At 63.8% G+C, this 94,256-nt stretch carries 85 protein-coding genes, 12 tRNA genes and 2 pseudogenes; 77 read left to right on the forward strand and 22 right to left on the reverse strand.

Translation table 11 applies throughout. The features are described 5' to 3' along the window. The coding region (locus JZZ72_RS11685) for a sulfite exporter TauE/SafE family protein (RefSeq protein WP_210014491.1) at positions 1 to 315 on the forward strand (315 nt) is incomplete at its 5' end. A gap of 48 nt (positions 316 to 363) precedes the next feature. Here JZZ72_RS11685 and JZZ72_RS11690 read toward each other — a convergent pair. Then, the gene (locus tag JZZ72_RS11690) at positions 364 to 1,710 is read right to left on the reverse strand and encodes a class II 3-deoxy-7-phosphoheptulonate synthase (RefSeq protein WP_054915827.1); all 1,347 of its coding nucleotides are present in this window, start codon (positions 1,708 to 1,710) and stop codon (positions 364 to 366) included. Positions 1,711 to 1,838: 128 nt separating this feature from the next. Between JZZ72_RS11690 and JZZ72_RS11695 the strand changes: the two genes are divergently transcribed. Both JZZ72_RS11695 and JZZ72_RS11700 read left to right on the forward strand, forming a co-directional pair. Continuing rightward, positions 1,839 to 2,594: a spermidine synthase gene (locus JZZ72_RS11695; protein ID WP_043862738.1), complete on the forward strand. Its 756-nt coding sequence runs from the start codon at positions 1,839 to 1,841 to the stop codon at positions 2,592 to 2,594. 322 nt (positions 2,595 to 2,916) lie between these two features. Next, positions 2,917 to 4,618, forward strand: a pseudogene (locus JZZ72_RS11700) (DEAD/DEAH box helicase). Positions 4,619 to 4,723: 105 nt separating this feature from the next. On the opposite strand, the gene JZZ72_RS11705 reads toward JZZ72_RS11700, so the two are convergent. After that, positions 4,724 to 5,491 (reverse strand): DODA-type extradiol aromatic ring-opening family dioxygenase, encoded by a 768-nt coding sequence (locus tag JZZ72_RS11705; RefSeq protein WP_210014492.1) that lies wholly within the window; start codon positions 5,489 to 5,491, stop codon positions 4,724 to 4,726. A gap of 105 nt (positions 5,492 to 5,596) precedes the next feature. Between JZZ72_RS11705 and JZZ72_RS11710 the strand changes: the two genes are divergently transcribed. Beyond that, complete coding sequence (locus JZZ72_RS11710; protein WP_078479742.1) at positions 5,597 to 6,250, forward strand: thiopurine S-methyltransferase; 654 nt, start codon at positions 5,597 to 5,599, stop codon at positions 6,248 to 6,250. A gap of 51 nt (positions 6,251 to 6,301) precedes the next feature. On the opposite strand, the gene htpX is transcribed toward JZZ72_RS11710, so the two are convergent. After that, positions 6,302 to 7,189: a protease HtpX gene (gene htpX / locus JZZ72_RS11715; RefSeq protein ID WP_043862742.1), complete on the reverse strand. Its 888-nt coding sequence runs from the start codon at positions 7,187 to 7,189 to the stop codon at positions 6,302 to 6,304. A 203-nt stretch (positions 7,190 to 7,392) separates the two neighbouring features. Continuing rightward, on the reverse strand, positions 7,393 to 8,604 hold the full coding sequence (locus tag JZZ72_RS11720; protein WP_043862743.1) for a pyridoxal phosphate-dependent aminotransferase: 1,212 nt from the start codon (positions 8,602 to 8,604) through the stop codon (positions 7,393 to 7,395). Positions 8,605 to 8,769: 165 nt separating this feature from the next. Here JZZ72_RS11720 and msrB point away from each other — a divergent pair, with 165 nt between their 5' ends. Both msrB and JZZ72_RS11730 read left to right on the forward strand, forming a co-directional pair. Then, positions 8,770 to 9,165: a peptide-methionine (R)-S-oxide reductase MsrB gene (gene msrB, locus JZZ72_RS11725; protein ID WP_043862744.1), complete on the forward strand. Its 396-nt coding sequence runs from the start codon at positions 8,770 to 8,772 to the stop codon at positions 9,163 to 9,165. 26 nt (positions 9,166 to 9,191) lie between these two features. Further along, complete coding sequence (locus JZZ72_RS11730) at positions 9,192 to 9,680, forward strand: glutathione peroxidase (protein WP_043862745.1); 489 nt, start codon at positions 9,192 to 9,194, stop codon at positions 9,678 to 9,680. Here the strand turns inward: JZZ72_RS11730 and JZZ72_RS11735 are convergent. Beyond that, positions 9,677 to 12,043: a response regulator gene (locus tag JZZ72_RS11735; RefSeq protein WP_210014493.1), complete on the reverse strand. Its 2,367-nt coding sequence runs from the start codon at positions 12,041 to 12,043 to the stop codon at positions 9,677 to 9,679. The two genes, JZZ72_RS11730 and JZZ72_RS11735, sit on opposite strands and share 4 nt — an antisense overlap. Positions 12,044 to 12,119: 76 nt before the next feature. Between JZZ72_RS11735 and JZZ72_RS11740 the strand changes: the two genes are divergently transcribed. Together JZZ72_RS11740 and JZZ72_RS11745 are read left to right on the forward strand one after the other, a co-directional pair. Continuing rightward, entirely contained in the window at positions 12,120 to 13,007 is an 888-nt protein-coding gene (locus JZZ72_RS11740; RefSeq protein WP_058541064.1) for an ATP-binding protein, read from the forward strand. Next, positions 13,007 to 13,489: a GAF domain-containing protein gene (locus JZZ72_RS11745; protein WP_078479741.1), complete on the forward strand. Its 483-nt coding sequence runs from the start codon at positions 13,007 to 13,009 to the stop codon at positions 13,487 to 13,489. Before JZZ72_RS11740 ends, JZZ72_RS11745 begins: the two co-directional genes overlap by 1 nt. A 75-nt stretch (positions 13,490 to 13,564) precedes the next feature. On the opposite strand, the gene JZZ72_RS11750 is transcribed toward JZZ72_RS11745, so the two are convergent. Continuing rightward, on the reverse strand, positions 13,565 to 14,332 hold the full coding sequence (locus tag JZZ72_RS11750; protein WP_043862749.1) for a hypothetical protein: 768 nt from the start codon (positions 14,330 to 14,332) through the stop codon (positions 13,565 to 13,567). 333 nt (positions 14,333 to 14,665) lie between these two features. On the opposite strand from JZZ72_RS11750, the gene JZZ72_RS11755 reads away from it, so the two are divergent. The 5 genes from JZZ72_RS11755 to JZZ72_RS11775 all read left to right on the forward strand — a co-directional run bounded on the left by JZZ72_RS11755 (position 14,666) and on the right by JZZ72_RS11775 (position 15,488). After that, positions 14,666 to 14,741 (forward strand) — tRNA-Glu (locus JZZ72_RS11755). A 2-nt stretch (positions 14,742 to 14,743) separates the two neighbouring features. After that, a tRNA-Gly gene (locus JZZ72_RS11760) sits at positions 14,744 to 14,819 on the forward strand. A 102-nt stretch (positions 14,820 to 14,921) separates the two neighbouring features. After that, positions 14,922 to 14,997 (forward strand) — tRNA-Glu (locus JZZ72_RS11765). A 3-nt stretch (positions 14,998 to 15,000) separates the two neighbouring features. Further along, positions 15,001 to 15,076: transfer RNA gene (locus JZZ72_RS11770), tRNA-Gly, on the forward strand. A 76-nt stretch (positions 15,077 to 15,152) separates the two neighbouring features. After that, positions 15,153 to 15,488, forward strand: coding sequence for a hypothetical protein (locus tag JZZ72_RS11775; protein ID WP_063612007.1), 336 nt, complete (start codon positions 15,153 to 15,155; stop codon positions 15,486 to 15,488). Between the two features lie 103 nt (positions 15,489 to 15,591). Here JZZ72_RS11775 and JZZ72_RS11780 read toward each other — a convergent pair whose 3' ends face one another. Beyond that, the gene (locus JZZ72_RS11780) at positions 15,592 to 16,005 is read right to left on the reverse strand and encodes a PA2817 family protein (RefSeq protein ID WP_043862897.1); all 414 of its coding nucleotides are present in this window, start codon (positions 16,003 to 16,005) and stop codon (positions 15,592 to 15,594) included. Between the two features lie 76 nt (positions 16,006 to 16,081). Next, positions 16,082 to 18,529, reverse strand: a complete 2,448-nt coding sequence (locus tag JZZ72_RS11785; protein ID WP_210014494.1) for an acyl-CoA dehydrogenase — start codon at positions 18,527 to 18,529, stop codon at positions 16,082 to 16,084. 187 nt (positions 18,530 to 18,716) lie between these two features. Here JZZ72_RS11785 and JZZ72_RS11790 point away from each other — a divergent pair, with 187 nt between their 5' ends. From JZZ72_RS11790 to JZZ72_RS11800, 3 genes are all read left to right on the forward strand, one after another. Continuing rightward, entirely contained in the window at positions 18,717 to 19,340 is a 624-nt protein-coding gene (locus JZZ72_RS11790) for a glutathione S-transferase (protein WP_100634415.1), read from the forward strand. 144 nt (positions 19,341 to 19,484) lie between these two features. Then, positions 19,485 to 20,417, forward strand: a complete 933-nt coding sequence (locus JZZ72_RS11795; RefSeq protein ID WP_043862894.1) for an ABC transporter ATP-binding protein — start codon at positions 19,485 to 19,487, stop codon at positions 20,415 to 20,417. After that, positions 20,414 to 21,193: an ABC transporter permease gene (locus JZZ72_RS11800; protein ID WP_058541067.1), complete on the forward strand. Its 780-nt coding sequence runs from the start codon at positions 20,414 to 20,416 to the stop codon at positions 21,191 to 21,193. The genes JZZ72_RS11795 and JZZ72_RS11800 overlap by 4 nt, the downstream gene beginning before the upstream one ends. Here JZZ72_RS11800 and JZZ72_RS11805 read toward each other — a convergent pair. Then, entirely contained in the window at positions 21,161 to 21,700 is a 540-nt protein-coding gene (locus tag JZZ72_RS11805; protein WP_043862892.1) for a DUF2062 domain-containing protein, read from the reverse strand. The genes JZZ72_RS11800 and JZZ72_RS11805 overlap by 33 nt on opposite strands. Before the next feature lie 140 nt (positions 21,701 to 21,840). Between JZZ72_RS11805 and JZZ72_RS11810 the strand changes: the two genes are divergently transcribed. The 8 genes from JZZ72_RS11810 (at position 21,841) to murB (ending at position 28,663) form a co-directional block, all read left to right on the forward strand. Next, positions 21,841 to 24,063, forward strand: coding sequence for a DNA internalization-related competence protein ComEC/Rec2 (locus tag JZZ72_RS11810; RefSeq protein ID WP_210014495.1), 2,223 nt, complete (start codon positions 21,841 to 21,843; stop codon positions 24,061 to 24,063). A 62-nt stretch (positions 24,064 to 24,125) separates the two neighbouring features. Beyond that, complete coding sequence (locus JZZ72_RS11815; RefSeq protein WP_162484877.1) at positions 24,126 to 24,761, forward strand: MotA/TolQ/ExbB proton channel family protein; 636 nt, start codon at positions 24,126 to 24,128, stop codon at positions 24,759 to 24,761. Then, positions 24,758 to 25,189, forward strand: coding sequence for an ExbD/TolR family protein (locus JZZ72_RS11820; protein WP_210014496.1), 432 nt, complete (start codon positions 24,758 to 24,760; stop codon positions 25,187 to 25,189). Before JZZ72_RS11815 ends, JZZ72_RS11820 begins: the two co-directional genes overlap by 4 nt. After that, a complete protein-coding gene (lpxK, locus tag JZZ72_RS11825) occupies positions 25,189 to 26,199 on the forward strand; it encodes a tetraacyldisaccharide 4'-kinase (RefSeq protein ID WP_210014497.1) in 1,011 nt (336 codons plus the stop codon). Before JZZ72_RS11820 ends, lpxK begins: the two co-directional genes overlap by 1 nt. A 37-nt stretch (positions 26,200 to 26,236) precedes the next feature. Continuing rightward, positions 26,237 to 26,422, forward strand: coding sequence for a Trm112 family protein (locus tag JZZ72_RS11830; protein WP_003247142.1), 186 nt, complete (start codon positions 26,237 to 26,239; stop codon positions 26,420 to 26,422). Beyond that, positions 26,419 to 27,183: a 3-deoxy-manno-octulosonate cytidylyltransferase gene (gene kdsB / locus JZZ72_RS11835; RefSeq protein ID WP_043862888.1), complete on the forward strand. Its 765-nt coding sequence runs from the start codon at positions 26,419 to 26,421 to the stop codon at positions 27,181 to 27,183. The genes JZZ72_RS11830 and kdsB overlap by 4 nt, the downstream gene beginning before the upstream one ends. Next, entirely contained in the window at positions 27,183 to 27,647 is a 465-nt protein-coding gene (locus JZZ72_RS11840; RefSeq protein ID WP_054915815.1) for a low molecular weight protein-tyrosine-phosphatase, read from the forward strand. Before kdsB ends, JZZ72_RS11840 begins: the two co-directional genes overlap by 1 nt. Further along, the gene (gene murB / locus JZZ72_RS11845) at positions 27,644 to 28,663 is read left to right on the forward strand and encodes a UDP-N-acetylmuramate dehydrogenase (RefSeq protein ID WP_100634421.1); all 1,020 of its coding nucleotides are present in this window, start codon (positions 27,644 to 27,646) and stop codon (positions 28,661 to 28,663) included. Before JZZ72_RS11840 ends, murB begins: the two co-directional genes overlap by 4 nt. A gap of 127 nt (positions 28,664 to 28,790) precedes the next feature. On the opposite strand, the gene rne is transcribed toward murB, so the two are convergent. Beyond that, positions 28,791 to 32,003 (reverse strand): ribonuclease E, encoded by a 3,213-nt coding sequence (gene rne / locus JZZ72_RS11850; protein WP_210014498.1) that lies wholly within the window; start codon positions 32,001 to 32,003, stop codon positions 28,791 to 28,793. A 743-nt stretch (positions 32,004 to 32,746) separates the two neighbouring features. Here rne and rluC point away from each other — a divergent pair. Genes rluC through sppA form a run of 3 tightly spaced genes read left to right on the forward strand, consistent with a single transcriptional unit; the run spans position 32,747 to position 35,360 of the window. Further along, positions 32,747 to 33,703: a 23S rRNA pseudouridine(955/2504/2580) synthase RluC gene (gene rluC, locus JZZ72_RS11855; protein WP_043862884.1), complete on the forward strand. Its 957-nt coding sequence runs from the start codon at positions 32,747 to 32,749 to the stop codon at positions 33,701 to 33,703. Then, the gene (locus JZZ72_RS11860) at positions 33,693 to 34,370 is read left to right on the forward strand and encodes an HAD-IA family hydrolase (protein WP_210014499.1); all 678 of its coding nucleotides are present in this window, start codon (positions 33,693 to 33,695) and stop codon (positions 34,368 to 34,370) included. Before rluC ends, JZZ72_RS11860 begins: the two co-directional genes overlap by 11 nt. A gap of 6 nt (positions 34,371 to 34,376) precedes the next feature. After that, entirely contained in the window at positions 34,377 to 35,360 is a 984-nt protein-coding gene (sppA, locus tag JZZ72_RS11865) for a signal peptide peptidase SppA (protein ID WP_058541100.1), read from the forward strand. A gap of 63 nt (positions 35,361 to 35,423) precedes the next feature. Here sppA and JZZ72_RS11870 read toward each other — a convergent pair whose 3' ends face one another. Beyond that, positions 35,424 to 36,002 carry a Maf family protein gene (locus JZZ72_RS11870; RefSeq protein ID WP_043862881.1) on the reverse strand — a complete coding sequence of 193 codons (579 nt, stop codon included), beginning with the start codon at positions 36,000 to 36,002 and terminating at the stop codon, positions 35,424 to 35,426. Between the two features lie 95 nt (positions 36,003 to 36,097). On the opposite strand from JZZ72_RS11870, the gene JZZ72_RS11875 reads away from it, so the two are divergent. The 16 genes from JZZ72_RS11875 (at position 36,098) to JZZ72_RS11950 (ending at position 49,267) form a co-directional block, all read left to right on the forward strand. Beyond that, positions 36,098 to 36,625 (forward strand): YceD family protein, encoded by a 528-nt coding sequence (locus tag JZZ72_RS11875; RefSeq protein ID WP_054915811.1) that lies wholly within the window; start codon positions 36,098 to 36,100, stop codon positions 36,623 to 36,625. Positions 36,626 to 36,638: 13 nt separating this feature from the next. After that, positions 36,639 to 36,821, forward strand: a complete 183-nt coding sequence (gene rpmF, locus JZZ72_RS11880; RefSeq protein ID WP_010223221.1) for a 50S ribosomal protein L32 — start codon at positions 36,639 to 36,641, stop codon at positions 36,819 to 36,821. Between the two features lie 3 nt (positions 36,822 to 36,824). Continuing rightward, positions 36,825 to 37,832: a phosphate acyltransferase PlsX gene (gene plsX, locus JZZ72_RS11885; RefSeq protein WP_078479736.1), complete on the forward strand. Its 1,008-nt coding sequence runs from the start codon at positions 36,825 to 36,827 to the stop codon at positions 37,830 to 37,832. A 126-nt stretch (positions 37,833 to 37,958) separates the two neighbouring features. Beyond that, entirely contained in the window at positions 37,959 to 38,897 is a 939-nt protein-coding gene (gene fabD, locus JZZ72_RS11890) for an ACP S-malonyltransferase (RefSeq protein ID WP_043862878.1), read from the forward strand. Between the two features lie 16 nt (positions 38,898 to 38,913). Further along, entirely contained in the window at positions 38,914 to 39,654 is a 741-nt protein-coding gene (gene fabG, locus JZZ72_RS11895) for a 3-oxoacyl-ACP reductase FabG (RefSeq protein ID WP_043862877.1), read from the forward strand. Positions 39,655 to 39,849: 195 nt separating this feature from the next. Then, the gene (gene acpP / locus JZZ72_RS11900) at positions 39,850 to 40,086 is read left to right on the forward strand and encodes an acyl carrier protein (protein WP_003175607.1); all 237 of its coding nucleotides are present in this window, start codon (positions 39,850 to 39,852) and stop codon (positions 40,084 to 40,086) included. A 104-nt stretch (positions 40,087 to 40,190) separates the two neighbouring features. Continuing rightward, positions 40,191 to 41,435: a beta-ketoacyl-ACP synthase II gene (gene fabF / locus JZZ72_RS11905; RefSeq protein ID WP_043862876.1), complete on the forward strand. Its 1,245-nt coding sequence runs from the start codon at positions 40,191 to 40,193 to the stop codon at positions 41,433 to 41,435. Next, positions 41,435 to 42,250, forward strand: a complete 816-nt coding sequence (gene pabC / locus JZZ72_RS11910) for an aminodeoxychorismate lyase (RefSeq protein ID WP_058541074.1) — start codon at positions 41,435 to 41,437, stop codon at positions 42,248 to 42,250. Before fabF ends, pabC begins: the two co-directional genes overlap by 1 nt. Positions 42,251 to 42,253: 3 nt before the next feature. Further along, positions 42,254 to 43,405, forward strand: coding sequence for an endolytic transglycosylase MltG (gene mltG / locus JZZ72_RS11915; protein ID WP_054915808.1), 1,152 nt, complete (start codon positions 42,254 to 42,256; stop codon positions 43,403 to 43,405). Positions 43,406 to 43,424: 19 nt separating this feature from the next. After that, complete coding sequence (gene tmk, locus JZZ72_RS11920; protein WP_054915807.1) at positions 43,425 to 44,057, forward strand: dTMP kinase; 633 nt, start codon at positions 43,425 to 43,427, stop codon at positions 44,055 to 44,057. After that, on the forward strand, positions 44,050 to 45,036 hold the full coding sequence (locus JZZ72_RS11925) for a DNA polymerase III subunit delta' (protein WP_116055106.1): 987 nt from the start codon (positions 44,050 to 44,052) through the stop codon (positions 45,034 to 45,036). The genes tmk and JZZ72_RS11925 overlap by 8 nt, the downstream gene beginning before the upstream one ends. 43 nt (positions 45,037 to 45,079) lie before the next feature. After that, the gene (locus tag JZZ72_RS11930; protein ID WP_210014500.1) at positions 45,080 to 45,868 is read left to right on the forward strand and encodes a TatD family hydrolase; all 789 of its coding nucleotides are present in this window, start codon (positions 45,080 to 45,082) and stop codon (positions 45,866 to 45,868) included. A 434-nt stretch (positions 45,869 to 46,302) separates the two neighbouring features. Then, positions 46,303 to 46,941 (forward strand): TetR/AcrR family transcriptional regulator, encoded by a 639-nt coding sequence (locus JZZ72_RS11935; protein ID WP_054915804.1) that lies wholly within the window; start codon positions 46,303 to 46,305, stop codon positions 46,939 to 46,941. Between the two features lie 105 nt (positions 46,942 to 47,046). Then, entirely contained in the window at positions 47,047 to 48,015 is a 969-nt protein-coding gene (locus JZZ72_RS11940) for a GTP 3',8-cyclase MoaA (protein WP_043862869.1), read from the forward strand. Positions 48,016 to 48,093: 78 nt separating this feature from the next. Next, positions 48,094 to 48,696, forward strand: a complete 603-nt coding sequence (locus JZZ72_RS11945; RefSeq protein WP_043862868.1) for a DUF4823 domain-containing protein — start codon at positions 48,094 to 48,096, stop codon at positions 48,694 to 48,696. Between the two features lie 10 nt (positions 48,697 to 48,706). Next, positions 48,707 to 49,267, forward strand: coding sequence for a DUF1285 domain-containing protein (locus JZZ72_RS11950; RefSeq protein WP_043862867.1), 561 nt, complete (start codon positions 48,707 to 48,709; stop codon positions 49,265 to 49,267). 124 nt (positions 49,268 to 49,391) lie between these two features. Here JZZ72_RS11950 and JZZ72_RS11955 read toward each other — a convergent pair. Together JZZ72_RS11955 and JZZ72_RS11960 are read right to left on the reverse strand one after the other, a co-directional pair. Continuing rightward, positions 49,392 to 49,467, reverse strand: a tRNA-Asn gene (locus JZZ72_RS11955). Between the two features lie 61 nt (positions 49,468 to 49,528). Beyond that, entirely contained in the window at positions 49,529 to 50,725 is a 1,197-nt protein-coding gene (locus JZZ72_RS11960; protein ID WP_078479732.1) for an amino acid aminotransferase, read from the reverse strand. Between the two features lie 294 nt (positions 50,726 to 51,019). Here JZZ72_RS11960 and uvrB point away from each other — a divergent pair, with 294 nt between their 5' ends. Further along, positions 51,020 to 53,035 carry an excinuclease ABC subunit UvrB gene (gene uvrB, locus JZZ72_RS11965; protein ID WP_043862865.1) on the forward strand — a complete coding sequence of 672 codons (2,016 nt, stop codon included), beginning with the start codon at positions 51,020 to 51,022 and terminating at the stop codon, positions 53,033 to 53,035. A 103-nt stretch (positions 53,036 to 53,138) separates the two neighbouring features. Here the strand turns inward: uvrB and JZZ72_RS11970 are convergent, their stop codons facing one another. Both JZZ72_RS11970 and JZZ72_RS11975 read right to left on the reverse strand, forming a co-directional pair. Further along, positions 53,139 to 54,629: an MDR family MFS transporter gene (locus JZZ72_RS11970; protein ID WP_210014508.1), complete on the reverse strand. Its 1,491-nt coding sequence runs from the start codon at positions 54,627 to 54,629 to the stop codon at positions 53,139 to 53,141. 49 nt (positions 54,630 to 54,678) lie between these two features. Beyond that, positions 54,679 to 55,719, reverse strand: a complete 1,041-nt coding sequence (locus tag JZZ72_RS11975) for an HlyD family secretion protein (RefSeq protein ID WP_210014501.1) — start codon at positions 55,717 to 55,719, stop codon at positions 54,679 to 54,681. A 143-nt stretch (positions 55,720 to 55,862) separates the two neighbouring features. On the opposite strand from JZZ72_RS11975, the gene gltX reads away from it, so the two are divergent. The 10 genes from gltX (at position 55,863) to JZZ72_RS12025 (ending at position 61,719) form a co-directional block, all read left to right on the forward strand. Continuing rightward, positions 55,863 to 57,344, forward strand: coding sequence for a glutamate--tRNA ligase (gene gltX, locus JZZ72_RS11980; protein WP_043862862.1), 1,482 nt, complete (start codon positions 55,863 to 55,865; stop codon positions 57,342 to 57,344). 297 nt (positions 57,345 to 57,641) lie between these two features. Further along, a tRNA-Ala gene (locus JZZ72_RS11985) sits at positions 57,642 to 57,717 on the forward strand. 78 nt (positions 57,718 to 57,795) lie between these two features. Continuing rightward, positions 57,796 to 57,871 (forward strand) — tRNA-Glu (locus JZZ72_RS11990). 53 nt (positions 57,872 to 57,924) lie between these two features. Beyond that, positions 57,925 to 58,000 (forward strand) — tRNA-Ala (locus JZZ72_RS11995). A gap of 44 nt (positions 58,001 to 58,044) precedes the next feature. Continuing rightward, positions 58,045 to 58,120: transfer RNA gene (locus tag JZZ72_RS12000), tRNA-Glu, on the forward strand. 161 nt (positions 58,121 to 58,281) lie between these two features. Next, positions 58,282 to 58,821 (forward strand): TetR/AcrR family transcriptional regulator, encoded by a 540-nt coding sequence (locus JZZ72_RS12005; protein ID WP_078479730.1) that lies wholly within the window; start codon positions 58,282 to 58,284, stop codon positions 58,819 to 58,821. Between the two features lie 14 nt (positions 58,822 to 58,835). Continuing rightward, complete coding sequence (locus JZZ72_RS12010; RefSeq protein WP_043862860.1) at positions 58,836 to 59,669, forward strand: alpha/beta fold hydrolase; 834 nt, start codon at positions 58,836 to 58,838, stop codon at positions 59,667 to 59,669. Between the two features lie 44 nt (positions 59,670 to 59,713). After that, entirely contained in the window at positions 59,714 to 60,151 is a 438-nt protein-coding gene (locus tag JZZ72_RS12015; protein WP_043862859.1) for an acyl-CoA thioesterase, read from the forward strand. A 49-nt stretch (positions 60,152 to 60,200) separates the two neighbouring features. Next, positions 60,201 to 61,160: a tRNA dihydrouridine synthase gene (locus JZZ72_RS12020; protein WP_054916655.1), complete on the forward strand. Its 960-nt coding sequence runs from the start codon at positions 60,201 to 60,203 to the stop codon at positions 61,158 to 61,160. A gap of 115 nt (positions 61,161 to 61,275) precedes the next feature. Beyond that, entirely contained in the window at positions 61,276 to 61,719 is a 444-nt protein-coding gene (locus JZZ72_RS12025) for an Hsp20 family protein (protein WP_043862857.1), read from the forward strand. 108 nt (positions 61,720 to 61,827) lie between these two features. Here JZZ72_RS12025 and JZZ72_RS12030 read toward each other — a convergent pair whose 3' ends face one another. Together JZZ72_RS12030 and JZZ72_RS12035 are read right to left on the reverse strand one after the other, a co-directional pair. Next, a complete protein-coding gene (locus JZZ72_RS12030; protein WP_043862856.1) occupies positions 61,828 to 65,124 on the reverse strand; it encodes a PAS domain S-box protein in 3,297 nt (1,098 codons plus the stop codon). A gap of 63 nt (positions 65,125 to 65,187) precedes the next feature. Beyond that, positions 65,188 to 66,066 (reverse strand): LysR family transcriptional regulator, encoded by an 879-nt coding sequence (locus tag JZZ72_RS12035; RefSeq protein WP_043862855.1) that lies wholly within the window; start codon positions 66,064 to 66,066, stop codon positions 65,188 to 65,190. A gap of 142 nt (positions 66,067 to 66,208) precedes the next feature. Here JZZ72_RS12035 and leuC point away from each other — a divergent pair, with 142 nt between their 5' ends. The 19 genes from leuC to JZZ72_RS12130 all read left to right on the forward strand — a co-directional run bounded on the left by leuC (position 66,209) and on the right by JZZ72_RS12130 (position 85,130). After that, on the forward strand, positions 66,209 to 67,642 hold the full coding sequence (gene leuC, locus JZZ72_RS12040; protein WP_043862854.1) for a 3-isopropylmalate dehydratase large subunit: 1,434 nt from the start codon (positions 66,209 to 66,211) through the stop codon (positions 67,640 to 67,642). Further along, positions 67,639 to 68,283, forward strand: a complete 645-nt coding sequence (gene leuD, locus JZZ72_RS12045; protein ID WP_043862853.1) for a 3-isopropylmalate dehydratase small subunit — start codon at positions 67,639 to 67,641, stop codon at positions 68,281 to 68,283. Before leuC ends, leuD begins: the two co-directional genes overlap by 4 nt. Positions 68,284 to 68,327: 44 nt before the next feature. Continuing rightward, positions 68,328 to 69,095 (forward strand): class I SAM-dependent methyltransferase, encoded by a 768-nt coding sequence (locus tag JZZ72_RS12050; protein WP_043862852.1) that lies wholly within the window; start codon positions 68,328 to 68,330, stop codon positions 69,093 to 69,095. Positions 69,096 to 69,150: 55 nt separating this feature from the next. Further along, complete coding sequence (gene leuB, locus JZZ72_RS12055; RefSeq protein ID WP_043862851.1) at positions 69,151 to 70,233, forward strand: 3-isopropylmalate dehydrogenase; 1,083 nt, start codon at positions 69,151 to 69,153, stop codon at positions 70,231 to 70,233. 64 nt (positions 70,234 to 70,297) lie between these two features. Beyond that, positions 70,298 to 71,410, forward strand: a complete 1,113-nt coding sequence (gene asd, locus JZZ72_RS12060; RefSeq protein ID WP_043862850.1) for an aspartate-semialdehyde dehydrogenase — start codon at positions 70,298 to 70,300, stop codon at positions 71,408 to 71,410. A 148-nt stretch (positions 71,411 to 71,558) separates the two neighbouring features. After that, positions 71,559 to 72,569 carry an aspartate-semialdehyde dehydrogenase gene (locus JZZ72_RS12065; protein ID WP_043862849.1) on the forward strand — a complete coding sequence of 337 codons (1,011 nt, stop codon included), beginning with the start codon at positions 71,559 to 71,561 and terminating at the stop codon, positions 72,567 to 72,569. A 175-nt stretch (positions 72,570 to 72,744) separates the two neighbouring features. Next, positions 72,745 to 75,621 (forward strand): FimV/HubP family polar landmark protein, encoded by a 2,877-nt coding sequence (locus tag JZZ72_RS12070; protein ID WP_210014502.1) that lies wholly within the window; start codon positions 72,745 to 72,747, stop codon positions 75,619 to 75,621. Positions 75,622 to 75,740: 119 nt separating this feature from the next. Next, complete coding sequence (gene truA / locus JZZ72_RS12075) at positions 75,741 to 76,586, forward strand: tRNA pseudouridine(38-40) synthase TruA (protein WP_210014509.1); 846 nt, start codon at positions 75,741 to 75,743, stop codon at positions 76,584 to 76,586. A 38-nt stretch (positions 76,587 to 76,624) separates the two neighbouring features. Beyond that, on the forward strand, positions 76,625 to 77,245 hold the full coding sequence (locus JZZ72_RS12080; RefSeq protein ID WP_054916652.1) for a phosphoribosylanthranilate isomerase: 621 nt from the start codon (positions 76,625 to 76,627) through the stop codon (positions 77,243 to 77,245). A 283-nt stretch (positions 77,246 to 77,528) separates the two neighbouring features. Further along, positions 77,529 to 78,449, forward strand: a complete 921-nt coding sequence (gene accD, locus JZZ72_RS12085) for an acetyl-CoA carboxylase, carboxyltransferase subunit beta (RefSeq protein ID WP_043862846.1) — start codon at positions 77,529 to 77,531, stop codon at positions 78,447 to 78,449. After that, positions 78,446 to 79,753 (forward strand): bifunctional tetrahydrofolate synthase/dihydrofolate synthase, encoded by a 1,308-nt coding sequence (gene folC / locus JZZ72_RS12090; protein WP_210014503.1) that lies wholly within the window; start codon positions 78,446 to 78,448, stop codon positions 79,751 to 79,753. The genes accD and folC overlap by 4 nt, the downstream gene beginning before the upstream one ends. Then, positions 79,737 to 80,348 carry an SPOR domain-containing protein gene (locus JZZ72_RS12095; protein WP_210014504.1) on the forward strand — a complete coding sequence of 204 codons (612 nt, stop codon included), beginning with the start codon at positions 79,737 to 79,739 and terminating at the stop codon, positions 80,346 to 80,348. The genes folC and JZZ72_RS12095 overlap by 17 nt, the downstream gene beginning before the upstream one ends. A gap of 99 nt (positions 80,349 to 80,447) precedes the next feature. Further along, on the forward strand, positions 80,448 to 81,002 hold the full coding sequence (locus tag JZZ72_RS12100) for a CvpA family protein (RefSeq protein WP_043862843.1): 555 nt from the start codon (positions 80,448 to 80,450) through the stop codon (positions 81,000 to 81,002). Between the two features lie 41 nt (positions 81,003 to 81,043). Then, positions 81,044 to 82,549, forward strand: a complete 1,506-nt coding sequence (purF, locus tag JZZ72_RS12105) for an amidophosphoribosyltransferase (RefSeq protein ID WP_043862842.1) — start codon at positions 81,044 to 81,046, stop codon at positions 82,547 to 82,549. Positions 82,550 to 82,565: 16 nt separating this feature from the next. Continuing rightward, positions 82,566 to 83,777 (forward strand): O-succinylhomoserine sulfhydrylase, encoded by a 1,212-nt coding sequence (locus JZZ72_RS12110; protein ID WP_043862841.1) that lies wholly within the window; start codon positions 82,566 to 82,568, stop codon positions 83,775 to 83,777. Between the two features lie 11 nt (positions 83,778 to 83,788). Beyond that, positions 83,789 to 84,547 (forward strand): SDR family oxidoreductase, encoded by a 759-nt coding sequence (locus JZZ72_RS12115; RefSeq protein WP_167400232.1) that lies wholly within the window; start codon positions 83,789 to 83,791, stop codon positions 84,545 to 84,547. A 181-nt stretch (positions 84,548 to 84,728) separates the two neighbouring features. Continuing rightward, a tRNA-Val gene (locus JZZ72_RS12120) sits at positions 84,729 to 84,804 on the forward strand. 77 nt (positions 84,805 to 84,881) lie between these two features. After that, positions 84,882 to 84,958, forward strand: a tRNA-Asp gene (locus JZZ72_RS12125). A 95-nt stretch (positions 84,959 to 85,053) separates the two neighbouring features. Beyond that, a tRNA-Asp gene (locus JZZ72_RS12130) sits at positions 85,054 to 85,130 on the forward strand. 158 nt (positions 85,131 to 85,288) lie between these two features. On the opposite strand, the gene JZZ72_RS28265 is transcribed toward JZZ72_RS12130, so the two are convergent. Together JZZ72_RS28265 and JZZ72_RS28270 are read right to left on the reverse strand one after the other, a co-directional pair. Further along, complete coding sequence (locus JZZ72_RS28265) at positions 85,289 to 86,002, reverse strand: methyl-accepting chemotaxis protein (RefSeq protein WP_371920448.1); 714 nt, start codon at positions 86,000 to 86,002, stop codon at positions 85,289 to 85,291. 144 nt (positions 86,003 to 86,146) lie between these two features. Beyond that, positions 86,147 to 87,106: pseudogene (locus JZZ72_RS28270) on the reverse strand (methyl-accepting chemotaxis protein); the annotation flags it as partial. A 363-nt stretch (positions 87,107 to 87,469) separates the two neighbouring features. On the opposite strand from JZZ72_RS28270, the gene JZZ72_RS12140 reads away from it, so the two are divergent. Beyond that, complete coding sequence (locus tag JZZ72_RS12140) at positions 87,470 to 88,348, forward strand: DUF2242 domain-containing protein (protein ID WP_058541085.1); 879 nt, start codon at positions 87,470 to 87,472, stop codon at positions 88,346 to 88,348. Between the two features lie 287 nt (positions 88,349 to 88,635). Here the strand turns inward: JZZ72_RS12140 and JZZ72_RS12145 are convergent, their stop codons facing one another. After that, positions 88,636 to 89,676: an AraC family transcriptional regulator gene (locus JZZ72_RS12145; RefSeq protein ID WP_043862838.1), complete on the reverse strand. Its 1,041-nt coding sequence runs from the start codon at positions 89,674 to 89,676 to the stop codon at positions 88,636 to 88,638. A gap of 3 nt (positions 89,677 to 89,679) precedes the next feature. After that, entirely contained in the window at positions 89,680 to 90,801 is a 1,122-nt protein-coding gene (locus JZZ72_RS12150) for a carbon-nitrogen hydrolase family protein (protein WP_210014506.1), read from the reverse strand. Between the two features lie 188 nt (positions 90,802 to 90,989). On the opposite strand from JZZ72_RS12150, the gene JZZ72_RS12155 reads away from it, so the two are divergent. Together JZZ72_RS12155 and JZZ72_RS12160 are read left to right on the forward strand one after the other, a co-directional pair. Then, positions 90,990 to 92,126, forward strand: a complete 1,137-nt coding sequence (locus JZZ72_RS12155; protein ID WP_058541088.1) for a hypothetical protein — start codon at positions 90,990 to 90,992, stop codon at positions 92,124 to 92,126. A 16-nt stretch (positions 92,127 to 92,142) separates the two neighbouring features. After that, positions 92,143 to 93,195 (forward strand): hypothetical protein, encoded by a 1,053-nt coding sequence (locus JZZ72_RS12160; RefSeq protein WP_123752723.1) that lies wholly within the window; start codon positions 92,143 to 92,145, stop codon positions 93,193 to 93,195. A gap of 25 nt (positions 93,196 to 93,220) precedes the next feature. Here the strand turns inward: JZZ72_RS12160 and JZZ72_RS12165 are convergent, their stop codons facing one another. Beyond that, positions 93,221 to 93,601 (reverse strand): RidA family protein, encoded by a 381-nt coding sequence (locus JZZ72_RS12165; RefSeq protein WP_043862834.1) that lies wholly within the window; start codon positions 93,599 to 93,601, stop codon positions 93,221 to 93,223. Positions 93,602 to 94,069: 468 nt separating this feature from the next. Here JZZ72_RS12165 and tssD point away from each other — a divergent pair. Then, positions 94,070 to 94,256 (forward strand): type VI secretion system tube protein TssD (gene tssD / locus JZZ72_RS12170; protein ID WP_210014507.1); only part of this gene is annotated, 187 nt, incomplete at its 3' end.

The raw sequence follows: 94,256 nt of genomic DNA on the forward strand, positions 1-94,256 counted from the left end.
GTGGTCGGCGGGCTGTTCGGGGTAGGGGGCGCGGTGGTCGCCACACCGGTGCTGACCAGTGTGTTCGGCACCACCCAGGTGGTTGCCCAGGGCCTGTCGCTGGCACTGGCGGCGCCCAGTACCTCGGTCACGCTGCTGACCTACGGGCTGCACCAGCATGTGGACTGGAACATGGGCATCGCGCTGGCACTGGGCGGCTTGCTGAGTATCAGCTGGGGCGTGAAGCTGGCCCATGCGCTGCCGGAAAAGGTCCTGCGCTCGTTGTTCTGTGTGTTTCTGGTGGTGTGCGCGTTGATGCTGGGCTTCAGGGTCTGAAGCCCGCCGCGGGTCGAGCCGGCACGGCCGTCGAGGGCCGTGCAGGTGTCAGCGCCGTACCTGCTTGAGCGTTTCGGCGATCAGGAACGCCAGCTCCAGCGACTGGTCGGCGTTCATGCGCGGGTCGCAGTGGGTGTGGTAACGGTCCGACAGCGCGTCTTCGGTGATCGGCCGGGCGCCGCCGATGCATTCGGTGACGTTCTGACCGGTCATCTCGATGTGAATGCCACCGGCATGGCTGCCTTCGGCCTGGTGCACCTGGAAGAACTGCTTGACCTCGCCCAGGATCTGCGCGAAATCGCGGGTCTTGTAGCCGCTGCTGGCCTTGATGGTATTGCCGTGCATCGGGTCGGAGCTCCACAGCACCTTGCGCCCCTCGCGCTCGACGCTGCGGATCAGCCCCGGCAGGTGCTCGCCGACCTTGTTGGCCCCCATGCGCACGATCAGGTTGAGCCGGCCCGGGTCGTTGGCCGGGTTGAGGATGTCGATCAGGCGGATCAGCTCCTCGGTGTTCATGCTCGGGCCCACCTTGACCCCGATCGGGTTGTTCACCCCGCGCAGGAACTCCACGTGGGCGCCGTCCAGCTGACGGGTGCGATCACCGATCCAGAGCATGTGCGCCGAGCAGTCGAAGTAGTCGCCGGTCAGGCTGTCGCGCCGCACGAAGGCTTCCTCGTAGTTGAGCAGCAGCGCCTCGTGCGCGGTGAAAAAGCTGGTTTCGCGCAGTTGCGGCGAGCTGTCCATGCCGCAGGCGCGCATGAAGGCCAGGGTTTCGTCGATGCGGTCGGCCAGCTGGCTGTACTTTTCGGCCAGCGCCGAGTTGGCGATGAAGTCCAGGTTCCACTTGTGCACCTGGTGCAGGTCGGCGAAACCACCCTGGGCGAAGGCGCGCAGCAGGTTGAGGCTGGCGGTGGACTGGTGATAGGCCTGCAGCAGGCGCTCCGGGTCGGGCACGCGGCTGGCAGGGTCGAAGCCGATGCCGTTGACGATGTCGCCCCGGTAGGCCGGCAGGGTCACCTCGCCGATGGTTTCGTCATTGGACGAGCGCGGCTTGGCGAACTGCCCGGCCATGCGCCCCACCTTGACCACCGGGCAGCCGGCGGCAAAGGTCATGACGATGGCCATCTGCAGCAGCACCTTGAAGGTGTCGCGGATTTTCGCTGCCGAGAACTCGGCAAAGCTTTCGGCGCAATCGCCGCCCTGCAGCAGGAAGGCACGGCCTTCGGTCACTTCGGCGAACTGGCGGCGCAGCTCGCGCGCCTCGCCGGCGAACACCAGCGGCGGGTAGCTGGCCAGGGTCTGCTCGACCTTGAGCAGGTGCGCTGCATCGGGGTAGTGCGGTTGCTGCTGGATCGGCAGGGCACGCCAGCTATCGGGACTCCAGGGTTGGCTCATCACAGGCTCGGTTTCTATCGGAAAAGGGCTGTGAACATGCTAACACCTGGACCCTGCCTTGTTGCATCGCCTGTATTGACGGACAATGGTCGTTTTTGCTTGGGCACATGCAGGTGTCGGGAGAGAGCATGACAGAGGAACGGGTAGAGCGGCTGCTGGCGCAGGTGCACGACGAGTTCGGCACCATCAGCGTGCTGGAAGTCGAGGACTACCGCTTTCTCGAGTTTGGCGAGGCCATCGAGCAGAGCTGCGTATTCACTGCCGACCCGAGCTGGCTGGAGTACGACTATACCCGCGCCATGCTGGTGGGCGCGCTGTGCCACTGCGAGCCTGAAAGTGCGCTGTTTCTCGGCCTGGGTGCCGGTACCCTGACCCAGGCCTGCCTGAAGTTCCTGCCCCTGGAGGACGTGGAGGCCATCGAGCTGCGTCCCGAGGTGCCGCGCCTGGCCATCGAGTACCTGGGGCTGGACGATGATCCGCGCCTGTACATCCGCGTGGGTGATGCGGTCGAGCTGCTGGAGACGGCCGAGCCTGCCGACCTGATCTTCGTCGACCTCTACACCGACCACGGGCCCGGCGTCGGCCACCTGGCCTGGAAGTTTCTCGAAGACTGCCAGAAGCGCCTGAACCCCGGCGGCTGGCTGGTCATCAACCAGTGGGCCACCGATGACGGCAAGCCGCTGGGCGCTGCGCTGTTGCGCGGGCTGTATCACCGCCATTACTGGGAGCTGCCGGTGAAGGAGGGCAACGTCATCCTGCTGGTGCCCGCCGACCTCGACCAGACCCTCGACCGGGAGGCGCTCACCGCGCGCGCCCGGGCTCTTGAACCGCGCCTGGGCTACTCCCTGCAGCGCCTGATCGAGGTGATCCGACCGGCATCTTGAATAAATCGTTTCAGCTCCGGCCGCGCCGCCAACAGACGCGTGGGCCTCGATCATCGGCAAGGGCTGTCGATTCGAGGCCTCCGGGCTTCTCTTCCCTGTAAAAAAGTCTCACGCGATGCAGGAAATCGGGTATAGTACGCGCCGGTCTTTTACCGGACCTCGTTCAGGTAGTGCAATTCCCCGAAGCCAGCTTCGGCTGCGCGTCCGCACCGCGGACTCTGCCTTGACGTTCCTTTTTTTCTTCAATCGTTTTCGCAAATCCCCGCCGACAAAGCTGCCAGGGTGACCTTCGGGTCTTACAAGGCATGTGCAGCTTTGGAGCATGGGTCTTTGCGGATGCACTTAGAGGCAGACCCATGACCCAGGAAACCGGCGGCTTCGCCGCTCTCGATCTTCATCCAAGTATTGTTGCCGCCGTTATCGCCACTGGCTACGAAGAGCCATCGGCCATTCAGCAGCAATCGATCCCGATTATTCTTGCCGGTCATGACATGATCGGTCAGGCGCAGACAGGTACCGGTAAAACCGCTGCCTTCGCTCTGCCAATCCTGCACCGCATCGACCCGAGCAAGCGCGAGCCGCAAGCCCTGATCCTGGCGCCAACCCGTGAGTTGGCGCTGCAAGTAGCTACCGCATTCGAAACCTACGCCAAGCAGATGCCGGGCGTTACCGTGGTAGCGGTATACGGTGGTGCCCCGATGGGCCCACAACTCAAAGCAATCCGTAACGGCGCGCAGATCGTCGTCGCTACCCCTGGCCGTCTGTGCGACCACCTGCGTCGCGACGAGAAGGTGCTGGCTACCGTCAATCACCTGGTGCTCGACGAAGCTGACGAAATGCTCAAGCTGGGCTTCATGGACGACCTGGAAGTCATCTTCAAGGCCATGCCGGAAACCCGCCAGACCGTACTGTTCTCGGCCACCCTGCCGCAGTCGATCCGTGCGATCGCCGAGCGTCACCTGCGTGACCCGAAACACGTCAAGATCCAGACCAAGACCCAGACCGTGACTGCCATCGAGCAGGCACACCTGATGGTCCACGCCGACCAGAAGGTCTCGGCGGTACTGCGCCTGCTGGAAGTCGAAGAGTTCGATGCACTGATCGCCTTCGTACGTACCAAGCAAGCCACCCTGGACCTGGCCAGCGCCCTGGAAGCCAAAGGCTACAAGGCTGCCGCGCTCAACGGTGACATCGCCCAGAACCAGCGTGAGCGCGTCATCGACTCGCTCAAGGACGGTCGCCTGGACATCGTCGTCGCTACCGACGTCGCTGCCCGTGGTCTGGACGTACCGCGCATCACCCACGTGTTCAACGTCGACATGCCGTACGATCCGGAGTCCTACGTTCACCGTATCGGCCGTACCGGCCGTGCCGGTCGCGAAGGTCGTGCACTGCTGCTGGTCACCCCGCGTGAGCGCCGCATGCTGCAGGTGATCGAGCGTGTGACCGGCCAGAAGGTTGCCGAAGTTCGTCTGCCCAACGCCCAGGCCGTACTGGACGCGCGCATCAAGAAGCTCACCAACAGCCTCGCGCCGTTGGTTGCCGATGCAGAAGCTACCCACGGTGATCTGCTCGACCGCCTGACTGCCGACATCGGTTGCAGCCCGCGTGCCCTGGCCGCGGCCCTGCTGCGCAAGGCCACCAATGGCCAGGCGCTGACCCTGGAAGCCGTCGAGAAAGAGCAGCCGCTGGTGCCGACTTCGGCCCCACGTGGTGATCGTCCTGCCGGTGAGCGCTCCGAGCGTGGCGAGCGTGAGCGTCGCGCGCCGATGCCACTGGGTGAAGGTCGTGCACGTTGCCGTACCGCGCTGGGTGCGCGTGACGGTATCGCGGCCAAGAACCTGCTGGGTGCGATCCTCAACGAAGGCGGCCTGGCCCGCGAAGCGATCGGTCGCATCCAGGTGCGCGACAGCTTCAGCCTGGTCGAGCTGCCGGAAGATGGCCTCGAGAAGCTGCTGACCAAGCTCAAGGACACTCGCGTTGCCGGCAAGCAGCTGAAGCTGCGTCGTTATCGCGAAGATTGATCTTCGAGTGAAATGAAAAATCCCCGACTGGTTCGGGGATTTTTTTTGCCTGGGCGGCCTGTTTCGCTTATAGGGGCCGGCCTTGCCGGGGAAAGGGCTGCCGCCTCAGTCGAACCGATAGATATCCATTCCCAGTGCTCCCAGGGTAAAGCCCTGGTGCTCGATCGCGAACCGTTCGCCCGCGCCGCGGGCAAAGTACAGCGGCAGCAGGTGTTCGTCGCTCGGGTGGTTGCGCACCGCAAACGGCGCCTGCCGGCGATAGTCATGCAGGGGCGGCGTGTCGCCCGCAGCCAGCTTGTCGATCATCCAGTCGCGAAACGCCAGTGCCCAGGGCTCTACGCTCTCGGGGCCGGCATGCCAGTCGAGTTCGCGCAGGTTGTGGGTAATGCTGCCGGAGCCGATCAGCAGCACGCCTTCCTCGCGCAGGGCCGCCAGTGCCTGGCCTACCTGTTGCTGGTACGCCGGGCCGTGCTGGCTGGGCAGTGATACCTGCACCACCGGTATGTCCGCCGCCGGGTACATCAGCGACAGGGGCACCCACGCGCCATGGTCGAAAGGCCGCTTGGCGTCGAGTGTTGTGGGCAGCCCGGCTTCATTGAGCCGTTGCCTTACCTGTTCGGCGAGCTGTGGGTCGCCGGGGGCTGGGTACTGCACGGCATACAATGCGGCCGGAAAGCCGCCGAAGTCGTGCCAGGTGGGTGGGTGCGGGTTGCTAGTCACGCGCAGTTCGGTGGTTTCCCAGTGCGCAGACATCACGACAATCGCTCTGGGGCGCGGCAGTTGCGCCGCCAGGCGCGCAAGTGCCGGGCCGCTGGCACCCGGTTCCAGTGCCAGCATGGGAGAGCCGTGGGAGATAAACAGGCTGGGCAGCATCGGGGTGGTCCTGAAGGTTAATATGCAGCCATCTTCAGGCAGATCATTGATCTAAATCTAATATAAGTTTTTGCGGTATTTAATCGAATTTATCGAGGTAAGGTTATGCAGCCCGCGTTCTGGCACAACCGCTGGGAGAACGATCTGATCGGCTTTCACCAGCAGCAGGTCAACCCGTATCTGCAGCAGCATTGGCCCGCACTGGGCATTGCGCCTGGTGCCCGTGTACTGGTGCCGCTGTGCGGCAAGAGCCTGGACATGGCGTGGCTGGCCGCGCAAGGCCACGACGTGCTTGGGGTGGAGTTGTCCGAGCGGGCGGTGAAGGACTTTTTTTCCGAGCATGAGCGGGAGCCGCAGGTTTCGCAGCAGGGGGCCTTCACGGTCTACCGCAGCGAGGGCATCGAGTTGTGGTGTGGCGATTTCTTCGCACTGACTGCGGGTGACGTGCGGGGCTGTGCGGGCCTTTACGACCGTGCCGCGATCATCGCCTTGCCGCCTGCCATGCGCGAGCGGTATGTGGCGCATCTGCAGCAGCTCCTGCCGTCGCCTTGCAAGGGCCTGTTGATCACTCTTGACTACGATCAGGCGGTCACTGACGGTCCGCCCTTTGCCGTGCCCGATGAAGAGGTCGAGCGCCTGTTTGGCGAGCAGTGGCAGTTGGCGATCGCCGCGCAGGACGACGTGTTGGCGCAGAGCCCCAGGTTCATCAAGGCGGGTGCTGATCGGCTGGTGGAGCGGGTGTACCGTCTGCAACGCTGAAATGAAAAAGGGCAACCCGTGGGTCGCCCTTCCTGTTTGCCTGCTGCTCGCTTAGCCGCGACGACGCAGGGCTTCGATACGATCTTCCAGCGGCGGGTGGCTCATCAGCAGCCCTGCCAGGCCCTGCTTCAGGCCACCATTGATGCCGAAGGCATTCAGGGTGTCAGGCATGTGCACAGGCACGCCTTGTTCAGAACGCAGGCGCTGCAGCGCGCCGATCATCGCGTTGGTGCCGGCCAGGCGGGCGCCGGCTTCGTCGGCGCGGAACTCGCGTTTTCGCGAGAACCACATGACGATGATGCTGGCCAGGATACCCAGGACCAGTTCGGCAACGATGGTCGCGATGTAGTAGGCAATGCCCTGGCCTTCTTCGTTCTTGAAGATCACCTTGTCGACGAAGTTGCCGATGATGCGTGCGAAGAACATCACGAAGGTGTTGACCACACCCTGTACCAGCGCGAGGGTCACCATGTCGCCGTTGGCGACGTGGCCGATCTCGTGGGCCAGCACGGCGCGTACTTCATCACGCGAGAAACGCTCGAGCAGGCCCTGGCTGACCGCGACCAACGCATCGTTGCGATTCCAGCCGGTAGCGAAGGCGTTGGCCTCATAGGCCGGGAAGACGCCCACCTCGGGCATCTTGATGCCTGCCTGGCGGGAAAGCTCTTCGACGGTCTGCAGCAGCCATTGCTCATGGTGGGTGCGCGGCTGGGTGATGATCTGGGTACCGGTGCTCATCTTCGCCATCCACTTGGAGATGAACAGCGAGATCAGCGAGCCGGCAAAGCCGAACACAGCGCAGAAGATCAGCAACTGGTCGAGCTTGAGGTCAACCCCGTTTGCCGCCATGAACCCGTTGAAGCCGAACAGGCTCAGGGTGATGCTGGCAATCAGCACGACCGCAAGGTTGGTGGCCACAAACAGCAAAATGCGCATCATGGTTGTTACGTTCTCCTGACGGATAGAAAGCTTGCGTATGCGGGGTATATAAGGTGCGCGCTCCGTGTATTCAACCGGGCGACTATTTCAAACTGTGTACTTGTGCGGGCAGGCGCGGAGAATGCCAGGTGCGCGAGCCAGAGCGGCAGGCTTGAGGTTGGCCCGTGGCCTGCGCCAGGGCTGGCGCAGGCAGGCATTCGGGCTTACTGCTGGTAGGTCTTGAGGAAATTGCCGATGCGACCGATCGCCTGCTCCAGGTCATCGACACGTGGCAGGGTCACGACGCGGAAGTGGTCGGGCCACGGCCAGTTGAAGGCGGTGCCTTGCACGATCAGCAGTTTTTCCGACAGCAGCAGGTCAAGGGCGAACTTTTCGTCGTTGAAGATCGGGCAGACCTTCGGGTCGATGCGCGGGAAGGCATACAGGGCGCCCATCGGCTTGACGCAGCTGACCCCTGGAATGTCGTTGAGCAGCTCCCAGGTGCGGTTGCGCTGCTCCAGCAGGCGACCTGGCGGCAGCACCAGGTCATTGATGCTCTGGTAGCCGCCCAGTGCGGTCTGGATGGCGTGCTGGCTCGGCACGTTGGCGCACAGGCGCATGTTGGCCAGCATGTCGATGCCTTCGATATAGCTCTGGGCGTGCTGCTTGGGCCCGGACAACGCCAGCCAGCCGGAGCGGAAGCCCGCCACCCGGTACGACTTGGACAGGCCGTTGAAGGTCAGGCAGAGCAGGTCGGGGGCCAGCGAGGCGGTGCAGATGTGCACGGCATCGTCGTACAGGATCTTGTCGTAGATCTCGTCGGAGAACACCACCAGGTTGTGTTGGCGGGCGATTTCCAGCATGCCCAGCAGCAGCTCGCGCGAGTACACCGCGCCAGTGGGGTTGTTCGGGTTGATGATCACCATGGCCTTGGTGTTGGGGGTGATCTTGGCCTTGATGTCGGCAAGGTCGGGGAACCAGTCGGCCTGCTCGTCGCACAGGTAGTGCACCGGGTTGCCGCCGGCCAGGCTCACCGCAGCGGTCCACAGCGGGTAGTCCGGGGCCGGGATCAGCACCTCGTCGCCGTTGTTGAGCAGGGCCTGCATCGACATCACGATCAGCTCGGACACGCCGTTGCCCAGGTAGATGTCCTCGATGCCGACACCTTCGACCTGCTTCTGCTGGTAGTACTGCATCACCGCCTTGCGCGCGCTGAACAGGCCCTTGGAGTCGCTGTAGCCCTGGGCGGTGGGCAGGTTGCGGATCACATCCTGGAGGATCTCGTCGGGCGCCTCGAAACCAAAGGGCGCCGGGTTGCCGATGTTCAGCTTGAGGATGCGGTGGCCTTCCTCCTCCAGGCGTTTGGCGTGCTTGAGCACCGGGCCGCGAATGTCGTAGCAGACATTGGCGAGCTTGTTCGATTTGCTGACCTGCATGATGTGATCCCGATTAGAAAAGATCGCCGCGCATTGCGCTGTGAAAACGTTTGAAATGCGTGTAACGCGGGTGCCAGACTGACGTCTGATGAGGCGCAATAATACGTGCCACCCGCGTTGTCGAAAAGACGCAGTGCGGGGTTTTTAATTCAGCGAGGCCTGGTGATGGAAAAGATCGAGAAAACTCTGGAAGAATGGCGTGCGATGCTCGACCCCGAGCAGTACAACGTGTGCCGCCTGAAGGGCACCGAGCGCCCGTTCAGCGGCAAGTACAACAGCACCCGCACCGATGGCGTCTACCATTGCATCTGCTGCAACAAGCCGCTGTTCGATTCCAGAGCCAAGTTCGACTCCGGCTGCGGCTGGCCCAGCTTCTACGAGCCTATCGCCGACAACGCGATGGTCGAGATCCGCGATACCTCACATGGCATGATTCGCACCGAAGTCACCTGCGCCACTTGCGATGCCCATCTGGGCCATGTGTTTCCCGACGGCCCGCCGCCCACCGGTCTGCGCTACTGCATCAACTCGGTGTGCCTTGACCTGGTGCCGCGACAGTAACCCACCCGAACGCAGGAGACGCGGTCATGGCCGACAACAGTTTGCTCAATATTCCCTGCACCACCCTGCGGGGCGAGCAGAAAACCCTGGCGGATTACCCGGCAAGGGCGGTGCTGGTGGTCAATACCGCCAGCCAGTGCGGGTTCACGCCACAGTACAAGGGCCTGGAGTCGCTATGGCAGCGCTATCGCGAGCGCGGCCTGGTGGTGTTGGGCTTTCCCTGCAACCAGTTCGGCAAGCAGGAGCCGGGCGATGAGCTGGCGATATCGCAGTTCTGTGAAGCCAACTTTGGCGTGAGCTTTCCCCTGTTCAGAAAGGTCGAGGTCAATGGGGCGGGCGCGCATCCCCTGTTCGCCGCGCTCAAGCAGAGGGCTCCCGGCCTGTTCGGTTCGCAGGCGATCAAGTGGAATTTCACCAAGTTCCTGGTCGATCCGCAGTCGGGTGCCGTGAGCCGTTATGCGCCCAGCACCAAGCCCGAGGCGCTGGCGGGCGATATCGAAAAGCTGCTGCGCTAGGTTTCAGGGGCTGTTGGCGGCACCCAGTGATCGATCAGCGCCAGCAACTCTTCGCGGCGAAAGGGTTTGGCCAGGTAGTCGTTCATGCCTGCCGCCCGGCAGCGTTCGCGTTCCTCGGGCATGGCGTTGGCGGTAAGTGCCACGATGGGCAGGTCGGGCCAGCGTCCGCTCTGGCGTATGCGTCGGCTGGCCTCGTAGCCGTCCATCACCGGCATGTTGCAGTCCATCAGCACCAGGTTGAAGGCGGCTTGCTCCAACTGCTCCAGGGCCTCCCCGCCGTGGGCGGCCACGATCACCTCGCAGCCCAGCTTGCCCAGCATGCCCTTGGCGACCAGCTGGTTCACCGGGTTGTCTTCCACCAGCAGGATGCGGGCACGACGCTCGCTGGTCTGGGTGCCTGCCTGGGCGACCGGGCCTGCATCGTCACTGCCCTGCAGAATGCGCTGCAAGGTCTGGTACAGGGCGTTGCGGGCCAGCGGGCGGGCCTGCTGCTGCAGCGGTGCCAACTGGGCGGCTTCTTCCCCCGGCAGGAAGTTGCCATAGGCGGTCACCAGCAGGATTGGCGCCTTGAGTGACGGACGCAGGCCGAACAGGCCATCCAGGTTGTCGGTGACCAGCAGGTCGGGCTCCAGGTCGACCAGGCTGTCGATGCTGTCATGGCGCGAGTACGTCAGCCCCCAACGTGGCAGCAGGCTCTGCAGCAGTTCGGCAAGGCCGCTGCTGGCGCTGCTGATCGCCACCACCTTGCCGCGCAGGGGGGCGGGTGCAATCGCCGGGGTGTGGGAGGCCAGCGGCAGCTCGACACTGAACTGGCTGCCGAAGCCAGCTTCCGAACTGATGCTCAGGCGCCCCTGCATGGCTTCGCAGAGGTTGCGGGTCAGCGCCAGGCCCAGGCCGGTGCCGCCATACTGGCGGGTAATGCCGGCACCGGCCTGGGTGAAAGGCTGAAAGATCCTGACCTGGGCTTCCAGCGGGATGCCGATGCCCGTGTCGCAGACCTCCAGGCGCACGCCGCCGGGGTAGGTGCCCAGGCGAACGTCGACACGCCCGAACCGGGTGAACTTGAGCGCGTTGGACAGCAGGTTGCTGACGATCTGGCGCACCCGCGTGGGGTCACCCAGCACGCTGCTGGGAAACTGCGGATCGATCAGGCAGGTCAGCTCCACGCTGGGCGCCGCGTTCTGCGACAGCAGGTTGGCGGTGTCTTCCACCAGGGCGCCGAGGTCGAAGGGGATGCGCTCCAGCTCCAGCTGGCCGGCGTCGAACTTGGACAGGTCGAGAATATCGTTGAGCAGTTCCACCAGTACCTTGCCCGAGTCGTGGGCGATGGACAGCTGCTGGCGTTGTTCGGCGTTGAGCGGGCTGTCCAGCGACAGCGCGATCATGCCCAGCAGACCATTGAGCGGGGTGCGGATCTCGTGGCTCATGTTGGCCAGGAATGCGGCACGGGCCTGGGCCATGTCCAGCGCTCGGCGTCGCGCCTGCTCCAGTTCCTCGTTGGACTGGCTCAGGCGGGTGTTGCTGGACTTGAGTTCGTTGGTACGGGCCGAAACGATGTTTTCCAGCTCGTTGAGGTAGTCGGTCAGGCGGTTTTCGGCGTTGCGCCGCTGCTGGATCTCGGTGGCCATGCTCACGAACTGCTGGTTGGCGACCTTGACCAGCACGCCGATCTCGTCCTGTTCGTGACCGGGCGGGAAGGCCAGCTTGTTCTGGTTGGGCGCGCGTGCATTGCTGTTGCTAAGGGCGCTGATCACCCGCACCAGCGGCTTGGTCAGCATGAAATAGAACAGTGCCAGCAGGATGCCGGTCAGCACCAGGCTGCGCACGAACCCGTTGAGCAGCGTTACTTCGGCCCGCTTCAGAAAGCGGCTGCCGAAGGCGAAGGTGTCGACTTCAAGATACAGGGTGCCGAGGTATTCGCTGGGCATCTGGTCGAGCATCAGGCGATCCTGGAACTGCCGGCTCTGGCCGAAGAGAAAATCACTCAACATCCGATAGCTGCTTTGTTCGCGCGGGCGCTGCACATCGGACAACACGCTGTCGGTGTTGTCGATCAGGCGCGCACGGGTGATGGCGGGGGATTTGAGCAGGCCCAGGGTCAGTTCGTTGGCCAGTTCCGCATCGAGGTTGTAGGCAATGCGCGAGGCAGGGTTGTGGCTGATTTGCAGCAGTGCCTGCATCTCGCGATTGATAGAGGCGTCTTCGCTGGCATAATCGATGCCGATCTGGATGAGACTGAGCAATGTTCCCAGGATGAAACCGACCAGGACCGTCAGCCGGGCTTGCTTGTAAGACAGGCGATTGGTGAACTTGATATCCATGTATCCCGAGCCAGTTCCACTTTCCGTGCGCTGCGCAAGCATAGCCGATCACCCCCGGTAGCTGGCAGGTACTGTCGCACATTCAGGCTTTCCCAAGAATCTGTGTCGAGGACATAACGTGGACTCTCGCTTGAATGCTTTCCTGGAGCGCGCCGAATCGGTATTGGCGCGTCTGGAACCGCTGCTGCCGGCATTGCGCCCCAGCATCGATTGGACCCAGTGCCTGGCTGCCCGTTGGCAGCGCGAAGGGCGCAGCGGTTTTCTGCTGCCGCTCGAGGTCAGCCTGGACATGCGCCTGACCGACCTGATCGGTGTCGACAGGCAGCGTGAACAACTGGGCCGCAATACCCGCCAGTTCATCGACGGCATGCCGGCCAACCACGCGCTGCTGTGGGGCTCGCGCGGCACCGGCAAGTCGTCGCTGGTGCGTGCCTTGCTGGCAGAGTACGCCCCACAGGGGCTGCGCCTGATCGAGATCGAGCGTGACCACCTGGCGGACCTGCCGCGGGTGGTGGAACAACTGCACAAACTGCCACAGCGTTTCGTGCTGTTCTGCGATGACCTGTCGTTCGAGGCCGGGGAGGGCGACTACCGCGTGCTCAAGAGCGTGCTGGACGGCTCCCTCGAGCAGGCGCCGGACAACGTTCTGCTGTATGCCACCTCCAACCGTCGGCACCTGGTGCCGGAAAAGCAGAGCGACAACGAGAACTGGAAGATGGTCGACGGCGAGCTGCACCCCAGCGAGGCCGTCGAGGACAAGATTGCCCTGTCGGACCGCTTCGGTCTGTGGCTGTCGTTCTACCCGTTCACCCAGGAGCACTTCCTTGATGTGGTCGAGCACTGGATCACCCAGTTGGCGCTGGCGCCAGGTCTGGTCTGGGCGCGGGATGAAGAGCTGGACAAGGCCGCGATCCGCTGGGCAACCGGCCGCGGCAATCGCAATGGCCGCTGCGCCTATCAATTTGCCCGCTATTGGGTGGGCCTGAAACTGCTGGAGCAACAGTAATGATCGATTTGAATGCAGTGGGGGGCGGCCAGTGCGGCTATGACCTGCTGGCGGCGCAGCTGGAGGCACTACTGGACGGGGAGCGGGATTTCATTGCCAACGCTGCGCAGCTTTCCGCCTTTCTGTACAGCCAGGTCGAAGACCTGAACTGGGCAGGTTTCTACCTGGCGCGCGGTGAAGAGCTGGTACTGGGGCCGTTTCAGGGGCAGGTGGCGTGTGTACGCATCCCGTTCGGGCGCGGGGTGTGCGGGGCTGCGGCGGCTACACGCCAGACCCAGCGTGTGGAGGATGTGCATGCCTTCCCGGGGCATATTGCCTGTGACAGCGCCTCCAACAGCGAGTTGGTGATCCCTCTGGTCAAGGACGGAGCGCTGATCGGCGTACTGGACCTGGACAGCCCTGTACTTGCACGCTTTGGTGAGCAGGATCAGGCCGGGCTGGAGCGTCTGGCGCGGGTTTTCCTGGATTCGACGGACTGCTGAGGCGGGTAGAGGCGTTGCGCCCATTCGCCAGCAAGGCTCCTGTCGGGGGGGGCTGGCGAATGGGTTGTGTTGCAATCAGTCGTAGATGACTTTCTTCTTCCAGTCTTCTTCGGTGTCGGACTTCAGCCCTTCGGTCAGTGGGTTGACCTCGTCTTCGGTTGGCTGGTTCTGGCTCAGTACCATGGCGTTGGCGCGTGCCAGCAGTTTGTCCATATAGTCGAGCTGCTCGCGGTAGAGCACCGGATCAGGTTGCTTGCGCAGGTACTGCACCCCCCGTTCGAACGCCAGGCGGGCCTGCCCCGGCTGGTTCTGCTGCAGCGCATGCTGCCCCAGGTTGTTGAAGAACTCGATGTGCAGCAGCACCAGGATATGGCGAATTTCCTTTACCCAGTACTTGGCTTCGTTGGTCGGCAGGAAGCCTTCCTGGGAGGCGCGAACCACCTGGCTGTGCAGGGCTTCGAGCAGAAAGCGTACATCCTTGGCACGGGCTTCGGTCTGGATCGGGCCGGGAGGGTTGTTCACCGGTATGCCATCGCCCAGGGCAATCAGGCCCTGGAGCTCGCTGATGCGTGCCTGGATTTCACGGTTGTGCTTGTCCAGGGCCAGGCGGCGCTGATTCAGGTTCAGTTCGAGGCGGGTCAGCAGCAGCTTGAGTGCCGGGGTCATCAACTGGCCGGGAAAGGTTTCGGTGATTTCGCCACAACGACGCAAGCGGTCGGCCAGCTCGATCTTGAGGCGGGCTCGTTCCAGCTTGTTGCTCTCGACTACATTGTTCAGGTAGCCAATCACGATCAAGAGTGCGATACCCGCTACTATAAGCAGGGTGATCAGAAGTGGTGTCACCGTTAACGCCTCATACAGGAAGGTTTGCCGTTTGAGTGTAGTGGCTTCGCTTTTGCCCGGATAGAGCTGTTTGGCAGTTGAGCAGGGCGGATTGCTGGCATTTTGCCTTGAGGTGCCGCCAGCACTGGGCCGCGTCGCGTATGCGCGTCAGAAAATAATCGTCAAGGCTCAGGCGCGCTGCGGCCTCCGTGGCAGCGTAAAGCAGGGCGAAGTCATTGATTTAAATAAATTTATATCTAGGGGTTGACGACTTCTCAAAGCACCCCTAGAATGCGCGCCACTTGCAGCGTAAAGCACACAGCGAAACGCGGCAGGGAGTGAATGTTGTAGCGTGTCCCCTTCGTCTAGTGGCCTAGGACACCGCCCTTTCACGGCGGTAACAGGGGTTCGAGTCCCCTAGGGGACGCCATTGCGGGAATAGCTCAGTTGGTAGAGCACGACCTTGCCAAGGTCGGGGTCGCGAGTTCGAGTCTCGTTTCCCGCTCCAATTTTAAGCAGCTTTGCTTCAGGGCAGGGCTGAGTGAAACCAGAAAGCATCTTCGGGTGTATTTCTGGAGCTGAAACACTACACCATGGTGTTTCAGGCAGTGTCCCCTTCGTCTAGTGGCCTAGGACACCGCCCTTTCACGGCGGTAACAGGGGTTCGAGTCCCCTAGGGGACGCCATTTGCGGGAATAGCTCAGTTGGTAGAGCACGACCTTGCCAAGGTCGGGGTCGCGAGTTCGAGTCTCGTTTCCCGCTCCAAATTCAAAGAAAACGCCGTTCGTATGAACGGCGTTTTTTTTTGCGTAAAAAACGCCGCGCGATGGCAGGGGGCAGCATGAAAATAATCTGTGTGCCGTTGAGCCGAGGCGCCATGTCGCGGCTGGATACCGATACCTGTACGGACGCAGACCTGCTAGATGTTCAGCTGGATGCAGAGGAATTCGAAGCCGTGTGGCGATCGGGGCTGTTCACGCAGGCCAATCGAGCGCTGGCGCTGAACATCGACGAGTATGAAGATGAAAGGATTCTAGGCACTGTGCAGTTGGCGGCATTCAGTGCGTTGGTGTCGGCCTGTATCGAAGCCTGCCCCGAGGTAGGTGCACTGCTGAAGGTGGAGGCGCAGGTGCGAACGGCACTCGAGCTCGATACCGGCGTGTACTTTTTCTTCTGAGCCCGTTCAAGCACACGCAGTCATGTGAATGCGCTTTGTGCGGGACGTGGTCATGAGGGCTACCTGCCAGTTCTGCTGGTCGCGCTGACAGGTAGCTTGCGCATCAGTGCTTACTGTCGTCGCCCGACATGCTCAACAACTGCTTCTCCTGGTTCCAGTCGAACGGTTCGTCGTTCTGCTCGGCTTCGTAGCGGCGTTCTTCCAGCTCCTGGTACATGGCCAGTTCTTCTTCCGGCATGTAGTGCAGGCAATCGCCGCCAAAGAACCACAGCAGGTCGCGGGGGATAAGGTGCGCGATCTGCGGGTAGCGCTGGATGACCTGGCAGATGAGGTCCTGACCCAGGTAGGTGCTCTCCGGGTCGACCGGCAACTGTTGCATCAGGTCGTCGAAACGCTCCAGAAACAGCGCGTGGCTTTCTTCCGGTACCTGTTCGGCCTCACCCAGGGCTGCAAGGATGGTGCGCAGGTGGGTGAGCAGGGCGAGGTGGTATTCCAGTTGAGCAGTGGCGTTGGCCATGCGGGCGATCCTCTAGAGCAAAATCGGGCGCGGGAGTATAAGGCTCCCCGCGCCCGATGTCCCGTTGGAGTGATGCTCAGCGCACCTTGCCCTCGGTGGGCAGCAGCTCGTCCTTGCTGAACGCATCCACGTCGATCACACGGCGCCGTGCGGCTTCGGCCTCGTGCAGGCTTTGAGCTTCGCCGGCCTGCAAGGTGTTGGCGTGCAAGGCTGCGTCGATCAGCGATTCGCCGGGAGCCGGCGCCAATTGGCCGCCCTTGTGGGCCTGGTGCAGCTTCTTGTGCAGCGGGGCGCTGGCCCTTAGCAGGTCGCTGGCCTGTTGCAACGCGCCCACCGGGTCGCTTGCATCGGTGGGGCGATAGCAGCCAGCCAGCAGTTGTTCGAGTGCCGGATCACCCTTGGCGCGACCCAGCAGCGCAGCAACCTCGGCATCCAGTTCGTCCGACGGGCCGGTATGACGGCGCCCGAACGGGAACACCACCAAGCGCAGCGCGCCACCGAGGAACCGATTGGGGAAGTTGTCGAGCAGGCGGTCCAGGGCTTTTTCGGCCTGGCCCAGGCTTTCTTCCATGGCCCAGCGCAACAGCGGCCGCAGGTACTCGGGCGAATCGAGATCGTGGTAGCGCTTGAGGGCTGCCGAACCCAGGTACAGGTTGCTCAATACGTCGCCAAGGCGCGCCGACAGGCGCTCACGGCGTTTCAGCTCGCCACCGAGCAGCATCATGCACAGGTCGGCCAGCAGGGCGAAGGCCGCCGCCTGGCGATCGAGTGCGCGAAAGTATCCCTGGCTCAATGCATCGCCGGGTGCCTTTTCAAAGCGCCCCAGGCCCAACCCAAGGACCAGCGTGCTGGCCGCGTTACCCACCGCGAAGCCCACATGCCTGAGCAGCAGGGCGTCGAACTCCTTGAGCGCCTGGTCGTGGTCTTCACGTGCTGCCAGGGCCATCTCCTTGAGCACGAACGGGTGGCAGCGAATCGCCCCCTGGCCAAAGATCATCAGGTTGCGCGAGAGGATGTTGGCGCCCTCGACGGTGATGAAGATCGGTGCCCCCTGCCAGCTGCGACCCAGGTAGTTGTTCGGGCCCATGATGATGCCCTTGCCCCCGTGCACGTCCATGGCGTGCTGGATGCATTCGCGCCCCCGTTCGGTGAGGTGGTACTTGAGGATCGCCGACAGCACCGAGGGTTTTTCACCCAGGTCCACCGCGTTGGCGGTGAGCATGCGTGCGCTGTCCATCAGCCAGGCATTGCCGCCGATGCGGGCCAGAGCCTCCTGAATGCCCTCGAACGCGGCCAGCGGTACGTTGAACTGCTCGCGCAACTGTGCGTACTGGCCCGTTACCAGGCTGGTGTACTTGGCGGCACCGGTACCGACTGCCGGCAAGGAGATCGAGCGTCCCACCGACAGGCAGTTCATCAGCATCATCCAGCCCTTGCCGAGCATCTCCTGCCCGCCAATCAGAAAACTCAGCGGGACGAACACGTCCTTGCCGCTGTTGGGGCCGTTCATGAACGCGGCGCCCAGCGGCAGATGGCGCTGACCGATCTCGACACCTGGGGTGTCGGTCGGGATGAGAGCCAGGCTGATACCCAGCTCCTCCTTGTCACTCAGCAGGTGATCGGGGTCGTAGGCCTTGAACGCTAGACCCAGCAGCGTCGCCACCGGGCCCAGGGTGATATAGCGCTTCTCCCAGTTCAGGCGCAGGCCCAGTACTTCCTCGCCCTGCCACTGGCCCTTGCAGATGACCCCGGTGTCGGGCATGGCGCCGGCGTCGGAGCCGGCCAGCGGACCGGTGAGGGCGAAGCACGGGATGTCGTCACCGCGGGCCAGGCGGGGCAGGTAATGGTTGCGTTGCTCGTCGGTGCCGTAGTGCAGCAGCAGTTCGGCCGGGCCGAGCGAGTTGGGCACCATCACGGTGGAGGCCAGGTCGCCGCTGCGGGTGGCCAGTTTCATCGCGACCTGTGAATGAGCGAAGGCGGAAAAGCCCTTGCCACCGTATTCCTTGGGAATGATCAGGGCAAAGAAGCCATGGGTCTTGATGTGCGCCCAGGCTTCGGCGGGAAGGTCCATGTCCTGGCCGATCTGCCAGTCGCTGACCATGGCGCAGAGCTCCTCGGTGGGCCCGTCGATGAAGGCTTGCTCTTCTGCGCTCAGTTGCACCTTGGGATAGGCCAGCAGGGTGTTCCAGTCGGGGCGGCCACTGAAGAGCTCGCCGTCCCACCAGACCGTGCCGGCATCGATGGCCTCGCGCTCGGTCTGCGACATCGGCGGCAAGGTTTTGCGAAACCAGCCGAACAGCGGGGCAGTCAGCCATTTGCGGCGCAGATCGGGCAGCACCAGGGGCACGGCAGTGGCCACCAGCAGCAGCCAGAAGATCGTCAACAGCCAGCCGGGGGCATGGCTGAATGCGCCCATCGCCACCAGGTAGACGGCAACCACGCCCAGTGCGGGCAGGGGGGCAACCCGCCGGTGCGCCAGGTAGGCAATACCGACCACCAGCACCACTAACCACAACAGCAACATATGCTTTCCTCCGTGAGCTCCAGAAATAGCTATCCGACAGAGCTTAGACCGCCTGTGCCAAACAACCCGTCAGAACAGTGACAGGACGTGACCTGTGGAAGTTCGCGTTTTCGGGCCGCGGGCCAGCGATTGTCAGCCTCGCCAGCTCGGGTAGACTGAGTGCCCACCGCCTATGTCAGGAGTCGTCATGCTGAAGATCTGGGGACGCAAGAACTCGTCAAACGTCAGGAAGGCGCTGTGGTGCGCCCAGGAGCTGGGCCTGGACTACCAGTCGATCGATGCCGGTGGCGAGTTCGGCGTGGTCGACGAGCCGCACTACCGTGCCCTCAACCCCAACGGCCGGGTGCCGATGATCGAGGATGGCGAGCTGGTGCTGTGGGAATCCAATACCATCGTGCGCTACCTGTGTGGCCGGTATGCCCCAAACACTGACTGGTACCCCGCCGACCCGGCGGCCCGGGCCAGCGCAGACAAGTGGATGGACTGGACCACGTCATCGCTGGCTACGCCATTTCGCCCGTTGTTCTGGGGCATCCTGCGTACCCCGTCTGACCAGCAGGACTGGGTGCAGATCAACGCCGCGCACAAGCAATGCGCCGAACTGCTGTCGATCGCCGATCAGGCCCTGGCCACGCAACCCTACCTGTCGGGGGAAGCGATCGGCATGGGCGACATCCCGCTGGGCTGCTTCGTGTATGCCTGGTTCGAGATGCCCATCGAGCGTCCGGAAATGAAGCACCTGCGTGCGTGGTACGAGCGCCTCAGGCAACGGCCGGCCTACCAGGCGGCGGTAATGACCGCGCTGACCTGAACCTGTCGATTACCCTGATAGTCAATATCGATACACTTCACTGTACTTGCGTGGCCTGGGCAAGCACCATGGCCACATTCGTCGCGGTCGGCCCTGTCTGACCGCCTGCCTTGTGAACCCTTCAACCTGGTGTGTAGACCTGCTATGAGTTCTGCTCTGTCCATTCGGCAGCTAACCAAGACCTACGGCAATGGCTTCCAGGCCCTCAAGGGCATCGACCTGGATGTCGCCGAAGGTGATTTCTTCGCCTTGCTCGGCCCCAATGGCGCCGGCAAATCCACCACCATCGGCATTCTCTCGACCTTGGTCAACAAGACCAGCGGCACGGTGAATGTGTTCGGCCATGACCTGGACCGAGAGCCAGCCGCGCTCAAGCGCTGCATCGGCGTGGTGCCCCAGGAGTTCAACTTCAATCAGTTCGAAAAGACCTTCGATATCGTCGTGACCCAGGCGGGTTACTACGGCATCCCGATGAAGGTGGCCAGGGAGCGCGCCGAGCAGTACCTGACCCAGCTGGGCCTGTGGGACAAGCGTGACGTGCCATCGCGCTCGCTGTCCGGCGGCATGAAGCGCCGCCTGATGATTGCCCGCGCGCTGATCCACGAACCGCGCCTGCTGATCCTCGACGAGCCTACCGCTGGCGTCGACATCGAGCTGCGCCGTTCGATGTGGAGCTTTCTGACCGAGCTCAACCAGAAGGGCATCACCATCATCCTGACCACCCACTACCTGGAAGAGGCCGAGCAGCTGTGCCGCAACATCGGCATCATCGACCACGGCACCATCGTGCAGAACACCAGCATGCGTCAGTTGCTGGGCACGTTGCATGTGGAGACCTTCCTGCTCGACCTCAAGCATGACCTGGCCCAGGCGCCGCAACTGGCCGGCTACCCGTGCCGGCTGATCACCCCGCACACCCTGGAAGTGCAGGTGGACAAGGACGTGGGCATCACCGCGCTGTTCGGCCAGTTGGCCCTGCAGAACATCGAGGTGCTGAGCCTGCGCAACAAGACCAATCGTCTCGAGGAGCTGTTCGTGTCCCTGGTGGAAAAAAACCTGGCGAAGGTGGCGGTATGAGTTCGGAACTGCGCGCCAACCTGGTTGCCCTCAATACCATCGTCTATCGAGAAGTGCGGCGGTTCACGCGGATCTGGCCGCAGACCCTGCTGCCCCCGGCGATCACCATGGTGCTGTACTTCGTGATCTTCGGGAACCTCATCGGCCGGCAGATCGGCGACATGGGTGGCTTCACCTATATGGAGTACATCGTGCCGGGCCTGATCATGATGTCGGTGATCACCAACTCCTACGGCAACGTGGTGTCGAGTTTCTTCGGCAGCAAGTTTCAGCGTTCGATCGAGGAGCTGATGGTGTCGCCGGTGTCGCCGCACACCATCCTCATCGGCTACACCCTGGGCGGCGTGCTGCGCGGGTTGGCGGTGGGAGTGATCGTGACCCTGCTGTCGCTGTTCTTCACCCATCTGCAGGTGCATCACCTGGGCGTGACGGTGCTGGTGGTGGTGCTGACCGCGACGATCTTCTCGCTGCTGGGCTTCATCAACGCAGTGTTTGCGCGCAACTTCGATGACATCTCGATCATCCCGACCTTCGTGCTCACGCCGCTGACGTACCTGGGTGGGGTGTTCTACTCCATCACCCTGCTGCCGCCATTCTGGCAGACCGTGTCGCTGGCCAACCCGGTGCTGCACATGGTCAACTCGTTCCGCTACGGCATCCTGGGCGTCTCGGACATCCGCATCGGCGTGGCCATCACCTTCATGCTGGTGGCCACCGCGGTGCTGTACATCGGCTGCGTGCGCCTACTGGTCAGCGGGCGAGGAATGCGCAGCTGATTTCTGCTTGCGCCTGCGCCACTGCCTGCCCACCCACCAGCGCCAGTAGAGCATGGTCAGGCAGTAGGCCAGCGCCCCCAGCAGCACGCCGCACACCACCGAGCCCAGCAGAAAGGGCTGCCACAGCGTCGACAACTGGTCGGTGATCCATTCGAAGGTGAGTTCCTCGGGCAGCGTGCGTGGCGGTATCTGCATCAGCCATGCCCCCACCTGGTAGGTGCAGTAGAACACCGGCGGCATGGTGATGGGGTTGGTCAGCCACACCAGGCTGACGGCGATGGGCATGTTGCCGCGCACCAGAACCGCCAGGCTGGCGGCCAGCAGCATCTGCATCGGGATAGGGATGAAGGCTGCGAAAAGGCCTACGGCCATGGCCCGTGCCACCGAATGGCGATTCAGGTGCCAGAGGTTGGGGTCGTGCAGCAGCCGGCCGAGAAAGCGTAAGGATTTATGTTCCCGAATGCTCGTCGGATCTGGCATGTAGCGTTTGAAAAGTCGACGCGGCATGTGGGCTCTCGGCGTTCTGAAGTGGCCAGTATGCACGGATTGTAAACAGCGCCAATTCAGACTTTGTGACAATTAATAAGCAAGGTGCGGGCCTGGGTGATCTAAGCCTCTGGGGTGAGATCTGCTCAGGAGCTTTACCCATGCGCACAAGGATGTTGGCGCTGGCCTTGGGGCTGTTGGCGCTCAACGTGCTACCTGCCTTGCCGTCGGTCGGCTGGCTCTGGGGCATCGGCATGACGGGAATGTTATGCCTGGTGTGTCGATGGGCAGTGCCCGGTCTGTTCTTGCTTGGTTTTGCCTGGGCCTGTTGCTCGGCGCAATGGGCGCTGGACGATCGACTCCGGCCCGAGCTGGAGGGGCGCACCCTGTGGCTGGAAGGTCGGGTAGTGGGCCTGGCGCAGCAGGGCCCACATTCGGTGCGTTTCGAGCTGGCCGAAGCCTCCTCACGCCGCGCCCAGTTGCCGCAGCGGCTGAGCCTGAGCTGGTTTGGCGGGCCGCCGGTCAACAGTGGCGAGCGTTGGCGCCTGGCGGTACAGCTGCAGCGCCCCTCCGGCCTGCTCAACCCCCATGGGCCTGACCAGGAAGCCGCCATGCTGGCCCGGCGAATCGGTGCCACCGGCCGTGTAAGGGCAGGTGAACGACTGGCCCCGGCCAGCCATGCGTGGCGTGATTCGGTGCGCCAACGCCTGCTCGTGGCTCAGGCCCATGGGCGCGAAGGTGCGCTGGCGGCGCTGGTGCTGGGTGACGGCGGGGCGCTGGCACAGGAGGACTGGCAGGTGCTCCAGGCAACCGGCACGGTGCACCTGCTGGTGATTTCCGGTCAGCACATCGGCTTGCTGGCCGGTCTGGTGTACGGCCTGGTGGCCGGGTTGGCACGTGTGGGGGCATGGCCCAGGGGGCTGCCCTGGCTACCCTGGGCGTGCGGCCTGGCGTTTGCGGCGGCCCTGGCGTACGGCTTGATGGCGGGCTTTCAGGTACCGGTACGACGCGCATGCATCATGCTGGCGGTGGTGCTGTTGTGGCGCTTGCGTTTTCGCCACCTTGGGGCCTGGATTCCCTTGCTGCTTGCCCTCAACGGTGTATTGCTGGTGGAGCCATTGGCCAGCCTGCAGCCGGGGTTCTGGCTGTCGTTCGCAGCGGTGGCGGTGCTGGTGTATGTGTTCGGCGGCCGGCTGGGGGCCTGGAACCCCTGGCTGGCATGGTGCCGGGCCCAATGGCTGATCGCGATCGGCCTGTTGCCGGTGCTGCTGGCGCTGGGGCTGCCGATCAGTCTCTCGGCACCGCTGGCCAATCTGGTTGCGGTGCCCTGGGTCAGTATCGCGGTGTTGCCCCTGGCGCTGGCCGGCACACTGCTGCAGGGGCTCCCGTTGCTGGGGGAGGCCCTGTTGTGGCTGGCTGGAGGATCGCTGGCAGCCTTGTTCTGGACACTGGCACAGGTGGCACATTGGCAACCGGCCTGGACACCGGTCGCCTTGCCGATATGGGCATGGTTGATGGTGGGCGGTGGCGCGGTACTGCTGCTGTTGCCGGGCGGGCTGCCGATGCGGGTGCTGGGCTGGCCCTTGCTGCTGCTGGCCGGCTGTGCGCCTCGCAACGAGATCGCCCATGGGCAACTGGAGGTGTGGCAGCTGGATGTCGGCCAGGGCCAGGCGTTGGTGCTGCGTACCCGTCACCATGCGATGCTGTATGACGCAGGCCCGGCCACCCGTGGCAGCGACCTGGGTGAGCGGGTGGTCGTGCCGACTCTGCGCAAGCTGGGGGTGCGCGAGCTGGACCTGGCGCTGATCAGCCATGCCCATGCCGACCATGCCGGCGGCGCCCTGGCGGTGCAGCGCAGCGTGCCGCTGGTGCGTGTGGTGGGCGGCGACCCGGATGAGCTGCCCGGGCAACTGCAGGCCCAGGCCTGCGCCAGTGGCGAGCAATGGCAGTGGGATGGCGTGCTCTTCAGCCTGTGGCGCTGGCAGCAGGCCGGCGACAGCAATCAGCGCTCCTGTGTGTTGCACGTGGATGCCGGCGGGGAAACCCTGCTGCTTACCGGTGACATCGATGCCCAGGCCGAGCGCGCCTGGCTGCGCGAGTCGACAGCCGGCCCGGTCGACTGGTTGCAGGCGCCCCATCATGGCAGCCGCACCTCGTCGAGCCAGGCCTTTCTCGAACGAACCCGGCCCCGGGGCGTGCTGATTTCGCGAGGGCGCCACAATGCATTCGGGCATCCGCACGCACAGGTGATGGCGCGTTACCAGGCGCTGGGTATCACCGTGCACGACAGCGCACTGCACGGGGCGGTGCGCCTGGTGCTGGGCAGCTTTGGCCAGGCGGTCGGGCAACGCAGCCAGCGGCGCTTCTGGCGGGAGCCGACATGACGCTGTTCGGCCCCGTGGCCCCCTATGGTAAAGTGGCGGACTTTTTCGAGGGGGTCGCTACTGTGTGGGAATTGGTCAAGTCCGGTGGCTGGATGATGCTGCCGATCATTCTGAGTTCCATCGCTGCCATGGCTATCGTCGCCGAACGCCTGTGGACCCTGCGCGCCAGTCGTGTCACCCCGCCGCACCTGCTCGGCCAGGTGTGGCGCTGGATCAAGGACAAACAGCTCACCAGCGAGAAGCTCAAGACCCTGCGCGCCGACTCGCCGCTGGGCGAGATCCTGGCCGCAGGCCTGGCCAACTCCCGCCATGGTCGCGAAATCATGAAGGAGTGCATCGAGGAAGCCGCCGCCCGTGTCATCCACGAGCTGGAGCGCTACATCAACGCACTGGGCACCATCGCCGCCATGGCGCCGCTGCTGGGCCTGCTGGGCACCGTGCTGGGCATGATCGATATCTTCAGTGCCTTCACCGGGTCCGGCATGACCACCAATGCCTCGGTATTGGCGGGGGGGATCTCCAAGGCGTTGATCACCACCGCAGCCGGCCTGATGGTGGGTATCCCGGCAGTATTCTTCCATCGTTTCCTGCAACGGCGCATCGATGAGCTGGTGGTGGGCATGGAGCAGGAGGCCATCAAGCTGGTGGAAGTGGTCCAGGGGGACCGTGATGTCGACCTGAGCGAGGGCAAGGCGTGAAATTCCGGCGCAAGCCACGGGAGACCGTGGACATCAACCTCGCTTCGCTGATCGACGTGGTGTTCATCCTGCTGCTGTTTTTCGTGGTGACCACCACCTTCACCCGTGAAACCCAGTTGCGTGTCGAACTGCCCGAGGCGGTCAGCGGCGCTCCGGCGCCCGACGCCGAGGCCAAGCAGCTGGAAATCACCATCAGCGCCGAAGGCGTGTACTCGGTCAACAACCACCTGTTGCCCAAGAGCGACCTGGGCACCCTGATCGAGGCCCTGCAGAAGGAATCACAGGGCGACACCAAGATGCCGCTGTCGATCAGCGCTGACGGCAAGACTCCGCACCAGGCCGTGGTCACCGCCATGGATGCCGCTGGCAAGCTCGGCTTCAGCCAGTTGCGGATGACCACGGTCGAGGCCGCCCAGGGGACACCTTGATGGCGCTTGCCGATCGTCTGTTGCATGCCTGGTATGCCGGCCACCCGGCATTGGTAATGTTGCGCCCGCTCGAGGCCCTGTACCGTCGGGTGGTGCGGGGCAAGCGCGAGCGTTTTCTGGCCGGGCAGGGCGACATCTATCGCGCACCGGTGCCGGTGCTGGTGGTGGGCAACATCACCGTGGGTGGCACCGGCAAGACCCCGCTTATCCTGTTTCTGATCGAGCACTGTCGCCAGCGCGGCCTGCGCGTGGGGGTGGTCAGCCGAGGCTATGGGGCCACTGCGCCGCAACTGCCGTGGCGCGTGCGTGCCGATCAACCGGCCGAACAGGCCGGTGACGAACCCTTGCTGATCGTGCAGCGCACCGGCGTGCCGCTGATGATCGACCCCGATCGCAGCCAGGCCGTGCGGGCCTTGCTCGACGCCGAGCCGCTGGACCTGATCCTGTGCGACGACGGCATGCAGCACTACCGCCTGGCGCGTGATCTCGAGCTGGTGCTGATCGACGCGGCCCGCGGCCTCGGCAATCGCCGCTGCCTGCCTGCCGGGCCGCTGCGTGAGCCGGTGGAGCGCCTGGATGAAGTGGACGCCGTGCTCTACAACGGCGCCCTCAGCGACCGTGATGATGGCTTTGCCTTCACCCTGGCCCCTACGGCACTGGTCAACCTGCGCAGCGGCGAGCGACGAGGCCTTGAGCATTTTGCGCCGGGCCAGGCATTGCACGCGGTGGCCGGCATCGGCAACCCTCAGCGATTTTTCAACACCCTGCAGGGGCTGGGCTGGCAGCCTGTGCCGCATGCGTTTGCCGACCATGCGGTGTACAACGCCCAGGCCCTGAGCTTCACCCCGTCATTGCCGCTGGTCATGACTGAGAAGGATGCGGTGAAATGCCGTGCTTTCGCCGCCGATGACTGGTGGTATCTTGCGGTCGACGCACTGCCTTCGCCGGCCTTCGTGGCCTGGCTCGACGCGCAGCTGTCGCGTCTGCTGCCCGGGCCTCGCCAGCCCTGACATTTTCTTTTTCCGGCCACAGGCCTGAGGAATATCCATGGACACCAAATTGCTCGACATCCTTGCTTGCCCGATCACCAAAGGCCCGCTCAAGCTCAGCGCCGACAAGACCGAGCTGATCAGCAAGGGGGCCGGCCTGGCGTACCCGATTCGTGACGGTATCCCGGTGATGCTCGAGAGCGAAGCCCGAACCCTGACCGATGACGAGCGCCTGGACAAATGAGCCTGGATTTCACCGTTGTGATTCCAGCACGCCTGCGCTCCACCCGTCTGCCGGGCAAGCCATTGCTGTCGATTGCCGGCAAGCCGATGGTGCAGCACGTCTGGGAGCAGGCGCGCAGAAGCAGCGCCACCCGCGTGGTGATTGCCACCGATGACCCGAGCATCGTCGCTGCATGCCAGGGGTTTGGCGCCGAGGTGCTGCTGACCCGTGAGGACCACCAGTCGGGCACCGACCGCCTGGCCGAAGTCGCCACCCAGCTGGGCCTGTCGGCAGATGCGATCGTGGTCAATGTGCAGGGTGACGAGCCGTTGATTCCACCGGCGATCATCGACCAGGTGGCGGCCAACCTGGCCGCGCATCCTGAAGCGGGCATTGCCACGCTGGCCGAGCCGATCGAAGACGTCGAAGTGCTGTTCAACCCCAATGCGGTCAAGGTGAGCACCGACCGCAACGGCCTGGCCCTGACCTTCAGCCGTGCGCCCTTGCCGTGGGCGCGTGATGCGTTTGCCCAGAGCCGCGAGCAATTGCCGGCGGGTGTGCCTTATCGCCGGCATATCGGCATGTACGCCTATCGCGCAGGCCTGTTGCAGGACTTCGTCGCCTGGGGCCCGTGCGGCCTGGAGCAGACCGAGTCGCTGGAGCAGTTGCGTGCGCTGTGGAACGGCGTGCGCATCCACGTGGCCGATGCCTTGCAGGCGCCGCCTGTGGGCGTCGACACACCTGAAGACCTGGAGCGCGTTCGGCGCTTGCTGGAGGCCTGATGCGCGTCCTGTTCGTATGCCTGGGCAACATCTGCCGCTCGCCGACGGCCGAGGGCGTGTTGCGCCATCAGTTGAAGCTGGCAGGCCTCGAGGATCAGGTCGAAGTGGCCTCGGCGGGTACGGGAGACTGGCATGTGGGCAAGCCGCCCGACAGCCGAACCCGCCGCGCTGCGCTGGCGCGCGGCTACGACCTGTCCGCACAGCGTGCACAGCAGGTGAGCGCGCAGGACTTCAGCCGGTACGACCTGATCCTGGCAATGGACACCAGCAATCTCGGCCACCTCAAGGCGCTGCAACCGTCTGCCGGTACCGCCGAACTGGACCTGTTCCTGCGCCGCTACGAGGGTGAGCTGGATGAAGTGCCCGACCCGTACTACGGCGGCGAAGAGGGCTTCGAACAGGTGCTTGATCTCATTGAGCTGGCTTGTAGCAAGCTGGTGGTCGAGCTGAAGGGCCGGCTATGAGCGTGCAGGTGCAATCGCAGGTTTCACTCAAACCTTACAACACCTTCGGAATCGAGGTGAAGGCGCAGTATTTCGCCCAGGCACACAACGATGACGAAGTGCGCCAGCTGCTGGCGCACGCAGCCGAACAGCACCTGCCGGTGCTGGTGATCGGTGGCGGCAGCAACCTGCTGCTGACTGCCGATATCCACGCGCTGGTGCTGCGCATGGCCAGTGTCGGTGTGCGGATACTGTCGGATGATGGCCAGCGCGTGGTGGTCGAGGCAGAGGCGGGTGAGCCCTGGCATCCCTTCGTACAGTGGACCCTGGCCCAGGGACTGTCGGGGCTGGAAAACCTCAGCCTGATCCCCGGTACCGTCGGGGCGGCGCCGATGCAGAACATCGGCGCCTATGGCGTGGAGATCAAGGACGTGTTTGCCGGTCTTACGGCACTGGATCGGGAAACCGGCCAGTTGCACGAGTTCGCGCTGGAACAGTGTGATTTTGCCTACCGTGACAGTGTGTTCAAGCGTAATCCCGGGCGCTGGCTGATCCTGCGGGTTCGCTTCGTGCTCAATCGCGCCGAGCACCTGCACCTGGACTATGGCCCGGTACGCCAGCGGCTGAGTGAGCAGGGCATCGGTCAGCCGACCGCACAGAATGTCAGCGATGCCATCTGCAGCATTCGTCGCGAGAAACTGCCAGACCCGGCCGAGCTGGGCAATGCCGGAAGCTTCTTCAAGAACCCGGTGGTGAGCGCCGAACTGGCGCAGCGCGTGCGCGAGGCGTATCCGGATGCGGTAGGTTATCCACAGGCCGATGGTCAGGTGAAGCTGGCGGCGGGGTGGTTGATCGAGCAGGCGGGCTGGAAGGGGTTTCGCGAGGGCGATGCCGGGGTGCACCGTTTGCAGTCGCTGGTGCTGGTGAACTACGGGCAGGCCAGTGGCAAGCAGTTGCATGCGCTGGCGCAGCGGATTCAGGCTGATGTGCTGGCGCGCTTCGGCGTCGCGCTGGAGATGGAACCCAACTTGTATTGACTGGGCGACTTGTTCGCTGGCAAGGCCGATTCCTGCGGGTTCGGCGTTGTCGGTGACACATCCACCACCAGGCAGCAGGCAATAAAAAGCCCCGCCAGTTTGCACTAGCGGGGCTTTTTAATGGCCGTCAGACGAGCGGTTTATGCTCTTCTGCAGCTTCCTGCGACTGCTCGGCAGCAGCGGCGGCCGCTGCGGCTTCAGCTTCGCGCTTGCGGCGACGCACTTCACGCGGGTCGTTCGGTGCACGGCCGTTGGCCAGCGTGACGACCGGTGCCTCAACCTCGGCAGGCTCGGCGATCGGTGCCTGTGCCTCGGCGACCGGTGCTGGCTCAGCGGCAATAACTGGCTCGGCTTCGACTGCAGCCGGCGCTTCAGGCTCGCTCGGCAGGGCGATGACCGGCTCGGCAGCTACAGGTGCCTCGACGGGCGCTTCGACAGCTGGCGCCTGCTCAGGGGCTTGAGCCGGTGCTTCCACCAGGGCCTCTACCTTGGCCTCGGTCTCGATCTGGGCCTCGACTGGTTGCGGAGCAACTTCGACGACAGGCTCGATGCTCGACTCGACTGCCTGCACCGGTGCTTCGAACGGTTGTTCGATCACAGGGGCGATGGCCGCTTGTTCAGCAACAGGTTCTTCGGCAGCGGGCTGTTGAACGGTTTCGTTCGACTCGGTGCTGGTTTCGACAACCACTGGCTCGACGGTGCCGGCCTCGAAAGGCGTTTCGGCCACGACGGCTGGGGTGTCATCGACAGCGGCAGTTGCACGCTCGGCCTGAGCGTTGGCCTGGGCCTCGGCGTCGGCACTGATGTTGCTGGTGGCAACGGCGGCAGTCACGGCCAGGCCGGCAGCAAGTTCCACGCCCGAAGGCTGCGCATTGCCTTCGCTGCGTTTTTCCGCAGCAGCAGGTTGTTCGCCAGCTTGTTCGGCGCCTTCTTCGGTGCCGTCTTCGCTGCCTTCGACCACATTGCCGTTGGCATCACGCTGACGCTCACGACGGTTGCTGCGACGACGCTGACCGCGCGAGCGACGACGTGGACGATCGCCTTCGGCGCCTTCCTGGTTGTCATCCTGCAGCAGCTCTTCGTTTGGCAGTTGCTCTTCGGCCGCATCCTCGACCGGCTCGGCCGGGCGTGGCTGACGCTCTTCGCGTGGCGGACGCGGTGCGCGCTCCTCGCGAGGGGCACGTTCTTCACGTGGTGCGCGCTCTTCACGCGGTGCACGCTCTTCACGTGGCTGACGCTCTTCGCGCGGGGCGCGCTCAGGACGTTCTTCGCGGACGGCCGGGGCCGGGGTGGCATCCAGAGGCTCACGCAGTTCGCGTACCGGGCGATCTTCGCGTGGGCGACGGTCTTCGCGTGGGGCACGCGGCTGACGTTCTTCACGCGGGGCGCGTGGTGCGCGTTCCTCGCGGGTCGAGGTCTCTTCACGGGCTTCGCGAGGCTGGCGTTCTTCACGCGGCTCACGTGGCGCGCGCTCGGCACGCTCTTCGCGTGGCTTGCGCTCTTCATCGCGACGACCGTTGCGGTTGCGGCTCTGCTGGCGACCGTTGCGACGCTCCTCGTTGCGCTGAGGACGCTCGGTGGCAGGCTTCTCGGTTACCACCGGTGCGGCGGCCACAGGTTCTTCCTTGCCGGCGAACAGGCTGACCAGCGACTTGACCAGGCCCTTGAACAGGCTTGGCTCTGGCAGGGCGTGTACCGGGGCGGCTGGGGCAGCAGGGGCTTCCGGAGCCGGTACCGGAGCATTGGCGCGGGCCGGTGCAGTCTTGACCGCGGCTTCCTGGCGAACCAGGGTGCGGGTGGCGGCAGCCGGTTGCACTTCTTCGGTTTCGGTCGCAGCGATTTCGTAGCTGGACTGGTTGTTCAGGGCTTCCGGGCTGTCGTCGCGCAGGCGCTGCACTTCGAAATGCGGGGTTTCCAGGTGGTCGTTCGGCAGAATGACGATACGCGCCCGGGTGCGCAGTTCGATCTTGGTGATCGAGTTGCGTTTTTCGTTGAGCAGGAACGCGGCGACCGGGATCGGTACCTGGGCACGCACCTCGGCAGTGCGATCCTTCAGGGCTTCTTCCTCGATCAGGCGCAGGATTGCCAGCGACAGCGACTCGACGTCACGGATGATGCCGGTGCCGCTGCAGCGCGGGCAGACGATGCCGCTGCTTTCGCCCAGGGAAGGGCGCAGGCGCTGGCGGGACATTTCCAGCAGGCCGAAGCGCGAAATGCGGCCGACCTGTACGCGGGCACGGTCGGCTTCCAGGCACTCGCGCACCTTTTCTTCGACGGCGCGCTGGTTCTTGGCCGGGGTCATGTCGATGAAGTCGATGACGATAAGGCCACCGATGTCACGCAGACGCAGTTGGCGGGCGATTTCCTCGGCCGCTTCCAGGTTGGTCTGCAGGGCGGTTTCCTCGATGTCGCTGCCTTTGGTGGCGCGCGCCGAGTTGATGTCGATGGACACCAGGGCTTCGGTCGGGTCGATCACGATCGAGCCGCCCGATGGCAGGTCGACGACGCGCTGGAAGGCGGTCTCGATCTGGCTTTCGATCTGGAAGCGGTTGAACAGCGGCACGCTGTCTTCGTACAGCTTGATCTTGCTGGCGTACTGCGGCATCACCTGGCGGATGAAGGTCAGGGCTTCTTCCTGGGCGTCGACGCTGTCGATCAGCACTTCGCCGATGTCCTGGCGCAGGTAGTCGCGGATGGCGCGGATGATGACGTTGCTTTCCTGGTAGATCAGGAACGGCGCTGCGCGGTCGAGGGACGCTTCCTTGATGGCGGTCCACAGTTGCAGCAGGTAGTCCAGGTCCCACTGCATCTCTTCGCTGCTGCGGCCCAGGCCGGCAGTGCGAACGATCAGGCCCATGTCGGCAGGGGCAACCAGGCCGTTGAGCGCTTCGCGCAGTTCGTTGCGCTCTTCGCCTTCGATGCGACGGGAGATGCCGCCGGCACGCGGGTTGTTAGGCATCAGGACCAGGTAACGACCGGCCAGGCTGATGAAGGTGGTCAGGGCGGCGCCCTTGTTGCCGCGCTCTTCCTTCTCGACCTGGACGATGACTTCCTGGCCTTCGCTCAGCACTTCCTTGATGTTCACCCGGCCTTCGGGCGACTTCTTGAAGTATTCGCGGGAGATTTCCTTGAGGGGCAGAAAGCCGTGGCGCTCGGAGCCGAAATCGACGAAGGCGGCTTCAAGGCTGGGCTCGATGCGGGTGATCTTGCCCTTGTAGATGTTGGCTTTTTTCTGCTCGCGTGCACCGGACTCGATGTCCAGATCGTAGAGGCGCTGGCCGTCTACCAGAGCAACACGCAACTCTTCGGGTTGAGTCGCGTTAATCAGCATTCTTTTCATGTAGTACCGTCGGTTTCCGGGCTGCCGGAAACGGCGTTCGGCACACACGACTTCTCACGGTCGGTGTCAGGGTGCGTCAGGGTTGGCGGACCATCCCGTGTCCAGCGGCTTGCGGTCGGACTGGTCGCCCAGTGCTGCCGAAGTCGCGACGACGCGTCCTGCTAGCTGTGGTGTCAAATGCACTCAGTCAGGAGGAGGAATCAGCCTTCGGCCGTGGACACCCTGGGGCATCTTGATCAAGACCGGGTCCGGTCGCGGGCCAGAGGGCCTGTGGACTGGACGCAGTGCTACACGGTCCGACGGTTGTGCATCTCCACCCTACACGTATCCCTGATAATTCGGGTGCTGCCGCGCGCTGAATCCGCAACGGGTTGCAGTTATCGCCAGCTCCATACGGGAGCCCGCGCTTTCTATGGCTAAGGCTGGTATTTCCGAAGCATTCGCCGTGACTGCGTGAAAGCGACTGCACTGAAGGAGTGGGCATCGAAAAAAACGTGCAGGAGGGTCAAACACCGCTCTTGTTGTTTTTTATCGGTCTTCTCTCATCGGCGCTGGTAGCGATTCCAGGCACTTCTGTAAACTGGCGAAAGCCCCGTCGGACGGCCTCGCGTCCTCGAGAATTGCGTAGGTCAGGGCCGGCTCAAAGCCATTGGTCCGCTGGCCAGCCGCTTTTGGCGGCGTTCGCGACTATAGCAGCAATCATTAAGTGCTTCAAATCCATAAAAAATTGTTATGATTCGCAAATGACGACTACTACCCCTCCGACCTCCGGCGTCCAGCTGATCGAGGTCGCGCCGGAACTTGCCGGCCAACGGATCGACAACTTCCTGATCACTGCACTCAAGGGCGTTCCCAAGACCTTGATTTATCGCATTTTGCGCAAAGGCGAAGTGCGGGTGAACAAGGGACGGATCAAGCCAGAGTACAAATTGCAGGCCGGCGATATCGTGCGCGTGCCGCCCGTTCGTCTGCCTGAGCGTGACGAGCCGGTGCCGCTGGCACAGGGCCTGCTTCAGCGACTCGAAGCGGCCATCGTGTACGAAGACAAGGCCCTGATCGTGCTCAACAAGCCTGCTGGCATCGCCGTGCACGGCGGCAGCGGGCTGAACTACGGTGTGATCGAAGCCTTTCGTCAGTTGCGCCCGGATACCAAGGAGCTGGAGTTGGTGCATCGGCTCGATCGCGATACCTCCGGTCTGCTGATGATCGCCAAGAAGCGCAGCATGTTGCGCCATCTGCATGCCGCGTTGCGCGGTGACGGCGTCGACAAACGCTACATGGCGCTGGTGCGTGGTCACTGGGCCACGGCCAAGAAGCAGGTCAATGCGCCGCTGCTCAAGAGCAACCTGCGTTCCGGCGAGCGGATGGTGGAAATCAACGACGAAGGCAAGGAGGCGCTCACCCTGTTTCGCGTGCTGCGCCGTTTCGGCGATTTCGCGACCATGGTCGAGGCACGCCCGATTACTGGCCGTACCCACCAGATTCGCGTGCATACCCTGCATGCCGGGCATTGCATCGCCGGCGACAGCAAGTATGGCGACGAGGATTTCACTCGCGAGATCCGCGAGCTGGGCGGCAAGCGCCTGTTCCTGCATGCCTATGCGCTGACCGTGCCGTTGCCCGATGGCGGCGAGCTGAAGCTGGAGGCGCCGGTGGACGACATGTGGGCCAAGACCGTGGAGCGTTTGAGTGCGCCGTGATTACGACCTGCTGATCTTCGATTGGGACGGCACGCTCGCCGATTCGATCGGGCGCATCGTCGAAGCGATGCATCGCTCGGCCGAGCGTGCCGGCTATGCGCTGTGCTCGGACGAGGCGGTCAAGGGAATCATCGGCCTGGCGCTGCCCGAGGCGATCAGCACGCTGTACCCGCATCTGGATCAGCCTGAAGTCATGGCGTTTCGTCAGCATTACGCCGACATCTATATGGCCCTGGATACCCAGCCGTCGCCGCTGTACCCCGGCGTGGTCGAGGCCCTCGAGTCGTTCAGGGCCGATGGCTATCGCCTGGCAGTCGCTACCGGCAAGGCGCGTCGCGGCCTGGACCGGGTGCTGGTGGCCAATGGCTGGGAAGCGTTCTTCGACGTTACCCGGGCTGCCGACGAAACCATGGGCAAGCCGCACCCGCGCATGCTCGAGGAGATCCTGGCCCATTGCCAGGTGCCGGCGAGCCGTGCGTTGATGGTGGGCGATTCGTCATTCGACCTGCTGATGGCGCGCAATGCCGGCATGCATTCGGTGGCGGTGGGGCATGGTGCGTTGTCGCTCGAGGCATTGAGCGTTTACGAGCCGCAGTTGTCCATACAGCACTTTTCACAATTGCAGGCGTGGCTAGGCCGAACCGCTGCAATCGAATTTCCAGGGTAGGTGAGCATGACTGACGAGTGGAAGGCGCCTGACGCCGAAAAGAACGAAGAGCGCACCAGCTGGAAGCTGCTCGAGAAGACCTTGCTGGCGGGCGTGCAGGAGCAGCGTCGGGCCCGGCGCTGGGGCATTTTTTTCAAGCTGCTGACGTTCGTGTACCTGTTCGGCATCCTGGCCCTGTTTTCGCCGTTGATGGATATCGACAAGACCGCCGCCCGTGGCGCGAGCCATACGGCGTTGATCGAGGTGCGCGGGATCATTGCGGACAAGGAGCCGGCCAGCGCCGACAACGTGATAGCCAGCCTGCGTGCGGCCTTCGACGACGCCAAGACCAAGGCGGTGGTGCTGCGTATCAACAGCCCGGGCGGCAGCCCGGTGCAGTCTGGCTACATCTATGACGAGATTCGTCGTCTGCAGGCCGCCAAGCCGTCGGTCAAGGTGTACGCGGTCATCAGCGACCTGGGTGCGTCAGGTGCCTACTATATCGCCAGTGCGGCTGACCAGATCTATGCCGACAAGGCCAGCCTGGTGGGCTCGATTGGTGTGACGGCAGCTGGCTACGGCTTTGTCGGCACCATGGAGAAGCTGGGTGTCGAGCGTCGTACCTATACGGCGGGTGAGCACAAGGCCTTCCTTGATCCATTCCAGCCGCAGAAACCGGACGAAACGGCCTTCTGGCAGGGTGTGCTGGACACCACCCACAAGCAGTTCATTGCCAGTGTGAAGCAGGGGCGCGGCGAGCGGCTCAAGGACAAGGAGCATCCCGAGCTGTTCAGCGGGCTGATCTGGTCGGGTGAGCAGGCCGTGCAGCTGGGGCTGGTGGACGCCCTGGGCAATGCCGATTATGTGGCGCGTGAGGTGGTGGGGGAGAAGACCCTGGTTGATTTCACCGTCGAAGAGTCGCCGTTTGATCGCTTCTCCAAGCGCCTGGGTGCCAGCGTCGCCGAGCACCTTGCCATGTGGATGGGCTTTCAGGGGCCGGCACTGCGCTGAGTGTGCTGATTAATGAAAAACCGGCCAGATGGCCGGTTTTTTATTGCTGGTATTGGCTTGCCCTCACGGTATGCTCACCCCTTCCTTGAGCAGCATGTCGACCAGTCGGATCAGCGGCAGTCCCACCAGGCTGGTGGCATCGCAGCCGTGGGTGCTTTGGAACAGGCTCACCCCCAGCCCTTCGCACTTGAAGCTGCCGGCGCAGTCATAGGGTTGCTCGGCGTGCAGGTAGCGTTCGATGCGTGGCAGGTCCAGTTCGCGCATGTGCACGGTAAATGGAACGCAATCGACCTCGCAATGGCCGCTCTGGGTATTGAGCAGCGCCACGCCGGTCAGGAAGGTGACGTGATTGCCGCTCGCAGCCAGCAATTGCTCGCAGGCCTTTTCGAAGGTGTGTGGCTTGCCCAGAATCTGTTCGCCCAGCACGGCAACCTGGTCGGAGCCGATGATAAGATGCCCCGGATGGCTGGCAGCCAATGCCTCGGCCTTGTGCCTGGCCAGGCGCTTGACCAGCTCTGGGGCGGGCTCTTCGCCGATGCGCTGTTCGTCGATATCGGGCGCTGCCCAGGCAAAGGGCAGTTGCAGTCGCGCCAGCAATTCGCGCCGGTAGGGTGAGCTGGAAGCCAGTAACAAGGGCAGCATGATGAACTCCTGAGCAGGTGCGCCGATTCTAACATGTTGAACGGGGCCGAATTTCCTTTGACAGGGGCGGGGGGCATCCCTAGAATGCTGCGCCTATGTTGAATGACCCGATTCCACCTCACGTTGACCCGCGCAAATTGGCCGATCGTGGTGTTTCTCTCGAAGGAACGCTGCTACTCGCCGATTTGGAGAGACTCTGCGACCCGCTTTCCGACGATGTCGGTACGGTGCAGGCTAAATTCGATTTTGAGCGAGACGAACAGAAAACCGTGGTTATCCACAGTGCTCTGACCGTCGAGGTCAAGATGGTTTGCCAGCGTTGTCTTGAGCTGGTCACCCTGCCGATCCACAGCGAATCTACATATGCTGTGGTGAAAGAGGGTGCGAATACCCAGTCGTTACCGAAAGGTTATGACGTGCTGGAACTGGGCGAAGATCCTTTGGATCTGCAAGCATTGGTCGAGGAAGAGCTTCTGCTCGCCTTGCCCATCGTGCCTGCTCATCATCCGGAAGAATGCCAGCAGCCGGCGGGCGCCGATGAGCCCGAACCGAGCAAGGACGAGGTAACGCGGTCCAACCCGTTCAGTGTATTGGCGCAGTTAAAGCGTGACCCAAACGTTTAGGAGTTAATCAATTATGGCTGTTCAGCAGAACAAAAAATCCCGCTCTGCCCGTGACATGCGCCGTTCGCACGACGCTCTCTCGGAAAACGCTCTGTCCGTAGAGAAAACCACTGGTGAAGTGCACCTGCGTCACCACGTATCGCCAGAAGGCGTATACCGTGGTCGCAAAGTGATCGACAAGGGCGCTGACGAGTAATCCTTGTCCGCTCAGATCGCGATTGACGCAATGGGCGGGGACTTCGGTCCCCGCAGCATTGTTCAGGCCAGCATTGCTTGCCTGTCGGCTACTCCCTCGCTGCACCTGACCCTCGTCGGTCAACCCTCCCTCCTTGAAGATCTGATCGCTGGCCAGTCGGCAGCGGATCGCGCGCGCCTGCATATTGTGCCGGCCAGCGAAGTGATCGGCATGGACGAGCGGCCGTCCCAGGCGCTGCGTGGCAAGCCCGACTCGTCGATGCGCGTGGCCCTCGAACTATTGCGTGATGGCAAGGTGCAGGCCTGCGTGAGCGCCGGCAACACCGGCGCGCTGATGGCGTTGTCGCGCTATGTGCTCAAGACCCTGCCCGGCATCGATCGGCCTGCGATGGTGGCGGCCATACCGACCCAGACTGGCTATTGCCAGCTGCTTGACCTGGGGGCCAACGTCGACTGCAGCGCCGAGCACCTGTTCCAGTTCGCCGTGATGGGCTCGGTGGCGGCGCAAGCGCTGGGCATTTCCCGGCCGCGCGTGGCGCTGCTCAACATCGGTACCGAAGACATCAAGGGCAACCAGCAGGTCAAGCTGGCTGCGACGCTGCTGCAAAATGCCCGCGGCCTCAACTACATCGGCTTTGTCGAGGGCGATGGCCTGTACCGTGGCGAAGCGGATGTGGTGGTGTGCGACGGCTTTGTCGGCAATATCCTGCTCAAGTCCAGCGAAGGCTTGGCCACCATGATCGGTGGGCGCATCGAGGCGCTGTTCAAGCGTGGCCTGATGGCGCGGGCAGTGGGGGCCCTGGCGATGCCGCTGCTCAGTCGCCTGAAGGCCGACCTTGCGCCGGCGCGCCACAATGGCGCGAGTTTTCTCGGCCTGCAGGGCATCGTCATCAAGAGTCATGGCTCGGCGGGTGTGCAGGGTTTCCAGAGCGCGATACAGCGGGCGCTGATCGAGATCCAGGAGAACCTGCCGCAGCGCTTGCACGGCCGTCTGGAGGATCTGCTGCCTTAGGCATCGGCACAACGACGTGCATAAATGTGACCGCTTGGTTCTCGTTACCATCCAATTGTCAGTTTTCTCGCGCTCAGCCCCGGCTGGGCGCTATTTTCGACGACAAGATCATTAGGGGCTTGTTCAATGTCTGCATCCCTCGCATTCGTCTTTCCTGGCCAAGGTTCGCAGTCGCTCGGCATGCTTGCCGAGCTGGGCGCCCAGTACCCGCTGGTCATCGATACCTTCCGTGAGGCCTCCGAGGCTCTCGGTTACGACCTGTGGGCACTGACCCAGCAGGGCCCGGAAGAACAACTCAACCAGACGGACAAAACCCAGCCGGCCATCCTGACCGCCTCGATCGCCCTGTGGCGCCTGTGGCTGGCCGAAGGTGGCGCGCGCCCTGCATTCGTTTCCGGGCACAGCCTGGGTGAATACAGTGCGCTGGTGGCTGCCGGCAGCCTGAGCCTGGGTGACGCGGTCAAGCTGGTCAAGCGTCGCGGCGAGCTCATGCAGGAGGCCGTGCCGGCCGGGCAGGGCGCCATGGCTGCGATTCTGGGCCTGGATGACGCCGTGGTCGTGGACCTGTGTGCTCAGGCCGCGCAGGGTGAGGTGGTCAGTGCGGTCAACTTCAACTCCCCGGGCCAGGTTGTCATTGCCGGTGCCAAGGCTGCTGTAGAGCGCGCCATGGAAGCCTGCAAGGCCGCCGGCGCCAAACGCGCGCTGCCGCTGCCGGTCAGCGTGCCGTCGCACTGCGAGCTGATGCGCCCGGCCGCCGAGCGGTTTGCCGAATCGGTGAATGCCATCGACTGGCAGGCCCCGCAGATCCCGCTGGTGCAGAACGTCAGTGCGGGCGTGGCTGGCGATCTCGAAACCCTCAAAAGCGACCTGCTGGAGCAGCTGTACAAGCCGGTACGCTGGGTCGAATGCGTGCAGACCCTGGCTGCCAATGGCGCGGTGCAACTGGTCGAGTGCGGCCCCGGCAAGGTGCTGGCCGGCTTGAACAAGCGCTGCGCCGACGGCGTGAACACCTTCAACCTCAATACCCCGGATGCTTTCGCCGCCACCCGTGCGGCGCTGGCCTGATTTAGGAGAAACTTGCATGAGCCTGCAAGGTAAAGTTGCACTGGTCACCGGCGCCAGCCGTGGCATTGGCCAGGCGATCGCCCTGGAACTGGGGCGTCTGGGCGCCACCGTCATCGGTACCGCCACGTCCGCCTCCGGCGCCGAGCGTATTGCCGCGACCCTCAAGGAGCACGGCATCGCCGGTACCGGGCTGGAGCTGAACGTGACCAGCGACGAGTCGGTCACCGCCACCCTCGCTTCTATCCAGGTGCAGTTCGGTGCGCCGACCATCCTGGTCAACAACGCCGGCATCACCCGCGACAACCTGATGCTGCGCATGAAAGACGACGAGTGGTTCGACGTCATCGATACCAACCTCAACAGCCTCTACCGTCTGTCCAAGGGCGTGCTGCGCGGCATGACCAAGGCGCGCTGGGGTCGTATCATCAGCATCGGTTCGGTCGTTGGGGCCATGGGTAACGTCGGCCAGGTCAACTACGCCGCCGCCAAGGCCGGCCTGGAAGGCTTCAGCCGCGCCCTGGCGCGTGAAGTCGGCTCCCGTGCGATCACCGTGAACTCGGTAGCGCCGGGTTTCATCGATACCGACATGACCCGCGAACTGCCAGAGGCGCAGCGTGAAGCGCTGCAAAACCAGATTCCGCTGGGTCGTCTGGGCCAGGTCGACGAAATCGCGAAAGTGGTTGCGTTCCTGGCCTCTGACGGCGCAGCTTACGTGACCGGTGCGACTGTCCCGGTCAACGGCGGGATGTACATGTAGTTAAATGTGACGGATTGCTTCAAAAAAATGTCATACGAGCTGTCTAAAATCCGTTATAAAGCTGCAACCAAATTCTAGGCGGCAGGTGGGTGTGAAGTTCGAGGGATGCATTACGCTTGAAAAGCGGGCGTCTTTCTATAAACTTACACACCGGCCAGCTGCCTGACATATATCCATTAGGAGTGAAAACTAGGTATGAGCACCATCGAAGAACGCGTCAAGAAAATCGTCGCCGAGCAACTGGGCGTTAAAGAAGAAGAAGTGGTCAACACCGCTTCCTTCGTAGAAGATCTGGGTGCCGATTCCCTTGACACCGTTGAGCTGGTGATGGCTCTGGAAGAGGAATTCGAGACCGAAATCCCTGACGAAGAAGCCGAGAAGATCACTACTGTTCAAGCAGCCATCGACTACGTCACCAGCCACCAGGCTTAAGACTTTGTAGTCGTCGCTTCTTGTCATGGAAAAACCGCACTGCCGTTACTGGCGTGCGGTTTTTTCTTTGCATGAGATGTAGACCATAGAATAAGGAGAGTGCTGTGTCGCGTAGACGCGTCGTGGTCACCGGTATGGGTATGCTGTCGCCACTGGGCACGGATGTGCCAAGCAGTTGGCAAGGCATTCTGGCTGGCCGCAGTGGCATAGGTCTGATCGAGCATACTGACCTGTCTGCCTACTCCACCCGTTTTGGCGGCTCGGTAAAGGGCTTTGAAGTCGAGCAGTACCTGTCGGTCAAGGAAGCCCGCAAGCTCGATCTGTTCATTCAATACGGCCTGGCGGCCGGGTTCCAGGCGGTGCGCAATGCCGGGCTGGAAGTCACCGATGCCAACCGTGAGCGTATCGGCGTGGCCATGGGTTCGGGCATCGGCGGCCTGACCAATATCGAAGAAACCAGCCGGACCTTGCACGAGCAAGGCCCGCGGCGCATTTCGCCGTTCTTCGTGCCAGGCTCGATCATCAACATGATTTCCGGTTTCCTGTCGATCCACCTGGGTGTACAGGGGCCCAACTACGCCATTGCCACTGCCTGCACCACGGGCACGCACTGCATCGGCATGGCGGCGCGCAATATCGCCTACGGCGAAGCCGACGTGATGATCGCCGGTGGCGCAGAGATGGCGGCCTGTGGCCTGGGTATGGGCGGTTTTGGCGCTTCGCGTGCGCTGTCGACGCGCAACGACGAGCCAACCCGTGCCAGCCGGCCGTGGGACAAGGGCCGTGACGGTTTCGTGCTGTCCGACGGTGCCGGTGCGCTGGTGCTCGAAGAGCTCGAGCACGCCAAGGCGCGGGGTGCGACCATCTATGCCGAACTGGTTGGTTTTGGCATGAGCGGCGACGCCTACCACATGACTTCGCCACCCGACAACGGTGCCGGTGCGGCCCGCTGCATGGCCAACGCCTTGCGCGATGCGGGCGTGAACCCCAGCGAAGTCGGCTACATCAACGCCCACGGTACCTCGACGCCTGCCGGCGACCTGGCCGAAGTGGCAGCGATCAAGTCGGTGTTCGGCGAGCACGCCTACAAGCTGGCCGTGAGCTCGACCAAGTCGATGACCGGTCACCTGCTGGGGGCTGCCGGCGCGGTAGAGGCGATTTTCAGCGTGCTGTCCATCAATGGGCAAGTGGCGCCGCCGACCATCAACCTCGATGAGCCGGATGAAGGCTGCGACCTGGACTTCGTGCCGCACCAGCCGCGCAACATGCCGATCGAGGTCGTGCTGTCGAACTCCTTCGGTTTTGGCGGTACCAATGGCTCGCTGGTGTTCCGCCGGTTCGCCGAGTGATGCACAGCTGGGTCGATGGCCTGCCGGCTGACGCCCTGACGTTGGGCAGCCGCGGGCTGGCCTATGGCGATGGTCTGTTCGAGACCATCGCCGTGCGGGCCGGGCAGCCCTCGCTGCTGACGTATCACCTCGACCGCCTGGCGCTGGGTTGCCAGCGCCTGGCGATCGACGCCGATCACCCACTCATCCGCGACGAGGTATGCCGTTATGCCGGCTTGCTGGGTGATGGCGTGCTCAAGCTCATTCTCACCCGTGGCGACAGTCAGCGCGGCTATGCCCCGGCTGCCGGTGCACCGCCGCGTCGCATTCTTCAGGCCAGCCCCGCCGCCAGCTACCCGCCGCAGAACGCCGAGCAGGGGGTAAGGCTGTTTGCCTGCCAGACCCGCCTGGCCGAGCAACCCTTGCTTGCCGGGCTCAAGCACCTCAATCGCCTGGAGCAGGTACTGGCACGGGCCGAGTGGCAGGGCGCCGAGTACGCTGAAGGTTTGATGCGTGATGTATCCGGGCGCGTGATCGAAGGTGTCTACAGCAACCTGTTCGTGGTGCGCGATGGCGTGCTGTACACCGCCGACCTGGCGCGTTGCGGCGTGGCCGGGGTAATGCGCGCTGCCTTGCTGGACGAGGCGCCGCGCCACGGTATCACGGCCCGTGTGGTCGACCTGGCGCTGGCCGATCTCGAGCAGGCCGACGAAGTGTTGCTGTGCAACAGCGTGTATGGCGTATGGCCGGTGCGTGCATTTGCATCGCTGAACTGGTCGCCGGGGCCGCTCACCCGTAAACTGCAGGCCATTGCCCGTACGCTACTGGATGCCTGATTCGTGAGACGTAAATTGTTGGTGCTGCTGGAGACCGGGTTGATCCTGGCCGGCCTGCTATTGGGCTTCTCGGCCTGGAAGGTGCACTCGGCGCTGGAGCAGCCGCTGCACCTGACCGGCGAGCGGTTGCTCGATGTTCCTACCGGCACCACGCCCAACCGCATGTTCTACCGCATGCAGCAGGACGGCGTGATCCGCGACGCCTTCTGGCTGCGCCTTTACTGGCGCTTCAACATGCCGAGCGTGGCTTTGCATACCGGCGAGTACCGCATGACCCCCGGCATGAACGTGCGCGACCTGTTCGAGGCGTGGCGGCGTGGTGACGTGGTGCAGTACAGCCTGACCCTGGTCGAGGGCTGGAATTTCCGCCAGGTGCGCTCGGCACTGGCCAGACATGAAAAGATCCGCCAGACCCTGGATGGCCTGAGCGACAGCGAGGTCATGGACAAGCTCGGGCACCCGGGCGTGTTCCCCGAGGGGCGCTTCTTCCCTGACACCTATCGGTTCGTGCGCGGCATGAGCGATGTCGAGTTCCTGCAGCAGGCGTACGCGCGCCTGGAGGAGGTGCTGGCCAAGGAGTGGAACGAGCGCTCCCCGGCTGCGCCCTATCGCGACCCTTACCAGGCGCTGATCATGGCCTCGCTGGTCGAGAAGGAAACCGGCGTGCCACAGGAGCGTGGTCAGATCGCCGGCGTCTTCGTGCGTCGCCTGCAGATCGGCATGCTGCTGCAGACCGACCCTACCGTGATCTATGGCATGGGCGAACGCTACAACGGCAAGATCACCCGCGCCGACCTGCGTGAGCCCACGCCCTACAACACCTACGTGATCGCCGGCCTGCCGCCGACGCCGATTGCCATGGTCGGGCGTGAAGCCATTCACGCGGCCTTGAACCCGGAGCCGGGCAGCAGCCTGTACTTCGTCGCGCGGGGCGATGGCAGTCATGTGTTCTCCGACGACCTGGGGGCGCACAATTCAGCCGTGCGCGAGTACCAGATCAAGCGGCGTGCCGACTACCGTTCAAGCCCGGCGCCAAGCGCCGGCGACACCCCGAACGAGGTTCCTGCATCCGAGGCGCCCCAGGCTGCACCGCAGCCTGCCGAGCCCTCGGTGCAGCCGGATGTTCCCCCGGCCAGCGAACCTACCCCGCAATGACCCTGATTAAGGACTGCCTGTGAGCGGCTTGTTTATCACCCTGGAAGGTCCCGAAGGCGCGGGCAAGAGCACCAATCGCGAGTACCTGGCCGAGCACCTGCGCGCCCACGGGCTGGATGTGGTGCTGACCCGCGAGCCGGGCGGCACCCCGCTGGCCGAGCGCATACGCGAACTGTTGCTGGCCCCCAGCGATGAGACGATGGATGCCGACACCGAGCTGTTGCTGGTGTTCGCCGCGCGCGCCCAGCACCTGGCCCAGGTGATCCGCCCGGCGCTTGCGCGGGGCGCCATCGTCCTGTGCGACCGTTTCACCGATGCCACCTATGCCTACCAGGGCGGTGGCCGCGGGCTGTCGGTCGAGCGCATTGCCACCCTTGAAACCTTCGTCCAGGGCGACCTGCGCCCCGACCTGACCCTGGTGTTCGACCTACCGGTGGAGGTCGGCCTTTCGCGCGCAGCGGCGCGCGGGCGGCTGGATCGCTTCGAGCAGGAAGGCCAGGCGTTTTTCCAGGCTGTTCGCCAGGCCTACCTGGCCCGCGCAGCCGCCGACCCGGCGCGCTATCACCTGGTCGATGCCGCGCAACCGCTGGCCCGGGTTCAACTCGCCCTGGATGCGTTGCTGCCGCAGATCCTGGAGCGTTGCCGTGGCTGAGGCCTACCCGTGGCAGGCGACGCTCTGGCAGCAACTGGCCGGGCGCACACAGCATGCCCATGCGTACCTGTTGCACGGCCCGCAAGGCATCGGCAAGCGGGCGCTGGCCGAGCGCCTGATGGCGTTTCTGCTGTGCCGCCAGCCCGAGGGGCTTGAGGCGTGCGGGCACTGCAAGTCGTGCCAGTTACTGAAGGCGGGCAGTCACCCGGACAACTACATCCTGGAGCCTGAAGAGGCCGACAAGCCGATCAAGGTCGACCAGGTGCGCGACCTGGTCAGCTTCGTGGTGCAGACCGCGCAGATGGGTGGACGCAAGGTGATTCTCATCGAGCCGGTCGAGGCAATGAACATCAACGCTGCCAACGCCTTGCTCAAGAGCCTCGAAGAGCCTTCGGGCGATACCGTGCTGTTGCTGGTCAGTCACCAGCCCAGCCGGTTGCTGCCGACCATCAGGAGCCGTTGCCAGCAACAGGCCTGCCCGTTGCCAAGTCAGGCGCAGAGCGAGGCGTGGCTGGCAGCCGCGTTACCCAACAGTGACGAGGCCGAGCGCCACGAACTGCTGAGCCTTGCAGCAGGTTCGCCACTGCTGGCTGTCAGCCTGCAGGCCCAGGGTGTGCGCGAGCAGCGCGCGCAGGTGGTCGAGGGGGTCAAGAAGCTGCTCAAGCAGCAGCAGTCCGCGACCCAGTTGGCCGAAGGCTGGAACAGCATCCCGCTATTGTTGCTGTTCGACTGGTTCTGCGACTGGTCCAACCTGATCCTGCGCTATCAGCTGACCCAGGACGAAGAGGGCCTGGGGCTGGCCGACATGCGCAAGGTCGTGCAGTACCTTGCCCAGAAAAGCCCGCAGGGCAAGGTGCTGGATATCCAGGACTGGATTCTTGTGCAGCGCCAGAAGGTGCTGAACAAGGCCAACCTCAACCGCGTGCTGTTGCTCGAAGCGTTGCTGGCCTCCTGGGCCCTGTTGCCGGGCCAGCGTTGAGCTGGCCTTTCGATCCTCCATTTTCAGTGTTGTCATTACGCCCATGCTTGTAGATTCCCATTGCCACCTCGACCGTCTCGACCTCGCCGCCCATGGTGGCTCCCTGGATGCCGCGCTGGATGCCGCGCGGGCACGGGGTGTCGGGCATTTCCTGTGCATCGGCGTAAGTGCCGACAATGCGGCCAAGGTCAGGGCGCTGGCAGCGCGCTACCCTGATGTGGACTGCTCGGTCGGCATCCACCCGCTGGACCTGGCGCCAGGCGAAGCGCCGGCGCTGGACTGGCTGCTCGGCGAACTGAACCACCCCGAGGTGGTGGCCATTGGTGAGACCGGGCTGGACTATCACTACGAGCCCGAGGCTGCACAGTTGCAACAGGCGTCGTTTCGCCTGCACCTGGAGGCGGCCAGGCTCACCGGCAAGCCGGTGGTCATCCACACCCGTGCGGCGCGCGCCGATACCCTGACCCTGCTGCGCGAGGCGGCATTGCCGCAGGCAGGCGTGCTGCACTGCTTCACCGAAGACTGGGAGATGGCCAAGGCAGCGCTGGACCTGGGGTATTACATTTCGTTGTCGGGGATTGTCACGTTCCGCAATGCCGACGCGTTGCGTGATGTGGCGCGGCAGGTGCCGGCAGATCGTTTGCTGGTAGAGACCGACTCACCGTACCTGGCGCCGATTCCGCACCGCGGCAAGCCGAACTTGCCGGAGTATGTGCGTGACGTGGCGGAGTTCATCGCGTTGGTGCGGGGGGAGCGTTACGAGCAGCTGGCGCAACAGACCACCGAGAACTTCAGGCGTCTGTTCCCCCTGGCACGGGTGCGGGTGGCCTGACCCCGCTGCGCGGGCGCCGTGGCGGTCGCGCGGGCAAAAAAAACCCGGGTTCTGGGGGGGAATCCGGGTTAAGACCATTAGGAGTAAAACAAAGGCGAGCGGTCCGTGTTCACCCTTATCGGCGCGTCACTTGGGGGGATGCGTCGCGCCAACACCTCAAGTATTGGTCAGGTTCGCCGCGATTCCACCAAGGGTTGAGCGTTTTTTAAACAGATTTGGAATACGTGCGGCCCTGCTGAGCACGCATTGCTCTGCCGTGCGCCTGACCGCCTGGATTGCACGTCTGGGGCAGGGGGAAGGGGAGGTCCGCTTCGGGCAACCGGGTCGCCGGCCTGTTCAAACTCATCAAGAAACATAGGCATGCGCGGATGATCCGTGCATTTTTGCGCAAGTTAGGCATAATAACGGGCTTCGATTTTGATCCAGTCCTTCTTATGCAGAAAGAACCTCGTAAGGTCCGTGAGTTTCGTCGCCGAGAGCAAGAGATTCTCGATACCGCGCTCAAGCTGTTTCTCGAACAGGGTGAAGACAGTGTCACCGTCGAGATGATCGCTGACGCCGTGGGTATCGGCAAAGGCACGATCTACAAGCACTTCAAGTCCAAGGCGGAGATCTACCTGCGCCTGATGCTCGACTACGAGCGCGATTTGAACGAACTGCTGCACTCTGCCGATGTGGATCGCGACAAGGAGGCCCTGTCGCGTGCCTACTTCGAATTCCGCATGCGCGACCCGCAGCGCTACCGCCTGTTCGACCGCCTCGAAGAGAAGGTGGTCAAAGGCAACCAGGTGCCGGAAATGGTCGAGGAGCTGCACAAGATCCGTGCCTCCAACTTCGAGCGCCTGACCCTGCTGATCAAGGGTCGCATCACCGAGGGCAAGCTCGAGGACGTGCCGCCGTATTTCCACTACTGCGCAGCCTGGGCCCTGGTGCATGGCGCGGTGGCACTGTATCACTCGCCGTTCTGGAGCAATGTGCTGGAGGACCAGGAAGGCTTCTTCCAGTTCCTCATGGACATTGGCGTGCGCATGGGCAACAAGCGCAAGCGCGACCCGGAGCCATCTGGCAGCTGAATGCTCGCTGGCGCCGTGCAGGCATATACTCAGGTAAGAGGCTTGCAAAAAACTGATTTCTGAGTCAGGTTTTGCAGGCCCGATTCACACTTGCCGGAGTGCTCCATGATCGTCGACCGTCAAGGCAGACGTTTTCGCAACCTGCGCGTCAGCCTCACCGCGGCGTGCAACTATGCCTGCACCTATTGCGTGCCGGACGGCAAGCGTCTGGTCGCAGCGCAGGATGAGCTCTCGGCCCAGGCCATGGTGCGTGGGGTGGCCTGGCTGATCGAAGCTGCCGGTATCGAGCGCCTGCGTATCACCGGTGGCGAACCCCTGGTCAGTCCCAAGCTCGAAGCCTTCCTGGCTGGCGTGTCGGTGCTCGGCCTCGATGACATCGCCCTGACCACCAATGGCCAGTTGCTCGCGCGCAAGCTGCCATTGCTGCTGGATGCCGGCATCCGGCGCCTGAATGTCTCCCTTGATACCCTCGACGCCGATGCCTTCCGCGGGATCTCCCGTGGCGGGGATCTGGCCAGCGTGCTCGATGGCATGCACAAGGCCAGCGACGCCGGCATGAAGATCAAGGTGAACATGGTGCCACTGCGCGGGCGCAACCTCGATCAGGTGCTGCCGCTGCTCGACTACTGCCTGGCCCGTGGCTATGAACTGCGCTTTATCGAACTGATGCGCATGGGGCACCTGGCCAGTGACCACAACGCTTTCCTGCAGCAGTTCGTGAGCCTGGAGCAGTTGCTGCAACTGATCGGCGAGCATCACGAGTACGCCCAGGCCGATGCGCCAGTGGACGCCACTGCATTGCGCTACCGGGTGCCGGGGCAAGGCCACTTCGGCGTGATCGCCAACGAAAGCGTGCCGTTCTGCCGAACCTGCTCGCGCCTGCGTCTGTCTTCTACCGGGTGGCTGCATGGCTGCCTGTCGTCGAGCAACCGGCATTTCATCGGTGACCTGCTCGACAAGCCGCGCCACCAGGCGTTGCCGGCCTTGCAGGGCATGTTGATGAAGGCCCTGGGCGACAAGCAGGCCGTGGCATTTTCAGGCGGTGCCACGGTGATGAAGATCATCGGCGGTTGAGCCATACCCTCCAGCTGGCGCAAAACCTGCATCTGGCGGCTGTTCGCCGGTTTTCCGTCACCGGCTTCTGGAGGAAAGATGCGTAGCCTGGTTCTGCTGCTGGCGCTGATGGCGCTGGGTGGCTGCATGAATGTGAGCGATATGGGCGAAGGTGTGCGCTACCACATGAGCGACGCCGGCCTGCTCGACCATAGCGAAACCCGCCGTTCGTTGTCGGTGCGCCTGCAGCCCGACTCGTTCGTCTTCATCGGTCAGGGCGTGTTCGTGCCGCCGGGCAATGCCTATCCGCGGCCCAACGTGGTGGCCGAGGAAGCCTTCAAGGCCTTTGTCGAGTACTTCCCGCTGGTGCGACGTGCCGAGGGTCCGCTGGGGCTGGAGGATGCCTTGTCCCAGGCGCGCGACGTGGGCGCGCATTACCTGCTGTATGCGCGTTTTGCCAAGGCCGACAACCGTATCGGCAATGGTGACGAGTGGTACGACGAGCAGGCGGTGGACCGCCTGGGTGTCGACACCGGAAGAATTCAGCTGATGCTGATCGAAACCAGTACCCGCTATCTGATCGATACCGTGAGCATCCGCAGCCGTGGCGGTTTGCTGACGTTCCACGACAATCAGCCGCAGGATTTGATTGCGGCACCGCTTGAGGATTACGCTCGCAGTTTGTTGGGCATGAGCCGCTGAGGAGCAGATGATGGTGGATACCGGCAAGGCCAATGACCTGTTGGCGCAACTCCCGAAGGTCGGCAAAGGTCCGGCGCCGGTCCACCTGTGGAATCCGGACTTCTGCGGCGACATCGACATGCGAATCGCCCGCGACGGTACCTGGTACTACCTGGGCACCCCGATTGGTCGCAAGCCGATGGTGCGTCTGTTCTCCACCATCATCCGTCGCGACGGGGATGACTACTTCCTGGTCACGCCTGTGGAAAAGGTCGGAATCCAGGTCGATGATGCGCCGTTCGTGGCGGTGCTCATGGACGTGCAGGGCAGTGGTGAGCAGCAGGTGCTGCGCTTCACCAGTAATGTGGAGGATGTGGTCGAGGCCGGGCCCGAGCACCCGCTGCGTTTCGTGATCGACCCGCTGACACAGGAGCCTTCGCCTTACGTGCACATGCGCAACAACCTCGAGGCGCTGATCCATCGCAGCGTGTTTTACCAGCTGGTAGAGCTGGCTGTAACGCGCGACATCGATGGGCAGCCATGGCTGGGCGTATGGAGTGCGGGGCAGTTCTTTCCAATCGGGCAGCAATAGCCTGTCGCAGCCTTTATCGCCAGGCAGCCCTGGTCCGGGCTGAAGACAAAAACGAAAAAACCCGCCAAAAGGCGGGTTTTTCGAGTATTTCAGAGGCTGTGCAAGCACGCTCTGAAATGGTGTTTGGCTCCGCGACCAGGACTCGAACCTGGGACCCAATGATTAACAGTCATTTGCTCTACCGACTGAGCTATCGCGGAATCTGGGGCGTATCTTACTGATTGCTAAGGGGAAGTCAAGCTCCCCCTGAGCAATCAGGTGTTACAGGACCTCGACGATCGCCTTGGTCACCACGTGAATGTTGTTCTGGTTCAACGAGGCGACGCAGATACGACCGGTATCCAGAGCATAGATCGCATGCTCGTCCTTCAGGCGTGCCACCTGCTCGACGGTCAGGCCCGAGTAGGAGAACATGCCGCACTGGCGCCCGACGAAGCTGAAGTCCTGCTGTGCGCCGTACTGGGCCAGCAGCTCGACCATCTGCTTGCGCATGCCGTGGATGCGCTGGCGCATCTCGGCCAGTTCCGCTTCCCACATTGCGCGCAGCTCGGGGCTGTTGAGCACGGTGGCGACAATGGTGGCGCCGTGGGTCGGCGGGTTGGAGTAGTTGGTGCGGATCACGCGCTTGACCTGCGACAGCACGCGAGTGGCCTCTTCCTTGGACTCGGTGACGATCGACAGGGCGCCGACGCGCTCGCCGTACAGCGAAAACGACTTGGAGAACGAGCTGGAGACGAAGAAGTCCAGGCCCGATTCGGCGAACAGGCGCACGGCAGCGGCGTCTTCGGCGATGCCCTGGCCAAAGCCCTGGTAGGCCATGTCCAGGAACGGGATGTGACCCTTGGCCTTGACCACCTCGAGCACGTTGTTCCAGTCGGCCGGGGTCAGGTCGACGCCGGTCGGGTTGTGGCAGCAGGCGTGCAGTACCACGATCGAGCCGGCCGGCAGCGCGTTGAGGTCCTCGAGCATGCCGGCACGGTTGACGTCATGGGTGGCGGCGTCGTAGTAGCGGTAGTTCTTGACCGGGAAACCGGCGGTTTCGAACAGGGCGCGGTGGTTTTCCCAGCTCGGGTCGCTGATTGCGACAGTGGCATTGGGCGACAGCTGCTTGAGGAAGTCAGCGCCGATCTTCAAGGCGCCGGTACCACCGACGGACTGGGTGGTGACCACACGGCCGGCGGCCAGCAGGGGCGAATCGGCACCGAACAGCAGCTTCTGCACGGCCTGGTCGTAGGCCACGATGCCGTCGATCGGCAGGTAGCCGCGGGAGGCGTGCTGGGCGGCGCGTTGGGTTTCGGCTTCGATGACTGCACGCAGCAGTGGGATACGCCCTTCTTCGTTGCAGTAAACACCAACGCCCAGGTTCACCTTGTGGGTGCGGGTATCGGCATTGAACGCTTCGTTGAGGCCCAGGATAGGGTCGCGGGGTGCCAGCTCGACAGCGGAAAACAGGCTCATTTTTACCTTGGCTCTGAATGGAGAGTGATAGAGGTCGCACGCTCCAGCCGAATGCACTGAAGCGGTGCACAAACGGGGAGTCAGTATAGTGATACCCATCGGTCACGGCGACAGTCTGTCGCAGCTTTTACTGCTGTTTTCGCGAATATTTTTCGACCGTCAGTCGCTTGCGCCGGTCAATACTGTGAAACAGGCCGTGGTTTGCCTTGAAACTGGCGCCGGGCACCACCAATTGGGTATAAGTACTGTCTATAAATACAGTTGCCTGTATCCGTTCATTTCCAGGGGTTCACCATGTCCGAGTTTCAACTCGTCACCCGTTTCCAGCCGGCGGGTGATCAGCCCGAAGCCATTCGCCTGATGGTCGAGGGGATCGAGGCCGGGCTGGCGCACCAGACCCTGCTCGGGGTGACGGGTTCGGGCAAGACCTTCAGCATCGCCAACGTGATTGCCCAGGTGCAGCGCCCGACCCTGGTACTGGCGCCGAACAAGACCCTGGCCGCCCAGTTGTATGGCGAGTTCAAGTCATTCTTCCCGAACAACGCGGTGGAGTATTTCGTTTCCTACTACGACTACTACCAGCCCGAAGCCTACGTGCCGTCCTCCGATACCTTCATCGAGAAGGACGCCTCGATCAACGACCATATCGAGCAGATGCGCCTGTCGGCGACCAAGGCGCTGCTGGAGCGGCGTGACGCGATCATCGTCACCACGGTGTCGTGCATCTATGGTCTGGGCAGCCCGGAAACCTACCTGAAGATGGTGCTGCACGTGGACCGTGGCGACAAGCTCGACCAGCGGGCCTTGCTGCGCCGTCTGGCCGACCTGCAGTACACCCGCAACGACATGGACTTTGCCCGCGCCACCTTCCGTGTGCGCGGCGACGTGATCGACATCTTCCCGGCCGAATCGGACCTGGAGGCCATCCGCATCGAGCTGTTCGATGACGAGGTGGAGAACATCGCGGCCTTCGACCCGCTGACCGGCGAGGTGATCCGCAAGCTGCCGCGCTTCACCTTCTACCCCAAGAGCCACTACGTGACCCCGCGTGAAACCCTGCTGGAGGCCATGGACGGGATCAAGGCGGAGCTCAAGGAACGCCTGGAGTACCTGCACAAGCACAACAAGCTGGTCGAGGCCCAGCGCCTGGAGCAGCGCACCCGGTTCGACCTGGAGATGATCCTGGAGCTGGGCTACTGCAACGGCATCGAAAACTACTCGCGCTACCTGTCCGGGCGTCCGGCCGGCGCGCCGCCGCCGACCCTGTACGACTACCTGCCGCCGGATGCGTTGCTGGTGATCGACGAATCCCACGTCAGCGTTCCGCAGGTGGGGGCCATGTACAAGGGGGACCGCTCGCGCAAGGAAACCCTGGTGGAGTACGGCTTTCGCCTGCCTTCGGCGTTGGACAACCGGCCCATGCGCTTTGACGAATGGGAGTCGGTCAGCCCGCAGACCATCTTCGTCTCGGCCACGCCGGGCAACTACGAGGCCGAGCACGCCGGCCGTGTGGTGGAGCAGGTGGTGCGCCCGACCGGTCTGGTCGACCCCCAGGTGGAGGTGCGTCCGGCCACGACCCAGGTGGATGACCTGCTGTCGGAGATTCGCAAGCGTGTGGCGGTGGAGGAGCGGGTGCTGGTCACTACCCTGACCAAGCGCATGGCCGAAGACCTCAGCGACTACCTGGCCGATCACGATGTGCGGGTGCGCTACCTGCACTCGGACATCGATACCGTTGAGCGAGTCGAGATCATCCGCGACCTGCGCCTGGGCACCTTCGATGTGCTGGTGGGTATCAACCTGCTGCGCGAGGGCCTGGACATGCCCGAGGTCTCGCTGGTGGCGATTCTGGATGCGGACAAGGAGGGCTTCCTGCGTTCGGAGCGCTCGCTGATCCAGACCATCGGGCGCGCGGCGCGCAACCTCAACGGCCGCGCGATCCTGTACGCCGACAACATGACTGGCTCGATGGAGCGGGCGATCGGCGAAACCGAGCGTCGCCGCGACAAGCAGATGGCCTTCAACGAGGCCAACGGCATCGTGCCCAAGGGCGTGGTCAAGGACATCACCGACATCATGGAAGGCGCCAACGTGCCCGGCTCGCGCAGCAAGAAGCGCAAGGGCATGGCCAAGGCCGCCGAGGAGCGCGAGCGTTACGAGGCCGAGTTGCGTTCGCCTGGCGAGATCGCCAAGCGCATCAAGGCGCTGGAAGAGAAGATGTACCAGCTGGCGCGGGACCTGGAGTTCGAGGCTGCAGCGCAGATGCGCGACGAGATCGCGCAGTTGCGTGAGCGACTGCTCACGGTCTGACGGGCCTTTCGCGGGTCAAGCCCGCTCCCACAGGATCACATTGACGCCAAGGGCAATGGAGTACCTGCGGGAGCGGGCTTGCCAGCGAAGACTTCAACGCGGTCTAGTGCGCCTCACCCGCCTTCAACCCCTGCGGCAGCTTCTTCGTCAACAGCACCGCCACCATGCTGATTGCCAGCCCGATGCCGACAAAATGGAAGGCATCGTTGTACGCCATGATCATCGCCTGCTGATGGGTGATCTCGCTCAGCCTGGCCAGCGCTGCCCCTTCGCTGCCCAGCTTCTCGGTCAGCAAGGTCAGCCGCTCAGCGACTGCGGCATTGGTCGGTACCACCGCCTCGCGCAGGTAGTCGAAATACATCTTGGTGCGCGCATCCAGCAGCGTGGCCAGCAGCGCAATGCCGATGGCCCCGCCCAGGTTGCGCAGGATGTTGAACAGGCTCGACGCCGAGCCTGCGTCCTGCGGCTGGATATAGGCCGTGGCAATCAGCGAGATGGTCACCATGATCATCGGCTGCCCCAGCGCACGGATGATCTGGATATGGTTGAACTGGGTGCCGGCAAAGTCCGGGTTCAATACCCCCGAGCTGAAACTCGCCAGCCCGAACAGTCCGAAGCCGATGGTGCAGAGGATCTTCGGCGAAATCACCTTCATCAGTTGCGGCACCAGCGGGATCAGGAACAGCTGCGGCACCCCCATCCACATGATCACTTCGCCGATCTGCAGGGCGTTGTAGTTCTGGATCTGCGCCAGGTACAGCGGCAGCAGGTAGATCGAACCGTACAACCCCACGCCCATGCCCAGGCTGGCAATGCTCGACAACCCGAAATTGCGGTTCTGCAGGATGCGCAGGTTGATCAGCGGGTTGGGTTTCGAGAACTGCACGATCACGAAGGTAATGAGGCTGACCAGGGCAATGCTGCCCAGGGTTACGATCAGCCCCGACTCGAGCCAGTCCTTGCGATGCCCCTCCTCAAGAAACACCTGCAGGCAGCCAAGCCCGACGCCCAGCGTCAGGATGCCGGTGTAATCGGTGCTTTTGAGCAGCTCCCAGTGCGCTTCCTTCTTCTCCAGGCCGTACAGCAAGCCGCCGATCATGATCAGGCCGGGCGGGATGTTGATGTAGAAGATGTATTCCCAGCCCCAGTTCTCGGTCAGCCAGCCGCCCAGGGTAGGGCCGATGGACGGGGCGAAGGTGGCGGTCATGGCGAACATCGCCATGCCCTTGGCGCGGTGATGCTCGGGCAGCTTGATCAGGGTCAGGGTGAAGGCCAGCGGGATCAGGGCGCCGCCGGTAAAGCCCTGCAGGGCGCGGAACACGATCATGCTTTCCAGGTTCCAGGCCATCGAGCACAGCAGCGACGACACCAGAAAACCCGCCGATACCCACACTGCCAGGCGCCGCGCCGACAGCAGCTGCACCAGCCAGGCGGTCAGCGGGATCATGATGATCTCGGCCACCAGGTAGGAGGTGGAGATCCACGAGCCTTCTTCCAGGGTCGCCGACAGGGCGCCCTGGATGTCCTTGAGCGACGAGTTGGTGATCTGGATGTCGAGCACTGCCATGAACGCGCCGAGCATCACGCTCATCACCGCGATCCAGTCGCGCCGGCTGGGTTCGCCGGCGGGACGGATCAGTTGATCACCGGCCATCGGTACGGATATCGACGGTGGCGGTCACCGACATGCCCGGGCGGATCTTGCCGTGCAGCGGGTTGTCGGCGGCGAAGGTCAGCTTGACCGGGATGCGCTGCACGACCTTGGTGAAGTTGCCGGTGGCGTTGTCGGGTGGCAGCAGGCTGAACTGCGCGCCGGAAGCGGCGAACAGGCTGTCGACGCGGGCTTCGATCGGCGTGTCGGGGTAGCTGTCGAACACCAGCTCGGCACGCTGGCCGGGCTGCATCTTGCCGATCTGGGTTTCCTTGAAGTTGGCCTGCACCCAGATGTCCTGATCGGGCACGATCGACAGCAGGTAGGCGCCGGCCTGCACGTACTGGCCGTTGCGTGCCGCGCGCTGGCCGATCATGCCGCTGATCGGCGCGCGAATTTCACTGCGGCTCAGGTTCAGCTCGGCCTGGGCCAGGTCGGTGCGGGCGGTGGCGATCTGGGCGTCCAGGCGCTTGAGTTCGGCAGCCAGTGCGTTGACCTGCTGGCGTTGACCCTGCAGGTCGGCCTGGGCCTTGCTCACCTGGGAGCGTGCCACGTTGCTTTCGGCCGACAGGGTGGTCACCCGTTCTTCCGAGACAAAGCCTGGCTTGCGCAGCGCCTGTGCACGGTTGAGGTCCAGCTGGGTACGCCCAAGTGTGGCCTGGTTGGCCGACACCTGTGCCTGGCCGGCGGCGATCAGGCTCGCCTGCTGCGTCAGGCGGCTGTCGGCTTGCAGGCGCTCGGCCTCGCGGGTGGCCAGGGTGGCGCGGGCGCGCTCCACGGCAAACTGGAAGTCGTTGCCTTCCAGGCGCACCAGCAGGTCGCCCTTGGCCACATGCTGGTTGTCCTCGACCAGCACCTGCTCGATGCGCGCACCCAACTGGCTGGAAACCCGGGTGATCTCGCCCTGCACGTAGGCGTTGTCGGTGCTCTCGTAGAAGCGCCCCTTGAAGTACCAGTGGGCCAGAAAGCCCAGGCCGATGAGCAGAACCAGGGTCAGGAAAATCAGCAGGCGACGCTTGAGTTGGGCAGGCATGGGTACGATCGTTCCAAAAATGTAAGCAAATTTAACAAGGTTTGCCTTGGCAAACACAAGCGCCGATCGTGCCCATTGCTGGAGCCGGGTGGCCCCGTGCTGTTAACATCCAGCCTTTGTTTCACCTCTTGTTCGAGACTCTCATGACCACCGTTCGCACGCGTATCGCGCCTTCGCCGACTGGCGATCCCCATGTCGGCACTGCCTACATCGCCCTGTTCAACTACTGCTTCGCCAAGCAGCACGGTGGCGAATTCATCCTGCGTATCGAAGATACCGATCAGCTGCGCTCCACCCGCGAGTCCGAGCAGCAGATCTTCGATGCCCTGCGCTGGCTGGGTATCGAATGGAGCGAAGGCCCGGATGTCGGCGGCCCGCACGGCCCGTACCGCCAGAGCGAACGTGGCGAGATCTACAAGCAGTACGCCCAGCAACTGGTCGATCTGGGCCATGCCTTCCCGTGCTTCTGTACCGCCGAAGAACTGGACCAGATGCGTGCCGAGCAGATGGCCCGCGGCGAAACCCCGCGCTATGACGGGCGCGCCTTGCTGCTCTCGCCTGAAGAAGTGCAGCGTCGCCTGGCCGCCGGCGAGCCCCATGTGATCCGCATGAAAGTGCCGACCGAAGGCGTGTGCGTGGTACCGGACATGCTGCGCGGCGACGTCGAGATTCCGTGGGACCGCATGGACATGCAGGTACTGATGAAAACCGATGGCCTGCCGACCTACTTCCTGGCCAACGTGGTCGATGACCACCTGATGGGCATCACCCACGTATTGCGTGGCGAAGAGTGGCTGCCTTCGGCGCCCAAGCTGATCAAGCTGTACGAGTACTTCGGCTGGGAGCAGCCAACCCTGTGCTACATGCCGCTGCTGCGCAACCCCGACAAGAGCAAGCTGTCCAAGCGCAAGAACCCGACCTCGGTGACCTTCTACGAGCGCATGGGCTTCATGCCCGAAGCCATGCTCAACTACCTGGGCCGCATGGGTTGGTCGATGCCGGACGAGCGCGAGAAGTTCTCGCTGGCCGAAATGGTCGAGCACTTCGACCTGTCGCGTGTGTCGCTGGGCGGCCCGATCTTCGACATCGAGAAGCTGTCGTGGCTCAACGGCCAGTGGCTGCGTGAGCTGCCTGTCGCAGAGTTTGCCGCGCGCGTGCAGAAATGGGCGTTCAACAGCGACTACATGATGAAGATCGCGCCGCACGTGCAGGGCAGGGTAGAGACCTTCAGCCAGATTGCGCCGCTGGGTGGGTTCTTCTTCGAAGGTGCGCTCAAGCTCGACGCCAAGCTGTTCGAGCACAAGAAACTGTCGGCCGACCAGGTACGCCAGGTGATCCAGCTGATCCTGTGGAAGCTCGAGGGGCTGCGCCAGTGGGAGAAGGATCGCATCACCGGCTGCATCCAGGCGGTGGTCGAGGCGCTGGAGCTCAAGCTGCGTGACGCGATGCCGCTGATGTTCGCCGCGATTTCCGGCCAGGCCAGCTCGGTGTCGGTGCTCGATGCGATGGAGATCCTCGGGCCGGACCTGACCCGCTACCGCCTGCGCCAGGCGCTGGACCTGCTGGGTGGTGTGTCGAAGAAAGAAAACAAGGAATGGGAAAAGCTGTTGGGCACCATTGCCTGAGCATTTTTCCCGTAGGAGCCGGCCTTGCCGGCGAACAAAGCGCTGCGGTACCCGGTATTGCGCAGCGCCTGTTTCGCCGGCAAGGCCGGCTCCTGCAAGGGCGAGACCCCCGAGTTTGCGGGGGCTCTCCTGACCCAGGCCGGTAAGTGTTTGTTATCTCGGAAATTTCTTTTGGATTTTGTTGAAAATTTATTTGACAGGTCTTCAATCCGATCTTAATATGCGCCCCGTCCACAGCGATGAACGAAACGAAGCGCGAAGCACCCAGCCAAGCGATTCAGTTCAAAGCGACATTGTGGGGCTATAGCTCAGCTGGGAGAGCGCCTGCATGGCATGCAGGAGGTCAGCGGTTCGATCCCGCTTAGCTCCACCAAATTCCCTATCCGGAGTTGGTCATACAACTCAGGGTTCAACCGGGTTCCAGCAGCCGGGTTGTGTGGTAAGAAGGTTCGTCCCCTTCGTCTAGTGGCCTAGGACACCGCCCTTTCACGGCGGTAACAGGGGTTCGAGTCCCCTAGGGGACGCCAGTTTTACACAAGTGATGTTGCAAGACATCGCTGGGCCGCGAGGCTAGAAATCTGGGGCTATAGCTCAGCTGGGAGAGCGCCTGCATGGCATGCAGGAGGTCAGCGGTTCGATCCCGCTTAGCTCCACCAATTTTGCCAGGGTTCGTGAAAACGAGCCTGCACGAAGGTTACAAGTCCCCTTCGTCTAGTGGCCTAGGACACCGCCCTTTCACGGCGGTAACAGGGGTTCGAGTCCCCTAGGGGACGCCATTTTACCCGCTCTGCGGGATTTCAAGGCTCATTCGATTATTGAATGAGCCTTTTGTTTTTTCCCTCGAAAAAATCTCTTTCGCCCTTGGGCCGCAGGAGAAAGTGCTTGCCAATAAATATTATGAGCATAATATTAGATCCATAATATTTGGAGGCCTGCCATGCACGACAAAAAAGCCCAGACCCGCCAGCGCATTTTGGATGCGGCGCGCAGTGCGCTGATCCTTAACGGCCCGGCCGACCCCAGTGTGCAGCAGGTGATGGGCGCTGCGGGGCTCACCGTGGGTGGGTTCTATGCGCATTTCGAGAACAAGGATGCGCTGATGCTCGAAGCCTTTTGCCAGTTACTTGGCGAGCGCCGGGCCTTGCTGGCACAGGTCGACGCGTCGCTGGACGGGGAGGCGCGTCGTGCCCTGGTGGCGGCCTTCTACCTGTCGCGCAAACACCGCGATGCCGTCGACAGCGGCTGCCCGCTGCCCAGCTCTCTGGGCGAGATCAATCAGTTGCCGGCGACCTTTCGCGCGGTGCTGACCGAGCATATCGAGTTGATGATGGCCAACCTGGCCGACACCCCCGAAGACGCCGACAAAGTGCTGGCCGACCTGGCCCTGATGGTCGGCGGCCTGGCCCTGGCGCGAGCGCTGGGTACCAGCGAATTGTCCGACCGTGTGTTGCGTGCCGCCAAGTCCGCGGTGATCTGATCTGGAGCGACGTGATGAACAGCCTGAGCTGGATTCGTGGTATCAACGCCACTGTTGGACGCCTGGCACCCAATCGGGTGGCCGGGCAGATGCGCCAGGCCTTCATGAGCCCGCGCACCTTGCCGCCACGCGACTGGGAACTGCCGCTGCTGGCGCGTGCCGAGCGCATTACCCTGCGCTTTGGCCTGAGTGCGCTGCGCTGGGGGCAAGGCCCCACGGTGCTGCTGATGCACGGCTGGGAGGGGCGCCCCACCCAGTTCGCCCATCTGATCGAGGCCCTGGTGGCCGCCGGCTATTGTGCGGTGGCGCTCGAAGGGCCGGCCCACGGCCGCTCGCGTGGAAACAAGGCCAACGTGGTGTCGTTCGCCCACGCCTTGCTCGAGGCGGCCGGTGAGCTGGGCCCATTGCACGGGGTGATCGGCCATTCCATGGGCGGTGCCAGTACGCTGCTGGCCCTGCAGTGGGGGCTGCGTACCGAGGTGGCGGTGAGCATCGCCGCGCCGGCGCGCCTGCTCGAGGTGCTGCGCGGCATGGCGCGGCACCTGGGGTTGCCGGCGCGGGCGCGGGCAGCCTTCATTCGCCAGGTGGAGCGAGAGGTCGGGGTGCCGATCTCGCGCCTGGACGTGGCCGTCTACCAGCTGGAACTGCCCGGTTTCATCGTGCATGCCGAGGACGACCCGCTGGTCGCCGTCAGCGAGGCGCGGCTGATTCATCAGGCGTGGTTCGACAGCCAGCTGCTGCTGTTGCCCCAGGGCGGGCATATGCGTGTGCTGTCCGACCCGCAACTGGTCGACGGCGTGCTTGCGCTGCTGCAACGCAGTGCCCGGCCAGTGCGCCAATCAGCCTGAGCATCCGTTACACTCTGCCCGTTCACTACAGATCGGGAGCGGGCATGAGCTGGGATCGGGCAACGCCATTTACCATCGACCTGCAGGTCGGTGCCGAGGATATCGACGGCCTGGGGCACGCCAACAACGCGGTGTACGTCACCTGGCTCGAGCGCTGCGCCTGGCGTCATTCCCAGCGCCTGGGGCTGGACCTGGCCGAGTACCGGCGCCTGGACCGCGCCATGGCCGTGGTGCGTCACGAGATCGACTATCTGGCCAGCGCCTATGAGGACGACATCCTGCAGTTGGCCACCTGGATCGTCGACTGGGACCAGCGCCTGAAGATGACCCGTCACTTCCAGCTGGTGCGACCAAGCGACGGCACCACCTTGCTGCGGGCGCAGACCACCTTCGTGTGCATCGAGCTGTCCACCGGCAAGCCCAGGCGCATGCCGGCAGAATTCATCGAGGGCTACGGCGCCGCGATGGCCGGAGCCCGATAAGCCACGGTTTTTGCTAGACTGCCGGCCTTTTTCGCGCGAGACCCACGCCATGCAAATTGCCCTGGCCCCCATGGAGGGGCTGGTCGACAACATCCTTCGCGACGTACTGACCCAGGTGGGCGGCATCGACTGGTGTGTCACCGAGTTCATTCGCGTGTGCGACCGGTTGCTGCCGGCGCATGTGTACGAGAAGCTGGCCCCGGAGCTTGGCCGCGGTGCGCAAACCGCCGCCGGCGTGCCTTTGCGTGTGCAGTTGCTGGGCTCCGACCCGGCATGCCTGGCCGATAACGCGGTGCTGGCCTGCGAGCTGGGCGCCCCCGTCATCGACCTCAATTTCGGTTGCCCGGCCAAGACCGTGAACAAGTCCCGCGGCGGTGCGGTGCTGCTCAAGGAGCCCGAGCTGCTGCATGCCATCCTGCGCGAAGTGCGCCGGGCGGTGCCTGCGCATATCCCGGTCACCGCCAAGATGCGCCTGGGCTTCGACAGCCCGGACGGTGCGCTGGACTGCGCCCGCGCCCTGGCCGAAGGCGGTGCCGACCAGTTGGTGGTGCACGCACGCACCAAGGTCGACGGCTACAAGCCGCCGGCGCACTGGGAGTACGTGGCGCGGGTGCAAGAGGTGGTGAAGGTGCCGGTGTTCGCCAACGGCGAGGTGTGGACGCTGGAAGACTGGCGCCGCTGCCGCGAGGTCAGCGGCGTGGAGGACATCATGCTCGGTCGCGGCCTGGTGTCGCGCCCGGACCTGGCCCGGCAGATTGCCGCCGAGCGCCAGGGCATCGAGTTCGTGCCGCTGGACTGGCAGGCACTGCAACCGCTGCTGCAGGACTTCTGGGTGCAGGCCCGGGAGCAGATGACCGAGCGTCAGGCACCGGGGCGACTGAAGCAGTGGGTGGCGATGCTGACCCGTACCTACCCCGAAGCCACGGCACTGTTTACCGAACTGCGCCGCGAGACCGACTGTGATCGCGTGGCGCGGCTGCTGGGTATTCCGGTCAGCGAGGCGGCCTGAAAAAATTTTTGTGGTCGATGCTTGAAATGTTAGGGCGGGTCCTTATCTAGGGAGTACGCGATGCCGAAGTCGGGTCGCGCAATCACCAACTCGCTGATATTTCAGGAGATGTACCATGACTACCGCATTTTCTCTGGCTCCACTGTTCCGTCAATCCGTTGGCTTCGACCGTTTCAACGACCTGTTCGAATCCGCGGCACGTAGCGAGTCGGGTAGCACCTACCCACCCTACAATGTTGAAAAACATGGCGAAGACCACTACCGAATCGTCGTTGCTGCAGCTGGCTTCCAGGAAGAGGACCTCGACCTGCAAGTGGAAAAAGGCGTTCTGACCGTCAGTGGCGGCAAGCGTGACAGCAGTGGTGAAAGCGTCACCTACCTGCACCAGGGCATCGCCCAGCGGGCCTTCAAGTTGTCCTTCCGCCTGGCTGACCACATCGAAGTGAAGTCGGCGGGCCTGGCCAACGGTCTGCTCAGTGTCGATCTGCTGCGTGTTGTGCCTGAAGAAGCCAAGGCCAAGCGCATCCCGATCAACGGCGAGAAACCTGCGCTGAACTGAGTGTGGGCTGAGTGAAAGAGGGCACCTTCGGGTGCCCTTTTTTGTGCCCGGTCCGCGGCTCTTCACTGCAGGAGCCAGCCTTGCTGGCAACTGCCGTGCTGCGGTGTGTCAGTAGTCCGCCGGTGCCTGCAGCAGCATCGCCCTGAACTCGTTCAGCGGCAATGGCCGGCTGTGCAGGTACCCCTGGTACAGATGGCACCCCAGCCGCTCCAGAAACTCCAGTTGCTCCGACAGCTCCACCCCTTCGGCAATCACTGCCAGGTCCAGGCTTCTGGCCATGGCCACGATGGCCTTGACGATCTCTGCATCATTGGGGTCCAGCGGTGCATCGCGCACGAACGACTGGTCGATCTTCAGCGCATCCACCGGCAAGCGCTTGAGGTAGGTGAGCGACGAGTAGCCGGTGCCGAAGTCATCCATCGCAAAGCTCACCCCGAACGCCTTCAGCTCGCGCATCTTGCTGATGGTGTCCTCCAGGTTCTGGATCACGATGCCCTCGGTGATCTCCAGCTTGAGCATCTGGTAGGGCAGGCGGTAGTCGTCCAGGCTGCGCCGCACCCGCTCGACGAAATCGTTCTGGCGGAACTGGCGCGGGCTGATGTTCACGCACAGGCTGAAATCCATCGGATCGATCAGCCCGTCCTGCAGCATGCGCGAGCAGGCATCACAGGCTTCGTCGAGTATCCAGCTGCCCACCTCCAGGATCAGCCCGCTTTCCTCCAGCACCTGGATGAACTGGCTGGGCGGCTGCTGGCCCAACAGCGGATGGTGCCAGCGCAGCAGAACCTCGGCCCCGACGATGCGGTTGTCACGGGCATCCACCTGGGGCTGGAAGTGCAGCGCCAGTTCGCCCCTGGCCAGGGCCATGCGCAGGTCGCTCTCCATGCGCAGGCGTTCACTGGCGGCCTTCTGCATGGTGGTGTGGAACAGTTGCGTGGTGTTGCGACCCGAATCCTTGGCGCGGTACAGCGCAATGTCGGCGCGCTTGAGCAGGTCGGCCGGCGTGGTGCCGTGGTCGGGGATCAGCGCCACGCCGATGCTGGGGGTTACCTGCAAGCGCTGGCCGTCCAGCGACATCGGCTCGGCCAGCAGCTCGCGCAAGGTGTCGGCCAGTTGGCGAACCTTGTCGGTGACCTCTTCGCGGCTGCCTTCCAGGCCGCTCAGCAGCACCACGAACTCGTCACCCCCCAGGCGCGCCACGGTGTCCTCCAGGCGCACGCTGGCTTCAAGCCTGGCTGTGATGATCTTGAGCACCGTGTCGCCCACCGGGTGGCCCAGCGAGTCGTTGATGTGCTTGAAGTGGTCGAGGTCGAGGAACAGCAGGGCACCGCGCAGGTTCTGGCGTTTGAGCAGGGCGATCTGCTGGCTCAGGCGATCCATCAGCAGGGCGCGGTTGGGCAGGTTGGTCAGCGGGTCGTGGTAGGCCAGGTGACGGATCTGCGCCTGGGCATTCTTGAGCTGGCTGACGTCGCGGGCAGTCAGTAGCAGGCAGTCTGTCTCGTTGAGGGTGATCGGCTCCATCGACACCTCCACGGTGAGGATTTCGCCGCGTTTGTTGCGCCCCAGCATTTCGCGGTGGTGCACCCGCCCGCGCTCACGCATTTCACCGAACAGCAGGGTCTGCTGCTTGTCGTCGGCCCACAACCCGATCTGAGCCATGCTCTGGCCGATCACCTCGTCGGCGCTGTAGCCGGTGAGCCGGCAGAAGCCGTCGTTCACCTCCAGGTAGCAGCCACTGTCGCGCTCGGTGATGGTGATGGCGTCGGGGCTGGAGTGGAAGGCCTTGGCGAACTTCTCCTCACTGGCCTTGAGTGCGGCTTCGCCGCGTTGCTGCTGGGTGATGTCGCGCAGGGTGGTGACGCTGCAGGGCTGGTTGTCGACCTTGATCAGGCGGCTGGAAATCACACAGGTCAGGGGCTGGCCATCCTTGTGATTGACCACCACCGCGACATTGTTCAACGCCTGGTCGCGAATCACCTGCTCGATGCGTCGTGCGCGGGCGGCCGATTCGGCCCACAGCCCCAGTTGTTCGGCGGTACGACCCAGTACCTGGTCGGCGCACCAGCCGAAGGTCTGGGTGAACGCCTGGTTGATCTCGATGAACTGGCCGGTGTCCTGGCGGGTGACGCAGATGGGGTCGGGGCTGACCTGGAACAGGCTGGCGAACTTTTCCTCCGAGCTGGTCAGGCGCTGTTCGCGTTCAACCTGTTCGGTGATGTCCAGCAGGGTGCCGGCCATGCGAAGCGGGTTGCCCTGGTCGTCACGGTACAGCCGTGCACGACTCTCCAGGTAGCGTGAGGCGCCGTTTTCCAGCTGGATGCGGTAGGTGATCTGGTAGTTGCCCGCGGGGCCTTCGCGCAGGCTGCGATAGGCCTGGCGCATGCCGCTGCGCTCAAGCTCGGGCACGCCTTCGAAAAACGCCTCGAACGACTCGTGGAACGGCACCGGCGCCAGGCCGTGCAGTTGTGCCGCGCGGGCCGAGCCGTACAGCATGCCGCTGGGGATGTGCCAGTCCCAGGTACCCAACTGGGCAGAGTCCAGTGCCAGGTCCAGGCGCTCCTGGCTGTCCTTGAGGGCTTGTTCGGCACGTTTGCGCTCGCTGGTGTCGACGAAAGTACTGAGCAGGTAGGTGACACCTTCGAGTTCGATGGCCTGGGTGCTGAGGATGCCATCGTGGACCTGCCCGCTGCTGGCGCGAAACTGCACTTCCAGGGTCACCGGGCCGTTGTTGCCGCTGGTGGCCTCCAGCACCTGGTCACGCTGCCTGGGGTTGGCCCACAGGCCCAGCTCCAGCGTGGTACGCCCGATCACCTGGGCGCCGGGCCAGCCAAGAATGTTCTCGAAGTGCTGGTTGACCTCATGGATCAGCCCGTCGGCGCGCCGGGTCAGCAGCACCACGTTCGGGCTCAGGTGAAAAAGCGTGGCAAAGCGCTTTTCGGAGTTGATCAGTGCGGTTTCGCGTTCGCGCTGGCGGGTGATCTCGCGCACCACCCCGATCATCTGCAGGCGCCCGTCGCGGTTGGTGGCCAGGCTGCCATTGACTTCCAGCCAGTGCAGGCTGCCGTCCGGCCAGCGGATGCGATGGCGCAGGGCCTGGTCCACCGGCTCGCCGTTGAGCACTGCATGAAAGGCCTGGCGCATGCGCGCGCGGTCCTCTTCCGGCAGCAGGTCGAGGTAGTCGATGTCGTGGGTCAGCGGTTGATGCGGATCGAAGCCAAACAGTGCCTGGGTGCCTCGTGACCAGTTGATGCGCCCGCTGCCCACATCCCACACCCAGGCGCCAAGGTGCGCACCATTGAGCGCCGCGAGCAACTGCGGCGCACTTTCCCAGGCCTGTTCCAGCTCCTGGGGGTCTGCTGCGTGGATACGGGGAAGGCGCGCAAAACGATTGGCTGACTTGGGCATCGGTACCAGACCTTTGGCGGGTGATACGTCCTTGGTGGCGGGCCGCCCCGGGGCAGGGGCGGGCTACGCCGGGCTTGCGTGACTGTCGAGCAGGGCCATGAAGGCTCTGGCCGCATTCGATAACGTTCGTTCCGTGTGCAGAATGTAGCCTAGCTGGCGCGACAGCTGTATGCCCGGCAAGTCGATGGATGCAACCTGCTCATCGAGCATTGTGCGCGGCAGCACACTCCAGGCCAGCCCGATCGACACCATCATTTTGATGGTTTCCAGGTAGTTGGTGCTCATGGCGATGTTGGGGACCAGGCCCTGGGCCTCGAACAGACGCTGCACAATATGGTGTGTGAAAGTGTTGCCGCCGGGGAACACGGCCGGGTGGTGGGCAATGTCCGCCAGGCCCACCGCGCCCTTGCAGGCCAGCGGGTGCTCGGGGGCGACCACGAAATCCAGCGGGTCGTCCCATACCGGCACCGCGCGCACCAGGCTGTGGGGCTCGGGGGCGAGGGTGATCACGGCGATTTCGGCGCGCCCGTGCAGAATTTCCTCGTAGGCCACTTCCGAGTCCAGAAACTGGATGTCCAGAGCCACCGCCGGGTACTGACGGGTAAACGCCCGCAACAGCGGCGGCAGGCGGTGCAGGCCGATGTGATGGCTGGTGGCCAGGGTCAGTCGACCGCTGACCTCGCCGGTGAGGTTGGTCAGGGCCCGCCGGGTGTCGTCCAGCACGTTGAGGATCTGGTAGGCGCGCGGCAGCAGGGCACGGCCGGCTTCGGTCAGGCTCACCTCGCGGCCAAGGCGGTCGAACAGGCGCACATCCAGCTGCTGCTCCAGCCCGGCAATGCGCTTGCTGATGGCCGGCTGGGTCAGGTGCAGGCGCTCGCCGGCACCGGAAAAGCTCCCGGTTTCAGCGATGGCGATGAAGGCACTAAGGTTGGCCAGGTCCACGGAATGAGTTCCTCGGGTTTGGATTCCTGAAAGTTATCCAAAGCATAAAAAATATGAATTTGAGTTATTCAATCTAACCCCATAGCATCGTCCGTACAAGCCAAGGGGTTATTGGCATAGAAAGACTGATGAGGAAAGTCTGATGGCTGGCAAAACGCTCTACGACAAGCTCTGGGATTCGCACTTGGTCAAGCAGCGCGACGACGGTTCGGCGCTGATCTATATCGACCGTCACATCATTCACGAAGTGACGTCGCCGCAGGCCTTCGAGGGGCTGCGCCTGGCCAACCGCAAACCCTGGCGCATCGATGCCAACATCGCCACCCCCGACCACAACGTGCCCACCACGCCAGAGCGCAAGGGCGGCATCGAGGCCATCGCCGACCAGGTGTCGCGCCTGCAGGTGCAGACCCTCGACGAAAACTGTGACGAATACGGCATCACCGAATTCAAGATGAACGATGTGCGCCAGGGCATCGTCCACGTCATCGGCCCGGAGCAGGGTGCCACCTTGCCCGGCATGACCGTGGTCTGCGGCGACTCGCACACCTCCACCCACGGCGCGTTCGGCGCCCTGGCCCACGGCATCGGCACCTCCGAGGTCGAGCACGTGCTCGCTACCCAGTGCCTGGTGGCCAAGAAGATGAAAAACATGCTGGTGCGCGTCGAAGGGCAATTGCCGTTCGGCGTCACTGCCAAGGACATCGTGCTGGCCGTGATCGGCAAGATCGGGACCGCCGGCGGCAACGGGCATGCCATCGAGTTTGCCGGCAGCGCCATTCGCGAGTTGTCGGTCGAAGGCCGCATGACCATCTGCAACATGTCCATCGAGGCCGGTGCGCGGGTGGGCCTGGTGGCCACCGACGAGAAGACCGTTGCCTACGTCAAGGGTCGTCCGTATGCGCCCAAGGGCGAGCAGTGGGACCTGGCCGTCGAAGCCTGGAAAGACCTGGTGTCCGACAGCGACGCGGTGTTCGACACCGTGGTCGAGCTGGACGCGGCGCAGATCAAACCGCAGGTCAGCTGGGGCACCTCGCCCGAGATGGTGCTGGCGGTCGACCAGCGCGTGCCGGACCCGGCGGCCGAGGCCGACCTGGTCAAGCGCGGTTCCATCGAACGCGCGCTCAAGTACATGGGCCTGAACGCCAACCAGGCGATCACCGACATTCAGCTCGACCGCGTGTTCATCGGTTCGTGCACCAACTCGCGCATCGAAGACCTGCGCGCCGCGGCCGTGATCGCCAAGGGCCGCAAGGTGGCCTCGACCATCAAGCAGGCCATCGTGGTGCCGGGCTCGGGCCTGGTCAAGGCGCAGGCCGAGCAGGAAGGCCTGGACAAGATCTTCCTCGAGGCCGGTTTCGAATGGCGTGAGCCGGGCTGCTCGATGTGCCTGGCGATGAACCCGGACCGCCTCGAAAGTGGCGAGCATTGCGCCTCCACCTCCAACCGCAACTTCGAGGGGCGCCAGGGCGCCGGTGGGCGTACCCACCTGGTGAGCCCGGCAATGGCGGCGGCTGCCGCAGTAACCGGTCGTTTTGTCGATGTACGCGAGTTGATCCAAGGGAGCGCAGCATGAAAGCCTTTACCCAGCACACCGGCCTGGTCGCCCCGTTGGACCGTGCCAACGTCGACACCGACCAGATCATCCCCAAGCAGTTCTTGAAGTCGATCAAGCGCACCGGGTTCGGCCCGAACCTGTTCGACGAATGGCGTTACCTGGACGTGGGTCAGCCCTACCAGGACAACAGCAAGCGCCCGCTGAACCAGGATTTCGTGCTCAACCATGCGCGTTACCAGGGGGCCAGCGTGTTGCTGGCGCGGGAGAACTTCGGTTGCGGTTCGAGCCGCGAGCATGCGCCTTGGGCGCTGGAAGAGTACGGCTTTCGCAGCATCATTGCGCCCAGCTACGCCGACATCTTCTTCAACAACAGCTTCAAGAACGGCTTGCTGCCGATCATCCTCGGCGACGAGGAAGTCGACGAGCTGTTCAAGCAGGTTGAGGCGGACCCGGGCTACCAGCTGACCATCGACCTGCAGGCGCAGACCGTGACGCGGCCGGACGGCAAGGTGCTCCACTTCGAGATCGACGCGTTCCGCAAGCATTGCCTGCTCAACGGCCTGGATGACATCGGCCTGACCTTGCAGGATGGCGATGCGATTGCAGCGTTTGAAGCCAGGCACCGTGCTAGCCAGCCCTGGTTGTTTCGCGACGCCTGAATGATGCAGTGATGTGCCGGCCAAGCCGCCCCAGGAGATCCATGATGACCCGCAGCACCGCCCACACCGAAGTCGTCCAGCGCCAGTTCGGCGAACAAGCCTCTGCCTACCTGAGCAGCGCCGTGCATGCCCAGGGTAGCGAATTCGCCCTGCTGCAGGCCGAGCTTGCCGGGCACGCCGACGCCCGCCTGCTGGACCTTGGCTGCGGTGCCGGTCACGTGAGCTTCCATGTCGCCCCGCTGGTGGCCGAAGTGGTCGCCTATGACCTGTCGCAGCAGATGCTCGACGTGGTCGGCGCCGCCGCCATCGAGCGCGGCTTGAACAACATCGTCACCGAGCGTGGCGCCGCCGAGCGCCTGCCGTTCGCCGACGCCTCGTTCGATTTCGTCTTCAGCCGCTACTCGGCGCACCACTGGAGCGACCTGGGCCTGGCCCTGCGCGAGGTGCGCCGGGTGCTCAAGCCCGGCGGCGTGGCCGCGTTCGTCGACGTCATGTCGCCGGGCAGCCCGCTGCTCGACACCTACCTGCAAAGCGTCGAAGTACTGCGCGACACCAGCCACGTGCGCGATTATTCTGCCGGCGAGTGGCTGCAACAGGTCAGCGAAGCCGGCCTGTGCACCCGCAGCCACACGCGCCAGCGCCTGCGCCTGGAATACACCTCGTGGGTGGAGCGCATGCGCACCCCCGAGCCGATGCGTGCGGCGATTCGCCAGTTGCAGCAGGCGATGGGCGACGAAGTTCGCCAGCATTACCAGATAGAAGCCGATGGCTCCTTCAGCACCGACGTGATCGTGCTCTGGGCCCAACGCTGAGTTTTCCCCGGTACGCCAGTGCGGCGCACCGCTTGAATTGAATGATGAGGAACCCATGAGCAAGCAGATTCTGATTCTCCCAGGTGATGGCATTGGCCCGGAAATCATGGCCGAGGCGGTCAAGGTGCTGGAACTGGCCAACGACAAGTTCCAGCTCGGCTTCAGCCTGGCGCACGATGTGATCGGTGGCGCGGCCATCGACAAGCACGGCGTGCCGCTGGCCGACGAGACCCTGGAACGTGCGCGCCAGGCCGACGCCGTGCTGCTGGGCGCGGTGGGCGGGCCGAAGTGGGACAAGATCGAGCGTGATATCCGCCCTGAGCGCGGCCTGCTGAAAATCCGTTCGCAACTGGGCCTTTTCGCCAACCTGCGTCCGGCCATTCTCTACCCGCAGCTGGCCGATGCGTCCTCGCTCAAGCCAGAAATCGTCGCCGGCCTGGATATCCTGATCGTGCGCGAGCTGACCGGCGGCATCTACTTCGGTGCGCCGCGCGGCACCCGCGAACTGGAAGGCGGCGAGCGCCAGGCCTACGACACCCTGCCGTACAGCGAGAGCGAAATCCGCCGCATCGCCCGTGTCGGTTTCGACATGGCCCGCGTGCGCGGCAAGAAACTGTGCTCGGTGGACAAGGCCAACGTGCTCGCCTCCAGCCAGCTGTGGCGTGAAATCGTCGAGGACGTGGCCAAGGACTACGCGGATGTCGAGCTCAGCCACATGTACGTCGACAACGCCGCCATGCAACTGGTGCGCGCGCCCAAGCAGTTCGACGTGATGGTCACCGACAACATGTTCGGCGACATCCTGTCGGATGAGGCTTCCATGCTCACCGGTTCCATCGGCATGCTGCCGTCGGCGTCACTGGATGCCAACAACAAGGGCATGTACGAGCCGTGCCACGGTTCGGCCCCGGACATCGCCGGGCAAGGCATCGCCAACCCGCTGGCGACCATCCTGTCGGTATCGATGATGCTGCGTTACAGCTTCAACCAGCAGGCGGCGGCCGAGGCCATCGAACAGGCCGTGAGCCTGGTGCTGGATCAGGGCCTGCGCACCGGCGACATCTGGTCGGCGGGCTGCAGCAAGGTAGGTACGCAGGAAATGGGCGACGCAGTAGTCGCAGCGCTGCGGAATCTGTAATCTCTCGGGCCCGCCGCTGGTTTCTTCCAGGCGGCGGCCCACTTTTAGCGAAGGTGTAGTTGCGATGAAACGTGTAGGTCTGATCGGTTGGCGCGGTATGGTCGGTTCCGTGCTCATGCAGCGGATGCTCGAAGAGCAGGATTTCGATCTGATCGAGCCGGTGTTCTTCACTACCTCCAATGTCGGGGGCCAGGGGCCATCCGTGGGCAAGGACATTGCTCCGCTCAAGGATGCGTACAGCATTGAAGAGCTCAAGACCCTCGATGTGATCCTGACCTGCCAGGGTGGCGACTACACCAACGAGGTGTTCCCCAAGCTGCGCGAAGCCGGCTGGCAGGGTTACTGGATCGATGCCGCTTCCAGCCTGCGCATGCAGGATGACGCGGTCATCGTGCTGGACCCGGTCAACCGCAAGGTCATCGACCAGCAGCTGGACGCCGGCACCAAGAACTACATCGGTGGCAACTGCACCGTCAGCCTGATGCTGATGGGCCTGGGCGGCCTGTTCGAAGCCGGCCTGGTCGAATGGATGAGCGCCATGACCTACCAGGCGGCCTCCGGCGCCGGCGCGCAGAACATGCGCGAGCTGATCAAGCAGATGGGCGCTACCCATGCGGCGGTTGCCGATGACCTGGCCAACCCGGCGGCGGCCATCCTCGACATCGACCGCAAGGTCGCCGAGGCCATGCGCAGCGACGCCTACCCGACCGAGAACTTCGGCGTGCCGCTGGCCGGCAGCCTGATCCCGTGGATCGACAAGGAGCTGCCCAACGGTCAGAGCCGTGAAGAGTGGAAGGCCCAGGCCGAGACCAACAAGATCCTGGGTCGTTTCAAGAACCCGATCCCGGTCGACGGCATCTGCGTGCGCATCGGCGCCATGCGTTGCCACAGCCAGGCGCTGACCATCAAGCTGAACAAGGACGTGCCGATCGCCGACATCGAAGGCATGATCAGCCAGCACAACCCCTGGGTGAAGCTGGTGCCGAACCAGCGCGAGATCAGCATGCAGGAGCTGAGCCCGACCAACGTCACCGGCACGCTGAACATCCCGGTAGGGCGTCTGCGCAAGCTGAACATGGGGTCGCAGTACCTGGGCGCCTTCACCGTGGGCGACCAGCTGCTGTGGGGCGCGGCCGAGCCGCTGCGTCGCATGCTGCGGATCCTGCTGGAGCGTTGATCGCTGCTGCGCGGTAGAACAGGCCCCCTCGTCTTGCGACGCAGGGGGCTTTTTTGTGGTGGCCTGATGCCTTTGCCGGCACCGGGTGGTCTCGCTGCGGCAATCCGAGTAAAGTGCCGCTCCCCCCGTTCTGCCAGAGGCACTGTCCATGACCCAGACCTACGATATCGCCGTGATCGGCGCCACCGGCACCGTCGGCGAGACCCTGGTGCAAATCCTCGAGGAGCGCGATTTTCCCCTGGGCACCCTGCACCTGCTGGCCAGCAACGAGTCGGCGGGCAGCTCGGTGAACTACCGTGGCAAGAACCTGCGCGTGCGCGAAGTCGATGCCTTCGACTTCAGCCAGGTCAAGCTGGCGTTCTTCGCCGCAGGCCCTGCGGTTACCCGCAGTTTCGCCGCCAAGGCGCGTGCCGCCGGGTGTGCGGTGATCGATCTGTCCGGCGCGCTGTCGGCCGAACAGGTGGCAGCAGTGGTGCCCGAGGCCAATCCACAGGCCATCGACAGTCAGAGCCTGCCCGTGCAACTGGTCAGCCCGAGCGCTGCCGCGGTTGCCCTGGCGGTGGTGCTGGCCCCGCTCAAGCACCTGCTGGAACTGGAACGGGTCAACGTGACGGCGTGCATGGCGGTGTCGGCCCAGGGCCGCGAGGCGGTGGGCGAACTGGCCCGGCAAACTGCCGAGTTGCTCAATGCGCGTCCGCTGGAGCCGCGCTTCTTCGATCGCCAGGTGGCGTTCAACCTGCTGGCCCAGGTGGGCACCAGCGACAGCGAGGGCCATGGCGCCCTTGAGCGTCGCCTGGTGAGTGAGCTGCGCGAGTTGCTTGGCCTGCCTTCGCTGAAGATTTCCGTGACCTGTGTTCAAGTCCCGGTGTTTTTCGGCGATAGCTACACTGTGGCCGTGCACAGTCGCAAGGCGGTCGATCTGGCGGCGGTGAACGCCGTGCTGGAGCACGCCGACAGTGTCGAGCTGGTGGAGGCGGGTGACTATCCGACCCCGGTCGGTGATGCGGTCGCCCAGGATGTGGTGTATGTCGGGCGGGTGCGTGGCGGTGTCGACGAGGCCGAACAGCTCAATCTCTGGCTGACCACCGACAACGTGCGCAAAGGCGCGGCGTTGAACGCCGTACAGCTGGCGGAGTTGTTGATAAAACACCTTGCGTAAAAGATACTTGGCGACGATTTGCACATTGTTTCTGAAATACTGGAAGTGAGCGGCCGTCACGCGCTTGCGGGGCACCTTGCCAACATGATCCGGTGGTCATGCCAGTCAAATGCCTCACGGCGGTTTTTCACTTTCTTCTCGGTAGCCGGGGAAGGTTCATACAAAGGATGAGGTCATGCTTCGAATTCGCAAACTGGTGTTAGCAATAGCCGCGGCATCGGCGCTGTCCTCGGGTATGGCGCATGCGCTGGGGCTGGGCGAGCTGACCCTCAAGTCGGGGCAGAACCAGCCGCTGGATGCCGAGATCGAATTGCTCGATGTGCGTGACCTCACTCCCGCCGAAGTGGTGCCCAGCCTGGCGCCGGCCGAAGAGTTCAGCAAGGCCGGGGTCGAACGCCAGGCGTACCTCAACGACCTGACCTTCACCCCGGTGATCAACCCCAGTGGCAAGAGCGTGCTGCGGGTGACCTCCAGCCAGCCGCTGCCGGCCCCTATGGTCAAGTTCCTGGTGCAGGTGATGTGGCCCCAGGGCCGCCTGCTGCGCGACTACAGCGTACTGATCGACGCCTCCAAATTCTCTCCCGAAGCGGCCCAGGCGGCTTCGGGCGTCACCCCTGCGGTGACCGCGCCCGCCCGCCACACCACCGTGCGTCGCGACACCTTGTGGCAGATTGCCGCCAAGGCGCGCCAGGGTGGATCGGTGCAGCAGACCATGCTGGCGATCCAGGCGCTCAACCCCGATGCCTTCTACAACGGCAACATCAACCAGCTCAAGGTTGGCCAGGTACTGCGCCTGCCCGACCAGCAGCAGATCGCCGCCATCCCCCAGGGCCAGGCCGTCAAGGAAGTGGCCGAGCAGTATGCGGCCTGGCGTGAGGGGCGCCGTCTGGGCCCGCGTGCGCGCCAGCTCGACGCCACCCGGCGTGACGCGGCCGGCGCCGCCCCGGCGCGTATCGCCCAGCAGGACAACCTCAAGCTGGTGGCACCCGGCGGCAAAGGTGCGGCTGGCGACAGCAAGGCCCTGGCCGACAAGCTGGCGATGGCCGAAGAGAGCCTCGACACCACCCGGCGTGACAACGCCGAGCTGAAAAGCCGTGTGGCGGATCTGCAGAGCCAGCTGGACAAGCTGCAGCGCCTGATCGAACTGAAGAACGACCAGCTGGCGCGCCTGGAAGCCCAGAGCGCCGCGCCGACGAGCGTGCCTGCGCCCGAGCAGCCGGCGATCGATGCCCAGTTGCAGCAGGCGGTACCGAGCGAAGCGGTGGTGTCCCCGGCGCCGGCTGCCGTGGATACCGCGCCGGTGGCCGAAACGCCGCCGGCTGCCGTTACCCCGAGCGATTCGGACAAGATGCTCGACGACCTGCTGGGCAACAGCTGGCTGCTGGCGCTGATCGCAGGTTCAGCCTTGCTGGTGCTGTTGTTGCTTCTGCTGCTGTTGGCGCGCAAGCGTCGTGCCCAGCAGGAGGCTGAAAAGCACATGCGCATGGCGCGAGCCCTGGCCGAGGAAAGCGACCTGGGCCTGGGGCCGGACATGGACCTGCCGCAAAGCAGTTTCGAGGGCCTGGAGGTCTCCGCGCCGAGCGTGACCCTGGCGCCGGGTGTGGTGGCGGCCTCCGCTGCAGCGGCTGCGGCTGCCGAGGTAGCACCCGCCTACGACAGGCTGGACCCGGAGTCCGAGCTGGAGCTGGAGCCGGAATTCGAGCCCAAGCCGGCCCCCGTGGTCGAGCCCGCGCCCGAGCCGGTAGAGGTTCCGTCTCCGGCCCCGGCTGCGGTGGTGGCACCGGCCGTCATCGCGGCTGCCGTGCAGGCACCGGCCGAGGACGCCCCCGCGCCAAATGACGATGCCCTGCTGGCGGAAGTCGACCTGAGCATTGCCCGCGGTCGTCTGAACCATGCCGCCGAGCTGCTGGAGCCTGCGGTGGAGCAGGCCCCCGAGCGTGCCGACCTGCGCCTGAAGCTGATGGAAGTCTATGCCCGCCAGGGCGACCGTGACGCCTTTGTCGGCCACGAGCGCCAACTGGTTGCCAATGGTCAGAACCACGCCGATGTCGAGTCGCTCAAGCAGCGTTACCCGGCCATGCTCGGCGTGGCCGCAGCGGGCGTCAGCGCTGCGGCCCTGGCCGCCGAGCTGGATGCCCAGTATGTGCAGGACCTGCTGCAGGACGACCCGCAGCCCGCGCCGGAAATCGAGTTGCCGGGCGAAGACGACCTGGACAGCGCCTTCGACCTGAGCCTGGATGACCTGGAGGGGTTGGAAGGCCTTGAAGACCTCGAAGGTCTCGAGGGCCTGGCAGACCTGCAGATCGATGATCCGCAGGCGCCGCAGGCCACGCCGCCTGCCGATATCGCGGCGCTCGACGACCTCGATTTCGATACCCTGCTGCAAGAGCAGACCCAGGCCCAGGCCCAGGCCGAGACGCCAGCGCCGCAAGTGCCCGACGTGCAGGAGCAGGCAGTGACTGAAGTGCCGGCCGAGACGCCCGCCGAGGTGCCTGCCGAGCCGATGCCCGAACCTGCACCGGTCGAGCCCGAGCCAATCCTGGATGACCTGTCCGACTTCGACCTCGACATGGGCGCCGACCTTGCGCCACCGGCGCCTGAAGCTGCACCCGCCGCTACGCCTGAAGCGCCACTGGATATCGAGGCCCAGTTGGCCGCGTTCGATGACTCACTGGGGCTGGACGACAGCTTCCCGGACCTGGCCGATGATTTCGACCTGTCCCTGGCCGACGAGCCGGACCCGCTGGATGCCAGCTTTGCCGCCGAGCTGGACGACGTCAACGCCGAGCTCGACAAGCTCTCGCAGAACCTCGAGCAGCCTTCCATCGCGCCGCACTTCACCGCCGAAGATGCCTCCGACCTGATGCTCGACGAGCCGGAGTTCGACTACCTCTCCGGTACCGACGAAGCCGCCACCAAGCTCGATCTGGCACGTGCCTACATCGACATGGGCGACAACGACGGCGCCCGCGAGATACTCGATGAAGTGATGAAGGAAGGTACCGAGACCCAGCGCAAGGAAGCCATCGAACTGCGTTCGCAGATGAGCTGAACGCCCACCTGAAAGGCCAACGGCAGCCCTCGTGGCTGCCGTTGTCGTTATAATCCGCGCCATTGCGTAAACCGACAGGCTGTATCCCCTTGGAAATCATCGATAACGCCGCAGCCGAAATGGCCGCCGAAGGCTTTTTCAGAATCGCGCTGGGCGTGGAATACAAAGGCACCCGCTACCGTGGCTGGCAACGCCAGGCCAGTGGCGTGCCGAGCGTGCAGCAGACCCTCGAGGAGGCGCTGTCGAAGGTCGCCGACTCGCCAGTGTCGCTGCAGTGCGCCGGGCGTACTGATGCCGGCGTGCATGCCAGCGGCCAGGTGGTGCATTTCGACACGCGGGCGGTGCGCAGCATGAAGGCCTGGACCATGGGCGCCAACATCAACCTGCCGCATGACGTCAGCGTGTCGTGGGCCAGGCAGATGCCGGCGCACTTTCACGCGCGCTTCAAGGCCATTGCCCGGCGCTACCGCTACGTGATCTACAACGACCAGATCCGCCCGGCGCACCTGGGCGACCAGGTCACCTGGAATCACCGCCCGCTCGATGCCGGGCGCATGGCCGAAGCCGCAGCCTACCTGGTGGGCATCCATGACTTCAGCGCCTACCGCGCCGGCCAGTGCCAGGCCAAGTCGCCGATCAAGCAGATCCATCACCTGCGGGTGAGCCGGCATGGGCGCATGATCGTGCTGGATATCCGTGCCAGCGCCTTCCTGCATCACATGGTGCGCAACATTGCCGGCGTGCTGATGACCATCGGCGCCGGCGAGCGTCCGCCCGAGTGGGCCAGGGAAGTGCTCGAAAGCCGCGTGCGTCGTACCGGCGGGGTGACCGCGCACCCGTTCGGGCTGTACCTGGTGCAGGTGGAATACCATGACGAGTTCGAACTGCCCGAGCGTTTCATCGGGCCACATTTCCTTACGGGTTACGAGTCGTTGACGGCTGACGGCCCGCAAGGCATTTGCTAACATCCGGAGCTTTCCGGTTCAGCTGAGGTTCACAGGCCATGTCCGCCGTTCGCAGCAAGATCTGCGGGATTACCCGCATCGAGGATGCGCTGGCCGCGGCCGAGGCGGGCGCCGACGCCATCGGGCTGGTGTTCTACGCCAGAAGTCCGCGGGCGGTGAACGTGCAGCAGGCGCGGGCGATCATCGCTGCACTGCCGCCCTTCGTCACCACCGTGGGCCTGTTCGTCAACGCCAGCCGCTGTGAGCTCAACGAGATCCTCGACGCCGTGCCGCTGGACCTGCTGCAGTTTCATGGCGACGAAACCCCGGCCGACTGCGACGGCTACCACCGTCCCTGGATCAAGGCCCTGCGGGTTCGCCCCGGGGATGACCTGGAGGCCGGCTGCCAGCAGTACGCCAAGGCCAGCGGCATCCTCCTCGACACTTTCGTGGCCGGCGTTCCGGGCGGAACCGGCGAGGCGTTCGACTGGTCCCTGATACCCGAGCACCTGAGCAAGCCGATCATCCTGGCTGGCGGCCTCTCGGCCGACAATGTCGGGGCGGCCATCGCCCAGGTGCGTCCTTACGCAGTGGACGTCAGTGGTGGGGTGGAGCAGGCCAAGGGCATCAAGGACCCGGCCCGCATCGAGGCGTTCATGCGCGCGGTGCGCCAGGCGTGAGGGGCGGGCGAATGCTCGATGTGACGGCTGGCGGTGCGCCATCGTCCATAGCTTTCGCAGCCCGTTGCTGCCGGATCGCGCCCACGGGCCGATCGAAATTACCGGGTGGCGCCACCGGCGTCGCCTTTACAGGTTGACGATGAAGCTGGGGCAGGGTGGTACCGCGCTGAACGCGCACCGCCGGCCACGGTTCATCATCGCGTCATACACGAATTGAGCTCAAGGGCATACGCGTGACCCGGCAACTTTTGCCTGCCGGTCGCCGCTACTGGAGAAAGAAAGCATGAGCAACTGGTTGGTAGACAAACTGATCCCTTCGATCATGCGTTCCGAGGTGAAGAAGAGCTCGGTACCCGAAGGGCTGTGGCACAAATGCCCGTCCTGCGAGGCCGTGCTGTATCGTCCGGAGCTGGAAAAGACCCTGGATGTGTGCCCCAAGTGCAATCACCACATGCGCATCGGCGCACGTGCACGCATCGACATCTTCCTCGACGCCGAAGGCCGCAATGAGCTGGGTGCCGACCTGGAGCCGGTCGACCGCCTGAAGTTCCGCGACGGCAAGAAGTACAAGGACCGCCTGGTTGCTGCGCAGAAGCAGACCGGCGAAAAGGACGCCCTGGTTTCCATGAGCGGTACCCTGCTGGGCATGCCGGTGGTGGTCAGTGCGTTCGAGTTCTCCTTCATGGGCGGTTCGATGGGTGCCATCGTCGGCGAGCGTTTCGTGCGTGCCGCCAACTATGCCCTGGAAAACCGTTGTCCGATGGTCTGCTTCTCGGCCTCGGGCGGCGCGCGCATGCAGGAAGCGCTGATCTCGCTGATGCAGATGGCCAAGACCTCCGCCGTGCTGGCGCGCCTGCGCGAAGAAGGCATCCCGTTCATCTCGGTTCTCACCGACCCTGTTTACGGGGGCGTTTCGGCCAGCCTGGCAATGCTCGGCGACGTGATCGTGGGCGAGCCCAAGGCGCTGATCGGCTTTGCCGGCCCACGGGTTATCGAACAGACCGTGCGCGAAAAACTGCCTGAAGGCTTCCAGCGCAGCGAGTTCCTGCTGGAGCACGGTGCTATCGACATGATCATCGCCCGATCCGAACTGCGCCCGCGCCTGGGCAATCTGCTGGCACAGATGATGGGCCTGCCGACGCCGAAGTTCGTCGCCCCCGTGATCGAGCCGATCGTGGTACCACCGGTGCCTGCCAACGTATGACCCAGCGCACCCTGGGCGAGTGGCTCGCCTACCTCGAGCAGTTGCACCCGTCGACAATCGACATGGGCCTGGAGCGTTCGCGGCAGGTCGCAACGCGCCTCGGGCTGGGCCAGCCCGCGCCTCGGGTGATTACCGTTACCGGCACCAATGGCAAGGGCTCTACCTGTGCCTTCGTGGCCAGCCTGCTGCAGGCCCAGGGCCTGAAGGTCGGGGTCTACAGCTCGCCGCACCTGCTGCGCTACAACGAGCGGGTGCAGATCGACGGCCAGCAAGCCAGCGATGCGCAGCTGTGCCAGGCATTCGCCGCCGTCGAAGCGGCGCGTGGCGAGACCTCCCTGACCTACTTCGAGGCCGGTACCCTGGCGGCGTTCTGGCTGTTCCAGCAGTCGGCGCTGGACGCCGTGGTGCTTGAAGTGGGCCTGGGCGGGCGGCTTGACACCGTCAACCTGGTGGACGCCGACCTGTCCGTGGTCACCAGTATCGGTGTCGACCATTGCGATTTCCTTGGCGATACCCGTGAGTCGGTGGCCTTCGAGAAGGCCGGGATTTTCCGTGCCGGCAAGCCGGCGCTGTGTGGCGACCTCGACCCGCCGCAGCCGCTGCTGGACAAGGCACGCGAACTAGGCTGCCGGTTCCTGCTGCGCGGACGCGACTTCGACCTGTCCAGCACCGACCAGTACTGGCAGTGGCGGGGCGTGGATGCGCACGGCAATGCCGTCGAGCTGCACGACCTGCCGTTGCTCGATCTGCCCATGGAAAACGCGGCGCTGGCGCTGCAGACCTACCTGCTGACCGGCCTGCCCTGGAATGCCGCGCAGATCGCCCAGGCACTGCGCGACACCCGTATCGTCGGGCGTCTCGACCGTCGCCAGTTCATCTGGCAGGGCAAGCACCTGAGCATTCTGCTCGACGTCGGCCATAATCCACATGCGGCCCAGTACCTCGCTCAGCGCCTGGCTTCGCGCCCGGTGCCCGGCAGGCGCCTGGCGGTGTTCGGCCTGCTGGCCGACAAGGACCTGGCCGGGGTGATCGAACCGCTGCATGCGCAAGTGGCCCACTGGGCGGTTGCGCCTCTGGACACTGCCCGCAGCCGGCCTGCAAGCGAGTTGCAGGCCGCGTTGCAGAACCTTGGCGCCGACGTGAAGTCGTATGCAAGCGTCGCCGACGCCCTTGACGGGCAGTGCGCGCAAGCGACGGCAGGCGACCAGATCCTGCTGTTCGGATCATTTTTCTGTGTCGGCGAGGCCCTGCAGTGGCTGAGCCGGCAGACCATGGAGGACGGGGCAAATGGCGTTGCTGGATAAAGTCGTCAAGCAGCGGATGGTGGGCGCGCTGGTGCTGGTGGCACTGGCGGTGATCTTCCTGCCGATGCTGTTCACCCGTGAGGACGAGCTGCGCCAGGTGCATGTCGAGGCGCCCGCCGCCCCGGCTGTGCCGGCCTTGCCGCAGGTGCAGGTGGAACCGGTGGAGGTGCCCGAGCCGCAGGTGATCCAGGATGAGGCGCTCACCGCCCAGGAACCCAGCGCACCGAGCACGCCCATTGCCCCGGCACCGGTGGTGACTGCGCCCACCCCAGCGCCCGCCGCGCCGGTGACGGAGGCCAAGCCGGCCCCGGCCAAGCCGGTTGCCAGTGCACCTGCCAAGGTCGATGGCAATGGCCTGCCGGTGAGTTGGTCGGTGCAACTGGCCAGCCTGTCCAACCGCGCCAATGCCGAGAACCTGCAGAAAACCCTGCGTAGCCAGGGCTACAACGCCTATATTCGCTCGGCCGAAGGTACCAACCGGGTGTTCGTCGGGCCGCTGATCGAGCGTGCCGAAGCCGAGCGCCTGCGCGATGTGATCAACCGCCAGCAGAACCTCAAGGGTTTTGTGGTGCGCTTCCAGCCCGAACGTAGCTGACCCCCCGCCGTCCGGCCGCCGCCGGACGGCAAATCACCGCTTACCGATAGCCCACCGCTCTGGTAAAATGCGCCGCCTTATCCGTTTGCAGGCAGCACTGTGGCATTTACCTGGGTCGACTGGGCGATTCTCGCGATCATCGCCGTTTCTTCGCTGATCAGTCTCAAGCGCGGTTTCGTCAAGGAAGCCTTGTCGCTGCTTACCTGGATCATCGCCGGTGCGGTCGCCTGGATGTTCGGTGGCGGTATCTCGCAGTACCTTGAAGGCTACATCCAGACGCCGTCGGCGCGGGTGATAGCCGGATGTGCCATTCTTTTCGTCGCCACCTTGCTGGTGGGGGCAATGATCAATTTTCTGATCGGCGAGCTGATTCGCGTCACCGGGTTGTCCGGGACCGATCGCTTCCTGGGCATGGCGTTCGGCGCCGCTCGCGGGGCCCTGCTCGTCGTGGTGGCGGTCGGGCTGCTGAGCCTGGGGCCGGTACAACAGGACCCGTGGTGGCAGGAGTCTCGCCTGCTGCCACAATTTCTATTGGTGGCTGACTGGTCGAAAAACCTCATTCTGGGGCTGACCAGCCAGTGGCTAGCCAGCGGAATCAGCGCACCGGCTGATCTCCCGTTTCAAGAACAGTTGCTTGGGCCCAAAGCGCCCTGAGTGCTGATCCGTCAAGTTTCATAATGTAGGGGTTGCGTCGCATGTGTGGCATCGTCGGTATCGTCGGTAAGTCGAACGTCAATCAGGCGCTGTATGACGCGCTAACCGTGCTCCAGCACCGCGGCCAGGATGCTGCCGGTATCGTTACAAGCCATGATGGCCGACTATTCCTGCGCAAGGACAACGGCCTGGTACGTGACGTGTTCCAGCAGCGTCACATGCAGCGTCTGGTGGGCCACATGGGCATCGGTCATGTGCGCTACCCGACTGCGGGCAGCTCGACCTCGGCCGAGGCCCAGCCGTTCTACGTCAACTCGCCGTATGGCATCACCCTGGCGCACAACGGCAACCTGACCAATGTGGAGCAACTGGCCAAGGAGATCTACGAGTCCGACCTGCGCCACGTCAACACCAACTCCGACTCCGAAGTGCTGCTCAACGTATTCGCCCATGAGCTGGCGGTGCGCGGCAAGCTGCAACCGACCGAGGAAGACGTGTTCGCCGCCGTGACCGACGTGCACAACCGTTGCGTGGGTGGCTACGCGGTGGTGGCGATGATCACCGGCTACGGCATCGTCGGCTTCCGCGATCCGAACGGCATCCGCCCGATCGTGTTCGGCCAGCGTCACACCGACGAAGGCGTCGAATACATGATCGCCTCCGAAAGCGTCTCGCTGGACGTGCTCGGCTTCACCCTGATCCGCGACCTGGCGCCGGGCGAAGCGGTGTACATCACCGAAGAAGGCAAGCTGCACACCCGCCAGTGCGCCATCGCGCCCAAGCTTTCCCCCTGCATCTTCGAGCACGTTTACCTGGCCCGCCCGGATTCGATCATCGACGGTGTGTCGGTGTACAAGGCGCGCCTGCGCATGGGCGAGAAGCTTGCCGAGAAGATCCTGCGCGAGCGTCCCGAGCACGACATCGACGTGGTCATCCCGATTCCCGACACCAGCCGTACCGCGGCGCTGGAACTGGCCAACCACCTGGGCGTGAAGTTCCGTGAAGGCTTCGTCAAGAACCGCTACATCGGCCGTACCTTCATCATGCCCGGCCAGGCCGCGCGCAAGAAGTCGGTACGCCAGAAGCTCAATGCCATCGAGCTGGAGTTCCGCGGCAAGAACGTGATGCTGGTCGACGACTCGATCGTGCGCGGCACCACCTGCAAGCAGATCATCCAGATGGCCCGCGAAGCCGGCGCGAAGAACGTCTACTTCTGCTCCGCCGCGCCAGCGGTGCGTTTCCCCAACGTCTACGGCATCGACATGCCGAGCGCTCATGAACTGATCGCGCACAACCGCAGCACCCAGGACGTGGCCGAACTGATCGGCGCCGACTGGCTGGTCTACCAGGACCTGCCGGACCTGATCGAGGCTGTAGGTGGTGGCAAGATCAAGATCGAGCATTTCGATTGCGCGGTATTCGATGGCCAGTACGTGACTGGCGACATCGACGCCGCCTACCTGGACAAGATCGAGCAGGCGCGCAACGACGCCTCCAAGGTCAAGAACCAGGCGGTCAGCGCGATCATCGACCTTTACAACAACTGACAAGGGGAGCAACGGCATGACACAGCAATGGGATGCCGGGCGCCTGGACAGCGACCTCGACGGGGTCGCTTTCGATACGCTGGCGGTACGCGCCGGCCAGCATCGCACGCCGGAAGGTGAGCACAGCGACCCGCTGTTCTTCACTTCCAGCTACGTGTTCCGTACGGCGGCCGATGCCGCTGCGCGGTTCGCCGGCGAGGTTCCAGGCAACGTCTATTCGCGCTACACCAACCCGACCGTAAGGGCCTTCGAGGAGCGCATCGCCGCCCTGGAAGGCGCCGAGCAGGCGGTCGCCACCTCCACAGGCATGTCCGCGATCCTGTCGCTGGTGATGGCCTTGTGCAGCGCTGGCGACCACGTGCTGGTCTCGCAGAGCGTGTTCGGTTCGACCATCAGCCTGTTCGAGAAGTACTTCAAGCGCTTCGGCGTGCAGGTCGACTACGTGCCGCTGGCCAACCTGGCTGGCTGGGAACAGGCGATCAAGCCCAATACCAGGCTGCTGTTCGTCGAGTCGCCGTCCAATCCGCTGGCCGAGCTGGTGGACATCGGCGCGCTGGCCGAGATCGCCCATGCCCGGGGCGCGCTGCTGGTGGTGGACAATTGCTTCAGCACTCCGGCCCTGCAACAGCCATTGAAGCTGGGCGCGGACATCGTCATGCATTCGGCGACCAAGTTCATCGACGGCCAGGGCCGCTGCATGGGCGGCGTGGTCGCCGGGCGCAACGAGCACATGAAGGAAGTAGTGGGCTTTCTGCGTACTGCGGGGCCGACGCTGAGCCCGTTCAACGCCTGGGTGTTCCTCAAGGGCCTGGAAACGCTGAACCTGCGCATGCGCGCCCACTGCGCCAATGCCCAGGCCCTGGCCGAGTGGCTGGAGCAGCAGGACGGTGTCGAGAAGGTGCATTACGCCGGCCTGCCAAGCCACCCGCAGCACGAGCTGGCCAAGCGCCAGATGCGCGGCTTCGGTGCGGTGGTGAGCTTCGAGGTCAAGGGTGGCAAGGAGGGCGCATGGCGCTTCATCGACGCAACGCGGCTGATTTCGATCACCGCCAACCTGGGTGACAGCAAGACCACCATCACCCACCCGGCCACCACCTCCCACGGCCGTCTGGCGCCGCAGGAGCGTGAGGCCGCCGGGATTCGCGACAGCCTGATCAGGGTTGCCGTGGGCCTGGAAGACGTGGGCGACCTGCAGGCCGACCTGGCGCGCGGTCTGGCGGCGCTGTGATCGACTGGTCGGTGAGCGAGAGCAGCCACAACGGGCGTGTGGCGCTGGTAACCGGCGCTGCACGCGGGATCGGCCTGGGCATCGCGGCCTGGCTGATCAGCGAGGGCTGGCAAGTGGTGCTCACCGACCTGGATCGGGCCCGTGGCGCGAAGGTGGCCAAGGTGCTCGGTGACAACGCCTGGTTCGTCGGCATGGACGTGGCCGACGAGGCCCAGGTGACGGTGGGCGTGGCCGAGGTGCTGGGGCAGTTCGGACGCCTGGATGCGCTGGTGTGCAACGCGGCGATTGCCGACCCGCACAATACCACCCTCGAAAGCCTCAGCCTGAACCACTGGAACCGCGTGCTGGCGGTCAACCTGGGTGGCCCGATGCTGCTGGCCAAGCACTGTGCGCCTTACCTGCGCGCGCATTGCGGCGCCATCGTCAACCTGGTGTCCACCCGTGCGGCACAGTCCGAACCCGATACCGAGGCCTATGCTGCGAGCAAGGGCGGGCTGCTGGCCCTGACCCACGCACTGGCCATGAGCCTGGGCCCGGAGATCCGCGTCAACGCTGTCAGCCCTGGCTGGATCGATGCGCGGGACCCTTCGCTGCGCCGTGCCGAGCCCTTGAGCGAGGCCGACCATGCGCAGCACCCGGCGGGCAGGGTAGGGACCGTGGAAGATGTGGCGGCGATGGTGGCATGGCTGTTGTCGCGCAACGCGGGTTTTGTCACCGGCCAGGAGTTCGTGGTGGACGGTGGCATGACCAAGAAGATGATTTACACGTAAGCGGCAGGCTTCACGCGACACGCTGCAAGAACCTGTGCAATCGGCTTTTGATTCTGCTTTTACTTGCAGCTTGTTGCTTGAAGCCTGCAGCTGTTTTTTTACGAAAGTGAAAAAAACTTCAACACTGGTATTGACTTAGGTTCGATACCTGCGTAAATTTCACCACCTCAGCGAAGCACACGGGTGATTAGCTCAGCCGGGAGAGCATCTGCCTTACAAGCAGAGGGTCGGCGGTTCGATCCCGTCATCACCCACCACTTTCTGAGATGTTCCTGGCCCGACACTTTCGAAAGACGGTGTTACCAGAGAGGAACAGGACGCAAGTCCACTATGCGCAGCGGTAGTTCAGTCGGTTAGAATACCGGCCTGTCACGCCGGGGGTCGCGGGTTCGAGTCCCGTCCGCTGCGCCACTTTTCTCCAGATCGGTTCAACAACCGGTTTGAGGTCCGAAGCCAAGGCTTCAGGCCAGATCCCAGTTTCAAACAGGTGAAAGCCTGTGCGATACGCAGCGGTAGTTCAGTCGGTTAGAATACCGGCCTGTCACGCCGGGGGTCGCGGGTTCGAGTCCCGTCCGCTGCGCCATATCCGCCTCGAGGCCCTTGAACTCCTCGAAGCAACAAAAAAAGCGACCTTAAGGTCGCTTTTTTTGTGCCTGCAGAAAAGCCTGGCCGCCAAGGCTGGCACCTGCTGGCGACGTACTGCCTGCAGGTGCCGGCCTTGCTGGCGAAAGAATATGCCCCTCAGACCTTGAAGCGCGAAAGCAGCCCTTGCAGCTCAGTGCCCAGGCGCGCCAGCTCTGCCGCCGAGGTGGCAGTGTGCGCCGAGGCGGTGGACGTCTGTTCGGCCACATCACGCACACTGATCACGCTGCGACCGATCTCTTCGGCTACCGCGCTCTGCTGTTCGGCGGCGGTCGCGATCTGCACGTTCATGGCCTGGATGTGCGTGACCGTGTGTGTGATGGCCTGCAGCTCCACGCCTGCCTCATTGGCCAGCCCGACTGTCGTACCGACCATGCCCTGGCTGGTGTGCATGCGTTCTGCAGCCCTCTGCGCACCCTGCTGCAATGACCCGATCAATGTCTCGATCTCTGCGGTGGACTGCTGGGTGCGTTGGGCCAGCCCGCGCACCTCATCGGCCACCACGGCGAAGCCACGCCCGGCCTCGCCGGCACGTGCCGCCTCAATGGCGGCGTTGAGCGCCAGCAGGTTGGTCTGCTCGGCGATGGCATTGATCACCGTCATCACACTGCCGATGCGTTCGCTCTCTTCGGACAACCTGCCGACGGCGTCGGCGGAGGTGCCGATGTCGTCGGCCAACTGGTCGATCTGGGTCAGTGCGCGCTGTACCACCAGATTGCCCTGGCTGGCCTGGCTGTTGGCCTGGCGGGTGGCGGTACTGGCCTGCTCGGCATTGCGCGCCACTTCCTGCACCGTGGCTACCATTTCGCTCATGGCCGTGGCGACCTGGTCGGTCTCCAGTTTCTGGCTGTCGACGCCGGCACGGGTCTGTTCGGTGATGGCCGAGAGCTGCTCGGCCGCCGCTGACAACTGAGCGGTAACGGTGCCCACCTGGCCCAGCACACCGCGCAGGTTGTCGCCGCTTTGGGAGAGGGCTTGGAGCAACTGGCCAAACTCGTCACGGCGCAGCTCGCTGCTGTTATCCCTCAGGTCGCCGGCACCGATACGACGCGCGATCACTACGGCCTGCTGCAACGGCTGGGTGATCTGGCGGATGATCACCCAGCCGATCGCACCGCCCAGCAGCATGGCGCCAACCAGCAGCCCGAGCATCAATGCACGGCTGTGGCTGGATTCGTCGACGCTGAGCTGATTCTGGCGTGCGATCAGCGTATTGATCGCTTCCAGGCTGGTTTCGATATTGCTCACCAGCACCGTACGGCTGCGGGCCTGCTGCTCGACATCGCGGGCAAAGCGCTCGGCCAGTTGCATGTACTGGTCCAGGTCGGAGGGCAATCTACCCAGTTGCGGGTGACGGCTGCCCAGGCGCTTCACGCTGTCATTGGCGCGCGTGTGGGCCTCACGCACCGTGTCCAGGCGTTTGGTGCTGCCCTCGCGCATCATGGCCAGGCTGTTCTGGCGCAGGTCGCTCAGGGCGTCGTTGAGGGTGGCAAGGTCGCGACGGACGTTACTGGCGTCGTCCTGGTACAGCGCCTGGGTCAGTGTACGTACATCGTTCTGCAGGCTGCTGCCCAGGCGCTCGGAACCGGCCTGGATGCGGCCTATGTCCTGCTGGGCGGTTTGCAGCTGGCGAAACTGCTGCATGTAGCCCTGCATGTTTTCCAGCACGTGTTGCAACTGCTGCCTGGACACTGCGTCGTCCAGGCGCTGGAGGTTCTCCTCGATCAGCGCCACCAGGGTGCTGTAAGAGGTGTTCAATTGCGCCGCAAGGTTTTCATCGCCGTGGTGTTCATACGACAGGCGCGCGGCGCGAATGTCATTGGTGTGGTCGAGCACGTGATTGACCGACACCAGCCGATCGGCACGGGTGGTCAGGGTGTTGAGGCTGCGAATGCCGATCACGGCGAGGAGCGCCATCAGCAGCACGATACTCGCGAAACCGAGGGCCAGCTTCACTTTCACCGATATGTTTTTCACCTTGAATGCTCCTGGGTCGATGGTCAGTGGCTGACGTAGTGGCGTATTGCCATTTTCTGTCGTATGCCGGGCCAGTATCGATGGGCTCAAGGTGTAGCGGGGAGTCAGACATTTCCCGGTATGACGTGGGAAAGCTGGTTAAATAGTGAGCGAAAAAAATCGCGACCAATGGTTCAGGACGGCTGTGTAGTGCAGGCCAGCCGCTGTGCAGGTGAAATTTAGTGCCGGATCGCCCGGTTGCGGTTTCAGTCATCTGCGGATGTGATGCACAATAGGCGCCGACCGTTTTTCGCAGGATTTTCAATGTCAAAGTCAACCGTCTTCACTGCGCTCGGGCTGGCCCTTGTGCTGGCGGGCGTTGCCGGCTGTTCCTCGAAGAAAGCCGCCATCTACGAACACGAGAACTTCGACGACTCGGGCACCTTCTCGCGCAGCTTTCCGGTCAGCGAAGCAGGTACCTGCGAGGCTGCCCGGCGCGCGCTGCTCAGCCAGGGCTACATCATCACCACCAGCGAACCGGGCCAGGTCAATGGCAACAAGAGCTTCCAGCAAACCGGCGACTCGCACCTGCAGATCAGCTTCAACGTGGTCTGTGCCAACGATACCGGTTCCGGTCAGCGCTCGACCATGTTCGCCAATGCCCTGCAGGACCGTTATGCGCTGAAAAAATCCAACACTTCGGCCAGCCTCGGGGTGGGTGTGCTGGGGTCGGTGTCCATGCCGATCGGCTCGTCGGACGACTCCATGGTTAAAGTGGCCAGCGAAACGGTGACCTCGCCCAAGTTCTACGAGCGCTACTTTGCGTTGGTCGAGAGTTTCCTGCCCAAGCCGAGCAAGAAGGCCAAGGTCGAGCCCAAGGCCGAACCCGCCAAGCCGGCTCTCGACCTGGGAGTGCCCGAACCTGCGCCTGCTGCGCCAAGCGCTCCGGCCGTCGAGGCCGCGCCGGCGCAGGCTCCGGCCCCTGCGGCACCTGCCGAGGTTGCAGCGCCGGTGGTGGCGGTACCGGCAGCGCAAGCGCCGGCTGCACCGCTGGTCGACGACAGCAAGAGCTCGCAGCCTGTGGCGCCGCCCCAGGATGCGGCGCCGATCACGGTCGAACAGACTGCACCGCCCACCGAGCCTGCCGCCGCACCGGCGCAGCCTCCAGCGGCCCCGACGCCCGACGCGCCTGCGCCGCTGTGACGCATCGGATAAATCATCGATTGCCTGCTACGTTTATCTCAATGGGCTGAGCGCTTGTAATTTTCGCTGGCTTGCCAGCGAAGGGCGAGCCACCTTGCGCCAGCCTGTCACGTCACGGTCATTTTTTCTTCACCTGGGCACTTTAGGGTGAAGCACGACTCAATGACATGATCGAGAAAATCAAGGAGCAGGCAATGGACGACTATCAAGAAGAACTGCTGGAATACCGCGCATTCGAACTCGACCCGCCAGAGCCGGCCGAAGACGCTACCGAGCTCTGATCGGGCTCATGCGCCCCGCCGCTGGCTGCGGCGAAAGTCCCCCGGCGTCACGCCGTTCCAGCGCTTGAATGCGCGCTGGAAGGCCTCTGCCGACGCAAACCCCAGCAGGTAGGCTATTTCGCCAAAGGCCAGCTCCGTGTCGCGGATGTAGGTCACAGCCAGATCGCGGCGCGTGTCGTTCAGAATCGCCCGAAACTGCGTGCCTTCCTCGGCCAGCTTGCGCCGTAAGGTCCACGTGGGCAGTTGCAACTGCGCCGCCACTTCACCCAGGTCAGGTTCACGTCCGCCGTTGAGCAATGGCCCCAGCAGATGGGCGATACGCTCAGCCAGGCTGCGCATGCGCGTGCGCTCCGCCAGTTCCTGCTCGCATAGCTGCAACAGGTGCTGCCAGGTGCTGGGGCAATGGGCCGGGTTGCGCAGCGCCAGGCTGGCGCGGTCCAGGCGCAACTGATTATGTGTGGCCCCGAACTGCACCGGGCTGCTGCACAGGGCCTGGTAACGGTCGGCATAGGCAGGCGCGCAAAACTCGATCTCCATGCGCTCCGCCTGCACTGCCACCCCCACCAGCCCCGACAGTTGTGCCAGCCAGCCGGCCAGTACCGAGTCGACCACGAAGCGGTTGTAGTCGTTGTACGGGCTGATCGAATAGAAGCGCAGCCAGGCGCCCTGATTGTCCTCATGGAGGCTGGACTGGCCACGGTAGTTGGCGGCGTACAGCGGCTCGAAACGCACCAGCGTACGCGCGGCCTCGCCCAGGGTAGGGGCCTGGGCGGCGGCTACACCGGCCAGGCCGGCCTGGTTCAGGCGGCTCAGGCGGCCCATGTGCAAGCCCAGCGCCGGTTCGTTGCTGAGTGCAATGGCGGCATGCCCCAGGTGCATGTAGCGCGGAATCGACAGGCGCGCACCGGCTTCGGCCAGCCGTGCAGGCACAAGCCCGTAGCGTTGCAGAAGGGGGGCCGGATCATGCCCCAGTTGCTGCAGCGCCTGCGCAAGGCTCTGGATGAACCCCACCGACAGATCCCCCAGGCGTACCCGTGGTCGGTTCATCGGTTACAGCCAGAGGTTGAGCAGGCGCGCGCCGGGATGACTGCTGGCACTGACGTAGTGCCCGCCGCGGCTGGTGAAGCCCAGGCCGTCGCCGGCAATTTCCCAGAACTGGCCGCGCAGGAACACGCTCAGCAGGGCGGTATCGGCGCTTTGGCCGTGGCCGATCAGGCGCTGCCAGGCCTGGCCTTCCTCGACCTGGCCGGCCTTGAGCGGCAGGCTCACGGCCATCGGCTGGTGGCGGTTGCCGCGCCAGGGGGCGGTCCAGCTGTCTCGGCCGCTGATGAAGGCGGGTACCGCGATCAGTTGTGCCGACTGCGCGGCCAGTTGCTGGTAGTTGGTCGGGTACCAGCTGTCGCTGCCCACCAATACGCCGAGGCGGCCTGCGGGTGTATCGAATACTTGCAGCGGATAGGCATCGCCGCTGCGGATGAAGCGGCGCACTTCACTGTCGGGGTATTGCTGGCGTTGCGGCTGGCCGATCACCTTGCCGTCGCTGGCGAACACCACGCCGTTGTTGTACAGCGCGCCGCTGCCACTGTGAAGGATGCCTTGCTCTGCATACGGCGTGGGCAGCACGATGGAACCGGCCACCAGGGTCACGCCGAACTCCCTGGCCAGGCCGCCGAACAGTTGCTGGTAGTCGGCTGCCATCTGCGTGGCCTTCATGCGCAGGTGCGCATCGGCGCGGCGGTCGTCGCCCTCGGCGTTGAACATCGCCAGCCCGTAGCGCAGCGGGTTGCTCAGCTCCAGCCATTGCCAGGCCTCCTGCAGGCGGGTGACCTGGTACAGCTCTTTCTTTTCGCCGCGGGCCCACAGCCAGGTGCCGATATGCTCGGGCAGCACCACGATCGTGCGCGGGCCGACCAGGCCCTGGGTGCGAGCGTGTTCAAGGTAGGCGGCGAGCTTGCGGTGCAGCAGGGCCAGGTTCTGGTAGTCGCCCGGATACAGCAGTGGCTCGATGCCCAGCAGATTGCCCTTGTCGGCGGGCACGCCCTGGTTCAGCGCCACTTCAACACGAAGGTCGGACAGGTAGTGGCCGGCCGGGCGTTGTTCGGTCCACAGGCCATAGCCCAGGAGCATGGCAGTCAGAACAAGCGCCAGGGCGCCAAGCAGAAGTTTTCGCATGGAATCAGATGTATGTCCGCAGTTGCGTCGAGGGTACTGGAAACAGGGGGTTGGTGAAACATATCCTGCTCGCACTGGGCCCTGAGTCGAAGCATAGGACTGCTGCAGGCGTCTTAAATACTGGCGCACTTGCTATTTGCCATGGCGGATCTATCGTCGTTGTTACAGCCTTCCAAAGGATTGGCATCATGACGATACGGCTGGTCAGACTGCTGGTCATGGGCGGGGCCGCGCTGCTCGCATCCTGTGCGCTGTTCAACCCTTATGTGCAGAGTATCGCGCCTGAAACAAAGACTGCCACTGGCTCGCAACTGGCCAGCAAGATCCGCATGGAGCTCCAGGGCAAGACCAACGGATTGGCCTACTGGCAGTCGGGATCGTCATTGGCGCTGGCAGGTGCGCTGGGTCTTGGGGGCTACAAGGCCGTCACTGCAGGCAACGGTCACCAGGTGGCAGCGCTTGCGGCTGGCAGTGCATCGCTCTATGGTTTTTCCGCTGCGCAGTACAAACCCACCAGAGAGCAGCTTTATCACCGTGGCGTGCAAGCGGTGATGTGTGTCGAGTCGATATACGAGCGGGCCAGCCTGGAGGAGGGTAACGAGCTGATAAGGCGCATCGCCCAGCTGAAGGCTGGCTCTGGAGCCGTGTCGATTACCAATGCCTACTCGTTGTATGGCGCGATTTCCAGGGCGAAGGCATTCGACAGGGTGTACAAGGAGAAACTGGTCGAAATCGTCGCGGCGCTCAATAACTACCTGGCTGCATTGCAGCCTGCCCCTGAGGTGACGTACCGGATCATCTCCGACGCGATCGGGTCACGGCCGGTTCCCCCGCCGGACGGCACGAAGAACGCGTGGTCAGCCGGCCTGGCGCCTATTTCCATCAATGGACGTTTCAATGCCCAGCAGCAGCTCCAGGCGGCCTTGCTGGCCGATGAGGCCAATGAATGGATTGCGCGCATCTACACCACTGCACCGGGCTTTGACAGTGATGCTCCCGGTTGCAACCCGTTTCAGGGGCAAGTGCCCTCGATCAAAGGGCTGCCATCCGGATCCACACTGGACATGGTGGCAGGCGGGCAGGAGCGCTTTCTGATCCTGAACTCCTCCGGCGACCTGCGCATCACCTACGCAACCCAGGACTCATCCGATCAGGGCGCTGCCGAAATCAGAGTGATTACTGAAAACAGAAGCTACTGGGTGGAGGTCAAGGCGCTCAGGCAGACCCAGAAACCGCTGAAGGCCTATCTGACGGATAGCCAGAAGGGCGAAGTCACCATCGACTTCTACATCAGTATCTCCGCCGCTCCTGCGGCTGGTCCTTGAGCTGGGGGGGTCGAGAATGTCTGGCGCAACGGTACTGTCCGGGCTTGCTGCGGGCTTTCTGCTCGCCGCGTCAATGGCTTCAGGCGCCGAGGATTGCGGTACGCCTGGCACACTGACCAGCAGCAAGGGTGATTCCCGAGTGTTGGTGACGCGAGTGTTCAAGGATGGCTCGATCGCCGTGCGTGCGCGGCTGGCAGTGAATCCGGATGGTGGCAAGGGCGCCTACACCGTTGGCGATCATGGGTTCACCTATATCGCCAACGGCCTTTCGATCATGCGCAAAGGTGTCCCCTATCGATGCGACCTTGATTGCCGAAACGCTTTTCTGAAGGCGGAACTCAAAGGGTTTGCCGAGCACACGCCCGAGTTCTGCGTGTATGCCATGGAAGTCGAGCCCTTTGCGCCAGGGCAGGCCAGAACATCCTGCGGCAATGGGCGCTACCTCATCGGAAATGGCAAGGGCCGCCTGCGCAAGGGGCCGCTGCTTGACACCGTGAGCGGCGCCACGGTGCAGAGCTATGTTTCCACCACCTCATTGCGCCACAAGGTGGATGGCCAGGTGCAACCTCTGGACTCCGAGACACTGCCCATAGCGGTGGCCGCCAAGGCGAGCATGCTGGGATCGATCGTCTGGGTCGCAGGCAAGGGCCTGCACGGCACGTTCGCGCTTGTGGGCGAAAGCGGGCCGGCTTTTGGCGAAGGCTCAATCGCGCTGCACCAGTTGTTGCACACCAATGCAATCACCGCACAGGCATCCGGCCCTATCCCTGTGGGGCAGCGCTGCAGCGCTGTCGAGTCAGGCCTGACGCCCCCTTTTCGGTCGTCCCCGGACAAACCAGGGGACGGCTGCCGGAGAGGGCGAGCAGCCAGCAGCGCCAGCGATATCCGTGCCTACAACGGTATCAGCGAGCCAGTCGATTTCGTCGTGCTTGGCCAGGCCGGATTTTCCCGCAAAGGCGGGTTGATCGAGCAGACGGTGACTCGGCAGTCGATCGATGAGGCGGCTGCACGAGCCGGCTATACCCAGCAGCGTATTCGTCAGATGCTGGCCTGCCTGCCGCGGTCCTGAGCCAGGTGACCGCCTACGGCTGGTCTCAGCCCTTGGCCGCCATGGCGGTCACTTCCACGCGCATGCCTTCAACCGCAAGGGCGGCCACGCCAACTGCGGCCCGCACTGGCCATGGTTTGGCGAAAAAGCGCTGGTACACTGCATTGAAGGCGGCGCGGTCGGCCATGTCGGTGAGGTAGATGGTCAGGTGCATGACCCTGTCCATCGAGCTGCCGGCGCGCTCCAGTGCCACCTTCAGGGCTTGCAGGGTGCATTCGCTCTGCAGGGTGATGTCGCCCAGTTCCAGGCTGCCGTCTGCCCGGGTCGGGATCTGGGTGGAGACCAGCACGCCGCCGAAACCGACAACGTCGGAGGAGATGGAGTCGGCATCGAGATCGGGAACGAAGGTGAGGTCGTGGTTGGCCATGGGCAGCTCTCGTTTGAGGGGGGGACAAGTTGGCCGACAGTTTACAGGGTCATGGCGCATGAGGTGCGATGGCGAGCGCATTCAGTCGTCAGTGAGTGGGTGCCTGTCGGCGACGATCGATCGGTCAGTCGACGCTCGTTTTGCCTCTTGAAATGCTCGCGGCCGATTTCCCCAACTGCGCAACTTCTTGCGCACTCAAATGTGGATAACCCTGTGCATACATTGCTGCGGGCCATAATAAACGTGGTCTTCAGCCAACTGCGCAACTTCTTGCACAGTACTGCGCAAGAAGTTGCGCACTTTTTCGGGTTTTCTCGCGTAAAAGTGCTCAAAAAACGTACAGCAAAAACACAAGCCACTGATTAACAACAATTAAATTTCAGTTGGCACGGGTCTTGAACTGTCTCCTTGCAGCCGCACGGCATTTTTCGCCTGTCCGGCTTCACTTTTTGCAAGGAGCAAACCCCCATGGCAACACCTGCCTACATGTCCGTCACCGGCACCAAACAAGGCCTGATCACCGCCGGTGCCTTCACCGCCGATTCGGTCGGCAACACCTACCAGGAAGGCCACGAAGACCAGGTCATGGTCCAGGGCTTCAACCACGAAGTGATCATCCCGCGCGACCCGCAGTCCGGTCAGCCGACCGGCCAGC

Source organism: Pseudomonas palmensis (assembly GCF_017848315.1).
Taxonomy (GTDB): domain Bacteria; phylum Pseudomonadota; class Gammaproteobacteria; order Pseudomonadales; family Pseudomonadaceae; genus Aquipseudomonas; species Aquipseudomonas palmensis.

Coding starts and splice junctions, on each gene's coding strand:
- JZZ72_RS11690 (WP_054915827.1), bottom strand. CDS start 1,710: ATGAGCCAACCCTGGAGTCCCGATAGCTGGCGTGCCCTGCCGATCCAG.
- JZZ72_RS11695 (WP_043862738.1), top strand. CDS start 1,839: ATGACAGAGGAACGGGTAGAGCGGCTGCTGGCGCAGGTGCACGACGAG.
- JZZ72_RS11705 (WP_210014492.1), bottom strand. CDS start 5,491: ATGCTGCCCAGCCTGTTTATCTCCCACGGCTCTCCCATGCTGGCACTG.
- JZZ72_RS11710 (WP_078479742.1), top strand. CDS start 5,597: ATGCAGCCCGCGTTCTGGCACAACCGCTGGGAGAACGATCTGATCGGC.
- htpX (WP_043862742.1), bottom strand. CDS start 7,189: ATGATGCGCATTTTGCTGTTTGTGGCCACCAACCTTGCGGTCGTGCTG.
- JZZ72_RS11720 (WP_043862743.1), bottom strand. CDS start 8,604: ATGCAGGTCAGCAAATCGAACAAGCTCGCCAATGTCTGCTACGACATT.
- msrB (WP_043862744.1), top strand. CDS start 8,770: ATGGAAAAGATCGAGAAAACTCTGGAAGAATGGCGTGCGATGCTCGAC.
- JZZ72_RS11730 (WP_043862745.1), top strand. CDS start 9,192: ATGGCCGACAACAGTTTGCTCAATATTCCCTGCACCACCCTGCGGGGC.
- JZZ72_RS11735 (WP_210014493.1), bottom strand. CDS start 12,043: ATGCTTGCGCAGCGCACGGAAAGTGGAACTGGCTCGGGATACATGGAT.
- JZZ72_RS11745 (WP_078479741.1), top strand. CDS start 13,007: ATGATCGATTTGAATGCAGTGGGGGGCGGCCAGTGCGGCTATGACCTG.
- JZZ72_RS11775 (WP_063612007.1), top strand. CDS start 15,153: ATGAAAATAATCTGTGTGCCGTTGAGCCGAGGCGCCATGTCGCGGCTG.
- JZZ72_RS11780 (WP_043862897.1), bottom strand. CDS start 16,005: ATGGCCAACGCCACTGCTCAACTGGAATACCACCTCGCCCTGCTCACC.
- JZZ72_RS11785 (WP_210014494.1), bottom strand. CDS start 18,529: ATGTTGCTGTTGTGGTTAGTGGTGCTGGTGGTCGGTATTGCCTACCTG.
- JZZ72_RS11790 (WP_100634415.1), top strand. CDS start 18,717: ATGCTGAAGATCTGGGGACGCAAGAACTCGTCAAACGTCAGGAAGGCG.
- JZZ72_RS11795 (WP_043862894.1), top strand. CDS start 19,485: ATGAGTTCTGCTCTGTCCATTCGGCAGCTAACCAAGACCTACGGCAAT.
- JZZ72_RS11800 (WP_058541067.1), top strand. CDS start 20,414: ATGAGTTCGGAACTGCGCGCCAACCTGGTTGCCCTCAATACCATCGTC.
- JZZ72_RS11805 (WP_043862892.1), bottom strand. CDS start 21,700: ATGCCGCGTCGACTTTTCAAACGCTACATGCCAGATCCGACGAGCATT.
- JZZ72_RS11810 (WP_210014495.1), top strand. CDS start 21,841: ATGCGCACAAGGATGTTGGCGCTGGCCTTGGGGCTGTTGGCGCTCAAC.
- lpxK (WP_210014497.1), top strand. CDS start 25,189: ATGGCGCTTGCCGATCGTCTGTTGCATGCCTGGTATGCCGGCCACCCG.
- JZZ72_RS11830 (WP_003247142.1), top strand. CDS start 26,237: ATGGACACCAAATTGCTCGACATCCTTGCTTGCCCGATCACCAAAGGC.
- kdsB (WP_043862888.1), top strand. CDS start 26,419: ATGAGCCTGGATTTCACCGTTGTGATTCCAGCACGCCTGCGCTCCACC.
- JZZ72_RS11840 (WP_054915815.1), top strand. CDS start 27,183: ATGCGCGTCCTGTTCGTATGCCTGGGCAACATCTGCCGCTCGCCGACG.
- murB (WP_100634421.1), top strand. CDS start 27,644: ATGAGCGTGCAGGTGCAATCGCAGGTTTCACTCAAACCTTACAACACC.
- rne (WP_210014498.1), bottom strand. CDS start 32,003: ATGAAAAGAATGCTGATTAACGCGACTCAACCCGAAGAGTTGCGTGTT.
- rluC (WP_043862884.1), top strand. CDS start 32,747: ATGACGACTACTACCCCTCCGACCTCCGGCGTCCAGCTGATCGAGGTC.
- sppA (WP_058541100.1), top strand. CDS start 34,377: ATGACTGACGAGTGGAAGGCGCCTGACGCCGAAAAGAACGAAGAGCGC.
- JZZ72_RS11870 (WP_043862881.1), bottom strand. CDS start 36,002: ATGCTGCCCTTGTTACTGGCTTCCAGCTCACCCTACCGGCGCGAATTG.
- JZZ72_RS11875 (WP_054915811.1), top strand. CDS start 36,098: ATGTTGAATGACCCGATTCCACCTCACGTTGACCCGCGCAAATTGGCC.
- rpmF (WP_010223221.1), top strand. CDS start 36,639: ATGGCTGTTCAGCAGAACAAAAAATCCCGCTCTGCCCGTGACATGCGC.
- fabD (WP_043862878.1), top strand. CDS start 37,959: ATGTCTGCATCCCTCGCATTCGTCTTTCCTGGCCAAGGTTCGCAGTCG.
- fabG (WP_043862877.1), top strand. CDS start 38,914: ATGAGCCTGCAAGGTAAAGTTGCACTGGTCACCGGCGCCAGCCGTGGC.
- acpP (WP_003175607.1), top strand. CDS start 39,850: ATGAGCACCATCGAAGAACGCGTCAAGAAAATCGTCGCCGAGCAACTG.
- pabC (WP_058541074.1), top strand. CDS start 41,435: ATGCACAGCTGGGTCGATGGCCTGCCGGCTGACGCCCTGACGTTGGGC.
- JZZ72_RS11930 (WP_210014500.1), top strand. CDS start 45,080: ATGCTTGTAGATTCCCATTGCCACCTCGACCGTCTCGACCTCGCCGCC.
- JZZ72_RS11935 (WP_054915804.1), top strand. CDS start 46,303: ATGCAGAAAGAACCTCGTAAGGTCCGTGAGTTTCGTCGCCGAGAGCAA.
- JZZ72_RS11940 (WP_043862869.1), top strand. CDS start 47,047: ATGATCGTCGACCGTCAAGGCAGACGTTTTCGCAACCTGCGCGTCAGC.
- JZZ72_RS11945 (WP_043862868.1), top strand. CDS start 48,094: ATGCGTAGCCTGGTTCTGCTGCTGGCGCTGATGGCGCTGGGTGGCTGC.
- JZZ72_RS11950 (WP_043862867.1), top strand. CDS start 48,707: ATGGTGGATACCGGCAAGGCCAATGACCTGTTGGCGCAACTCCCGAAG.
- JZZ72_RS11960 (WP_078479732.1), bottom strand. CDS start 50,725: ATGAGCCTGTTTTCCGCTGTCGAGCTGGCACCCCGCGACCCTATCCTG.
- uvrB (WP_043862865.1), top strand. CDS start 51,020: ATGTCCGAGTTTCAACTCGTCACCCGTTTCCAGCCGGCGGGTGATCAG.
- JZZ72_RS11975 (WP_210014501.1), bottom strand. CDS start 55,719: ATGCCTGCCCAACTCAAGCGTCGCCTGCTGATTTTCCTGACCCTGGTT.
- gltX (WP_043862862.1), top strand. CDS start 55,863: ATGACCACCGTTCGCACGCGTATCGCGCCTTCGCCGACTGGCGATCCC.
- JZZ72_RS12005 (WP_078479730.1), top strand. CDS start 58,282: ATGCACGACAAAAAAGCCCAGACCCGCCAGCGCATTTTGGATGCGGCG.
- JZZ72_RS12010 (WP_043862860.1), top strand. CDS start 58,836: ATGAACAGCCTGAGCTGGATTCGTGGTATCAACGCCACTGTTGGACGC.
- JZZ72_RS12015 (WP_043862859.1), top strand. CDS start 59,714: ATGAGCTGGGATCGGGCAACGCCATTTACCATCGACCTGCAGGTCGGT.
- JZZ72_RS12020 (WP_054916655.1), top strand. CDS start 60,201: ATGCAAATTGCCCTGGCCCCCATGGAGGGGCTGGTCGACAACATCCTT.
- JZZ72_RS12025 (WP_043862857.1), top strand. CDS start 61,276: ATGACTACCGCATTTTCTCTGGCTCCACTGTTCCGTCAATCCGTTGGC.
- JZZ72_RS12030 (WP_043862856.1), bottom strand. CDS start 65,124: ATGCCCAAGTCAGCCAATCGTTTTGCGCGCCTTCCCCGTATCCACGCA.
- leuC (WP_043862854.1), top strand. CDS start 66,209: ATGGCTGGCAAAACGCTCTACGACAAGCTCTGGGATTCGCACTTGGTC.
- leuD (WP_043862853.1), top strand. CDS start 67,639: ATGAAAGCCTTTACCCAGCACACCGGCCTGGTCGCCCCGTTGGACCGT.
- JZZ72_RS12050 (WP_043862852.1), top strand. CDS start 68,328: ATGACCCGCAGCACCGCCCACACCGAAGTCGTCCAGCGCCAGTTCGGC.
- leuB (WP_043862851.1), top strand. CDS start 69,151: ATGAGCAAGCAGATTCTGATTCTCCCAGGTGATGGCATTGGCCCGGAA.
- asd (WP_043862850.1), top strand. CDS start 70,298: ATGAAACGTGTAGGTCTGATCGGTTGGCGCGGTATGGTCGGTTCCGTG.
- JZZ72_RS12065 (WP_043862849.1), top strand. CDS start 71,559: ATGACCCAGACCTACGATATCGCCGTGATCGGCGCCACCGGCACCGTC.
- JZZ72_RS12070 (WP_210014502.1), top strand. CDS start 72,745: ATGCTTCGAATTCGCAAACTGGTGTTAGCAATAGCCGCGGCATCGGCG.
- truA (WP_210014509.1), top strand. CDS start 75,741: ATGGCCGCCGAAGGCTTTTTCAGAATCGCGCTGGGCGTGGAATACAAA.
- JZZ72_RS12080 (WP_054916652.1), top strand. CDS start 76,625: ATGTCCGCCGTTCGCAGCAAGATCTGCGGGATTACCCGCATCGAGGAT.
- accD (WP_043862846.1), top strand. CDS start 77,529: ATGAGCAACTGGTTGGTAGACAAACTGATCCCTTCGATCATGCGTTCC.
- folC (WP_210014503.1), top strand. CDS start 78,446: ATGACCCAGCGCACCCTGGGCGAGTGGCTCGCCTACCTCGAGCAGTTG.
- JZZ72_RS12095 (WP_210014504.1), top strand. CDS start 79,737: ATGGCGTTGCTGGATAAAGTCGTCAAGCAGCGGATGGTGGGCGCGCTG.
- purF (WP_043862842.1), top strand. CDS start 81,044: ATGTGTGGCATCGTCGGTATCGTCGGTAAGTCGAACGTCAATCAGGCG.
- JZZ72_RS12110 (WP_043862841.1), top strand. CDS start 82,566: ATGACACAGCAATGGGATGCCGGGCGCCTGGACAGCGACCTCGACGGG.
- JZZ72_RS28265 (WP_371920448.1), bottom strand. CDS start 86,002: ATGAGCGAAATGGTAGCCACGGTGCAGGAAGTGGCGCGCAATGCCGAG.
- JZZ72_RS12140 (WP_058541085.1), top strand. CDS start 87,470: ATGTCAAAGTCAACCGTCTTCACTGCGCTCGGGCTGGCCCTTGTGCTG.
- JZZ72_RS12145 (WP_043862838.1), bottom strand. CDS start 89,676: ATGAACCGACCACGGGTACGCCTGGGGGATCTGTCGGTGGGGTTCATC.
- JZZ72_RS12150 (WP_210014506.1), bottom strand. CDS start 90,801: ATGCGAAAACTTCTGCTTGGCGCCCTGGCGCTTGTTCTGACTGCCATG.
- JZZ72_RS12155 (WP_058541088.1), top strand. CDS start 90,990: ATGACGATACGGCTGGTCAGACTGCTGGTCATGGGCGGGGCCGCGCTG.
- JZZ72_RS12160 (WP_123752723.1), top strand. CDS start 92,143: ATGTCTGGCGCAACGGTACTGTCCGGGCTTGCTGCGGGCTTTCTGCTC.
- JZZ72_RS12165 (WP_043862834.1), bottom strand. CDS start 93,601: ATGGCCAACCACGACCTCACCTTCGTTCCCGATCTCGATGCCGACTCC.